107 protein-coding genes, 2 tRNA genes and 1 pseudogene (1 of these 110 running past the window's edge) are annotated in these 113825 nt (G+C 62.6%); 43 read left to right on the plus strand and 67 right to left on the minus strand.

Annotation, left to right across the window (positions count from 1 at the left end; translation table 11 throughout):
- The 5 genes and pseudogenes from H8S62_RS09810 to H8S62_RS09830 form a co-directional block, all read left to right on the plus strand.
- Window positions 1–189: pseudogene (locus H8S62_RS09810) on the plus strand (dihydropyrimidine dehydrogenase); the annotation flags it as partial.
- A gap of 112 nt (window positions 190–301) precedes the next feature.
- Window positions 302–1009, plus strand: a complete 708-nt coding sequence (locus H8S62_RS09815; RefSeq protein WP_155151513.1) for a class I SAM-dependent methyltransferase — start codon at window positions 302–304, stop codon at window positions 1007–1009.
- 345 nt (window positions 1010–1354) lie between these two features.
- Window positions 1355–3484 (plus strand): ribonuclease R, encoded by a 2130-nt coding sequence (gene rnr, locus H8S62_RS09820; protein ID WP_186919149.1) that lies wholly within the window; start codon window positions 1355–1357, stop codon window positions 3482–3484.
- Window positions 3485–3527: 43 nt separating this feature from the next.
- Window positions 3528–4838: a beta-N-acetylhexosaminidase gene (gene nagZ / locus H8S62_RS09825; RefSeq protein ID WP_155151507.1), complete on the plus strand. Its 1311-nt coding sequence runs from the start codon at window positions 3528–3530 to the stop codon at window positions 4836–4838.
- Between the two features lie 154 nt (window positions 4839–4992).
- Complete coding sequence (locus tag H8S62_RS09830) at window positions 4993–5406, plus strand: hypothetical protein (RefSeq protein ID WP_155151506.1); 414 nt, start codon at window positions 4993–4995, stop codon at window positions 5404–5406.
- 87 nt (window positions 5407–5493) lie between these two features.
- Here the strand turns inward: H8S62_RS09830 and H8S62_RS09835 are convergent, their stop codons facing one another.
- The 3 genes from H8S62_RS09835 to H8S62_RS09845 form a co-directional block, all read right to left on the minus strand.
- Window positions 5494–7731 carry a 5'-nucleotidase C-terminal domain-containing protein gene (locus tag H8S62_RS09835; RefSeq protein WP_173023517.1) on the minus strand — a complete coding sequence of 746 codons (2238 nt, stop codon included), beginning with the start codon at window positions 7729–7731 and terminating at the stop codon, window positions 5494–5496.
- 212 nt (window positions 7732–7943) lie between these two features.
- Window positions 7944–8867, minus strand: a complete 924-nt coding sequence (locus H8S62_RS09840) for a pseudouridine-5'-phosphate glycosidase (RefSeq protein ID WP_155151501.1) — start codon at window positions 8865–8867, stop codon at window positions 7944–7946.
- A 94-nt stretch (window positions 8868–8961) separates the two neighbouring features.
- Window positions 8962–10041 (minus strand): PfkB family carbohydrate kinase, encoded by a 1080-nt coding sequence (locus H8S62_RS09845; protein ID WP_155151498.1) that lies wholly within the window; start codon window positions 10039–10041, stop codon window positions 8962–8964.
- 308 nt (window positions 10042–10349) lie between these two features.
- On the opposite strand from H8S62_RS09845, the gene H8S62_RS09850 reads away from it, so the two are divergent.
- The 3 genes from H8S62_RS09850 to asnS all read left to right on the plus strand — a co-directional run bounded on the left by H8S62_RS09850 (window position 10350) and on the right by asnS (window position 13146).
- The gene (locus H8S62_RS09850) at window positions 10350–10796 is read left to right on the plus strand and encodes a LytTR family DNA-binding domain-containing protein (protein WP_186919150.1); all 447 of its coding nucleotides are present in this window, start codon (window positions 10350–10352) and stop codon (window positions 10794–10796) included.
- 12 nt (window positions 10797–10808) lie between these two features.
- Window positions 10809–11645: a DUF3021 domain-containing protein gene (locus tag H8S62_RS09855; protein WP_186919151.1), complete on the plus strand. Its 837-nt coding sequence runs from the start codon at window positions 10809–10811 to the stop codon at window positions 11643–11645.
- Between the two features lie 121 nt (window positions 11646–11766).
- Window positions 11767–13146 carry an asparagine--tRNA ligase gene (gene asnS / locus H8S62_RS09860; protein WP_423788676.1) on the plus strand — a complete coding sequence of 460 codons (1380 nt, stop codon included), beginning with the start codon at window positions 11767–11769 and terminating at the stop codon, window positions 13144–13146.
- Between the two features lie 287 nt (window positions 13147–13433).
- On the opposite strand, the gene H8S62_RS09865 is transcribed toward asnS, so the two are convergent.
- From H8S62_RS09865 to H8S62_RS09885, 5 genes are all read right to left on the minus strand, one after another.
- Complete coding sequence (locus H8S62_RS09865) at window positions 13434–14390, minus strand: hypothetical protein (protein WP_186919153.1); 957 nt, start codon at window positions 14388–14390, stop codon at window positions 13434–13436.
- Window positions 14387–14944: an RNA polymerase sigma factor gene (locus H8S62_RS09870; protein ID WP_155151483.1), complete on the minus strand. Its 558-nt coding sequence runs from the start codon at window positions 14942–14944 to the stop codon at window positions 14387–14389. Before H8S62_RS09870 ends, H8S62_RS09865 begins: the two co-directional genes overlap by 4 nt.
- A gap of 114 nt (window positions 14945–15058) precedes the next feature.
- Window positions 15059–15430, minus strand: a complete 372-nt coding sequence (locus H8S62_RS09875; RefSeq protein ID WP_155151480.1) for a DUF6483 family protein — start codon at window positions 15428–15430, stop codon at window positions 15059–15061.
- Between the two features lie 226 nt (window positions 15431–15656).
- Window positions 15657–15741 (minus strand) — tRNA-Tyr (locus tag H8S62_RS09880).
- 29 nt (window positions 15742–15770) lie between these two features.
- Window positions 15771–15846: transfer RNA gene (locus H8S62_RS09885), tRNA-Thr, on the minus strand.
- A gap of 164 nt (window positions 15847–16010) precedes the next feature.
- Here H8S62_RS09885 and H8S62_RS09890 point away from each other — a divergent pair.
- Entirely contained in the window at window positions 16011–16232 is a 222-nt protein-coding gene (locus H8S62_RS09890) for a hypothetical protein (RefSeq protein WP_243141845.1), read from the plus strand.
- Window positions 16213–16551 (plus strand): sigma-70 family RNA polymerase sigma factor, encoded by a 339-nt coding sequence (locus tag H8S62_RS09895; RefSeq protein ID WP_186919154.1) that lies wholly within the window; start codon window positions 16213–16215, stop codon window positions 16549–16551. The genes H8S62_RS09890 and H8S62_RS09895 overlap by 20 nt, the downstream gene beginning before the upstream one ends.
- A 364-nt stretch (window positions 16552–16915) precedes the next feature.
- On the opposite strand, the gene H8S62_RS09900 is transcribed toward H8S62_RS09895, so the two are convergent.
- Window positions 16916–18820 (minus strand): flavocytochrome c, encoded by a 1905-nt coding sequence (locus tag H8S62_RS09900; protein WP_186919155.1) that lies wholly within the window; start codon window positions 18818–18820, stop codon window positions 16916–16918.
- Window positions 18821–19126: 306 nt separating this feature from the next.
- Here H8S62_RS09900 and H8S62_RS09905 point away from each other — a divergent pair, with 306 nt between their 5' ends.
- The 8 genes from H8S62_RS09905 (at window position 19127) to H8S62_RS09940 (ending at window position 26971) form a co-directional block, all read left to right on the plus strand.
- Complete coding sequence (locus H8S62_RS09905; RefSeq protein ID WP_186919156.1) at window positions 19127–19996, plus strand: phosphate ABC transporter substrate-binding protein; 870 nt, start codon at window positions 19127–19129, stop codon at window positions 19994–19996.
- Between the two features lie 236 nt (window positions 19997–20232).
- Window positions 20233–21075, plus strand: coding sequence for a phosphate ABC transporter permease subunit PstC (pstC, locus tag H8S62_RS09910; protein WP_243141852.1), 843 nt, complete (start codon window positions 20233–20235; stop codon window positions 21073–21075).
- A gap of 27 nt (window positions 21076–21102) precedes the next feature.
- Window positions 21103–21957 carry a phosphate ABC transporter permease PstA gene (pstA, locus tag H8S62_RS09915; protein ID WP_155151463.1) on the plus strand — a complete coding sequence of 285 codons (855 nt, stop codon included), beginning with the start codon at window positions 21103–21105 and terminating at the stop codon, window positions 21955–21957.
- A gap of 81 nt (window positions 21958–22038) precedes the next feature.
- A complete protein-coding gene (pstB, locus tag H8S62_RS09920; RefSeq protein WP_155151459.1) occupies window positions 22039–22800 on the plus strand; it encodes a phosphate ABC transporter ATP-binding protein PstB in 762 nt (253 codons plus the stop codon).
- 569 nt (window positions 22801–23369) lie between these two features.
- On the plus strand, window positions 23370–24014 hold the full coding sequence (phoU, locus tag H8S62_RS09925) for a phosphate signaling complex protein PhoU (RefSeq protein ID WP_155151455.1): 645 nt from the start codon (window positions 23370–23372) through the stop codon (window positions 24012–24014).
- Window positions 24015–24145: 131 nt separating this feature from the next.
- A complete protein-coding gene (locus H8S62_RS09930; RefSeq protein WP_186919157.1) occupies window positions 24146–24817 on the plus strand; it encodes a response regulator transcription factor in 672 nt (223 codons plus the stop codon).
- 84 nt (window positions 24818–24901) lie between these two features.
- Window positions 24902–26641 carry a sensor histidine kinase gene (locus tag H8S62_RS09935; protein WP_155151449.1) on the plus strand — a complete coding sequence of 580 codons (1740 nt, stop codon included), beginning with the start codon at window positions 24902–24904 and terminating at the stop codon, window positions 26639–26641.
- A 99-nt stretch (window positions 26642–26740) separates the two neighbouring features.
- Window positions 26741–26971 carry a helix-turn-helix domain-containing protein gene (locus H8S62_RS09940; protein WP_173023518.1) on the plus strand — a complete coding sequence of 77 codons (231 nt, stop codon included), beginning with the start codon at window positions 26741–26743 and terminating at the stop codon, window positions 26969–26971.
- A 456-nt stretch (window positions 26972–27427) separates the two neighbouring features.
- Here the strand turns inward: H8S62_RS09940 and H8S62_RS09945 are convergent, their stop codons facing one another.
- The 3 genes from H8S62_RS09945 to H8S62_RS09955 form a co-directional block, all read right to left on the minus strand.
- Window positions 27428–27805 carry a metallopeptidase family protein gene (locus H8S62_RS09945; protein ID WP_155151443.1) on the minus strand — a complete coding sequence of 126 codons (378 nt, stop codon included), beginning with the start codon at window positions 27803–27805 and terminating at the stop codon, window positions 27428–27430.
- Window positions 27806–27814: 9 nt separating this feature from the next.
- Window positions 27815–28612: a helix-turn-helix domain-containing protein gene (locus H8S62_RS09950; protein WP_186919158.1), complete on the minus strand. Its 798-nt coding sequence runs from the start codon at window positions 28610–28612 to the stop codon at window positions 27815–27817.
- Between the two features lie 202 nt (window positions 28613–28814).
- Window positions 28815–30986, minus strand: a complete 2172-nt coding sequence (locus H8S62_RS09955) for a Tex family protein (RefSeq protein ID WP_155151438.1) — start codon at window positions 30984–30986, stop codon at window positions 28815–28817.
- 135 nt (window positions 30987–31121) lie between these two features.
- Between H8S62_RS09955 and H8S62_RS09960 the strand changes: the two genes are divergently transcribed.
- The 3 genes from H8S62_RS09960 (at window position 31122) to H8S62_RS09970 (ending at window position 34382) form a co-directional block, all read left to right on the plus strand.
- Window positions 31122–31298 carry a hypothetical protein gene (locus H8S62_RS09960; RefSeq protein ID WP_186919159.1) on the plus strand — a complete coding sequence of 59 codons (177 nt, stop codon included), beginning with the start codon at window positions 31122–31124 and terminating at the stop codon, window positions 31296–31298.
- 111 nt (window positions 31299–31409) lie between these two features.
- Window positions 31410–33446, plus strand: coding sequence for a stalk domain-containing protein (locus H8S62_RS09965; protein ID WP_186919160.1), 2037 nt, complete (start codon window positions 31410–31412; stop codon window positions 33444–33446).
- Between the two features lie 18 nt (window positions 33447–33464).
- Window positions 33465–34382: a hypothetical protein gene (locus tag H8S62_RS09970; protein WP_186919161.1), complete on the plus strand. Its 918-nt coding sequence runs from the start codon at window positions 33465–33467 to the stop codon at window positions 34380–34382.
- 145 nt (window positions 34383–34527) lie between these two features.
- On the opposite strand, the gene H8S62_RS09975 is transcribed toward H8S62_RS09970, so the two are convergent.
- Window positions 34528–35016, minus strand: coding sequence for a phosphatase PAP2 family protein (locus H8S62_RS09975; protein ID WP_186919162.1), 489 nt, complete (start codon window positions 35014–35016; stop codon window positions 34528–34530).
- A 291-nt stretch (window positions 35017–35307) separates the two neighbouring features.
- A complete protein-coding gene (locus H8S62_RS09980) occupies window positions 35308–35721 on the minus strand; it encodes a hypothetical protein (RefSeq protein WP_155150063.1) in 414 nt (137 codons plus the stop codon).
- A 207-nt stretch (window positions 35722–35928) separates the two neighbouring features.
- On the opposite strand from H8S62_RS09980, the gene murI reads away from it, so the two are divergent.
- The 11 genes from murI to rsmI all read left to right on the plus strand — a co-directional run bounded on the left by murI (window position 35929) and on the right by rsmI (window position 47993).
- Complete coding sequence (murI, locus tag H8S62_RS09985) at window positions 35929–36744, plus strand: glutamate racemase (RefSeq protein WP_155150061.1); 816 nt, start codon at window positions 35929–35931, stop codon at window positions 36742–36744.
- 92 nt (window positions 36745–36836) lie between these two features.
- Window positions 36837–37283: a YwiB family protein gene (locus H8S62_RS09990; protein ID WP_155150059.1), complete on the plus strand. Its 447-nt coding sequence runs from the start codon at window positions 36837–36839 to the stop codon at window positions 37281–37283.
- A 442-nt stretch (window positions 37284–37725) separates the two neighbouring features.
- Entirely contained in the window at window positions 37726–39474 is a 1749-nt protein-coding gene (gene argS / locus H8S62_RS09995; protein ID WP_186919163.1) for an arginine--tRNA ligase, read from the plus strand.
- Window positions 39475–40206: 732 nt separating this feature from the next.
- Window positions 40207–41448 (plus strand): homocysteine S-methyltransferase family protein, encoded by a 1242-nt coding sequence (locus tag H8S62_RS10000; protein ID WP_155150055.1) that lies wholly within the window; start codon window positions 40207–40209, stop codon window positions 41446–41448.
- A gap of 109 nt (window positions 41449–41557) precedes the next feature.
- Window positions 41558–42073 carry a pyridoxamine 5'-phosphate oxidase family protein gene (locus H8S62_RS10005; protein WP_155150053.1) on the plus strand — a complete coding sequence of 172 codons (516 nt, stop codon included), beginning with the start codon at window positions 41558–41560 and terminating at the stop codon, window positions 42071–42073.
- A gap of 115 nt (window positions 42074–42188) precedes the next feature.
- Window positions 42189–42359 (plus strand): hypothetical protein, encoded by a 171-nt coding sequence (locus tag H8S62_RS10010; protein ID WP_243255551.1) that lies wholly within the window; start codon window positions 42189–42191, stop codon window positions 42357–42359.
- A 333-nt stretch (window positions 42360–42692) separates the two neighbouring features.
- Window positions 42693–45014 (plus strand): anaerobic ribonucleoside triphosphate reductase, encoded by a 2322-nt coding sequence (locus H8S62_RS10015; protein ID WP_186919164.1) that lies wholly within the window; start codon window positions 42693–42695, stop codon window positions 45012–45014.
- A gap of 121 nt (window positions 45015–45135) precedes the next feature.
- Window positions 45136–45663 carry an anaerobic ribonucleoside-triphosphate reductase activating protein gene (nrdG, locus tag H8S62_RS10020; RefSeq protein ID WP_155150047.1) on the plus strand — a complete coding sequence of 176 codons (528 nt, stop codon included), beginning with the start codon at window positions 45136–45138 and terminating at the stop codon, window positions 45661–45663.
- Window positions 45664–45770: 107 nt separating this feature from the next.
- Window positions 45771–46397: a CatA-like O-acetyltransferase gene (locus H8S62_RS10025; protein ID WP_186919165.1), complete on the plus strand. Its 627-nt coding sequence runs from the start codon at window positions 45771–45773 to the stop codon at window positions 46395–46397.
- 58 nt (window positions 46398–46455) lie between these two features.
- The gene (locus H8S62_RS10030) at window positions 46456–47094 is read left to right on the plus strand and encodes a methyltransferase (RefSeq protein ID WP_186919166.1); all 639 of its coding nucleotides are present in this window, start codon (window positions 46456–46458) and stop codon (window positions 47092–47094) included.
- A 65-nt stretch (window positions 47095–47159) separates the two neighbouring features.
- Window positions 47160–47993, plus strand: a complete 834-nt coding sequence (rsmI, locus tag H8S62_RS10035) for a 16S rRNA (cytidine(1402)-2'-O)-methyltransferase (RefSeq protein ID WP_186919167.1) — start codon at window positions 47160–47162, stop codon at window positions 47991–47993.
- A 213-nt stretch (window positions 47994–48206) separates the two neighbouring features.
- Here the strand turns inward: rsmI and H8S62_RS10040 are convergent, their stop codons facing one another.
- Window positions 48207–48449 (minus strand): AbrB/MazE/SpoVT family DNA-binding domain-containing protein, encoded by a 243-nt coding sequence (locus H8S62_RS10040; protein WP_155150041.1) that lies wholly within the window; start codon window positions 48447–48449, stop codon window positions 48207–48209.
- Between the two features lie 250 nt (window positions 48450–48699).
- On the opposite strand from H8S62_RS10040, the gene H8S62_RS10045 reads away from it, so the two are divergent.
- Window positions 48700–49347 carry a spore maturation protein A gene (locus H8S62_RS10045; RefSeq protein WP_243255553.1) on the plus strand — a complete coding sequence of 216 codons (648 nt, stop codon included), beginning with the start codon at window positions 48700–48702 and terminating at the stop codon, window positions 49345–49347.
- Window positions 49348–49349: 2 nt separating this feature from the next.
- The gene (locus tag H8S62_RS10050; RefSeq protein ID WP_186919168.1) at window positions 49350–49877 is read left to right on the plus strand and encodes a spore maturation protein; all 528 of its coding nucleotides are present in this window, start codon (window positions 49350–49352) and stop codon (window positions 49875–49877) included.
- Window positions 49878–50079: 202 nt separating this feature from the next.
- Here the strand turns inward: H8S62_RS10050 and H8S62_RS10055 are convergent, their stop codons facing one another.
- The 30 genes from H8S62_RS10055 to H8S62_RS10200 form a co-directional block, all read right to left on the minus strand.
- Window positions 50080–50487, minus strand: a complete 408-nt coding sequence (locus H8S62_RS10055) for an RbsD/FucU domain-containing protein (RefSeq protein WP_173023859.1) — start codon at window positions 50485–50487, stop codon at window positions 50080–50082.
- A gap of 3 nt (window positions 50488–50490) precedes the next feature.
- A complete protein-coding gene (locus H8S62_RS10060) occupies window positions 50491–51099 on the minus strand; it encodes a KpsF/GutQ family sugar-phosphate isomerase (RefSeq protein WP_155150037.1) in 609 nt (202 codons plus the stop codon).
- Window positions 51100–51181: 82 nt separating this feature from the next.
- On the minus strand, window positions 51182–52180 hold the full coding sequence (locus H8S62_RS10065; RefSeq protein WP_186919169.1) for a ribokinase: 999 nt from the start codon (window positions 52178–52180) through the stop codon (window positions 51182–51184).
- A 12-nt stretch (window positions 52181–52192) separates the two neighbouring features.
- The gene (locus H8S62_RS10070; protein WP_207723500.1) at window positions 52193–53113 is read right to left on the minus strand and encodes a dihydrodipicolinate synthase family protein; all 921 of its coding nucleotides are present in this window, start codon (window positions 53111–53113) and stop codon (window positions 52193–52195) included.
- Window positions 53114–53126: 13 nt separating this feature from the next.
- On the minus strand, window positions 53127–53747 hold the full coding sequence (locus tag H8S62_RS10075) for a TRAP transporter small permease (RefSeq protein WP_186919171.1): 621 nt from the start codon (window positions 53745–53747) through the stop codon (window positions 53127–53129).
- Window positions 53748–53760: 13 nt separating this feature from the next.
- The gene (locus tag H8S62_RS10080) at window positions 53761–55056 is read right to left on the minus strand and encodes a TRAP transporter large permease (RefSeq protein ID WP_155150031.1); all 1296 of its coding nucleotides are present in this window, start codon (window positions 55054–55056) and stop codon (window positions 53761–53763) included.
- Between the two features lie 113 nt (window positions 55057–55169).
- Entirely contained in the window at window positions 55170–56249 is a 1080-nt protein-coding gene (locus H8S62_RS10085) for a TRAP transporter substrate-binding protein (protein WP_243141848.1), read from the minus strand.
- 96 nt (window positions 56250–56345) lie between these two features.
- Complete coding sequence (locus H8S62_RS10090; protein ID WP_155150029.1) at window positions 56346–57116, minus strand: IclR family transcriptional regulator; 771 nt, start codon at window positions 57114–57116, stop codon at window positions 56346–56348.
- Between the two features lie 581 nt (window positions 57117–57697).
- Complete coding sequence (locus H8S62_RS10095; RefSeq protein ID WP_186919318.1) at window positions 57698–59182, minus strand: DUF1846 domain-containing protein; 1485 nt, start codon at window positions 59180–59182, stop codon at window positions 57698–57700.
- Between the two features lie 253 nt (window positions 59183–59435).
- Window positions 59436–60161, minus strand: a complete 726-nt coding sequence (locus tag H8S62_RS10100; protein ID WP_186919173.1) for a hypothetical protein — start codon at window positions 60159–60161, stop codon at window positions 59436–59438.
- An 86-nt stretch (window positions 60162–60247) separates the two neighbouring features.
- Window positions 60248–61663 (minus strand): Sapep family Mn(2+)-dependent dipeptidase, encoded by a 1416-nt coding sequence (locus tag H8S62_RS10105; protein ID WP_186919174.1) that lies wholly within the window; start codon window positions 61661–61663, stop codon window positions 60248–60250.
- A gap of 59 nt (window positions 61664–61722) precedes the next feature.
- A complete protein-coding gene (locus H8S62_RS10110; protein WP_173023860.1) occupies window positions 61723–62370 on the minus strand; it encodes a PAS domain-containing protein in 648 nt (215 codons plus the stop codon).
- Window positions 62371–62817: 447 nt separating this feature from the next.
- Window positions 62818–63939 carry a DHHW family protein gene (locus tag H8S62_RS10115; protein ID WP_186919176.1) on the minus strand — a complete coding sequence of 374 codons (1122 nt, stop codon included), beginning with the start codon at window positions 63937–63939 and terminating at the stop codon, window positions 62818–62820.
- Window positions 63940–64015: 76 nt separating this feature from the next.
- Entirely contained in the window at window positions 64016–65419 is a 1404-nt protein-coding gene (locus H8S62_RS10120) for an MBOAT family O-acyltransferase (protein WP_155150018.1), read from the minus strand.
- 112 nt (window positions 65420–65531) lie between these two features.
- Window positions 65532–66287: a DUF4358 domain-containing protein gene (locus tag H8S62_RS10125; protein ID WP_186919178.1), complete on the minus strand. Its 756-nt coding sequence runs from the start codon at window positions 66285–66287 to the stop codon at window positions 65532–65534.
- A 234-nt stretch (window positions 66288–66521) separates the two neighbouring features.
- Window positions 66522–67139: a uridine kinase gene (udk, locus tag H8S62_RS10130; RefSeq protein WP_155150013.1), complete on the minus strand. Its 618-nt coding sequence runs from the start codon at window positions 67137–67139 to the stop codon at window positions 66522–66524.
- Window positions 67140–67196: 57 nt separating this feature from the next.
- On the minus strand, window positions 67197–67604 hold the full coding sequence (locus H8S62_RS10135) for a copper amine oxidase N-terminal domain-containing protein (protein WP_155150011.1): 408 nt from the start codon (window positions 67602–67604) through the stop codon (window positions 67197–67199).
- A 350-nt stretch (window positions 67605–67954) separates the two neighbouring features.
- The gene (locus H8S62_RS10140) at window positions 67955–69361 is read right to left on the minus strand and encodes a VWA domain-containing protein (protein ID WP_186919179.1); all 1407 of its coding nucleotides are present in this window, start codon (window positions 69359–69361) and stop codon (window positions 67955–67957) included.
- A 14-nt stretch (window positions 69362–69375) separates the two neighbouring features.
- Entirely contained in the window at window positions 69376–72096 is a 2721-nt protein-coding gene (locus tag H8S62_RS10145) for a calcium-translocating P-type ATPase, PMCA-type (RefSeq protein ID WP_186919181.1), read from the minus strand.
- A 1-nt stretch (window position 72097) separates the two neighbouring features.
- Window positions 72098–72868: an HAD family hydrolase gene (locus tag H8S62_RS10150; protein ID WP_186919182.1), complete on the minus strand. Its 771-nt coding sequence runs from the start codon at window positions 72866–72868 to the stop codon at window positions 72098–72100.
- On the minus strand, window positions 72865–73986 hold the full coding sequence (locus H8S62_RS10155; RefSeq protein WP_155150002.1) for a cysteine protease StiP family protein: 1122 nt from the start codon (window positions 73984–73986) through the stop codon (window positions 72865–72867). Before H8S62_RS10155 ends, H8S62_RS10150 begins: the two co-directional genes overlap by 4 nt.
- Complete coding sequence (locus H8S62_RS10160) at window positions 73974–75212, minus strand: phosphoribosyltransferase domain-containing protein (protein ID WP_173023737.1); 1239 nt, start codon at window positions 75210–75212, stop codon at window positions 73974–73976. The genes H8S62_RS10155 and H8S62_RS10160 overlap by 13 nt, the downstream gene beginning before the upstream one ends.
- Window positions 75213–75214: 2 nt before the next feature.
- Window positions 75215–76351, minus strand: a complete 1137-nt coding sequence (locus tag H8S62_RS10165; RefSeq protein ID WP_186919184.1) for an HpcH/HpaI aldolase/citrate lyase family protein — start codon at window positions 76349–76351, stop codon at window positions 75215–75217.
- Window positions 76352–76432: 81 nt separating this feature from the next.
- Complete coding sequence (locus H8S62_RS10170) at window positions 76433–77005, minus strand: TerD family protein (protein ID WP_155149996.1); 573 nt, start codon at window positions 77003–77005, stop codon at window positions 76433–76435.
- Between the two features lie 15 nt (window positions 77006–77020).
- Window positions 77021–77629: a TerD family protein gene (locus tag H8S62_RS10175; protein WP_155149994.1), complete on the minus strand. Its 609-nt coding sequence runs from the start codon at window positions 77627–77629 to the stop codon at window positions 77021–77023.
- 29 nt (window positions 77630–77658) lie between these two features.
- On the minus strand, window positions 77659–78237 hold the full coding sequence (locus tag H8S62_RS10180) for a TerD family protein (RefSeq protein WP_155149992.1): 579 nt from the start codon (window positions 78235–78237) through the stop codon (window positions 77659–77661).
- 65 nt (window positions 78238–78302) lie between these two features.
- Window positions 78303–79433, minus strand: a complete 1131-nt coding sequence (locus H8S62_RS10185) for a toxic anion resistance protein (protein ID WP_186919186.1) — start codon at window positions 79431–79433, stop codon at window positions 78303–78305.
- 39 nt (window positions 79434–79472) lie between these two features.
- Complete coding sequence (locus tag H8S62_RS10190) at window positions 79473–81794, minus strand: YceG family protein (protein WP_186919188.1); 2322 nt, start codon at window positions 81792–81794, stop codon at window positions 79473–79475.
- 16 nt (window positions 81795–81810) lie between these two features.
- A complete protein-coding gene (locus H8S62_RS10195) occupies window positions 81811–82653 on the minus strand; it encodes an AIM24 family protein (protein WP_155149986.1) in 843 nt (280 codons plus the stop codon).
- A gap of 24 nt (window positions 82654–82677) precedes the next feature.
- The gene (locus tag H8S62_RS10200) at window positions 82678–83829 is read right to left on the minus strand and encodes a TerD family protein (protein WP_173023519.1); all 1152 of its coding nucleotides are present in this window, start codon (window positions 83827–83829) and stop codon (window positions 82678–82680) included.
- A 275-nt stretch (window positions 83830–84104) separates the two neighbouring features.
- Here H8S62_RS10200 and H8S62_RS10205 point away from each other — a divergent pair, with 275 nt between their 5' ends.
- Window positions 84105–84533: a DUF3795 domain-containing protein gene (locus H8S62_RS10205; protein ID WP_155149982.1), complete on the plus strand. Its 429-nt coding sequence runs from the start codon at window positions 84105–84107 to the stop codon at window positions 84531–84533.
- 56 nt (window positions 84534–84589) lie between these two features.
- On the opposite strand, the gene H8S62_RS10210 is transcribed toward H8S62_RS10205, so the two are convergent.
- From H8S62_RS10210 to H8S62_RS10250, 9 genes are all read right to left on the minus strand, one after another.
- On the minus strand, window positions 84590–85357 hold the full coding sequence (locus H8S62_RS10210) for an EFR1 family ferrodoxin (protein WP_341481043.1): 768 nt from the start codon (window positions 85355–85357) through the stop codon (window positions 84590–84592).
- A gap of 114 nt (window positions 85358–85471) precedes the next feature.
- Window positions 85472–86911 carry a hypothetical protein gene (locus H8S62_RS10215; RefSeq protein WP_186919189.1) on the minus strand — a complete coding sequence of 480 codons (1440 nt, stop codon included), beginning with the start codon at window positions 86909–86911 and terminating at the stop codon, window positions 85472–85474.
- Window positions 86892–87383, minus strand: coding sequence for an RNA polymerase sigma factor (locus H8S62_RS10220; RefSeq protein WP_155149978.1), 492 nt, complete (start codon window positions 87381–87383; stop codon window positions 86892–86894). The genes H8S62_RS10215 and H8S62_RS10220 overlap by 20 nt, the downstream gene beginning before the upstream one ends.
- A gap of 131 nt (window positions 87384–87514) precedes the next feature.
- Window positions 87515–88876, minus strand: coding sequence for a hypothetical protein (locus H8S62_RS10225; protein WP_186919191.1), 1362 nt, complete (start codon window positions 88874–88876; stop codon window positions 87515–87517).
- A complete protein-coding gene (locus H8S62_RS10230; RefSeq protein ID WP_155149975.1) occupies window positions 88863–89390 on the minus strand; it encodes a sigma-70 family RNA polymerase sigma factor in 528 nt (175 codons plus the stop codon). Before H8S62_RS10230 ends, H8S62_RS10225 begins: the two co-directional genes overlap by 14 nt.
- Before the next feature lie 124 nt (window positions 89391–89514).
- Window positions 89515–89754, minus strand: a complete 240-nt coding sequence (gene rpsR / locus H8S62_RS10235; protein WP_087238992.1) for a 30S ribosomal protein S18 — start codon at window positions 89752–89754, stop codon at window positions 89515–89517.
- Between the two features lie 141 nt (window positions 89755–89895).
- On the minus strand, window positions 89896–90375 hold the full coding sequence (locus H8S62_RS10240; protein ID WP_155149973.1) for a single-stranded DNA-binding protein: 480 nt from the start codon (window positions 90373–90375) through the stop codon (window positions 89896–89898).
- Window positions 90376–90388: 13 nt separating this feature from the next.
- A complete protein-coding gene (gene rpsF / locus H8S62_RS10245) occupies window positions 90389–90685 on the minus strand; it encodes a 30S ribosomal protein S6 (RefSeq protein ID WP_155149971.1) in 297 nt (98 codons plus the stop codon).
- Between the two features lie 195 nt (window positions 90686–90880).
- On the minus strand, window positions 90881–91123 hold the full coding sequence (locus H8S62_RS10250; RefSeq protein ID WP_155149939.1) for a helix-turn-helix domain-containing protein: 243 nt from the start codon (window positions 91121–91123) through the stop codon (window positions 90881–90883).
- A gap of 138 nt (window positions 91124–91261) precedes the next feature.
- On the opposite strand from H8S62_RS10250, the gene H8S62_RS10255 reads away from it, so the two are divergent.
- A complete protein-coding gene (locus tag H8S62_RS10255; RefSeq protein WP_155149937.1) occupies window positions 91262–91507 on the plus strand; it encodes a hypothetical protein in 246 nt (81 codons plus the stop codon).
- Between the two features lie 66 nt (window positions 91508–91573).
- On the opposite strand, the gene galU is transcribed toward H8S62_RS10255, so the two are convergent.
- Window positions 91574–92443: a UTP--glucose-1-phosphate uridylyltransferase GalU gene (galU, locus tag H8S62_RS10260; protein ID WP_155149935.1), complete on the minus strand. Its 870-nt coding sequence runs from the start codon at window positions 92441–92443 to the stop codon at window positions 91574–91576.
- Between the two features lie 37 nt (window positions 92444–92480).
- Complete coding sequence (locus H8S62_RS10265; protein ID WP_186919192.1) at window positions 92481–93014, minus strand: QueT transporter family protein; 534 nt, start codon at window positions 93012–93014, stop codon at window positions 92481–92483.
- Between the two features lie 284 nt (window positions 93015–93298).
- Here H8S62_RS10265 and H8S62_RS10270 point away from each other — a divergent pair, with 284 nt between their 5' ends.
- Window positions 93299–93871 carry a TetR/AcrR family transcriptional regulator gene (locus H8S62_RS10270; RefSeq protein WP_155149931.1) on the plus strand — a complete coding sequence of 191 codons (573 nt, stop codon included), beginning with the start codon at window positions 93299–93301 and terminating at the stop codon, window positions 93869–93871.
- Window positions 93868–94623: a CPBP family intramembrane glutamic endopeptidase gene (locus tag H8S62_RS10275; protein ID WP_186919193.1), complete on the plus strand. Its 756-nt coding sequence runs from the start codon at window positions 93868–93870 to the stop codon at window positions 94621–94623. The genes H8S62_RS10270 and H8S62_RS10275 overlap by 4 nt, the downstream gene beginning before the upstream one ends.
- A gap of 213 nt (window positions 94624–94836) precedes the next feature.
- Here the strand turns inward: H8S62_RS10275 and H8S62_RS10280 are convergent, their stop codons facing one another.
- The 3 genes from H8S62_RS10280 to rd form a co-directional block, all read right to left on the minus strand.
- Entirely contained in the window at window positions 94837–96234 is a 1398-nt protein-coding gene (locus tag H8S62_RS10280; RefSeq protein WP_186919195.1) for a TraB/GumN family protein, read from the minus strand.
- Window positions 96235–96583: 349 nt separating this feature from the next.
- Entirely contained in the window at window positions 96584–98947 is a 2364-nt protein-coding gene (locus H8S62_RS10285) for a SpoIIE family protein phosphatase (protein WP_186919197.1), read from the minus strand.
- 278 nt (window positions 98948–99225) lie between these two features.
- On the minus strand, window positions 99226–99384 hold the full coding sequence (rd, locus tag H8S62_RS10290; protein WP_155150067.1) for a rubredoxin: 159 nt from the start codon (window positions 99382–99384) through the stop codon (window positions 99226–99228).
- A gap of 117 nt (window positions 99385–99501) precedes the next feature.
- Between rd and dusB the strand changes: the two genes are divergently transcribed.
- The 3 genes from dusB to H8S62_RS10305 all read left to right on the plus strand — a co-directional run bounded on the left by dusB (window position 99502) and on the right by H8S62_RS10305 (window position 102396).
- Window positions 99502–100473, plus strand: coding sequence for a tRNA dihydrouridine synthase DusB (gene dusB / locus H8S62_RS10295; RefSeq protein WP_341481044.1), 972 nt, complete (start codon window positions 99502–99504; stop codon window positions 100471–100473).
- A gap of 93 nt (window positions 100474–100566) precedes the next feature.
- Window positions 100567–101163, plus strand: coding sequence for a sigma-70 family RNA polymerase sigma factor (locus H8S62_RS10300; RefSeq protein WP_186919200.1), 597 nt, complete (start codon window positions 100567–100569; stop codon window positions 101161–101163).
- A 66-nt stretch (window positions 101164–101229) separates the two neighbouring features.
- A complete protein-coding gene (locus tag H8S62_RS10305) occupies window positions 101230–102396 on the plus strand; it encodes a zf-HC2 domain-containing protein (RefSeq protein WP_186919202.1) in 1167 nt (388 codons plus the stop codon).
- A gap of 203 nt (window positions 102397–102599) precedes the next feature.
- Here the strand turns inward: H8S62_RS10305 and secG are convergent, their stop codons facing one another.
- The 8 genes from secG to H8S62_RS10345 all read right to left on the minus strand — a co-directional run bounded on the left by secG (window position 102600) and on the right by H8S62_RS10345 (window position 111156).
- Window positions 102600–102839, minus strand: coding sequence for a preprotein translocase subunit SecG (secG, locus tag H8S62_RS10310; protein ID WP_155149922.1), 240 nt, complete (start codon window positions 102837–102839; stop codon window positions 102600–102602).
- A gap of 146 nt (window positions 102840–102985) precedes the next feature.
- Window positions 102986–105004, minus strand: a complete 2019-nt coding sequence (locus H8S62_RS10315; RefSeq protein ID WP_186919204.1) for an ABC transporter permease — start codon at window positions 105002–105004, stop codon at window positions 102986–102988.
- Window positions 104994–105761, minus strand: a complete 768-nt coding sequence (locus H8S62_RS10320) for an ABC transporter ATP-binding protein (RefSeq protein WP_155149918.1) — start codon at window positions 105759–105761, stop codon at window positions 104994–104996. The genes H8S62_RS10315 and H8S62_RS10320 overlap by 11 nt, the downstream gene beginning before the upstream one ends.
- A gap of 423 nt (window positions 105762–106184) precedes the next feature.
- Window positions 106185–107198 (minus strand): sensor histidine kinase, encoded by a 1014-nt coding sequence (locus H8S62_RS10325; protein ID WP_155149916.1) that lies wholly within the window; start codon window positions 107196–107198, stop codon window positions 106185–106187.
- A 56-nt stretch (window positions 107199–107254) separates the two neighbouring features.
- Window positions 107255–107929 (minus strand): response regulator transcription factor, encoded by a 675-nt coding sequence (locus H8S62_RS10330; protein ID WP_155149914.1) that lies wholly within the window; start codon window positions 107927–107929, stop codon window positions 107255–107257.
- A gap of 101 nt (window positions 107930–108030) precedes the next feature.
- Complete coding sequence (locus H8S62_RS10335; protein WP_186919206.1) at window positions 108031–108606, minus strand: helix-turn-helix domain-containing protein; 576 nt, start codon at window positions 108604–108606, stop codon at window positions 108031–108033.
- A 152-nt stretch (window positions 108607–108758) separates the two neighbouring features.
- Complete coding sequence (locus tag H8S62_RS10340; protein ID WP_243255564.1) at window positions 108759–109916, minus strand: aminotransferase class V-fold PLP-dependent enzyme; 1158 nt, start codon at window positions 109914–109916, stop codon at window positions 108759–108761.
- 34 nt (window positions 109917–109950) lie between these two features.
- Window positions 109951–111156 (minus strand): polysaccharide deacetylase family protein, encoded by a 1206-nt coding sequence (locus H8S62_RS10345; RefSeq protein ID WP_186919210.1) that lies wholly within the window; start codon window positions 111154–111156, stop codon window positions 109951–109953.
- Between the two features lie 159 nt (window positions 111157–111315).
- Here H8S62_RS10345 and H8S62_RS10350 point away from each other — a divergent pair, with 159 nt between their 5' ends.
- Both H8S62_RS10350 and H8S62_RS10355 read left to right on the plus strand, forming a co-directional pair.
- Window positions 111316–112488, plus strand: a complete 1173-nt coding sequence (locus H8S62_RS10350; protein ID WP_186919212.1) for an NAD(P)-dependent malic enzyme — start codon at window positions 111316–111318, stop codon at window positions 112486–112488.
- Between the two features lie 583 nt (window positions 112489–113071).
- On the plus strand, window positions 113072–113825 hold the 5' portion of the coding sequence (locus tag H8S62_RS10355) for a UBA domain-containing protein (protein WP_186919214.1). It continues 194 nt past the right edge of the window; only the first 754 of its 948 coding nucleotides appear in the window; it begins with the start codon at window positions 113072–113074; its stop codon lies off the right edge, out of view.

Consider the following 113825-nt stretch of genomic DNA (forward strand, 5'->3'; position numbering starts at 1 on the left):
TCCACAACGCCGGGCCTGGAGGCGACGAAGAAGGGCTGCCTGGTGGTGGAGGACGACGGCGTGACGACGACCCGCGAGGGCGTGTTCGCCGGCGGCGACGCGGTGACCGGCGCGGCCACCGTGATTCTCGCCATGGGCGCGGGCAAGAAGGCCGCCGAGCAGATTCACGCCTACATCGCCGGAAAATAAACCGATAACGACGCGGCCCGACACTGGCGGGCCCTACGCCAAGCATGGTAGGGCCCGGCATTGCCGGGCCGCGTTTTCAACCGTTTCGCATAAAAGGAAAGGGGTCTTCTTTATGCTGCATTTAAAAGAGTATCTGCCCGGCCTGAAGCAGGGCATGGCGCTGGACGTCGGCACCCGTTTCGGCGAGTTTGCCTTCACTCTGGTGGAGGCGATGCCCGAGGGGTCACGCATCATCGGCATGGACTGCGAGCCGGAGACGGTGGCCCAGGCCCGGGAGAAGAGCGCGGGCAAGGGCGTGGAGTTCATGGTGGGCGATGCGGCCCATATGGACTTTGAAGACGGCGTATTCGAGCTGGTAGCCATCTCCAACACCCTGCACCACATTGAGGATTACGGCGCGGTCCTGGACGAGATGCTCCGGGTATTGAGGCCCGGCGGCTATTTCATGGTAAACGAGATGTTCTCCGACAACCAGAACGAGGCCCAGCAGACCCACTTTGAGCAGCACACCCTGGAGGCCAAGCTGGATATGCTCTCCGGCGGCTTCCAGCGTCCCACCTGGAAGAAAAACGAGATCGTGGATATTCTCAAGCGCCTGCCCTTGACCGACGTGCGGATGGTGGAGCTGCTGGAGGAGTCCAAGATGGACGGCAAGCTGGCGGAGAAAAACGCCAAGCTGGTGGCCGCGGTTGAGAAAAAGGCCGCCGGCACCCCCGATTTCCAGACCCTTCTGGACGAGGCCAGGCATATCCAGGCCCGCTGTGAGAAGACCGGCATCCAGCGCTGCACGCAGCTGGTTTATATCGGGAAAAAGGCGTAAGAGCCTGTGAAAGCCCCCGCTTCTATTTCAACCGCTCCAGCAAAGACGGACAATAGATAAATCCCCCCTGATGTAGGCAATAAAACTTACATCAGGGGGGATTGCTATATGGCAGGAAAAAATCAAACCGTAGAGGCGTTCACAGCCGTCCCGGGGATTTTTGCAGTGCGCGCCGCAGACCATTCCTGCCGCGGCTTCCAGGCCTCGGCGGAACGCCGTATCCGGCGGCCATCGGTGACGGACGCGGCGGTCAAGTCCTTTTTTGTAAAATTCGGATGGACTTATTCCCATTTGTGCTATACTATACCTGTATCTTTGTCAACCAAATGAAGAAAGAGGAACGATATGGCAGGAACAAAAGACAAAAACACCATTGCCGGCGTATTCCAGGGCACCAGCCGGGGCTTCGGCTTCGTGACGCCCGAGGGTGGGACAGACCGCGACGGCGACTATTTTATTCCCCCCAGGGCCACCGGCGGAGCCTGGCACGGCGACAAGGTGACAATTGTCCCCGACCGGGCCGACCCCTTTGACGGGGACCGGCGCAGCGCGAGGATCGTCTCCGTGCTGGAACGGGCAAACAAGACCGTTACCGGCACCCTGCGGCGGTTCGAGCGGGAGCTCTGGCTCCAGCCCGACTCGGACAAGCTGCCCGGCCCGATCAAGCTGACGGGGAAGAGCCGGGGGCTCCACTCCGGGGAGAAGGCCGCGGTGGAGGTCCAGAGCTACGGCGGAGGCGGCAAGCCCCCATTGGGCGCGCTGCGGGAGACCTTCGGCAAGGCGGGGACCCGGGAGGCGGCCGCCGCGGCCATCCTCTACAACTACGAGATCGACCGGGAGTTCCCCGTCAACGTCCTGGAACAGGCGGAGGCCGCGGCCGAGACAGTGCCCGCCGAGGCTCTGGCGGGCCGCCTGGACCTGCGGGGGAGGTGCGTCATCACCATCGACGGCGCCTCCGCCAAGGATCTGGACGACGCGGTGAGCCTGGAGCGGGATGCATCCGGCCGCTGGGTGCTGGGGGTCCACATCGCCGACGTGAGCCACTATGTCGCAGAGAAATCCCCTCTGGACCTGGAGGCCTGGGAGCGGGGGACCTCGGTCTACTTCGCCGATCAGGTAATCCCCATGCTGCCGGTGGAGCTCTCCAACGGTATCTGCTCCCTGAATCCCCAGGTGGACCGGCTGGCCCTCACCTGTCTTATGACCATGAGCGAGGGGGGCGAGGTGCTGGGCCACAGTGTCCACAAGAGCGTCATCCGCACCACCGAGCGCATGACCTACGAGGACTGTAACCTGCTGCTGGCGGACAGCCTGCCGGAGGAGGCCGTCCTGCGGACCCAGAAGCGGGCGCTGGAGGAACGTTACGCCCACATCCTGCCCATGCTGCGGGACATGGCGGTTCTCGCAAAGGCGCTGGAGAAGCGGCGCAGGCTCCGGGGCAGCCTGGACCTGGACACCAGCGAGAGCTATATCATCTGCGACGAGCAGGGCCGGCCGGTGGATATCCGCACCCGGAGGCAGGGGGAGAGCGAGGCCCTGATCGAATCCTTCATGCTGTGTGCCAACGAGACCGTGGCCCAGCACCTCTTTGAGCGGGAGAAGCCAGGGGTCTACCGGGTCCACGAGAAGCCCTCCGCCGACAAGGCCGAGGGACTCAAGACCATGCTGGAGCCCTTCGGCTATACCTTTCAGGAGGCGGACAACTTCACCCTGCAAAAGATTCTGGAGGACGCCGGGACCAAGCCGGAGGCCCCCATCATCAGCACCATGGTCCTCCGCTCCCTGATGAAGGCCCGGTATGACACCCAGAATCTGGGACACTTCGGCCTGGCGGCCAAGTACTACTGCCACTTCACCAGCCCCATCCGGCGGTATCCCGATTTGATGGTCCATCGCATCCTCAGCAGAGTCATAGAGGATGGGGAGCGGCAGGGGAAGGCCCCCTGGGAGAAGCGCATGGCCGTCATGGCACAGAAGGCGGCCGTCCAATCCTCCGAGCGGGAGATCGCCGCCCAAAATGCCGAGCGGGAGATCGAGAAGCTCTATATGGCCGAGTATATGTCCGGCCACATCGGTGAGGAGCTGACCGGAGCGGTCTCCGGCGTAACCAAGTTCGGCCTCTTTATCATGCTGCCCTCCGGCGTGGAGGGGCTGCTCCCTGCGGAGGCTCTCCCCGGCGACAAGTGGCACTACGACGAGAAGCGCATGACCCTCCGCGGTGAACACACGGGGCGGGTCTTCTCCTTCGGCATGGCGCTGGAGGTGGTCTGCGTCCAGGCCGATCCGGGCAGCGGGCAGATTGACTTCCGCCTGGCGGGGGAAGGCGAACTCCCTGTCATCGCGCCCAGGGAGAAGCGACACGAGCTGCCCATCGCGCCCGATTTCGTCAGGGGAAAGCCCCGTACAAAAGCCGGGGGCAGGCGCGCCAGACCGCCCCGGCACAAGGCGGGGAGGGGCGGCGGAAGGAAGCGGTAAGGGGGCCGGGGCCTTCCGGCTCTTGTAAATGAGGTGAAAAGCAATGACAAAGCGTAGAATAATGGCGGCAATATTGCTGCTTGTATTCGCCTTTGCCGCCGGCTGCACAGGGGATCCCGCCCAGCCGCCGGCGGCGGAGTCGAGTCCTGCGGCCGCCGACCGGCCCCCGGTTTCCCCGACGCCAGAGACGGCCCGGCCCGAAGCCACCGCCCCTGTGACGCCCACGCCTGAGACCGGCGCTCCCGTCCCGGCGGACCCGGTGCAGGAGCGGTTGGACGCCATGACCGTGGAGGAGAAGGCGGCCCAACTCCTGGTGGCGGGCATTGAGGGGACCGAGCCGGGCGCGGACGCGGTATCGGCCATTCAGGGCTACCATGTGGGCGGGGTGATCCTCTTTGGACGAAATGTGGAGAGCGCCGCCCAGCTTGCGGAGCTGAACAGCGGTCTGCGGGCGCTGAACGACGGCTATATCCCACTTTTCCTCTGCGTGGACGAGGAGGGGGGACGTGTGTCCCGGATGCCCCCCGAGGTGGCGCCTTTGCCCGCCGCCTATGAGTACGGCAAGACGATGGACGGCGATCTCTGCAACCGGCTGGGAGAGACCCTGGCCGCCGAATGCAGGGCCTTCGGCTTCAATGTGGACTTTGCCCCCAGTCTGGATATCTGGTCTAATCCGGACAATACCGTGATTGGCGACCGGGCGTTCGGCAATGACAAGACAACCGTCAGCCTGATGGGCCCCCGGGTGGCCTATGGGCTCATGTCCAGCGGCGTGATTCCTGTTGTAAAGCATTTCCCCGGCCACGGGGATACCGCCGTGGACTCCCATGTGGGCCTCCCCGTGGTGGATAAGACGGTGGATGAGCTGATGGAGAACGAGCTGAAGCCCTTTCGTTACGCCATAGGGGAGGACCCGGGAGCGGGCAGGAGCGTTCCCGCCGTCATGGTGGCCCATATTCTCATGACGCAGCTTGACCCGGACCGCCCGGCGTCCCTGTCCCATGCGGTGGTCACCGGCCTCCTGCGGGAGAAGCTGGGCTTTCAGGGGATGGTGTGCACCGACGACCTCACCATGGCGGCGATTTCCGACGTCTATGGCATGGGGGAGGCCGCCGTCATGGCGGTGGAGGCCGGGTGTGATCTGTTACTGGTCTGTCACAGGCAGGAGAATCTGGAGGCCGCCTATCAGGGCCTGATGGACGCGGTGAACAGCGGGCGCATCACCATGGAGCGGCTGGACGAGAGCGTCTATCGCATCCTGGCGGTAAAGGAGGGGTACGGCCTCACCAACGACCCCGTCGAGCCTCCCGACGTGGAGGCGCTCAATGAGATCATCCGCGCGGCCCAGCCCTGAAGGAGAAGCCGTGCGCGGCGGAGATAAGCTCTGTGCCGCGCACACCGCTCCTCATACATGAAGGCGCGTCGTGGGAATGGGACTGGAATGGGGAACCATTTTCGGCGCATCTCGTCTATATAGGCAGGAACTCAGGATGATTGAGGGGGAGGCTATGAAAAGGTTTGCGGCAATCTTTTTATCGCTGGCCTGTGCGCTTGGCCTGGCCGGCTGCGGCAATTTAAGCGTAGGGCCCGGAAGACCGGTTTCCACTTATATTGGCGACTATGTCACCCGAGTGGATATGACTCACAGCGTTGGCGGGGTAACGACCCAATGGGTGGCGGAGAATGAAGAGGTCGACAGACTGAGGACGTGGGCCTCGGAACTGGAATATGAGATTTTTGCGGATGAAGAGGGCCGGTCTCCTGTGGACGAGGAGGAGGGAGAGCGCTATGATTTTGTTCTTACGGAGGGAGATTATCCGGGCTTTACCTATATTATCAACGGTCCGGACGACTGCTATCTTTTGATTGAGGGCAATTGGTTTTCCGTCTTGAACCCGTCTTACCCTCCGGCCGGGGGGTAAGATTTTTTCGTCTCCACTGGGCGGCAGGGCCGTGCTGAAAAATGAGCGCCCCGGACGAATGTCCGGGGCGCTCATTTTCACTGATATTTACAGCGCTGCAAAGGCGTCCAGCATGGCCTGGGCGTCGGCGGGGGAAAGAGTCCCATTGGGGTTGAAGCGGTTGTCTTCACCCACGGGAATGAGCTTGGAGATGAGGTTCCACATGGCGCCCTCCGCGGCCCAGCCGTGGATGTCGGCGGCGTCGGCATAGCTGAGCTGGACGGCCCAGGCGCCCACGGGTCCCTTCTCCACGCTCTTGGCGTAGTTCAGGAGCATGACGGCTGCCTGCTCACGGGTGATGGGGGCGTCGGGCAGGAAGTTCCCGGTGCCGTCGCCGGAGACGATGCCCTTGGTGTAGGCCCAGGCCAGCGCGGCGTTGTGCCCTGCGTCCTTGAAGGGGGCGGACTCGGCGGCGGGGGACCCGGCGGCCTCGTGGAGCTTCTCCACGAACTGCAGGCGGGTCATGGTGTCGGACGCGGTGGCGTAGACGTGGAACTCGGTGTCATGGCCGGGAGTGATGTCGCGGCCGGCGGCGGTCTCGGACTTGATGTACTCGCCGATGATCAGGGGCACGGAGCCGCCCACGCCGCCGAACTGCTCGGACACGGAGGCGTTGAAGAGCACCTTGTCGCTGCCGGTGTTGATGCCGGTGGCGGCATACCAGCCGTAGGAGTCCGCGCCGGGGGTGGCGGACAGGCGGTAGCTGGAGAGGGCGACCTTCAAGACCGCGTCGTCGGCCAGGGGCGCGCCCTTGTAGGTGATGTTCTGGACGCGGCTGCCCTCGGGGTTGCCCACATATACGTCGTAGCTGATGCCATAGGCGATGTCGGTGCCGAAGCCCGCGCCGGTGAGGGAGCCGTCCTCACCGATCTGATAGGTGGAGGCGGACTGTTCCAGCCAGTCCTTGAGCTGCTTGCCGGTCATCTCGATCATATATAGGAGGTTGTTGTCGTACTTGTAGAACGCATAGCAGTTCTTGAGGCTGACGGCGGCGGTTTCCGCGCCCTCGGCGAAGAGGGAGGAGAGAGTAAAGCCCTTCTGGGGCACGGGGGTGGTGATGGACACGTCGGCGCCGGTGGCCCAGATCTGGGCCTTCTGAACCAGGTCATAGGTATCGCCCTGGGTGTAGTAGTAGTCGGAAACGTCGTCCCATTTTCCGGAGAGGGTGCCGATCTGCTGGTTGACAAAGGGGACGGTCTCGTCGTAGTAGGGTTTGATGAGGGCGGAGAGGCCCGCGTCGTCCTCGTAGTCCTTCAGGTTGAGGGCATTGCTCTCGCCCAGGGACAGGGTGCCGTCGGACCTCAGAGTCAGGGTGGTGGCAGTCAGCGTGTTGCAGCCGCCGTTGACGCAGGGGATCTCCCTGCCGTCGGCGTTCTTGATGGAGTAGATGCCGGGGGTGTGGTTGTGGCCGGACATGACCATGTCCACGCCTGTGGTGTTCTCAATAAAATAGCGCATCTGGTTTTCAGCGGTGAAGCCCTCCATAGAGCCCTTGGCGCCGTCGGCGCCGTCGCCCACGGCGTCTCCGCCCTCACCGGAGTGGGCCGCCACAATGACGAAGTCGCACTTGGCGGTCTCGCGCATCTCCTGCTGCCAGTAGTTGACCCACTCGTAGACATAGGTGCGGTCGGTGTTGCCGTCGTGGGTGAACTGGAGGCCGGCGTAATGCTCAGGCACGTCCCAGTTAGGCACATTCACATTCTCGAAGCCCAGCACGCCGATGGTGAAGGTCTTCCCGCCCACAGTGAATTCCTTGGTGATGTAGGGCTTAAACTTGGGCTGCTGGGTGTCGGTGTAGATGAGGTTGGCGCACACCACGCTCACAGGGGAGCCGGCGACGGAGGCGTCGGTGCTCTGGAGGAGGTCGTAGAATTTGGTCTGAATCTCACTGGAGTAGTTGAACTCATGGTTGCCCAGTACAAAGGCGTCGTAGCCGATGTAGCGCAGGCAGTAGGCCATGGGGTTCTCCTCGCCCTCCTTCATGTTCACGTTGTAGCTGGTGATGGCGCTGCCCTGGATAATGTCGCCGCAGTCCACCAGGACGCTGCCGTCCACCTTGGCGCGCTCCTCCTTCACGGCGGTGGCGACCTTCAGGTAGCTGTTGTTCACACTGCCGTCGGTCAGGGGATCGGTGCCGTAGCAGCGGCCGTGCATGTCGGTGGTGGAGTAGATGCCGATGGTGATGGACTCGGGCGCGGCGGCCAGGGCGGAGAGCCCCATGCAGCTGACGGCTACCAAGCCGGCCAGCAGGCCGGTCAGGGTGCGGGAGACGCGCTTTTTACTCATGTAATCGCTTCCTTCTTCTGGATTTGGGCTATGGCCCGTGGATAGGGTCATTATAACGGGTCCATTCGGGGACCACAACGCAATTTGTCCTTTTTTTACAATAATCGTTGAGGAAGGCGTGAAAAACGGGGGGCCCGCCGCCGTGCGGCGCAGGCAGAAAAACGCCTCTGTTTCATTTGAAACAGAGGCGTTTTTTCCTGATATGGTCCGGCTTACAGTTTCGCCAGGGCGGCGGCGGTCTTGGCTGCCACGCGGGCGTTGTTGTATACGAGCTGGATGTTGGAATCCAGGCTGTCGCCGCCGGTCAGGTCCTTGATTTTGGCCAGCAGGAAGGGTGTGGTTGCCTTGCCGTGAATGCCCTGCTCCTTGGCCTCGGCCACGGCCTTTTCGATGGCGGCGCCGATTACGTCGGCGTCCATGGAGTACTCCTCGGGGATGGGATTGGTCACCAGCATGCCGGACTTGAGACCCATCTCCCGGGAGGCGTGGAACGCGGCGGCCAGGTCCTCGGGCGTGTCGATCCGGTAGTCCACGCCAAAGCCGCTCTTCCGGGTGTAAAACGCGGGCAGCTCCTCGGTGCCGTAGCCGATGACGGGCACGCCGTGGGTCTCCAGGTACTCCAGGGTCAGGCCCAGGTCCAGAATGGACTTGGCGCCCGCGCAGACGACCATGACGGGGGTCTGGCCCAGCTCCTCCAGGTCTGCGGAGATGTCCATGGTGGTCTCGGCCCCGCGGTGGACGCCGCCGATGCCGCCGGTGGCGAAGACCTTGATGCCCGCCATATGGGCGATGATCATGGTGGTGGTGACGGTGGTGGCGCCGTCCTCACCCCGGGCGACCAGCACCGCCAGGTCCCGGCGGCTGGCCTTGTTCACACCCTGGCCCTTTTTGCCCAGATACTCAATCTCCTCCTTGGAGAGGCCCGCTTTCAGGCGGCCGCCGATGATGGCGATGGTGGCGGGCACCGCGCCGTTTTCGCGGATGATGTTCTCCACGTTGAGGGCCGTCTCCACGTTCTGGGGGTAGGGCATACCGTGGGAGATGATGGTGGACTCCAGAGCTACGACGGCCCTGCCCTCGGCCAGGGCGGCGGCAACCTCGGGGGAGACGTCCAGGTACTTGTTCAGGTTGTTCATATTGATGACCTCCAAATAAAATTGAGTGGATTTGGCAGGGACAGAGCCCTTGCGCTGTCCGGCGGATTTCAGCAGCGGCGTGAAATAAATTGGGTCACAGGCCCATTCGGGCGGTCAGCGCCTCCGCGCTCATCCTGGGATTGATGGTCTCGGCGCTCTCCATGGCGATGGCCCCGGCGGCCAGGGCGGCCCGGGCGGTGCCAATCAGGTCGGTGCCCTCCAGATAGGCCCAGGCCGCAGCGGCCATGGACGCATCCCCGCAGCCGGTGGTGTTGACCATCTCGCCCTTGAAGCAGGGCACATGGACCCGGTCGGCGTGGTCGGCTGCGAAGATGCCGTCGCCCCCCATGGAGATGAACACCCTGCGCAGGCCGGTGGCCAGCAGGGCGTCCGCCGCGGCGTTCAGACTCGCCTCGTCGGTGATGGGCACGCCGGAGAGAAGCTCCGCCTCAATGCGGTTGGGCTTGAGGGTATGCAGCCGCCCCAGGACGGGTTTGAGCTTCACCGCCTTGGCGGTGGACACCGGGTCGGCGAAGATGGGCACCTTCATGTTTTCACACAGCCACGCGATGGACTCGGCGGGGATGTTGGTGTCGGTGACGATGAGCTGGGCGTTGTCCAGCAGGGCGCGGCGGGACTGGAGATAGGCGGGGGTGACGTGCTCGTAGATGTCCATGTCGGACACCGCCAGAGCCATGTCCCCGTCGCTGCCGGAGATAAAGAGATAGGTGGAGGTGGCGCCGCCGGGCACCTGGAGGGCCTGGGAGATATCGATGCCCAGCTCCCCGCAGGAGGCGGCGATTTTCTGGGCGTACAGGTCGTCGCCGAAGGCGGTGAGCAGCCGCACGTCGATGCCCAGGAGGCTCATGTTGTGGGCGATGTTCCGGCCCACGCCGCCCAGGCTCATGCGGACCTTGCCGGGGTTGGAGTCCTCCGCCACCAGTGGCGCGCTGGACCGGCCGCCGATGTCCATGTTCACCCCGCCGATGACCGCGGCGTAGGAGGGGTTGCGCAGCACGTAGCCCTTACCCGCGATGTAGCCCTTCTTCATCAAATTGGAGATGTGGACCGCCACCGAGGAGCGGGTGATGCCCGCCCGCTCCGCCAGCTCCTGCTGGGAGATGAGGGGATCTTCTTCTATCCAGTGGAGGATTTCGCGTTCTCGCTGGGTCATGTCCCACACCTCATTTTCTAAATAAATGCTTACACAATTAACTTATGCTTATAAATTACCACGGCGCACATGCAAAGTCAAGAGGGCGTAACTGTCAAAATTAAATATGGTTTTTTGGATAGTTTGACCGGACGGCGGGTGAAACGGGGGCGTACGGCGGCAGGGTCGTCCACCGCCCCCGCTTTGCCGCGCAATATGCTGCGGGCCGCACCCACACCGCCTGTCCCGCCGGACCGACCGACCGCCGAGAAAAGCTGGACGGCAGGGAGGAGGTTCGGGTATACTGAGAGCGAAAAGAGGTGAGGGAGATGCGGGTGGAGTTCCGGCCGGAGCCGGGCTGCGGGGAACCCTATCTGGTGCTGGTGGCGGAGGAGCGCAGCGGGGAGACGGACGCGCTGATGGCAAAGCTCTCCGCCCTGGGTACGGGACCGCTCCCAGGCCGGCGGGGGGACGAGGCGCGCCTGCTGGGGCCGGAGGAGGTGCTGCGGTTCTACGGCGGGACCAAGGAGGTCTTCGCCCACTGCGCCGACGGGAGCGAGTGGCAGCTGCGGGAGCGGCTCTATGAGCTGGAGGAGCGCTTCTGCCCCGGCGGGGCGTTCCTGCGCATCTCCAACTCGGAGATTGTCAACGTGAAGCGAGTCACCGGGCTGGACCTCTCACTGGCAGGCACCATCCGCATGACCCTGGACGGAGAGGTCGTGTGCTACGTCTCCCGGCGGTATGTGAAGAAGATCAAAAAAGCCCTTGGGATATGAGGAGGCGGCGGTATGAAGCCGGAGATAAAAAAAGCGCTGAGCCGGGCCTGTATCGGTTTTCCCTGCGGGGCGGGCGTGGTGTGCCTGCTCCCCATCCTGTGGGGGTGCGCCAGCGGCGGGGGGGTATGCCTGACCACGGGCGCTCTGGTCCTGTCCAAGGGCACCGAGGCCGGTGCCGCCTTGTTCCAGTTTTTGTGCGTTGGTACGCTTGGGGCGGCAATAGGCTTCTCATCCATCTTTCTGGAGCGGGAGGGGAGCTTCCTCTGGAACTCCCTGTGGCACTTTCTCTTCAATATTACCGCATTTACCGCCACGGCCTGGAACTGCCGCTGGTTTGAGGTAAGGGGGGACCGCTTCTTTCCGCGCTATCTGGGCGTGACGGCGGTGCTGGCGGCATTCTACCTCATTGTCTGGGCGGCGCGGTGCATCGCGTGGCGCTCCGATGTGGCTGCCATTCGTAAAAAGATGGGCCTTGCAGAGGCGCAGTCCGGGCCGTCCCCCCTCAAGTGGCGGGAGAGCCTGCCCTATCTGGTGCTGGCGGCGGCCCTCTTCCTGTTGCTGCGGCCCCTGCTCGCGCCGTTGGACGGTCCCGACGTGCCGGTGCTGACGGGCCTTCTCCTGCCCTGGCTCTGTTACCCATTTACCGCGGCGGTGGCTGGCTTCGCCGCGGGTCGGCAGTACGGCCCGTGCCCCCTCCTGCCTCCGGCGGTTCTCACCGCCTTTCTGCCCAACCTTCTCTTTTTCTCCCCCGCCTACGACCTATCCCAGGGGCTGGCATACGCGGGCATTGCCCTGGTTTTCAACCTGCTGGGCGCGCTCTGGGGAAAACTGCGGCAAAAACAAAAGTAGAGGTTGTAAAATACATGGAATTTCCTTATAATAGAGTCAATTGTGAATAAAGGCTTGGGGCGGCATTCCGGCGCCCCTACAACGACGTAGAGAGAGGGAAATTCCATTGAAACGCACGACTATTTCGCAGATTTTCGCCGACCAGGACCACTTTGGCGGCCGGACCGTCACGGTCTGCGGCTGGGCCCGGACCATCCGGGATATGAAGACCTTCGGCTTCATTGAGCTTAACGACGGCTCCTGCTTCAAGAACCTCCAGATTGTCTTTGAGGACGGCGTGGTGGAGAACTTCAAGGAGATCGCCAAGCAGAACGTGGGCGCGTCCTTCGTGGTCACCGGCACGGTGGTCCTCACCCCTGGAGCCAAGCAGCCCCTGGAGGTAAAGGCCGCGGCCATCGAGGTGGAGGGCCCCTCCGCCCCCGAGTATCCCCTCCAGAAGAAGCGCCACAGCGTGGAGTATCTGCGCACCATCGCCCATCTGCGGCCCCGCACCAACCTCTTCTCCGCGGCATTCCGGGTGCGCAGTGTGGCGGCCCACGCCATCCACTGCTTCTTCCAGGACCAGGGCTTCGTCTATGTCCACACCCCCATCATCACCGCCAGCGACTGCGAGGGCGCGGGGGAGATGTTCCGCGTGACCACCCTGGACATGGAGAACCCGCCCAGGGGGGAGGGCGGCGCGGTGGACTACAGTCAGGATTTCTTCGGCAAGAGCGCCAACCTGACGGTCTCCGGCCAGCTGAATGCCGAGTCCTTCGCCATGGCCTTCGGCAATGTCTACACCTTCGGCCCCACCTTCCGGGCAGAGAAGTCCAACACCACGCGCCATGCCGCAGAGTTCTGGATGATTGAGCCAGAGATGGCCTTCTGTGACCTCCAGGGCGATATGGACGTGGCCGAGGCCATGATCAAGTATATCATCAACACCGTTATGGAGAAGTGTCCCGACGAGATGGCCTTCTTCAACTCCTTTGTGGACAAGGGCCTGGTGGAGCGGCTCTCTCACGTGGCCTCCTCCGATTTTGCCCGGGTGAGCTACACCGAGGCGGTGGAGCTTCTGAAAAACTCCGGCCACAAATTCGAGTACCCCGTGGACTGGGGCTGCGACCTCCAGACCGAGCACGAGCGCTTCCTCACCGAGGAGGTCTTCCGCAAGCCGGTCTTCGTCACCGATTATCCCAAGGAGATTAAGGCCTTCTATATGCGCCTGAACGACGACGGGAGGACCGTGGCCGCCGCCGACTGCCTGGTGCCCGGCATCGGGGAGATCATCGGCGGGTCCCAGCGTGAGGAGCGGCTGGACTTGCTGGAGGGGCGCATCCGGGAGCTGGGCATGGATCCGGAGGATTACTGGTGGTACCTGGACCTGCGGCGCTACGGCGGGACCAAGCACGCGGGCTTCGGCCTGGGCTTCGAGCGGATGGTCATGTACCTCACCGGCGTTTCCAACATCCGCGACGTCCTGCCGCACCCCCGCACAGTGGGCAGCGCGGATTTCTAAAGGCGGCAGGACGTCGGGGCCCCATGAAATGGGGCGGCGCGTAAGCGCCGTACAAGTGTATCGGCCCATATCGGGCCGATACCTTGATGCCGGGCGGATTCATTCCGCCCGTGCAGATTCAATCACCGGGGTCCCCGCACGGCCTTGGCCGTGTGGGGCCTGCCGCACCCCCGCACAGTGGGCAGCGCGGATTTCTAAATTGATATGAAAAAGTCGGGAGCCTGATTGGCTCCCGACTTTTTTGCAGATGTGAGCGGCCGCACGGCGGGGCCCGCGCGATATGGGGCTTATTCCGGCGCAGCTGGGGGGCGGGACGGGGCCGAGGCGCCCTGTTCCGTCTCGGGGACGGGTTCCGGTTCCCAGGAGCCGCCGCCGGCGATTTGAGGCCACTCCACGACCTCGCCGTGGGTGAAGACGTAGTCCAGGAACGCCCGGACCTTCTCCTCGCCGATATGGTAGGAGGCCCCGGTGGAGATCAGGTTGGTCTGGAGGTAGCCCTCCCCGTTCACCGACAGGGAGAGGTTATGAATGCCCAGAACCTCCACGGTGACCGAGAAGCCCATGAGAGACGCGGTGTAGTGCCCGCTGCCCTCATTTTTCAGCGCCCTGTCGCCAAGGAGCAGGTCCCACGCGGCGGCGGGGTCGGGCAGGCGGTAGCTGAGAGCCCGGCCGGGGTCCTGATAGGCTCCGTCGTAGTAGACCAGGCCGAACGTCAGATTTTGTTCCAGCCCAAGGTCGTCGATAAGTTCACCCAAGGTGCCGCTGCTGTAGTCTTCGGCCCGGCAGGTGTAGAATCCGTCATGGCCCTCGTACTGAACCGCCACGGCGGCGGCGGGGGAGATGCCGCTGAGGGCGTAGACGGCGCAGACCGTCGAATAGTCCCTGTCCTCGTACAGGTCGTGTCCGGTGGCCGTGCCCCCGCCCAGAAGCGCGCCCACGGCCCCGGCGTCCACCGGACAGGCGGCGTAGTAGTCCGCGCCGTCCCAGTCGATTTGGCCGTACTGCCGGTAGAGGGGCATATCCTCCCAGCGGGGCATGACGTAAATCTCACCCGAGGAGGGGAGAGGGTCTGCCGTCGGGCCGCCCCGCAGGGCGAAAAAAACCCCGGAGATCAGCGCCAGACAGGCCGCCCCCATGGCGAACGGACGGATTCGGCGGCGTTTTTGGTGCGGGGATTCCAAGGCCTCTTCGATCAGGGCGTCGTCAATTTCCGTGACGCCCCGATAGAGCTGCTGCGTATTCATAGGGCGTATCCCTCCTGTTCCAGAAAATCCTTCAGCTCCAGGCGGAGCCGGCGCAGGCGGACCGCCAGCGCGTTGGGGGTGCAGCGGCATTCCCGGGCCAGTTCCCCCACGCTCTCGCCCAGCCAGTACCGCCTGAGGAAGAGCCGCCGCTTCGCCCCGTCCAGTCCCCGGAGCCAGCGGCTGATGTCCTCCCCCAGACGGCCGGCGTCGAACTCCTCCTCCGGCGAAGGGCGGGACCCGGCGCAGTCCCCCAGCTCGGAGAGAAGAACCTCCATCCCGCCGCCCCGCTTCTGCGCCCGGCTGCGGCGGCAGAGGCTGAGGGCGGCGTTGCGTACCAGCCGGCCCAGATAGGCGCGGAGGGACGCCGGCCGCTGGGGCGGGATGGAGTTCCACGCGCCCAGCCAGGCGTCGCTGACGCATTCCTCCGCGTCCTGCGCGCTGCCCAGGATGTTGACCGCCACAGAGCGGCAGTAGGGGCCGTATTTCCGCTCGGTCTCGCTGACGGCGGACTCCTCCCTGGCCCAGTAGAGTTCGATGATCTGCCGGTCGTCCAACGTCCATCCCCCCTCTGTGATGTCAATGAAAGGCCTTTCACCTAAATAGACGAAAATGGAAGAGGAATGTGACAGAAAAAAGCGTCCGCGGGAAAGTAATCCCGCGGACGCGTCTTACGGCAGCACGATGCCGAACTGTTCCATCACATCGTTCAGGCCGTCCTGGATCTCCTGGCGGGAGAAATTTCCGGCGGCCAGTTCCTGATCGCTGAGCTCGTTGAGGCGGCAGTAGAAGTCCAGCGCCACCTCCAGACAGTTCCGATCCCCGTCCTCAAGGGCGTCGAAGAGCAGATCCTCGCCCTCGGATATCCGCCCCTCCTTCAGCGCCGCATTCAGGGTCATATGGAGCCGGTCGGCATTGCTCAAGATGCCGTCTTCCCCGGCGGCGGAGGGGCGGTACTCCGCCGTGTCCTTCCGGAAGACAATCTTTGCAATGGCCAGGGTCAAGGTTTCGATCTGGCGCATCATCCAGTCCTGGGTGAACATAGGCGCGCTCCTCTCGGTGTCCAGAATAAGGGACAATATAAGAACGATTGTCCGAATGGGATTTCCTAGTTGTATTGACCCCGCCTACAGAAGGTGGTATTCTGTAGAGGAAATAGAACATAAGTTCTAAATCGGGCGGGACGGGAAGAGGGTGTGAGGCCCGGGACGTTTAAATCCAGCGGAGAATAAACAAAATGGCCGCCCCGTGAGGGGCAACCATTTCGTTTGGTGGAGGAGGGTGGATTCGAACCACCGAAGTCGAAGACAACAGATTTACAGTCTGCCCCCTTTGGCCACTCGGGAACTCCTCCATATCAAGTTGGGCCCTTTCAAAAGGACTTGGAGCTGGTGGACGGACTCGAACCCCCGACCTGCTGATTACAAATCAGCTGCTCTACCAACTGAGCTACACCAGCGTATCAGCTCGTCCACAGCAACGACTATTCTAGCAGAAGGAGGGGGGTCTTGTCAACAGGAAATTTAAATTTACCTGATATTTTTATGCGGGGGCGGAGGACAGGCTGTGTGCCGGGCGGAGGGACAGCGGAGAGAGGATGCTATTGAGAGAGCTATGACCCTGATGGAGTTATCACTGGAATACCGGGACCACGCCCGGGCACTGCGGGGGCGCATCGTGGAGCTGAAGGGGCTCCGGGGCGACGTGGATGAGGGAGAGCGCCTGTTCCTGGACCGGCGTGTCAAACTGCTGGAGACCATGTGGCGGGAGACCAGGGAACTGGCCGTGCTCACAGGGCGATATTATGACAGGGGGTATCGGCGCAATGCCAAATACACGTTATAGAAGAGGCGCGGAATACGCCGCAGATATGGCGGTCTACGCCAGGAGCATGACGGGGGACAGCCCGGAAGAGCACGCCCGCCTCAAGCGGAACCTGGTCCGGGCCCTGCGGGAGGACGTGACTGAGAAACAGCGGCAGGCGCTGTTCCTGTACTACGCCGAGGGGCTGAATATGCGGGAGATCGGCGAGAAGCTGGGAGTGGACAAGTCCACCGTGTCCCGGAACATCAAGCGGGGCGAGCGGCGGCTGCGCCGCTGCCTGCGGTCCGGCGCGGAGTCCCTTTTCCACGCGGAGAAGCGGGAGACAAAGACTGAAAAATGAAAAACCCAGGCGTGTCGAGAGAGTTGGGCGGTTGACGATTTAGGCGGCCAAATACCGCCGGTCCGGCCCTATTTACCGTGTGGCCTGTCCGCCGCTCCATTTATACATTCATTATGTTCTGCTTTACGCTTTCTTTAAACTTGCCCGGTATACTGTATCTATCGAAGGAAGCCGGGAGGCTTTGAAAGGGAAAAGGGAGGCGGCATCTTATGGACACGACCTTGATGATTGCGGTGGCGGCGGCAATTATTGCAATGTTCTTCGGGCAGGAGAAGAAGCCGAAAAGCGAATAAAATTCAAAAAAATGTCAGAAGCCCGCCGGTCCTACGGACCGGCGGGCTTCTCTGTACTGTCTGGGGAAAGCTTACTTCACGTAAGCGGCGGCGGACTCGCCGGCGATCTTACCGAAGACCACGAAGTCGGCAACGGCGTTGCCGCCCAGGCGGTTGGCGCCGTGAATGCCGCCGGTGACCTCGCCTGCGGCGAAGAGGCCGGGGATGACGGTGCCGTCGGCCTTGAGGACCTCGGCGGCGGTGTTAATCTGGATGCCGCCCATGGTGTGGTGCACGCCGGGGGCAATCTGGATGGCGTAATAGGGGGCGGTGTCCAGGGGATTGGCGAAGCTGGTGCGCTGATAGTCCTCGTCCACGCCCGCGGCCACGGCCGCATTCCACTTGTCCATGGTGGCGGAGAGGGCGTCGCCGGGAACGCCCATCGCCTCGGCCAGGGCCTCATAGGTATCGCCCTGAACGGTGTAGCCCTTGGTGATGTAGCCGGCGATGACGCTGGAGGCGTCCACCATCTTCTGGTCCACAATCAGCCAGGCGTTGCCGCCGGTCTGGGCCAGCTCGGCGGCGGAGACGGCGTCACGGGTGCCGACCTCGTCACAGAAGCGGCTGCCCTCGGCGTTGACGAGGATCGCGCCGTCGCCGCGCAGGCCCTCAGTAATGAGGGCGGAGGTCTTCTGCTCCACGGTGGGGTGAATCTGAATCTGGTCCATGTCCACGGTGGCGGCGCCCACCTTCTCGGCCATGGCAATACCGTCGCCGGTGATGCCGGGGGCGTTGGTGGTGACAAAGCCCTTCAACTCGCTCTTCAGCTCGGCCACCATGTCCAGATTGGCGCCGAAGCCGCCGGAGGCGATGATGACCGCGCCGGCATTGACGGTGTAGCCGTCGGCCTTCACGCCCACCGCCTTGCCGCCGTCCATAAGGATCTCGGTGACGGGGGCGTTGAAGATGATCTCCACGCCGTTGTCGGCACAGGCGGTCTCCATAATGGGGATGATGTAGGAGCCCACGGAGATGGTCTTGCCGTCCTTCTCGGGGCGGTGGATACGGTTGACGGACGCGCCGCCGAAAGCGCCCACATTGTGCAGCTCGGCGCCGATGCCGTCCAGCCAGTCGATGGCGGCGGCGGAGTTCCCGGCCAGGGTCTTCACCAAATCGTAGTTGTTGAGGTTCTTGCCGCCCACCAGGGTGTCCAGCATGAAGAGCTCAACGGAGTCGAAGTAGCCGGTGGGGTTGGCCTTGTACTCGTCGTACTGGGCCTGGACGGTGGCGGTCAGCTCGGCGAGTTCGGGGTAGCTCTCAGCCGCTGCGGCCAGGGTCTTCTCCACGCCGGCGGACTGGCCGAACTCGTTGGCGTCCTGCCATTCGGTCTTGGCGGCGTTCATGCCGCCGGTGGAGCGGACGGAGTTGCCGCCCACCATGGCGGTCTTCTCCAGAATGACGACGCTCTTGCCGGCCTGGGCGGCGGCGATGCCCGCTGCCATACCCGCGCCGCCGGCGCCCACGACCACCACATCGGCCTCCAGGGTCTGCTCGCCGGCGGGCTCGCTGCCGCCGGTGGTGATGGGGGCCAGGGCGGCCACATCCACGCCCGCGCTCTCCAGCGCGGCGGTGACGGCGGCGATGATGCCGTCGCTGGCCATGGTGGCGCCGCCGATGGTATCCACCTGGACGGACTGGGCGTCCACAATGGCGTCGGGCAGGGCGTCCACGGCCTTGGAACCGATGCCGTCGGTCTCGTCGTGCTCGGTGACGACGACTTTCTCAATTCTGTCGGCGGAGAGGGTGACCTCTACCTTAATGGGACCGGCATAGCCCTGGCCCTCGCCGGTGTAGGTGCCGGGGGTGAACTTACCCTCGGCCACGGGGGTGCTCTCGCTGGGGGTGGGGCTGGTGCTGGGCTGCCCGCCGCCGGAGCAGGCGGCCAGGCTGAATACCAGCGCCATGGCAAGCAGCAGTGCGCTTAGCTTCTTTGTCATTGCATCAGTCTCTCCTTATTTTACTAATTTGTGTACGAAAAGACGATAAGACCGCCCTAACGCGCCACTATTTATACCATAAGGAATACTAAAAAGCAACATATTTCGTCAACAAATTAACAAGTTTATTGTAAATGAATAAAACCACACAGGACTTTCTATGTAAAATGGGCAACCTATGGACACAGACCATCTTTACACAGACTTTACAATGCTCTGTGAGACAACTTTACAATGGGCCGATATACTGAATACTGTTACAGGACCCAAGTGAATGATAAATCGATTGATTGGAGCGAAACAAGAATGAAGAAGGTATCTGCACTGATTCTCTCGCTGGCCCTCTGCGTGGGCCTGCTGGCCGGCTGCGGCGCCCCCGCCGCCACCCAGAGCCCCTCCCAGTCCCCCGCCGGTTCCCCGGCCGGCGGGAGCGCCGCCCTCACCGGCAAGGTGGTCACCAACGGCTCCACCTCTATGGAGAAGGTCATCGGCGCCCTCATTGAGCAGTTCAAAACCGTGCAGCCCGGCGTCACCGTCACCTACGACCCCACCGGCTCCGGCACCGGCGTGGAGGCCGCCAAGAACGGCACCGCCGACATTGGCCTGGCCTCCCGCGCACTGAAGGATGCCGAGAAGGATGGCGGCCTCACCGAAACCGTCATCGCTAAGGACGGCATCGCCATCGTGGTCAATCCCGCCAATGGCGTGGAGGACCTGACCGTGGAGCAGATTGCCCGGATCGCCAGGGGCGAGATCGCCAACTGGAGCGAGGTCGGCGGCGGCGACGCCGAGATCGCCTTCATCGGCCGGGAGGCCGGTTCCGGGACCCGCGGCGCCTTTGAGGAGATTACCGAGACCGCGGACGTGTGCGTTTACAGCCAGGAGCTCACCTCCACCGGCGCGGTCGTCACCGCCGTCGCCACCACCCCCGGCGCCATCGGCTACGTCTCCCTCTCCTCCGTGGACGACACTGTGAAAGCGCTGAAGGTGGCGGGCGTGGCTCCCAGTGAGGCCACCGTCCTGGACGGGACCTACGCCATCCAGCGGCCCTTCGTCTTCGCCACCAAGACCGACGAACCTCTCAGCGAGGCCGCCCAGGCGTTCTACGACTTCGCCATGGACAGCGCCAACGCCGAGCTCTACGCCGCCGCCGGCGTGGTGCCCGCCGCGAATTAAATCGCAGCCCTCCCTCTGACGGCGACGCTCCCGCTCCGGCCTTCAAGCCGGGGCGGGGGCCTGCACCGTTTTCTCCCGCTTCATCGATTACCCCCGATGACCGCCCCTTTACCTGACAATCCTCCACACTTCTTGAGAAAGGTGATACGCCTATGACGACCAATACCCCACAGGCGGCCCAGGCGAACAGCCCCCTGGTAAAAAAAAGAGGACTGCGGGAACTGCTGGAGCGGGGGATGAACGTCCTCTTCTTCCTGTGCGGACTGGTGGCGGTGGCCTTTGTGCTGTTCATCACCGTGTACCTCATTATCTCCGGCCTGCCCGCCATTCAGGAGATCGGCCTCAAGGACTTCCTCTTCGGCACCAAGTGGGCCTCCACGGCCAAGGAGCCGGAGTTCGGCATCCTCCCCTTCATTCTGACCTCTGTTTACGGCACCGCAGGGGCTATGTTTTTCGGCGTGCCCATCGGTTTCCTCACCGCCGTCTTCCTGGCCAAGCTGGCCCACCCCAGGGTGGCGGCGGTCATTCGCACGGCGGTGGACCTGCTGGCGGGCATCCCGTCGGTGGTGTACGGACTCATCGGCATGACGGTGCTGGTGCCCGCCATCCGGGTGGCCTTCGGCCTCTCCTCGGGCGCCACCCTTTTCGCCGCCATGATTGTGCTGGCGGTGATGATTCTCCCCTCCATCATCAGCGTGTCTGAGACCGCACTCAAGGCGGTGCCAAAGGAGTACGAGGAGGCTTCCCTGGCCCTGGGAGCCACCGAGATTGAGACCTACTTCCGCGTAAGCGTCCCTGCGGCCTCCAGCGGCATCGCCGCCGCGGTGGTGCTGGGCATCGGCCGGGCCATCGGCGAGGCCATGGCCATCATGATGGTGGCGGGCAACGTGCCCAATATGCCCTCCCTCTTCAAGAGCGTGCGCTTTCTCACCACCGCCATCGCCTCCGAGATGTCCTATGCGTCCTACGGCTCCCTCCAGCGAAATGCCCTCTTCTCCATCGCATTGGTGCTCTTCCTGTTCATCATGCTCATCAATGTGCTGCTCAATACCCTCCTTAAAAGGAAGAAAAACAAATAGTACTTTGGACAAAGGAATGGTATACTGATGCAAATGGAACGTCGCTCGGCCCGGCGTGTGCTGTACGACCGGGTGCTGCGGGGACTGCTCTACTTCTCCGCCTTTCTCACCTGCGCGCTGCTGGTGGTGCTGATCGGGTATATCTTCTACCGGGGCCTGCCCAACGTCACCTGGGAGCTGCTCTCCACCGAGCCCAGCGTACTGCGGGACGTGATCGGTATTCTTCCCAATATCATCAACACCCTGGCGCTGATCTTCGGCACCCTTCTCATCGTCCTGCCCCTGGGCGTGGGCGCGGCCATCTACCTTAACGAGTATGCCAGGAGCCGGCGGATGGTGGAGATCATCGAGTTCGCCACCGAGACCCTCACCGGCATCCCCTCCATCCTCTTCGGTCTGGTGGGCATGCTCTTCTTCTGCCAGGTTCTGGGCTGGGGCAGCTCCATCCGGGCCGGCATCCTGACCCTGGTCATCATGATTCTGCCCACCATCGTCCGCACCACCCAGGAGAGCCTGAAGACCGTCCCGGCGTCCTACCGGGAGGCGGCCCTGGGACTGGGCAGCGGCAAGTGGCGCATGGTGCGCACGGTGGTCATCCCCAGCTCCATCGACGGCATCGTCACCGGCTGCATCCTCTCCATCGGCCGGATTGTGGGCGAGTCCGCCGCCCTGCTCTTTACGGCGGGCAGCGCGTCCATTCTGGTGGGGAACCTCTCCGACCTGCTGGGGAACTCCGGCGGCAGCCTGACCGTGGCCCTCTACATGTACTCCATGGAGCGGGGCAAGATTGAGGTGGGCTTCGCCATCGCCGCCATCCTGATGGTCCTGACCCTGCTCATCAACCTGGCCGCCAAGTGGCTGGGTAAAAAGCTTAAAAAGTAGGGGGCGGCCTCCGCCCCGCGTATGCTATCAGAACGCAGGGGGTGGCCTCCGTGCCGCCCCGTTGGATAAAGGAGAGTTCCTATGGACGCTCGGCCCATTATCGCCGCCCGGGACCTGAACCTGTGGTACGGCGCGGCGCAGGCCCTGTACAGTGTGGATATGGATATCCCCGAAAAGCAGGTCACCGCCCTCATCGGCCCCTCCGGCTGCGGCAAATCCACCTTTCTCAAGACCCTGGACCGGATGAACGATCTGGTACCCGGCATCAAAATCACCGGCAGTGTCCAGTACCGGGGCACCGAGATTTACGACAGCAAGGTGGACGTGACCTGGCTGCGCAAGCAGATCGGCATGGTCTTCCAGAAGCCCAACCCCTTCCCCATGAGCATCTACGACAACATTGCCTACGGCCCCCGGACCCACGGCGTGCGCAGCAAGAGCAGGCTGGACGACGTTGTGGAGAAGTCTCTCCGGGGGGCGGCCATCTGGGACGAGGTGAAGGACCGGCTCAAGAAGTCCGCCCTCTCCCTCTCCGGCGGACAGCAGCAGCGGGTGTGCATCGCTAGGGCCCTGGCGGTGGAGCCGGATATTCTGCTGATGGACGAGGCTACCTCGGCTCTGGACCCCATCTCCACCAGCAAGATTGAAGACCTGATCGCGGACCTCAAGAAGGACTATACCATCGTCATCGTCACCCACAATATGCAGCAGGCCACCCGGGTCAGCGACAAGTGCGCCTTCTTTCTCCTGGGCCGGCTTATTGAATTCGGCGACACCACCGAGCTGTTCAGCGTGCCCAGGGACAAGCGCACAGAGGACTACATCACCGGACGGTTTGGGTAAACGGTGTGTGGAACATCATGCAGCGGCCGGGCCCGCTTGTCCCTGCCGCGCCGGGCGGCGCGAGACAAGCGTTTTGGCTTCGCCAAAACCTTGATGCCGGGGCAAGTAAATTGCCCCGTGCAGATAAAAAGGAGCCGGGGTCCCACCGGGGCCTGACCCGGTGGGGAGCAAGCGCACGGAGGACTACATCACCGGACGGTTTGGGTAAACGGTGTGTGGAACATCACGCAGCGGCCGGGCCCGCTTGTCCCTGCCGCGCCGGGCGGCGCGAGACAAGCGTTTTGGCTTCGCCAAAACCTTGATGCCGGGGCAATTTACTTGCCCCGTGCAGATAAAAAGGAGCCGGGGTCCCACCGGGACCTGACCCGGTGGGGAGCAAGCGCACGGAGGACTACATCACCGGACGGTTTGGGTAAACGGAGCGTGGAACATCACGCAGTGGCCGGGCCGCTTGTCCCTGCCGCGCCGGGCGGCGCTCATGGTTTCGCCGGTGAAACTGATTACCCCTGCATAACCCAGCGGAGCGGGGCGCGCCCCGCAGCCCTGACCTGACAGAAGGAGGCAAAAATATGCGCAAGACTTTTGATGCTGAGCTCCAGGAGCTCAACGCGGAGATGATAGACATGGCCGCCGCTGCGGAGGACGTGATCGACGTGGTCACGGCGTCCCTCTCGGCCTCGGACCGGGACGCGGCCAAGGCGGCCATCGATATGACCCGCAGCATGGACCAGATGGAGCGTGACATTGAAAACCGCTGTCTGCGGCTGCTGCTGCAGCAGCAGCCGGTGGCCCGGGACCTGCGGACGATCTCGGCGGCGCTGAAGATGGTGACCGACCTCCAGCGCATCGGCGACCAATGCGCCAATATTGCGGAGATATCCCTCCTGCTGGACAGCCAGACGGGCAGCCAGGCCATGAAGGATATCCGCGCCATGAGCCAGAAGGCGGGGGTCATGGTAAAACGGGCGATTTTTGCCTACGCCAACCGGGACACCGGGGCCGCCCACGCGGTGGTGGACCTGGACGACGAGGTGGACAGGCTGTTCAGCGCGGTTAAGGGCGAGCTGGTGGAGCTGATAGTCCAGAACCGGGAGGAGGCCGACCAGGCCATCGATCTCATCATTATTGCCAAGTATCTGGAGCGCATCGCCGACCACGCGGTCAATATCGCCCAGTGGGCCATCTACTGTGTGACGGGCGAGCTGGTGGGATAAAAATAAAAGAGAAAAGGGAAAAGGCCAGTGCCCGGAGCCGGCGGTATGGGCTGGGATTGCTTTTGCAGGGCGCATAGGGGAAAGCTGAGTCCCGAAGGCTTTTTTACGGTTCTTTTACTCGGAGGTTTACCATGCCGCAGTCGATTCTGGTCGTCGAGGACGACGAGAGCATCCGTGAGATGCTGCGCTATTATTTTAAATCTGTGGGCTACGAGGTCCGCTCCTATGAGTCGGGGGAGGCCATGTTCCAGGGGGAGGAGGGGCAGGGCTGTCCCGTGCTGTGCATCCTGGACATCATGCTCCCCGGCATGGACGGGCTGGAAATTCTGCGCCGTCTGCGCACCGACCGGGACCGGAGCAAGGTGCCTGTCATCCTGCTCACCGCCCGTACGGCGGAGATGGACCGGGTGGCCGGCCTGGAGGCCGGGGCGGACGACTACGTGGTGAAGCCCTTCGGCATCATGGAGCTCCAGGCTCGGGTCAAGGCGGTTCTCCGCCGGACCCAGCGGGAGGGGGAGAGCCGGCTCATCCACTACGAGGACCTGGAGATCGACCCCGCCGCCCGGGTGGTCCGCAGGGCGGGGGCGGCCGTGGAGCTCACCTTCAAGGAGTTCGAGCTCCTCAAGCTCCTGGCCTCCCACCGGGGCGTGGCCCTCACCCGGGACGAGATCCTCCAGTCGGTCTGGGACTACGACTACACCGGCGAGACCCGCACGGTGGATATGCACGTCAAGACCCTCCGTCAGAAGCTGGGGGAGGAGTACATCACCACCGTCCGCGGGGTGGGATATAAGATGAGCTGAGAAGAAAGAGGCGTGATCGGTCTGGATATCCGCCCGTTCACTCTGCCTTTTATCGTCTTTCTTTAAGCTAGGTTGGGGGTAACTATGAAGAAGCGACTAATCGGCGCAACCCTCGTCACCGTCCTGGTGGCGCTGCTGGTGTCCAGCGCGGCGGGGGTGTGGGTCTTCCACCAGCGGGAGATGGCCGCCGCCCGGCAGAACCTGGAGGAGCTGCTCATCCTCATGGACGCCCAGAGTGCCATAACCGACCCGGAGGGCATCATCGAGCAGTTTGTCCAGGCCGCGCCGGAGAAGCGCCTGACCATCATCGATGTGGACGGCACCGTCCTGGCCGACACCGAGGCCGACCCCGCCGCCATGGAGAACCACGCGGACCGCTCCGAGGTGAGGCAGGCCGCCCTGACCGGCTGGGGCGAGGCCCTGCGACCGTCGGAGTCGGTGGGCGTCACCATGCTGTACGAGGCCAAGCGCTTTGCCGACGGCATGGTGGGCCGGGCCTCCATGAACGTCTCCTCCATCGACAGCCTGGTCTTAAACAGCGCCGGCGGCTTCCTCGCCGCGGCCCTGGTGGCCCTGGTGGTGGCCCTCCTGATGGCCAGCCGCATGGCCCGTATGGTCCTCAGGCCCCTGAATGTGGTGGGGGACGCCCTTCAGGGCGTGCTGGACGGCAACCAGGACCGGGAGGCCCTCACCCGGTACGAGGGGGACGATGAGGTCCGCCCCCTCCTGCGCTATATCGACAAGCTGGTGGAACGGCTGGGGGACCATATCAACCAGATCCGGGCCGAGCGGGACAAGGTGAGCCTCATCCTGGAGTGCATGGACGAGGGCCTCATTCTTCTGGACGAGGCCGGCAGCGTCCTGGCCCTCAACCGGGCGGCCAAGCGGCTCTTCGGCGTGGGGGAGGACTCCGACGGCAGCTCCGTCCTCCTGCTCACCCGCAGCCGGGCCCTCCGCCAGGCCCTCCAGACCGTCCGCGCCGATAAGACCCCCGTGGTGCTGGACATTGAGGATCTGGCCTTCGGCGAGCGAAGCCTGAGAATGTTCCTCTCCCCGGTATCGGGGCGGCAGTATGAGGGGGAGAGCGTGGGCTGCTCCATCCTCATCTCCGATGTGACCGACCTGAAGCGGGCCGAGGGCATCCGCAGCGAGTTTACCGCCAACGTCTCCCACGAGCTGAAAACCCCCCTCACCAGCATCAAGGGCTTCACCGATATGCTCTCCACCGGCATGGTGAAGGACCCCGAGGACCAAAAGCGGTTCTTCTCCATGATCGGCGTGGAGGTGGACCGGCTGATTGAACTTATCAACGACATTCTCAAGCTCTCCGAGCTGGAGTCGGTGGCCATCGAGCAGTGCGAGGAGCGGGCCGACGTGCTTGAGGCAGCCAAAGCGGCGGAGACCCTCCTCTCTCAGGCCGCCGCGTCCGCCGGAATCACCCTCTCTGTGGCGGGAATGCCGGCCGAGGCGGCTATCCCCGCCGGGCGGCTCAAAGAGCTGATGCTCAACCTGATGGAGAACGGCGTGAAGTACAACGAGCCAGGCGGCCGGGTGGACGTGCGGGTGAGCGCGGACGAGCGCTTTGTCACCGCCACCGTGTCCGATACCGGCATCGGCATCCCCGAGGAGGCACGCCAGCGCATCTTTGAACGGTTCTACCGGGTGGACAAGGGCCGGGCCCGCAAGAACGGCGGCACCGGCCTGGGCCTCGCCATTGTCAAGCACATCCTCCAGCTCTACGGCGGCAGCGTTTCCGTGGAGAGCGAGCCGGGCAGGGGCAGCGCTTTTACCGTAAAGCTTCCCAGGGGAAAATCGGAATTCTAATAAAATAGGACGGGGACGGCCGAAAAAGGCCGTCCCCGTCCTATTTTATCTGTCGAAACAGGTCGATTCTATAGTATAACTGACCTGGAGGTGATTCAATTGAATCCGTCAGAAAAAGACAGTCAAAGGTTCCAGTTGGCCGCCCGCCGGGTACGCCGCCGAAGAGAGGCGATAGGCGTAACGGCGGCGGAGCTCGCAGGCCGGGCGGGGGTTCCGGCAGGCAGGGTGGAGGCGCTGGAGGCGGGAAAGCCGGGCGCGCTGCGCATGGACGAGCTCTTCGATCTCTGCGCCGCGCTGGGCATCCGGCCCCGGGAGCTCTTCGAGCCGTGACAGCCGTCCCTTTGGCCCCTGCCGCCCCTGCGGGAAAGCGACGCCCGCAGAGGCGACCCTGGCGGTCGCCCGCATTCCCCTCCCGGATGACCGGACAGCCGCGGCAGAGGCGGAGCCCCCGTCCTGCGGCCCTGCCCCCGGACCATCCGCAGGGCGGCCCCTCCGGGGCCGCCGCCGTCCGTATGCCCGTCCCGCCGCCGCGCTATTGCCCAATGCGTTGCGGCACCCCGCTGCGAAAGGCGCGGCACCCCTGACACGCCGCGCCCCTCCGCCTCCCAATGGAAACAGCCTGCTGCCGTCGTCAGCAGGCTGTTTCCATCCCAGTTTGTCAGAAAGGCCCCACGGGGCTTCCCTGACAGAAAGCTGTATGACGGATGGGGCTTGATTTCTGAAAAAGTCGCCCCATCCGTTAAGAAAAGTATCATTTCTCAGAGGCATATGCCAGGCGCCTCTATCCTATTCTCCATGCTCCTCCCGGAACTGTTCCAAAAACGTCTCGTCCCTGACCTCCAGGCCCCGCTCTCCGGCCAGACCCTCGATGTGGTGTGTAAACTCATGGGCCAGGGTGGTGTAGAGCTCATCCTCCCACTCCTCGTCGGTCCAACCCTCCATCCCGGCCAGGGCGGCGAAGGAGCCATAGTAGAGGTTGATGTAGCGTCCCATCTGGTCGTCGCAGTATTCGCCCATGATGTAGAGCTCCTCATCGGGAAAATCCGGGTCGGGCATGGCCTCGGGCAGCAGGAGAATGCCCCCGTTGAGTCCCCGGTAGAATTCCTCCGGAAACGCCTCGGCCATCTCGTCCAGCAGTTCTCCGGCCTGATCAAAGGTGAGCATGGAAAAACCTCATTTCATCCCGGGTTCGTCCGGGGCGCCGAGCCCGGCGCTCTGTCGTACGATTGCCGCGTTCTCCATATACTTCTTCAGATTGTATTTGCTCTGGACCATACCGAGGAAGATGAGCGCCCCCACCGCCGCCCCGAGAATGAAGAAGAACAGGGCTACGGAGAAGAGCAGCATGGTCTCGTCGTGCCGGAAGATGGCGGTTAGCATCACGAGTAGCGCCACGTCCGCCACGATGGCGGAGACGGACACCGCCATGCCGATGCGGAAGGCCCGGTTAAAGCCAGCCGCGGCCTCCGGCGCGTAGAACTCCGGCAGCACGGGGTGGGCCTTCTGAAAATCGCTGTGGCTGACGCCGCCGAAAATGAAGAGGAACACCGCCGCCGCGACGCACAGCAGAAGGGGGACAACCACAAGTCCGCTGGTGGAGCCCATGCCCACCAGGGAGATCAGCAGCCCCAGCCCGAACATAATGAGCATCACCCCGCCCGCCACCGTGAGCGCGTAGCGGTCCATATGCCTGTCATAGGCCACGAAGAGGGCGAAGCGCGCCTCCTCGTCCACCGCCTGCCGCTCCGCGCGGCTGGGGATGTCGTCGGCCAGTTCCTCCCGCATGAGCTGGTCCAGCGTGCAGTCCAGCACTTCGGCCAGGGTGAGCAGAGTGGCCGCCTCGGGCAGAGTGGCGCCGCTCTCCCATTTGGAGACGGCCTGACGGCTCACCTCCAGCGCCTCGGCCAGATACTCCTGCGTATACCCCGCCCGGCGGCGGAGGATGGGCAGATTGTTGGAGAAGTTGGTCATGGTATCACCAGTCCTTTCGTCTGCCCCTATCATGCCAAAATTCCGGTCGGTTTACTACCAACCCAGGGGTTCAAATCGTGTTTTTATCCCGCAACTTCAAGTTGCAGCCCTTGATTTTCAAGGCATAGGGACCTCGGCGGGAGATGTGGGCATCGCTGGATGCGCGGCGGGCGGATAACCCCGTCTCCCCTGATAGCCCCGGTCAGCCCTGCGTCCCCTTCGGCTTTTTCATCGTGAGGGAGATCCGCTTCTTTTTCTCGTCCGCCTCCAGCACCCAGACGGTGACGATATCGCCCACGGCGCAGACCTCGCTGGGGTGGCGGACCCGGCGATCACAGAGCTGGGAGATGTGGACCAGCCCGTCCTGATGGACGCCGATATCCACAAACACGCCGAAGTCAATGACGTTGCGCACGGTGCCGGAGAGCTCCATGCCCGGCTTCAGGTCCTTCATCTCCATCACATCGGTGCGGAGTATGGGCTTGGGCAGCTCGTCCCGGGGGTCCCGGCCCGGCTTCAAAAGCTCCTTCACCACATCCCGGAGGGTGGGCAGGCCCACGCCGCACTCGCTTGCCGCCTTTTCCTCGCCAAATTCCCTCAAGCGCTGGTTCAATTCCCCAATACTGCCCTTTTTCACGTCGTCCAGCGAATAGCTGCAGAGTTCCAGCAGCTTTTTCGCCGCATCGTAGGATTCCGGGTGCACGCCGGTGTTGTCCAGTACGTTTTTACTCTCCGGGACCCGCAAAAAGCCCGCGCACTGCTCAAAGGCCTTGGGGCCCAGCTTGGGCACCTTCAAAAGCTGCTTCCGGGTGGTAAAGACGCCGTTTTCCTCCCGGAATTTCACAATGTTTTTCGCCACCGCAGCGTTCAGGCCGGAGATATGGGTTAAAAGGGGCGCGGAGGCGGTGTTCAGGTCGGCTCCGACGGAGTTCACGCAGTCCTCCACCACGCCGGAGAGGGTCTCGTCCAGCCGGGCCTGGGGCATGTCGTGCTGGTACTGGCCGACGCCGATGCTCTTGGGGTCGATTTTCACCAGCTCCGCCAGGGGGTCCTGGAGCCGCCGGGCGATGGACACGGCGCTTCTCAGGTTCACGTCGTACTCGGGAAACTCCTCGGCGGCCAGCTTGGAGGCGGAGTAAACCGATGCGCCCGCCTCGTTGACAATCATGTAGGAGACGTCCCCGCCCACACGCCGGATGAGCTCCACCGCCATCTGCTCGGTCTCCCGGCTGGCGGTGCCGTTGCCGATGGCAATGTGCTCCACAGCGTGTTTTTGGATGAGCCTGCCCAGCACGGCGATGGCCTCCTCCTGCCTGGCCTTGGAGAAAGTGGGGTAGACCACAGCGGTGTCCAGCACCTTGCCCGTTCCATCGACGACGGCCACCTTGCAGCCGTTGCGGTAGCCTGGGTCCAGACCCATGGTCACCCGCCCCTTGACCGGGGGCTGCATGAGCAGGGGCTTCAGATTCAGGCCGAACATCCTGATGGCGCCCTCGCTGGCGTTCTCGGTGAGCATAGCGCGGATCTCCCGCTCCACGCTGGGGGCGATGAGGCGGTCGTAAGCGTCCTCGGCGGCGGCGCGGACAAAGGCCATGCTGGGCGCGCCGGGGACCAGCACTGCCCGGCGGATGGGGATGAGGGCGCTCTCCCGGTCCATGTCCACGCCGACCTTCAGAATCTCCTCGCGCTCACCCCGGTTGACGGCCAGAACCTGGTGGCCCTGGGCGCGGCTGACGGGGGTCTTGAATTCATAGTACAGCCGGTAGACGCTGTCCTCCGGCTCCTTGGCCGCGGCGGCGGAGACCAGATTGGCCCGGCTCCACCAGAGAGCGCGCAGCAGCTTGCGGATGTCCGCGTCGTCGCTGATGCGCTCGGCGACGATGTCGCTGGCGCCCCGGAGGGCGTCCTCCACCGTCTCCACACCCTTCTCGGGATCGATATAGCCGGCGGCGGCCGCCTCGGGGGCGGGGCAGTCCCGCCCCTGGGCAAAGAGGAGGTCGGCCAGGGGCTCCAGGCCCTTCTCCCTGGCGATGGTGGCGCGGGTGCGCCGCTTCTGCTTATAGGGGCGGTAGAGGTCCTCCACCTCGGCCAGAGTCGCGGCGGCGTCAATGGCGGCGGCGAGCTCCCCGGTCAGCTTGCCCTGTCCGTCGATGGTGCCCTTGACCTCCTCCCGGCGTTTTTCCAGATTGCGCAGATAGGTGAGCCGGTCCTCCAGGGCGCGCAGCGCCGTGTCATCCATGGTGCCGTGCATCTCCTTGCGGTACCGGGCGATAAAGGGGATGGTGTTGCCCTCGTCGATGAGGTTTACCACATTTTGAACGTGCTCTTCCTTACGGCCCAGCTCACGGGCCAGAATCTGTATGATGGTTTCCATGCTTGCGCTCCTTCTTCTCAAATCGGCTCCTATTTTATCGCAAACAGGCGGGAAAGTCCAGGGAAATGCTTGCATCCGCCCGGCGGGCAGGGTAGAATGGAATTGACAGAATCAGACAAAATAGGGGGCGTTTCTATGGACATGACGGACTCTTCGCCGACTGGGCGGTCCGATTTCAGATCAGCGACTCCCGGTACCCTGGACCGGTCCGGGGAGCAGGTCCAACGGGCGCCCGGCAGCCTGGATAAAATGGACCTGGAGGTGGGCGCGCGGCTGGACGAAATAGAGAAGAAGCTGCGCCGGATTACCTAGGCGCCGTAGCGAGAGGGCTTTTGCTATGCTTTCATAAGTGGACTGGGCGGCGAAACCATGCTACACTAAGGATATACATAGCTCTATCATAAATGGAGGGAAGGGATTATCGTGAAAAAGAGGTTGGCAATGCTACTGGCGGCCCTGATGCTGGTCTCCTGCCTGTCGCCTGCGTTTGCCGAGGAGGGGGAGCAGGCGCGGACCGACTATGAGCGCTGGGGGTCCTACCTCAACTGGACCGACGGGCAGAAAGCGGAGGCTTTCCATAACTGGGACGACGAGCGCTGGGACGCCTACTGGTACGGTACCTACGACTACGACGCGGGCGTCTACCGGGCCGGCTGCCTGGAGCTGGAGCAAAATGATGAGGCCATGACTGACTGGGAGGCGGACCAGGGCGTCTATTTTCAGGATTTTGTCCAGATGGGGGCCTACGGAGCCTGGACCGACGCACAGAAGGACCAGGCGTTTGAGCAGTGGACCAATCTGCGCTGGGAGGCCTACTGGCAGGCCTACTATGACTCCTACGACTGGCCGGACTACTCCCAGTACGAGGCGGACAGCGACAGCTTTGACAGCGACTGGTACGGCCGCATGGCCGTGGACGACGGCTGGGAGGAGCAGATCCGCCAGGAGAAGGCGGACATGGGGATGCCCTACCCGGACGGCGTCAACGTGACCCTCAACGGCGAGTATCTGGACTTCGGCGGCACGGCTCCCGTGGCGGTGGAGAACCGCACCATGGTACCCGTCCGCGCCTTTTTGGAGACCCTGGGCGCCAAGGTGGAGTATCAAAACGGCGTCATCTCCGCCGTGCTGGAGAACGGGGACACCCTGGAGATGCGCATGGACAGCACCATTCTCACCTGTGTCCGGGGGGACAAAATCGGCGAGATCGACATGGGCGTGACGCCCTGGGCAAAGGGGCAGCGCACCTACATCCCAGCCCGCTTCGCGGGCGAGGCTATGGGCCTCTCCGTGGCGTGGGACAGCACCTACCAGGTGGCCCATTTTACCGACTGGGAGGAAATCGTCTCCGGGCTGGACGGGCGCTTCACGGTGCTCAACGCCATGCTGGGCGCGGAGCGGGAGCGGATTGACATGGAGCAGACCTACGCCGTCGACTCCACGGCGTCCGGGGCGGTGACGCTGTACGGCGAGACCGAGCGGGAGAACGGTACCGCCACGCTGTCCGCCGGCGCCAAGGGACTGCTCCAGGGCGGGAAGCTGGACCTCACCTACGGGCTGAAGCTGGACCTGGGCAGCCTCAGGGAGATGCTCACGGCGCAGATGGACGAGGCGACGCTGTCGGCGCTGGAGCTGATGTCCGACTTCCAGGTGCAGCTCCGGGGCGATTTGGGGGAGGGGATGTTCTACCTCAAGGGCAATCAGCTGGACAAACTGCCCGACAGCCCCATCCCGGCCAACGTCTGGCTTGCCATGGACATGGGACAGAGCATCGACGCGGATGCGCTCTACGAGAGCATCTACACCGCGCTGGAGGGGCAGCCGGCCCCCACGGTGGGCGGACTGCTGGCCGGGAGCTGCGGCAGGCTGGACTATGCCTACGGCGGAATGGCCCCCTGCGCCAGGGTGCTGGACGCCGCCGCGCCGCTGGAAATTCTCTTTGGGGACGCGAACTTTAAGACGGCCACGGCGGGAAACACCACCACCTATACGCTGAACATGGACGCGCTGAAGCTGGCCGCCCGGCTGAGGGAGCTCACGGCGGACGAGACGGATCGAGTGGGGATTGACGCTGTACTCGCCCTCCTCACCGGGGACCTGAAGACGGACTACGCGCTCACCGTCCGGATGCGGGACAATAAGCTGCTGGACTGCAAGCTCAGCGGCGACATCCGTCTGCCCGCCTCCGTCACCCAGTCCATGCCCATTGCGCTCAGCTTCAACCTGAGCATCGACGGGGAGCACATCAGCGGGGAATATACCGTCAAGGGCGACTATATCGGCAAGGTTGAGATGAAGATGGATATAAAGGTCACCGAAAGCAGCAGGAGCGTCCCCACCGCCCCGGCCGCCGGAGAGAAGGTGCTGGACCTGGAGGCGCTGACGGGAACCAGCCCCGCCGGGGGGCTCTCCACCGCCATGGAGAAGGGCCTGAGCATGGCCGCCGGGCTGCTGAAATAGACGCCGGGAGGTGCGGATTTGGGCCGCTACAGGGAGATCTGCCGCGCCCTGGAGGAGGCTCGGGCGCGGGAGGCGCGCCGCAGGCGCCTGAAGGAGGAGCTGGAGAGCCTGCAGGACAGGGCCGCGCGGTGTCTGGCGGAGACCCAGGCCGCGGGGGAGCGGCTGCGCTGCGCAGAGGAGGCGCACAGGCGGGCGGCAAAGCGCGCCGCGCGCTTTGCCGCCCTGGACCCCTCCCGCCGGCGCAGGGCTGAGAGAAACGAGTGCAGGGAGGAAGCCCGGCAGGCTGAGTGGACCGCCCGCCTGCGCTACGACTTGGCCATCCATGAGATGACGGACAGCGACCGCCGGGTGGCCGTGGTCCGGGATGCCCTGCGGGAGCTGGGCGGGGAGGACGGCAGGTACGGCGAGCTGCTGGAAGAGAAAAGCGCCATTCTCCGCCGGCTCCGGGGGCCGGTGGGGGAGAAGGCACGGGTTCTTTGGGCGCGGCTGGATCAGGAGAGCGCCCGCCGGGGCCGGCTGGAGGAGCTGACAGCCCTGGGCGGCGCGGCTATTAAATCCATGGACCGGGCGGACGCCCTCCTGCGGCAGGGCGTACAGTACGCAAACGGACAGCTGGTCTGCTCAGACGTGGAGGGCGCGGTGTCCGAGGCGCGGACGCTGATGGACGCCTTCGATCGGCTGCTGGTGGAGGAGTCTCTGCCGGCCCGGCCAAGCCTCAACCGTAACTTCTCCGGAATCATGGACGTGGGTCTGCTTTCACCCATGCTGGCCGAAATGCTGCTGGGCAACTCCCTGGGCAACGCCAGGGTGAGCGTCCTGGATGCGTGCCGACAGGTGGAGTCGGTCATGCCCGACCTGGAAAAGGCGCTGGAGCGCTCGCGGCTGCTCTGCGGGCGGCTGGGGGACCAGCTGGCCGAGCTCACGATGGATGGATGAAAAAAGCAAGCCCGGACGCTGTGAGGCGTCCGGGCTTGTTCTTTGTGCGAATGGAGCGGCAGGCCGTCCCCCGCTCCTGTACCTCCCCCTGAAGCGTACGCCCACCAGGCGCGCTTCTCAGCGCAGCCTCCCGCAGGGACGGGGCTCAGGGGATGAGCCACAGGCCCGCGGCGCCGGAGAGCAGGCCGATCAGCGCACCGGCCAGTACGTCCATGAAAAAATGCACCCCGCCGATCACGCGAATCAGGGCGATGAGTACGCCCACAGCCGCCAGAAGAGCGCCCAGCGGCGGCGAGACGCGGAAAAAGACGGCGGTAATGACGAAGACGGAGAACACATGGCGGCTGGGAAAGGACTTGCCATGGGTATCCTTGTGGATGAGAGGGGCGATGTCCAGAACCTCATAGGGCCGGGGGGCGTTATAGACCCTGCGGAAGAGGGACACGATCACGAAGGACACCCCCGGCGTGAGGACGGCCCGCAGCAGCAGGGGGCTGCGGGCGAGCAGCAGACAGAGCAGCAGCGCCGGATAGGCCAGATAGACCAGCAGCGTAAGCGCCTTGTCTGCCAGCCGCACCACTTCGGGGTGGGCGCGGAAGGGGGCGGAGAGGGCGGCGTATAATTCCTTCGTCATAAGCGGCCTCCAGGGCGGATGTTTAAGACGGGAGATCAGGACTGCCGCGCCGGTATCCTGCCGGCGCGGCAATGAACTATGCGGCCAGGGCCTTGCCGGAAATCAGATCAGGCGTCCCAGGCCTTGTATGAAATAAAGGTTAACACGCCCAATCGGCGGGTCTTTTTCCGAATGGACGGCGCAGTTATTCCTTGAAATCCGTCAGGGTTTCTGTGAAGAACCGCTTGCCGGTGAAAACAATTCCGCGCCGCCGGGCAGATTGCCATTTGTCAAACAAGGCCTGGGGCGCGCCTATTTATCCGCGTCGATAAGAATGTTGTCGGTGCCGTGCTCCTCAAATTCAGCCATATAGTCGTCAATGCGGCGGGTGAGCTCGTCGTAGTTGGTCTCGTCGATGGGCGGGTCGTCCATGTCCCGGCGGGCAAGGTCTTCAGCCAGAATCTCGAAGAACACATTGTTCTCATACTCCATGATGGCCTCGTGGATACCGCCCTCTGCGAAGGCCCGGGAGGGCACCACCACGCCCCGCCACACCTCGGCCAGGCTTCCCATGCCCTCGTCCTTGGCCCTGGAGAACAGCAGGCTCTCCAGATCGTCATAGTCGGTAAAGCGGTCCTCGCCACGGGTGGAGTTCAAAATCCAGTTGCCGATATAGACCATGTCCAGCAGGCGGCGGTACTGCTTTTTCGTCAGTTCCAGCTTCATACGCGAAACCTCCTCGCTGTCGTGACGTCGGGGAGCGGGGGATGCGCCCCGCGCTCAACTCTATATTATAGTATAGTTTTGCCTATTGTCAAACGCCCAAAAGGGGAAATTCGGGTGGAAAATTCCCCTTGTTTTCCGCCGCCGTTTCGCATATCATGGAAAAGATATCGATTACCGATGAAATACCTATATTGGGAGGTCATCAACTTGGACCGTAGACCCATCGGCGTGTTCGACTCCGGCCTGGGAGGGCTGACGGCGGTGCGGGAGCTCTCACGGCTCCTCCCCGGCGAGGAGATCATCTACTTCGGCGATACGGGGCGGGTGCCCTACGGCAGCCGTTCCCGGGAGACCATTACCAAATACGCCCGGCAGGACGTGGCGTTCCTGCGGACGTTTGACCTGAAAGCCATCGTCATCGCCTGCGGCACCGTTTCCACTACGGCGCTGGAGGTCCTAGCGGCGGAAAACCCCATTCCCGTGCTGGGGGTGGTGGCGCCCGCGGCGGAAGAGGCCGCCGCCCTCACCCGGAACGGAAAAATCGGACTCATCGGCACACAGGCGTCCATCCGCACGGGGGCCTATGAGCGGCAGATCGCCCGGCTGGCCCCGGATGCGGCGGTGAGCGCCCTGGCCTGTCCCCTCTTTGTACCGCTGGTGGAGAACGGCCGCTTCCGGCCCGGTGACAAGGTGGCCGAGATGGTGGCGGCGGAGTACCTCACGCCGCTGAAGGAGGCCGGGGTGGACACCCTGGTGCTGGGCTGCACCCACTACCCCCTGCTCTCGGCGGTTATTGGAGATTTCATGGGAAGCGGGGTGAAGCTGGTGAACACCGGCGCGGCCTGTGCCCGTCAGGTGGCCCGTCAGATGGAGGCGGACGGGACCCTGGCCGGGGCGGACGGCCCCGGCGTGCGGCGGTACTTCGTCAGCGACAGCGTGGACGACTTCTCCCGTCTGGCGTCCATTTTCCTGGGGGAGGACGTGGCCGGCGAGGTGGCCCAGGTGGATATCACAATATATTGAGGCGCAGCGCCAAAAGCCCCGCCCCGCCTCTTTACATTTTCATACCTATATTATATAATAGCCTTCATTTCGGATGAAGATCGAGGTTTAGCATGGACAAGAGCGTGATTATATCCATTAAAGGTAAACAGTCCTACGAGGATGTGGAGGACGAGACCATCGAGCTCGTCACCGAGGGACTGCTCAATAAGGAGGGGGAGGGGGAGTACACCCTCTCCTACCAGGAGAGCGAGCTCACCGGGCTGGAGGGCACCCTCACCACCTTCCAGGTGGAGCAGGGGCGCATCACCCTTATGCGCATCGGCGAGGTTAACTCCCAGATGGTCTTCGAGGAGGGGCGGCGGCACCTCTCCATGTACGACACCCCCTACGGGGCGCTGGCCATCGGCATCAATACCCGCAGAATGCGCTCCTCCCTGGGAGAGCACGGCGGGGATATTGAGATTGATTATGCCATCGAAATCGACCACGCAATGGCAGGGCAGAATCTGTTTCAGATAAACGTCAGGGAGAAAAAGGGGCCGGTCATCAAGCATTGAGGGGCGGTCGATTTCGATACCAGGCGTTTTGGTCCCCCGTGAGACCAAAACCTTGATGCCGGGCGGATTGATTCCGCCCGTGCAGATAAAAAGACAGGGTTCCCGCGCCGCTGGCGGCGCGGGAGAATCGACCACGCAATGGCAGGGCAGAATCTGTTTCAGATAAACGTCAGGGAGAAAAAGGGGCCGGTCATCAAGCAGTGAGGGGTGGTCGATTTCGATACCAGGCGTTTTTGGTCCCCCGCGGGACCAAAACCTTGATGCCGGGCGGGTTCATTCCGCCCGTGCAGATAAGAAACAGGGTTCTGAGGGTGCGATGCAGAAGCGCGGTAAAGCGATAAAAATCAGGGGTGAAAGGGGAAAAATAAGAGAGAAGGCCTTACATTTTGGGCTTTTTCGCGCTTATTTTCCGTTTTCACTTCTTTTATGAGGTGATTGAAAAATGTCGAACATGATTCAGGCGGCACGGGAGCAGGTGGCCGCCCTTACTCAGGCCGCCTATGAGAAAGCGGCCGCCGCCGGAGCGCTGCCGGCCGGGGTGGAGGTAAAGGCCACTGTGGAGATCCCCAAGGACGTGAAGAACGGCGACTACGCCTCCTCCTTCGCCATGGCAGGCTCCAAGGCCATGCATATGGCCCCCCGGCAGATCGCCCAGACCATTCTGGACAATCTGTCCCTGGAGGGGAGCTACTTCAAGAGCGCGGAGATCGCCGGGCCGGGCTTCCTCAACTTCCGCCTGGGCGCGAAGTGGTACGGCGAGGTACTCGCCGACATCGAGCGGGAGGGCATGGAGTACGGCAGATGCGACGAGGGCCGCGGCGAGAAGGTGATGGTGGAGTTCGTCTCTGCCAACCCCACCGGTCCCATGCACATCGGAAACGCCCGGGGCGGCGTGCTGGGCGACTCCCTGGCCAGCGTCCTGGAGCGGGCGGGGTACGACGTGTGGCGGGAGTTCTACGTCAACGACGCGGGCAACCAGATCCACAAGTTTGCCATGTCCATCGACGCACGGTATATGCAGCTTCTGCTGGGCGAGGAGAATGTGCCCTTCCCCGAGGACGGCTACCAGGGGCTGGACATCAAGGAGCTGGCCCAGGCCTTCTACGACGAGCACGGCGACAGCTACAGGGACAAGAGCGAGGAGGAGCGGCAGGAGGCCATGGCCGGGTTCGGCCTGGCGGTGAACATGCCCAGGATGAAGGAGGACCTGCGCCGGTACAAAATTGAGTACGACGAGTGGTTCCTGGAGTCCAGCCTCCACAACAGCGGCTACGTGGTGGAGACGGTGGACAAGCTCTCCGACGCGGGCTGGACCTATGAGAAGGACGGGGCCCTCTGGCTGGACACCACGGGCCTTTTAAAGGCCAAATACCTGCGCGAGGGCAAGACCCGGGAGCAGGTGGACAAGCTGGACCTGAAGGACGACGTGCTCCGCCGGGCCAACGGGTTTTACACCTACTTCGCCGCCGACATCGCCTACCACCGCAACAAGCTGGAGGAGCGGGGCTTCCAGACCGCCATCAACATCTGGGGCGCGGACCATCACGGCCACGTGGCCCGGCTCCAGGCAGCCCTGGACGGCCTGGGACTGGACGGTTCCCACCGGCTGGTGGTGGTGCTCATGCAGCTGGTGAACCTCCTGCGGGACGGCAAGCCCGAGCGGATGAGCAAGCGCTCCGGCAAGGCCATCGCCCTCAGGGACCTGCTGGACGAGGTGAGCGTGGACGCCTGCCGGTATTTCTTCAACTCCCGGACCTTCACCAGCCCCCTGGACTTCGATTTGGGACTGGCCGTCCGGGAGGACAGTGAGAACCCGGTCTACTACGTGCAGTACGCCCACGCCCGCATCTGCTCTCTCATCGCCAGGATGAGGGAGGAGGGGGCGCAGGTGCCCCGTGCGGCGGAGATTGACGCGGCTGTGATGACCACCCCCGAGGAGCTGGCCCTGATGAAGACCCTCTCCCAGCTGCCTGAGGAGATTCGCCTCGCCAGCCGGGACTACGACCCCTCCCATGTGAACCGCTACCTCCTCTCCCTGGCGGGGGATTTTCACCGGTTCTACAACGCCTGCCATATTCGCGGCGAGGAACAGGCCGTGCTCACTGCCCGGCTCAAGCTGGCGGACACCGTGCGCTCCGTGCTGGCAAACTGCCTGGCCCTCATCGGCGTTACCGCGCCGGAGAAGATGTAAGCAAACTAAATTGGACTGGCCCCCGGCTCAAATCAAGAGCCGGGGGCCGGTTTTGCGGGGAGGGGTTTCGCGTTCCGACGCGACCTGCTTTTGCCGCCAGGCAAAAGTAGGAAAAAACTGGCCGGGGGCGGCTCACGCGCATTTCCAATGCGCTGCCCCGCCTCCCCCGGACCCCCGCACTGCGGCGGGACGGGGGTCCAGCGGCGGTGCGATTCAATTAGAGGCATTGAGGATAGCAGCTTCGCCGCCCTTCATCTCCTGAGAATCGTTACAGCGCTGCCGCGCGCCGAGCACGCAACGTTTACTCTTCAAAACTTAATAGCTCCAGTAATTCAATTTCTGCCAACAAAGCCACTTGAGAATGCGGTGTTTTGAATGACGTTGTTGGGTGTGGCAGCACCTGCGTGCGGTCCGATGAGGGTATCGGGCCCTATAGGGCCTCATGTTTTCATATGGCTTTGTGATAATTGCCGCACGTAGGGCGCGCCGATCCGGCGCGCCGCGTATACCTCCGCACCGTAGGGCCTGACAGTATCAGGCCGCCCCGCCGCTCCCCGTAGGGGCGACTCACGAATTGCGCGCCGTAAACGGCGTGCGTCCCCGGCGCACCGATTTAACGTGGGGGGCCAACTTTCGCTGCCGCACAGCTTGCTTTTTTTCCCACAAGAGGGTATACTACCCCCAATGAAGGACCAAAACCACTATTTTAGAAACGCTCTAGGAGGAACAGACATGGAAATCCCCTTACCCCTGCCCATACTGCTGGACGGAGCCACCGGGACGGAGCTCCAGCGGCGCGGCATGCCTCCCGGCGCGTGCACCGAGACCTGGGTGCTGGAGCACCCGGAGGTCCTGACGGCGCTGCAGCGGGAGTACGTGGCGGCCGGAAGCCAGGTGCTGATCGCCCCTACCTTCGGCGCCAACCGAGTGAAGCTGGGCCAGCGCGGCGCCGGGGACAAGGTATGCGAGTATAACAAGGCGCTGGTGGCCCTCTCACGGGAGGCGGCGGCTGGAAAGGCAATGGTGGCGGGGGATATGGCCCCCACTGGGCAGTTTATCATCCCCTTCGGAGACATGAGCTTCGAGGAGCTGGTGGAGATTTACGCCGAGCAGGCCGCCGCCCTGGAGCGCGCGGGGGTGGACCTGTTCCTCATCGAGACCACCATGACCATGGCGGAGGCACGGGCGGCGGTTCTGGCCGTGAAGGCCGCGTCGGAGAAGCCGGTCTTCGTCACCTTCACCTGCGACGAGAACGGCCGCACCCTGTCGGGCACCGACGTGCTCTCCGCCCTCATCGTCATGCAGGGCATGGGGGTGTCCGCCTTCGGTCTCAACTGCTCCGCCGGGCCGGACATGCTGCTGGAGCAGCTTCGGCGGCTCACGCCCTACGCGCTTGTGCCCCTTATTGCCAAGCCCAACGCGGGGCTTCCGGTGACCGAGGGCGGGGAGACCGTCTTCCCCTGCGGCGCGGCGGAGTTCGCCTCCTACGTGCCCGCCCTGGCGGAAGCGGGGGTGCGCATCTTCGGGGGCTGCTGCGGCACCACGCCGGAGCACATTGCCGCGCTGAAGGCCGCGGCGGAGGCGGTGGACTATACCCGCTTCACGCCTCCCCAGCGGGACCCGGACGTGATCCCCTGCGCCAGTGAAAAGGAGGCCCGGTTCATCACGCCCGATGTGGATGTGGGCGAGGTCATCGAGTGCAGCAGCGACCTGATGGAGGATATTCTGGAGGCTGAGGAGAACAGCCCCCAGGGCGCGCTGAAAATCGCCGTCCTGGAGGAGGACGATGTGGACATCTTCGCTGAGAACCAGTATGCCGTCCGGGACGCGCTGTGCGTCTGGTCCGACGTGCCGGAGCTGCTGGAGCGGGCCCTGCGGGTCTATCAGGGCCGGGCCTTCTGGGACGGCACCGGAGACCTGGAGCGGCCCTTCCTGGAGAAGATGGCTCGGAAATACGGCCTGGTGCTGCTGTAATTCTGAAAAACTGTTGTTAAAATATTGACAAATTTCACATCTTTCGATATGATAATTACAGCTGTTCTTGTTGGAATGGCGCATAACACAGAAGGAGATGTGAAAAACAATGAAAAAAATTGCCGCTCTTGCCCTCAGCGCAGCCCTGCTGCTCAGCCTGGCCGCCTGCGCTCCCGCCGCCGGGAAGCCCGAAGACAGCAAGGAGCCGGATACCGTCACCACCCCCTCAGCCACCACCGGGAAGTACACCAACCTCAGCCAGCAGGAACTGCTGGACGCCATCGCCGCCTACTCCGGCGTGAGCGTGGTCTCCACCGTGAACGCCGACGGCACGCCCAACATCGCCATCTTCACCCCCGGCGCGGCGGGCGACGACAGCCACATCGTATTCGGTCTGGCGGATAACGCCACCAAGGCCAATCTGCTTAGGGACAAGGTGGCAAAGATGGTCTTCGACATCCCCAATACCGCCGCCGAGACCAAGGAGGAGCGCCACCAGGGCGCCGTGGTCAAGCTGGAGCTGGAGGAGGACCAGACCGTCCTGGACGAGCTGAAGAAGGGAAATGAGTACATCACAGACGCTTCGCTGGTATGCAAAATCGTGGAGCTTTTGCCCGTCGGATAAGCCCCTGCCGTCCAGCCGGGAGAGGAGAGCAATATGATTACGATCTTCAACCGCACAGAGCTCACTGTCACCTACTCCATGTCGGAGCAGACAGAGATAAGGGAGGCGCTGGCCGGTGAGGGAATACCGTACCGGGTGCGCACCGAGCGGCCCGCTGCCGGGCGGACGGGCACGGATGGGCAGCGCCGGCGTGAACGCCAGAGGGACGGTGGAGTACATTTTCTATGTCCGCCGGGAGGACTTCGAGCGGGCCCTGTCCGTGATTGGACAAAGTGCAATTCGATAAGCGGAACCGCCCGGACTCATATGAGTCCGGGCGGTTTTTCGTTCCGGCGCGGGAGAGGCGCTGCAGGGATGCGGCGCTGCATACCCCTGGGCCGCAGAGGATTGGAGGAAATTTGAAAAAGGCAACTGGCAAGTTAGCCAAAAAATGTCCGTTAAATTCGGTGGGCATTCTCACTGCCATTTGTCTGGCAGCCCTTGACGGCTTGTCCCGGATACGATACTATATATACGGTCGCAAGAAGCGGTTATACCATATCTTGTATGAATAAGAAGGTATCTTTTCGCCCCCTACGGGGGCGTTTTTTAACGATTCGGCGGGAAGGGAGAACGGGAAATGACCATTGCCAGTATCAGGAAAAGGGACGGGCGGCTGGTGCCCTTTGACGAAAAGAAAATTGAGGAGGCTATCACCAAAGCCTTTAACGCAACCTATAAGCCGGGGTATGAGGACACGGCGAAAAAGCTGTCCGACGAGGTGCTGTCCATCCTGGAGGTGGAGGGCAACGAGCGGCCCGACGTGGAGCATGTCCAGGATCTGGTGGAGCGGGTGCTGATGGACGACGGGTACATTCAGACCGCCAAGGCTTACATCCTCTACCGTTCTGAGCGCAGCCGTTCCCGCGAGATGAACACCCGGCTCATGAAGATTTACGAGGACATCACCTTCTCGGCCGCCAAGGACTCCGACATCAAGCGTGAGAACGCCAACATCGACGGCGACACCGCCATGGGCTCCATGCTGAAGTTCGGCTCCGAGGGCGCGAAGCAGTTCTACGATATGTTCGTCCTCAATCCCGACCATGCCCGTGCCCATCGGGAGGGGGACATCCATATCCACGATCTGGACTTCCTCACCCTCACCACCACCTGCTGCCAGATCGACATCAAGAAGCTCTTTGCCGGCGGCTTCTCCACCGGCCACGGGAACCTCCGGGAGCCTAACGACATCGCCTCCTATGCGGCGCTGTGCTGCATCGCCATCCAGAGCAACCAGAACGACCAGCACGGCGGCCAGAGCGTGGTGAACTTCGACTACGGCATGGCCGACGGCGTGAAGAAGACCTTTGTAAAGCTCTACCGGCAGAATCTGGCCCGGGCCCTGATGCTCCTCTGCGGGGACGAGGACCCGGAGAGCGAGCTCAAGGGCATCATCGCCGGGATTCAGGCGGACAAGGGTCTGGAACCCGCCCTGGAGGGCTGCGGGGACTACTTCGCCGCCGAGCTGCCCCTGCTGACGGGCAGGTACGGCAGCGGGGAGGAGGTCCAAAAGGCCCAGAGCTTCGCCCACTACCGGGCCTGCAAGGAGACCGACCGGGCCGCCTATCAGGCCATGGAGGCCCTCATCCACAACCTGAACACCATGCACTCCCGGGCCGGTGCCCAGACCCCCTTCAGCTCCATCAACTATGGTATGGACACCTCCCCCGAGGGCCGCATGGTGATGAAAAACATTATGCTGGCCACCGAGGCCGGTCTGGGCGAGGGGGAGACCCCCATCTTCCCCATCCAGATCTTCCGGGTGAAGGAGGGCGTCAACTATAACCCCGGGGACCCCAACTACGACCTTTTCCAGCTCGCGGTCCGATGCTCCGCCAAGCGGCTGTTCCCCAATTTCTCCTTTATTGACGCACCCTTCAACCTCCAGTATTACAAGCCCGGCGTGCCCGAGACCGAGATCGCCTACATGGGCTGCCGCACGCGGGTGATGGCCAACGTCTACGACCCCGCCAGGGAGATCTGCAACGGCCGGGGCAACCTCTCCTTCACCACCATCAACCTGCCCCGGCTGGCCATCAAGGCCAGGGGGGATATCGACGTCTTCTTCGAGAGCCTGGACAGGATGCTGGACCTGTGTGTGGATCAGCTCCTGGAGCGCTTTGAAATCCAGGCCCGCAAGCATGTGCGCAACTACCCCTTCCTCATGGGGCAGGGGGTATGGCTGGACAGCGAGAAGCTGGACTGGGACGACGAGGTCCGGGAGGTGCTCAAGCACGGCACCCTCAGCGTGGGCTTTATCGGCCTGGCCGAGACCCTGAAGTGCCTCATCGGCGCCCATCACGGCGAGAGTGAGAAGGCCCAGGTTCTGGGCAGGGAAATCATCACCCATATGCGGGCGCGGATGGACGCGGAGAGCACCAGGCGGGGCCTGAATTTCTCCCTGCTGGCCACCCCCGCCGAGGGGCTCTCGGGCCGCTTTGTCAAGCTGGACAAGGCCCGCTTCGGGGTGATTCCCGGCGTTACCGACCGGGACTACTACACCAACTCCTTCCACGTGCCGGTGTACTACCCCATCTCTGCCTACGACAAGATTAAGCTTGAGGCACCCTACCATGCCCTTACCAACGCGGGCCATATCAGCTACATTGAGATGGACGGCGACCCCACCGACAACCTGGAGGCCTTTGAGAAGGTCATCCGCTGCATGAAGGAGTCGGGCATCGGGTACGGCAGCGTGAACCACCCCGTGGACCGGGACCCGGTCTGCGGCTTTTCCGGCATTATCGGCGACCAGTGCCCCGGCTGCGGCCGCACCGAGGCCGACGGCGTGCCCTTCGAGCGTATCCGCCGCATCACCGGCTATCTGGTGGGCACCCTGGACCGCTTCAACAACGCCAAGCGGGCCGAGGAGCGCGACAGGGTGAAACACAACGTGTAAATGAAAAGGCAAAAGTGAAAAGTGAAAAAGCCGGACTGCCCCGAAGCCGCCAAACGCTTCCGGCGGCACAGCGCTTTTTTGCTTTTCACTTTTCATTTTACACTTTGAACGGAGTGATACCATGCGCATTGCGTCAACCATTTCCGACTCCATTGTGGACGGACCGGGACTGCGCTTTACCGTCTTCACCCAGGGGTGCGCCCACGCCTGTCCAGGATGCCACAATCCGGAGACCCACGATATAGCGGGCGGGCATGAGGAGCGCGTGGAGACCCTGGCGGAGCTGATGGGGAGCAATCCGCTGACCGGGGGACTGACCCTCTCGGGGGGCGATCCCTTCCTTCAGGCGGCGGACTGCGCCGCCCTGGCGAAAATCGCCCACGCCCAGGGGAAGGACGTATGGACCTATACCGGGTACACCTGGGAGGCCGTTCTGGCGGCGGGACGGCCCGACTGGCGCGCCCTGCTGGAGGAGACCGACGTGCTGGTGGACGGGCCGTTTGTGCGGGAGAAGAAGTCCTACGCCGCACGCTTCCGGGGCAGCACCAACCAGCGGCTCATCGACGTGAAAAAGAGCCTGGAGGCCGGAGCCGTGGTGCTGTGGGAGCAGCGGGACCACCTGGCCCATTTCACCGTGCCGGAGTCCTAGCCGCGGGCCTTTTCCGCGGAGAAGGCGGCTGCCGGGCAGCGACGTCCGGGGGGGACCGCTTTCCCCTGGATAGGTCCGGGCAAATTGGAATAGAGGGGGAAACACAGATGCAGTACATTGATAAAAACACCTGGCCCAGGCGGGGGCATTTCGACTTCTTCGCGCCCATGTCCAACCCCTTTTACAGTCTGACCGTTCCGGTGGACGTGACGGCCCTGCGGCAGTATACGAAGAGCCATTCACTCTCATTTTATTACAGCATGGTATTCGCCGTCACCAAGGCCATGGAGCGGGTGGAGGCCTTTCGGTACAAATGCCGGGCCGACGGGCAGATTGTTTACCACCAGCGGCTGGTGCCCAGCTTCACCGATTTGACGCCGGGGAGCGACCTCTTCCACATCACCACCCTGGAGGCGGGAGAGGACATGGCGGATTTCTGCCGCCGGGCCCGGGAGGAGTCCCGGAGGCAGACGGAGTTTATCACCCGGGGGCCCTGGGACGAGGACGAGCTGATTTACTTCACGTGCCTGCCCTGGTTCCCCATCACCTCGCTTACCAACGAGCGGGACATGGTGCCCACGGACAGTGTGCCCCGGGCGGCCTGGGGCAGATACGAGGAGCGGGAGGGGCGTACCGTCCTCTCGCTGTCCCTGGAGCTGAACCACCGCCTGCTGGACGGAGTGCATGTGGGAATGCTGTATGAGGAGCTGAACGCCTTTTTAAGGGCGCTGTAGAAGGGCGGCGGGAATCCGGAAGGCCGCCGGGTTTTAGTATTTGAGGGGAGTGGGCCGGGTGGAGCACCGGGAGCGGCTGGGGGAGTTTACTTATGTCTGGGAGAAGTGCTGCTTCCCACTGGGCGGGGACAGCCTGGCCCTGGGGGCCTTCGCCACGGTGCGGCCCGGCTGGCGGGTCTGTGATCTGGGCTGCGGGGCCGGTGCGCTGGGCATCCTGCTGCTGGCGCGGGAGCGTACGCTCCGCCTGACGGGGGTGGAGCTCGACGCGGCGGCGGCAGAGCTTGCCCGGCGCAACCTGCGCGAGAACGGCCTGGAGGGGGAAATTGTCACCGGGGACCTGCGCGCACCGGAGTACCTGCCCCCCGCGGGGAGCTGCGACCTGGTGGTATCCAACCCGCCCTACTTCGCGCCGGGCACGGGCCGCTCCGGCGGCGCGGCCCGGATGGGACATTCCTGCGGCCCGGAGGACCTCTGTGCGGCGGCGGCCCGGAGCCTGAAAAACGGGGGGCGCTTTGCGCTGGTCCATCGGCCGGAGCGGCTGTGCGACCTGGTGAGCATCCTGCGCGCCCACGGCCTGGAGCCCAAGCGGATGCAGTTTGTCCGGCACAGTGCGGCACATTCGCCGTCGGCGGTGCTGCTGGAGGCTGTCCGGCAGGGAAAAGCGGGGCTGGACATCCTGCCCGACCTTGTGAGATAATAGGCATTGCCCGGCCACGCAGCGGCCGGGCAATGCCTATTTTTCTGTATTTCGGAGGTGGCCCTATGGCCGGAACACTCTATCTGGTCCCCACGCCCATCGGCAATCTTGGGGATATCTCCAGGCGGATTGCCGACACCCTGGGTGCGGTGGATTTCATCGCCGCCGAGGATACCCGGATTTCCATCAAGCTTCTCAACCACCTGGGGATCAAAAAGCCCATGGTGAGCTACTACCGGCATAATTCCGAAACGGCGGGGGACGCTGTGCTCGGCCGCCTTCTCGCGGGGGAGAGCTGCGCACTGGTCACCGACGCCGGCACACCGGCCATCTCCGACCCCGGGGAGGAGCTGGTGGCCCTCTGCGCAGAGGAGGGGGTGCCGGTCATCTCCATCCCCGGCCCCTGCGCCATGGTGTGCGCACTGGCCTGCTCGGGCCTGCCTACCGGGCGGTTTACCTTTGAGGGGTTTCTCCCCATGAACAAGAAGAACCGCCGTGCTCATCTGGAGAGTCTGCGGGGTGAGCAGCGGACCATGATCTTTTACGAGGCCCCCCACAAGCTTGCCGCGACCCTCAGGGACCTGCGGGAGACCTTTGGAGCGGAGCGGCGTGTCTCCCTGTGCCGGGAGCTGACCAAGCTCCACGAGGAGGTCCGGCGCTGCACCCTGGGGGAGGCGGATTCCCACTATGCCGAAAACCCGCCCAAGGGGGAATTTGTGCTGGTGGTCGAGGGGGGATGTCCGCCGGAAGAGGACGGCATGACCCTGGAGGAGGCGGTGGAGCTGGCGGCGGCCTACCGGGCGGAGGGACTCTCTCTGAAGGACGCAGTGCGCCGCGCGGCGGAGGAAACCGGATTTTCCAAGAATACGCTATACGATTTATCTCTCGGTCGTAACTGATTTGTCCATGGGGAGCGGAAGAACAGCCGAAATATGACGCACCCTGATTTGAGATAAAATGTAAGCGTTGATTATACTATGTGTATATGAATGGAAGTAAATTACTTCACATAATCATCACATTCAAACGGTCGAAATCGCGCCGGAAATGAAAATCCCCGGATAATCTCAGGGCAGAGACCTGAGATTATCCGGGGATTTTTAATTGAGGACTTACTTGTCCATCAGTTCCTTAATGCAGTTGGGGCAGACATTCTTGCCCTTGAAGTTGATAACATCTCTCGCGTCGTCACAGAAAATGCAGGCGGGCTGATATTTCTTAAGTACGATAGAGGATCCGTCCACATAAATCTCCAGAGAATCCTTCTCGGCGATGTCCAGAGTCCGGCGCAGCTCAATGGGGAGGACGATACGGCCAAGCTCGTCCACCTTTCTAACAATTCCAGTCGATTTCATCCCAAATATCTCCTTTCACGGGGTAAATAGCGTTTCCATGATTTTCTACGATTACCTAGAAACTGACATTATTATAACACGGAGTATTTCAATGTCAATTGAAAATTGGAAAAGAAATTTACATAAATTGCTTTTTTGTCAGGTTAGACAAAAATATGGGAAAAGATTTTCTAAAAAAGTGCGTGGAAAAAGGGAACATTTTTTCCGGCGGACAGGCGTATACATGGGGAGAACAGGAGGGGGACGAACCATGGCAATGTCAATCATCTGGACCGGAATGGTCCTGGTGTCCATCCTATGCGGCCTGGCTACCGGGCGGGGGCCGGATGTGGCGGCGGCGGCCATGGAGGGGGCCGCCGCCGCGATTGAGCTGTGCCTGAGCATGGCGGGTATCCTCTGTCTCTGGATGGGGGTGATGGAGGTGATGAAGCGCGCCGGTCTCTCCGAAAAGCTCTCCCGGCTCCTGCGGCCCATCCTGCGCAGGCTCTACCCGGAGTTCTCCAAGGACCGGGAGGTGATGGACACCATATCGGCCAATGTGTCCGCCAACCTGCTGGGGCTGGGCAACGCGGCCACCCCACTGGGGATTCAGGCCGCACGGCAGATGAGCAAAAAGTCCCCCGGCGTGGCGTCCGACCCGCTGTGCATGCTGGTGGTGTGCAACACCGCGTCCATCCAGCTCATCCCCACCACCGTGGCCGGCGTAAGGGCCGCCGCGGGCTGCGCCGCCCCCTTTGATATTCTGCCGGCGGTATGGCTGGCGTCGGCCATCTCCGTCTGCGTGGGAATTGCGGCATGCAAGGTGCTGCGGCGGCTGTGGCCGGGATTGGCGGGGGAGAAGAGCGGCGGGCGGACGGCCCGGCTTGGCCGCCGCGCAGGCCGGGAAGGGGCGCGGTAGAAATGGACTTGGTGCTGACAATGCTCATGCCCGCGATTATCGCCGTTGTGGCCGTCTGCGGCATGGCCAAGCGTGTGGACGTGTACGACGCGCTGGTCGCCGGCGCGGGGGAGGGGCTGGGGGTGCTCATCCGCATCGTGCCGCCCATGGTGGGGCTCCTCACCGCGGTGTATATGCTGCGGGCCTCCGGTGCGCTGGAGATGGCGGCCCAGGCCCTGGGGCCGCTGCTGGTCAGGCTGGGGATTCCGCCGGAGACGGTGGCCCTGCTGCTGGTGCGTCCGGTTTCCGGCAATGCGGCGCTGGGGGTGGGGGCGGAGCTTATCGCCACCTACGGCCCGGATTCCCTCATCGGACGGACGGCGGCGGTGATGCTGGGCTCCACGGAGACCACCTTCTATACCATCGCCGTGTACTTCGGCGCGGCGGGAATTGTGAAGACCCGGTATGCCGTACCGGCGGCCCTCTGCGCCGATTTGGCGGGATTTATGGCGGCGGCCTGGGCCGTGCGTGTGCTCTTTGGGGGAGCGTGAGGGGAACCCGGAGGGGCGCCCTGTGAGGACAGGACCGCAAGCCCCACAGGATAAATCGTTAGCGCCCCCAGCAGAGACGGAAAAGGACGGGCAAGCGGCGCGGAGTGGTTCTGCGGGCAAAAAGCGGCGGTGCGCATGGCGCACCGCCGCTTCAGGCAAATATCTGACAGTAAGTGGAGATAAAACGGGCGGTTTGTCCGCCTCACGCCACGCCGATAGTGACGAGCAGATTGGCAAAGGTACGCTTTTCACCAGTGGAGATGGCAAGCTGCACCGGGCTTTCACAACAGGCGTCGTAAAACCCATAGCGGTTGAGCCGCTCTAAGGTCAGCCCGGGGAGGGCGCGCTCAAAGGCGTCAAAAATTTCAGGGGTGGTGCCGTCCTCCGGCTCCATAACCTCCGCTTTTTCCACATTGACCACGCTCTGGAGGACCTCCAGCACGTCGGTGACGGTAGGCAGGCCGGGCTTTAGGCCCAGCCAGACCTTCTCCGCGCCGCCGGACTTGGAGGCCAGGGGGTAGTTCCCATCAGCGATAAGGACCTTGTCCCCGTGTCCGCAGCGTGAGAGTATCCGGATGAGGCCGGGGTGGATACAGTTTCCAGTCAGCACGGCTCACTCCCCCTTCCGTATCTCGCCCAGTTTACCGCCGGGGTGGCACCGTACATACTGCTGCGGGGTCTGGCCGCAGTCGGCCTGGAGTGCCACGGAGAGGGCCTGCAGCATCAACGTCTCAGCCAGGATGGAATTCCGGGGCGCCCGGTTGAGGGGGCCGCCCTCGTCCTTTACCCCTGCAAAAAGATGCACGTCGCTCTGTCCGGCCAGCCAGCTGTCCGGGTTGCCGGTAACGCCGATTATCTTACAGCCGTTATTCCTGACGGCCAGCACCGTAGCCTTGAGTTCGGCAGTCTCACCGCTGTTAGAGATACAAATCACGACATCGCCCGCCACCAGTTGTCCGCAGGAGCCGTGGACGGCTTCCGTACCATGGAGAAAATAGGTCGGTGTGCCGGTGGAAGAGAGCAGGGATGCAGCGTACCCGGAGACATGGCCGGGCTTACCGATTCCGGTGACATGTACCCGGCCGCCCCGGTCCTGGGCCTGGTGAATGAGGCGGACGGCGGCGTCCAGGGCCGTAAGGTCCAGTCCGTCCAGATAGGTATCGAATTCCGCACGGGCGGCGGTCAAAAAATGGCCTACCGCCCGGGTGCTTTCAGCTTTCATCAAGAGTCGCTCCTTTACGCGGCGGGGATGCTCCCCGCCTGCAGGGTACTTGGATTAGGCCGCCTCGCCGGCCGGGAACAGGCTATTTCAGCGCATCCAGCTCGGCGGGGTCGAAGCCTGTATAGCCCCGCTGGTACAGCAGATTCTGCACCTCCGCCACGGTGGGCAGGCTGGGCATGGCCCCCATGCGGGAGACCGTGATGGCCGCTGCGTGGCTGGCGAACGCCAGGGCCTGTTCCTGGGGCAGGCCTGCGCACAGTCCGGTGCAGAACGCCGCCACGAAAGAGTCCCCGGCGGCGGTGGGGTCGGCCACATGGTCCATTTTGACGCAGCCGGTGTGATGGACGCCGTCCGCCCCGGCGGCGATGGAGCCGTTCTCGCCCAGGGTGATGATGAGGTTTTGTACCCCCTTCTCACGGAAAGCGGCGGAGACGGCCGCCACATCGTCCATGTTCACGCCGTTTTCGTCCACCCGAAGGGGGTGGCCGGCGATGATGGCGGCCTCGTGCTCGTTGGGGGAGAGGTAGGTGGCGCAGGCGAGCAGCTTTGGGGAGATGGGGGCGGCGGGGGCGGGGTTCACCATGACCCGCACACCAGCGTCGCGGGCCCACTGGGCCACGGCCTCAATTACCTCCATGGGCAGTTCGAACTGGAGCATCAGCAGGTCGTAATTACCGATCTTCTCCCTGAGCCAGGCCACATCCTCCACGGTGATGGACATGTTGGCCCCGGGGACGACGGTGATGCGGTTCTGGGTGCCGCGGTCGGAGGCCTCCAGCAGGATGTGGCCCACACCGGAGGAGACGCTGGGGTCCACGCCCACGTGGGACACATCCACCCCGGCGGCAGAGGTGGTTCTGGTCATGAGGCGGCCGAAGTCGTCGTCCCCCACACGGCCCACCATGGTGACGTTGGCCCCCAGCCGGGCGCACTGGACGGCCTGGTTGCCCCCTTTGCCGCCGGGGGCGGTGCGGAAGCTCTCGCCGATAATGGTCTCGCCGGCGTTGGGCGCCCGGCTGGTGGAGGCGATGAGGTCCATCATGAAGCTGCCCACCACCAAAATATTGGGTTTTCTCAGCATAGCGGGACCTCCTCAGATGCCCAGCGCCCTGCGGAGCTCACGCTCCATGGAGATGAGCGCCTCCACCTCGGCCCTGGCGTTCTTGTCCAGCTTGGCGGCGTCCGAACTGCGGGAGGAAATGCCCATAGGGACGCCCACAAGGCTGTGGTAATACTTGGCGGAAACGGGATAGAGCCGCATCTCCAGAGCGGCGGCCAGAGTGAGGAAGTCGGCGACAAGCCGGGCCTTTTCGGTCTGGTCCTCAAGGTGGTCGTAGGCCCACTTGTAGAGGTCGGGATGGAAGTTTGCCATGACTCCGTTATAGCCCGCGCCGCCGTGAACGGTGCTGTCGAACCAGGAGGCGGCGTTGGCGTTGAAGATTTTCAGGGGGGTGCCCTCCACGGCGGCCAGCCGCTCGCGGAGCAGGTCGGCGTCGCAGCAGGTGTCCTTCAGAAAGACCATCCGGCCCTCCCGGCCCGCCTTGCGCAGAAATTCGGTGGAGACCAGCCGCTTCCAGGGCACGGGACACTCGTAGATGCCGAAGTCCACCTCAGGGTAGCGGTCAAAAATCTCGGTGGCGTTGGCCTCGAAGACGGCCTCGCCCTCGTTTTTCTGATCCAGGCGGTTGGAGACCAGCACATAGGCGTCCACGCCGGTCTTCATCATGTTCTCGATCTCGCGCAACTGGGTGGCCTTGTCCTCGGAGGTGTGGCCGGAGGCCACCACCTGAATGCGGCCGCCCACCGCGTCCACCACCGCCTTGGCGATGTCGGTCTTCTCTGCCTCGCTGAGGAAAAACATCTCGCTGGACTGGCAGACGGCGAAGATGCCGGAACAGCCCTTATCGATATACCAGTCGCACAGTGCGGCGATGGCCTTGAAGTCGGGCTTGTTGTCGTCGGTGTAGGGGGTGATCATGGTGGGCCAGACCCCACCGTGTATGGCAAAAGGCATGGTGTGTTCCTCCTTATTTGTCGGTCTCAGGCTTTTGGGCGGCCTCGTCGGCGGCCAGGGCGGCGGCGGCCTCGGCGATGGCCTGTGCGTCCTCGTCCCCGGCGGCCAGGGCGGCCTTCTCAGCATCCTGCTTCTCGGTGATCCTGCCGCCGGTAAAGAGGTCCATAAAGGCGAGGACCACGTCACGGAGGGTGAACAGGCTCATAAAGAAGGCGGAGAAGGGGATGCAGGCGTAAAAATAGCTTTTTTTCATGAATTGCAGGGTGAACAGGCTGGCTGTGGAGCGCAGGCAGAGCTGTACGCCGAAGTAGAAGATGACGCCGTAGGTGATGAGGGAGATCACAGTGGAGAGGATGCGGAAGATGCGGCCCACCAGGGTGCCGTGGACCTTGTCCGTGAGGATGTCCACCATGAAATGTCCGCCCACCCGCACCAGCTCCATGGCGGCGAGGAAGATCATCCACACCAGGAAGAACTGGATGGTCTCGTCGATCCACACCGGGTTCCACTTGATGAAAGGGATGCGGGTGCAGATGTTGAGCAGGAAGAGGACAAACACGATGCCTAGGCAGATTGAGGCCACGGCGCGGGAGAACTTGCCCACGGCGTTTTCTGTTTTTTTCAGGATATTCATGGTCATTCCCCCCTTAACCTAAGCCCAGCAGATTGGGCAGGAACATGGACAGCGGCTCGATGAAGGCCGTCAGCAGGGCGACGATCATCATGATGGCCACGAAGGGGATGGCCTCCTTGGCGATCTTCATGACCTTTTCCCCCGTGATGCTGGAGAGGACGTACAGGTTCAGGCCCACCGGCGGGGTGATGACGCCCACGGCCAGGGCGATGCACATGACGATGGCGAGCTGGACGATGGGGTAGTCGTAGGCCTGGGCCAGGGGGGCGAAGATGGGCACGGTGATGAGCAGGATGGCGGTACCCTCCATGAAGCAGCCCATAATGACCAGCAGGACGATAATGATGATCATGACCGGCACGATACTGGTGAATACGCTCATGATGGAGTTGACCACCGCCTGGGGGATGCGGGTCTTGAGCAGCACGTACTGGAAGAAGGAGGCGGTGGCGATGACGAACATGATCTGTGCGGTGGATTTGGCGGTGGCCCAGAAGATGCCGGGCAGATCCTTGAGCTTGATTTTCTTATACTTGAAGATGCCCAGCAGCGCGGCGTAGAGGGCGGCCACGGCGGCGGCCTCGGTGGCGGTGAAGAAGCCGCCGAACATGCCGCCCAGGACGATTACGGGGGTGAGGAGGGCCAGGAAGGCGCTCTTGAAGGCTTTCCAGCGGTCCCGGCCGCTGACCTTGGGAACCTTGCCGAAGTTGCGGCGCTTGGCGGTCCAGCTGGCGTAGACCACAAAGAGGATGCCGATGATCACGCCGGGGATGGCGCCGCCCAGGAACAGGTCGTTCACCGAGGTGCCCGACACCATGCTGGCAAAGAGAATGAGGGTGATGGAGGGCGGGATAATGGGACCCAGGCCGCCGCCCGCAGCGATGGCCGCGCAGGAGAAGGGCTGGCCGTACCCGGTTTTGCGCATCTCGGCAATGGCGATCATGCCGATGCCCGCGGCCACGGCGGCGGCGGAGCCGGACATGGCGGCCATGACCATGCATGAGACGATGGCGGCGTTGGCGAGGCCGCCCCAGCGGTGGCCCAGGCAGGACCGGGCGAAGCCGAACAGGTCCTGGGACACACCGCCCTTGTTCATGAAGTTGCCCATGAGCAGGAAGAATGGAATGCTCATGAGGGTGATGCCGCTGACCTGGTTGAACATACCCTGGGGCAGGGAGAGCATATTGGCGGCGGTCGCCTCGCCCATGCCGACGTAGGTGGCGGCGGAGATGAAGGCCATGCTGCACCCGGTGGAGACGCCGATGAATAACACCAGCAGCACGCCCGCGAACATGAGAAACATAATCATAGGGCTCTTTCGCTCCTCTCTGAAAGGAATTCTATTCTGATTTTGGGCGTAAAAAGGGCACGCCCTCCGGCATGGGGGAGGTCCGGTGAGCGTGCCCGTATGTAGTTCGGTGGTTAGCGGTTGTCCTCGACGGCCTTGAGCAGGGCGTCCATCTCGGCCTGGCCGGCCAGCTTGCCCATCTCGGCGTAGGCGGGCTCCATCTTGGCGACGAAGGAGGCCTTGTCGGGGTAGGTGACATTCATACCCTTGCTCTCCAGCTCGGCGATGGTGTCGGCCTCGCCGCCGGAGATCAGCTCGCGGGTCTTATCCTGGGCCTCAATGGCGGCCTGCTGGATGACGGCCTGGAGCTCGGGGCTCATGCCGGACCAGGTGTCGTTATTAATCAGCAGGGCTTGCATGTCGAAGAAGTGGCCGGTGATGGCCAGCTGGTCCTGGCACTCGAAGAAGGAGTCGGCCAGCACGGTGGCCACGGGGTTTTCCTCGGCGTCCACCACGCCCTGCTTCAGGGACTGGTAGAGCTCGGAGTAGGCGATGGTCTGGGTGTTGGAGCCCAGGGCGTCGAAGGCGGCCAGCAGGCCGGCGGAGCCGGGAACGCGGATCTTCACGCCGGCCAGATCGTCGGCGGTATTGATCTCGATCCCCTTGGTGGTGACGTGGCGGAAGCCGTAGTCGAACATGGACAGGGCGTAGGTGTTCATGGCGGCGGGCATATCGGCGTTGATCCAGTCCATGACGTAGTTGTCGATAACCCTGTGGGCGTGGTCGTAGTCGTCAAAGAGGAAGGGGGCGGACAGGGCGTTGAGCTTGGGCATATAGGTGGCGATGTTGCTCTGGCTGACGACCACGATGTCCGCGTCGCCGCCCAGAGAGCAGCTCTCCAGGATGGCGGGCTGGTCGCCCAACTCCTGGTTGGGGTACACGGTGACGGTGACCTTGCCGCCGGTGAGCTCGCTCACCCGGTCGGCGAAGAGGGTGGCGGCCACATTGTGGGCGTGGGCGGTGGCGGCGGTGTGGGCCAGGGAGAGGGTCATCTCCTCAAAGTCGGCGTTGGGATCCACGCTGGTGACGGGCGCGGGGGCGGGCGCGCTGCCAGTGGGGGTGGCGGCGGCGGGCTTCTCGCCGCAGGAGGCCAGGGCGCCCATCAGCATCACGGCGCCGAGGGACAGAGAGAGTATTCTTTTCCAATTCTTCATGGTGTGATCCTCCTCGATCATTCATTTTTTGATTAGAGTATGATCCGCCGTTCCTCAGGCCGCCGGCCGGACAGCCGCGGGGCGGGCGGTGGGGGCTCAGTGATAGATGCGCTGCTTCATCTTGAGAGATGCGGTGCGCAGAATATTGGCGCACTCCATGAGTTTGTCGTCGGTCATGATGTTCGCCGGGCCCGAGGTGCTGATACCGCCCACCAGGGCCCCGGCGGCGTTGAACACCGGCACGCCCACACAGCGGACGTTGGGCTCCCGCTCAATGTTGTCAATGGAGTAGCCCCGGGTCCGGATGCGGCGCAGCTCCTCCATGATCTCGTCGTAGTCGGTCTTGGTGTTGTCGGTGAACCGGGTGCGCTCGGGCGGGATGCGCTCGGGCCACTCCGCCTCGGGCAGGTGGGCCAGGATGGCTTTGCCGATGCCGGTGGCGTAGAGGGGGCCTTTCTCGCCCAAAATCTCCCGATAGGGAAACTCGTTCAGACGGGCGACGGGGTGAGCAACGTAGAGGTAGAGCACGTCGGTGCCGTAGGGCACGCCGAAGTAGACGATCTCGTCGGTCAGGCTGGCGGTCTCCATCAGCACGTCGTACACCGCCTTGGGGTAGCCCAGGTGCTGGTTGATAATGAAAGCGAACTCCAGCATCTTCAATCCCAGGGTATACTTCCCGTTGGGGAGCTTTTCTACATAGCCCAGGCTCTGGAACGTGGAGACGATGTTATGTACGTTGGATTTTGTGACCCCCATCTTCTCCGCCAGCTCTGTGATACCCAGCTCGGGCTCCTGAAGGGTGAAGTATTCCAGCAAATGGAGTGCTTTTGCCAGGGATTTGACCTTCGGCTCCTGTTCGGACGACATTGCTCATCCTCTCCTTCTGTTCTCTATTGGAGAACAACGTTCTCTTTACGATGCCATTATACAAAACGTCAAAATGAATTGCAAGGGCTTTTAAAATGTTTGGAGGAATCGTAAATGATCCCTTGGATTTCAAGAACATTGTTCTTGATTAAAGAACTGTGGTATCCTGGTTTTTGACATCCCACGAGGAAGCGAACCTCTGACGGTCCCTCCAGGGCGCCGCCTCTCCGCCAGACAGTCAAAGAAGCTTGCGCTTGTTTCAGCAGGAGCTATGAAGCCATTTGCAGTCTATCACCCTTTCCATTTTCCGCAGCAGACGGTCCGAGGGTACCGGCTTGACCTATGTCCACCGCCTGCACGCCTCTCCGGTGGTCCGCGCCTCAGTGCTCCATGACGTTCCCGTCTTTCCGTGCCTTACGTTTGCAAAACCCCGCAGGGAAAGTCTCTCAGAGCTCTGTCGCCCGCAGACGACGGAATCAAATGAATATTCGTTGTGCAGCCTTCCGTCAAAGAGGCCTCAAGGGACTCCCTTGACAAGCAAAAGCGGCGGTGCGCCATGCGCACCGCCGCTTTTGCTTTCATTACCGATGATAGAGCTTATTGGTCTCGTACTGGGGCTCGCAGGTCAGATGCATCCCCAGCTTGCCGTAGGTCACGCTGTCCACCGGAGAGAGAATGACGCTGGAGTGGGCCTCGCAGCCCCGGAGACGGGATAGCTGCTCCAGGGCCCGGGCGGCCAGGGGGTCGGTGGCGGCGGAGATGGCCAGGGCGATGAGCACCTCGTCGCTGTGGAGCCGGGGGTTGGCGCTGCCCAGGTGGTCCACCTTGACGGCCTGGATGGGGGCGATGGCCTCGGGGGAGATGAGGTGCTTCTCGTGGTCGATATGGGCAAGACGCTTCAGGGCGTTTAAGAGGGTGGCGGAGGAGGCGCCCATCAGGTCGGTGGTCTTGCCGGTGACAATCTCGCCGTCGGGCAGCTCAATGGCCCCGGCGGGGTTGCCGGTCTCGTCGGCCACCTGCAGGGAGGCTGCGATGACGGGGCGGATATCTGCGGACACCTTGGCCTGCTGCATCAAAAGCTCCAGCTTGTAGACCGTCTCGTCCCCGGTCTGGCCCTGCCGGCGGTCGGACAGGGCGGAGTAGTACCGCCGGACAATCTCCTGCCGGGCGGCGTCGCAGACCGCGGAATCGTCAAAAATACAGCAGCCCACCATATTGACGCCCATGTCGGTGGGGGATTTATAGGGGCATTCACCGGTGATTTTCTCAAAAATGGCGGAGAGAACGGGGAAGATCTCCACGTCCCGGTTGTAGTTCACGGTGGTTTCGCCGTAGGCCTGGAGGTGGAAGGGGTCGATCATATTCACGTCCCCCAGGTCGGCGGTGGCGGCCTCATAGGCCAGATTCACCGGGTGCTGGAGGGGCAGGTTCCAGATGGGAAAGGTCTCGAACTTTGCGTAGCCCGCCTTGACGCCCCGGCGGTACTCGTGGTAGAGCTGGGAGAGGCAGACCGCCATCTTGCCGCTGCCGGGGCCGGGGGCGGTGACGACCACCAGGGGCCGGCTGGTCTCAATATACTGGTTTTTGCCGTACCCCTCGTCGCTGACAATGAGGGCGATATTGTGGGGGTAGCCCGTAATGGGGTAGTGGAGGTAGACCCGCACACCCAGCTCCTCCAGCCGCTTCTTAAAGGCGTCTGCGGCGGCCTGGCCGGCGTACTGGGTCACCACCACGCTGCCCACGTAGAGTCCCTGGGCGCGGAAGGCGTCAATCAGGCGGAGCACGTCCACATCGTAGGTGATGCCCAGATCGCCCCGGACCTTGTTCTTCTCAATGTCGCTTGCGCAGATGGCGATGACGATCTCAGCCGAGTCCCGCAGCTCCTTGAGCATACGAATTTTACTGTCCGGCTCGAAGCCGGGGAGCACCCGGGAGGCGTGGTAGTCGTCGAAGAGCTTGCCCCCGAACTCCAGGTAGAGCTTGTTTCCGAACTGGCTGATCCGCTGCCTGATATGGGCGGACTGGGTCTCCAGATATTTGCTGTTGTCAAACCCCGGTCGATTCATCTCAGCGGGTCCGCGACACATTGCCGCGGACCCTCCCATCCTCTCTATCAAAAACTCAATTAGAGCCATTATAGCATACTCGGAGCCGGGATTCAAAACAGTTTTCCCCATCTGACCGGTTTTCATCAATTTTTTAGGGGGGACCCTCTGGGAAAAGCCGCGAAAAACGGCAAAAAAAGGGGCTTGGAGTGCAAATTTGCACTCCAAGCCCCAAAAGCCGGCGACAGTAATGAAACCTTGCCGGTGCGAAAGATTAGAAGTTGCGGTCAATAATCAGCTTGTCCAGATTCATCCAATCCTCATCGGTGACGAGGACGTTGTATTCGTCGTCCATATCCACCTGGATGACGATGGACTTGTCATCCAGATAGCCGATGGTGGGCACCTTGGATTCCAACAGGTCGATCAGCGTGGCGTAATAGTCCTCGGCATAGGTGTTGACAAACCAGTCCATCGCCTCTTCTTCAGACATAGAATCGGTATCGACCTCCTCATACCGGGCGAAGAAATCGGCAAAATAGGTTTCAGAGGCCTCATACACCTGATGGAGAATATCAATGGGCTGAACGACGACCTTCACAGCGTAGGTGCCGTCGTCCTGCTTGGCGGCGGGCTGGACTTCATAGCTGGATTTGGCATAGATCTCCTTATAGAGCTCTTCCGCCCTGGACACAAGCCCATCGCTGGGGCTGAGGTAGGCTTCCACGCCGTTGGGATCGTCCAGGCCGAACATATACAGGAAGTTGCTGACCTCACCGGTCAGGTTATTGGTGTACTGGTCCAGGGCGTCGCTCTTGGTCATGTTGCTGTAGTAATCCAGAAAGCCGTCGAACTCACCCTTGTAGGTGGTGTCCATCTCTACCTGGATGCACTTGCTGGCATCCTCCTTTGAGAGACCGCCGTCGTCACAGGCGGTCAGGGCGAACAGCATGGACAGGGCCATGCCCAGAGCCAGCAGGCTCTTGCACGCAGTCTTCATCTTGTTTCCTCCAATATTCATTCTCTTCTTTTTCTATTGTCCAGCTCCACTGGGAAGCAGAACGTCGCAGCAAGGGCCCGGCGGCGTCAGCCGCAGAGCTCGGCGATGGCCTGGGCAAAGATCTTGCAGGAGGTGACCAGGTCCGCCACGGGGATGCGCTCGTTGGCGCCGTGCATCTTAGGGTCGAAGCCGGGCATCTGGCAGCCGAAGGCCACGCCGCCGGGGATGTCGTGGACGTAGGTGCCGCCGCCGATGGCCAGGGGCTTCGCGTCCGTGTCGCCGGTGTACCTGACGTAGCAGTCCAGCAGGGTGCGCACGAAGGGGGAGTCGGCGCTGGTGTGGTGGGGGCCGGGGGCCATCTCGCCGTCGCCGGTGACGGCGATGCCGTGCTTTGCGAAGGAGGCCTCGCAGACCTTTTTGCAGTTATTCTCGTCGGCGCAGATGGGGTAGCGGACGTCGAACTTGCCGGTAAAGCCGGTCTCGTCCAGGCTCAGAATGGCGAAGTTTAGGGTGAGGGCCCCGGAGAGCCCGTCGGACTGGGCGATGCCCAGGGCGCGGCCCGCGTTGTCCCCGTGGGGGAAGAGGGCGTGGAGCGCGCCCACGGCCCCGGTGGAGCCGCAGTCCGCGAGGGGCAAGCGGCTCAGCAGAGCCAGCAGGGCGGTAATGGCGTTGCAGCCCTCGTCTGGGGTGGAGGCGTGGGCGTTGCGGCCCATGGCGAGGACGGTCACGCCGCCCTCCCGCTCCTCCACCGTGAAGGCCGCGCCGGTCTCGGCGGAGACGGCGGCCAGGAGGGGTTCGACGTCCCCGACGGTCAGCCCGGCCAGAGCGGCCTGGGCCTCGGGGGGCACCACGTTGGTGCGGAAGCCGCCGGTCATTGCAGTCACCCGGGGCAGGGCGTTCGAGTGGGCCCACCTCATGCCGAAGTCGGGGTGGTAGTGGCCCTTCTCAATGTTGATGACGGGGAAATCCGCGTCGGGGGAGAAGGTGTAGGGCGCGTAGGGGTTGCGCGCGAAGTAGTAGGCGATGTCGGAGGAGCCGGACTCCTCGTCGGTGCCCAGGATGGCCCGGACGTTGTACCTGAGGGGGATGTCAAGGTCCCGGACCGCCTTCATGGCGAAGAGGGCGGCCACCATGGGGCCCTTGTCGTCCGCCACGCCACGGCCGATGAGCAGGCCGTCCTTCTCAATAGGGGCATAGGGGTCGCTGTCCCAGCCCTTGCCCTCGCCCACCACGTCAAGGTGGCCCAGGATATGGAGCTGGGTGGGGAGGCCATTCAGGTCGGCGGTGCCCACATAGCCGTCGCAGTTGCCGGTGGCGAAGCCCATCTCGCCGCAGAGGGCCAAAGCCTCCTCCAGGACCATTGCCGGGCCTTCCCCGAACGGCTTGCCGGGGAGGGGGGCCTCCGCCACGCTGCGGATGGACACCAGGCGGCAGACCGCGTCCACCAGCTCCCGCTGGCGGGCCGGATCGTCAAAATAGGCGCTGATTTGCTCCTCGTACATGAAAGAACCTCCATCATAAGGCGGGCGGCCGCAGGCCGCCCCAATTGGTGTAGATCGCGTTATTCCTCGTCCGCGCCGGAAGCGGTCTCGCCGGACAGCTCGCCCAGGTATTTGTAGACCGTGTACCGGGATACCTGGAGCCGCTTGGCCACAAAGGGAACGCTCTTGCGGTAGGAGAAGGCGTTTTTCTGGTCCAAAAGGGCGATAATTTTCATCCGGTCCTTTTTGGTCAGGGCGGAGACCGGCTTGCCCACGGCGTTGACGCACTCGTCGAAAATGGCGGAGAGTTGGCTGTCCCCGCCGCGCCACATGGCGCTCTGGAGATCGGCCTCGGCGCTCATCAGGTCCACCAGAATGCGGTTGGCGTAGACCAGGGAGGTGTAGTCGAAATTGATACCCAGGGCCAGATTGTAGCCCTCCCCGATGAGGTGGAAGGTGCTGCTTTTGATTTGCTGGCCCGAGGGTGTGGTGGCGTAGAGATTGACGAAGTCGGTGACCAGGGCGGTCTCATCCAGGGCCAGATCCGTACCCAGGATATCCATCGTGGAGCCCACAGCCCGCCCGGAGATCTGTCCGTTATAGATGGACAAAATGGGGTGGGTGGGGTCCCCCATGTCGTGGACCAGGGTCTCGCAGGAGGCGCCGAACATCTCCGCGATGCCCCGGGCGGTCCGGTCCAGAAACTCAAAAGCCTCTTCCCGCGTCACGGACAGTCCCTCCCTTGATATCATAGAAGAATTATAGACAATTGTAACCCGCGCAGCCATAAATTGCAAGTCTATTTGACGCTTTTCAGTGCAGGGACGCGCCAAAAAAGTGAAGGGCCTATTCAGAATATATGGGCAGTTTATTGGGATACGGAAAAAAACGGGCGTCTCAAAGAGACGCCCGGGACAGACTGTCAAAAATCCATCCGCAGAGAAAGCCTTTCAGAGTTGCGTCGTCCGCAGACGACGCAATCAAATAAATATCCGTCATTTCTGGGACCTGCGCCTGAGAAATGACATTTTCATGACGGCTGGGGCGACTTTTTCCCATGAAATTGAGCCCCAGCCGTCATGCGGCCTTTTGTCAAAGAAGCCCCTCGGGGCTTCTTTGACAAGCTGGCCCGGGAGAAAAAGAGACGGATCGTCGGGAAGCGGATCGGAGTGCGGTCACTCCTGGCGGAGGGTGAAGAAGTTGGTGTCGGTGACGAAATTGGCGGCGCTGTAGAGGACGACGGCGGTGTCGATACCGTTATCACGGATATACTGGGGAATGGAGTAACGGTAGTAACGCAGGTCAATGAGATGGATTTCGGAGAAGTGGGCGGTGAGGAAGGGGACCAGGCTGTCGGTGTAGGAGTCCCGCAGAATCAGGAGCTTGGGGCCGTCCACGTTGGGGTTTTTGATGACCCCCAGGGACTGGTTGCCGCCCATAAAGAAGGTGTACTTATCCTTGATATCCAGCTTGTCCCAGTTATAGAGGCTGCCTGTCTCGGGTGCGCCGGTGAACCAGGACTCCACCTCCACGCCTGGGTCGGGGACGTAGATATCGATGTCATCCGGAGCCACCCAGCGCACGCCGGAAGAGGAGAAGGTGGTGCCATAGAAGCTGTCGGACACGGTCTGCTTGGTGTACTGCTCCAGGGGGACGGCCTCCATGCCCAAAGCGTCCATGAGGGAGACGTAGCCGTAGTACGCGCCCAGGCTGGTCCAGTGGTGGTCGGTGCGGTAGTAGACGTCCTCGTCCCGGTGGTCCCACAGGTTCTGGTAGGAGTCATAGTACCTGGCGGTGGTCTTTTGGGCGATCTGGTCGATGACGGCCTTCTGGTCGGCGTTGGGCGCCCCCTCGGGCAGGCGGTCCGCCCAGATGGACACCGAGCCGGGGATGATGGAGAGGTAGACCGGGACGCCCGCATTCTGGACGAACTGGTCCACATAACCCAGATTGGTGTCAAGGCGCTTCTGGTCGGGCTCCTCAAAGCGGGAGATTAGGGTGTCCTCCCTGCCAAAGTAGACGCCGTTGTTCTCATTTTTGCCCAGGGCGCGCTCGGTGGAGGATTTCATGGCCACCCAGCCGTCCCGCAGAAAGAACTGGTCGTTGCAGTAGGTCTCAAAGGAGGACATAAACTCACTGCTGAGCAGGGTTTTCACGGTGGGGGTGGGGAGCTGCTGGAGCGGGCGGTTTTCCAGCTCGGAATTCGTCCGGTCCGGCGAGACCGCGCCCGCCGCCAGGAACACCCCGATAAAGGCGCAGAAGAGGGCGGTGATAAAAATGCAGTATTTTTTCGACATGGGATTACCTCCAGGGCAGGACCCTTGCCCCCGTACCGGGAGGGAGGGCCACGAAGTGGCGGGTGGAATTCCCCCGCTAAAATCTGAAGTACAGGAACGGATTGTAGGTGGCGTCCACCAGGTAGGCGGTGGAGAGCACCAGCCCGCCCAGCAGGAGCACGGGCAAAATCACCTTCATGGGCTTCTCCGGCAGCCTGTCCCAGAGCCTGGCGGACAGCGGCGTGGAGGCCACCACGGCGATGATGAGCATGGGCAGGTAGGAGCGCAGGTAGTAGCCTGCCGCCGCGTCGGCCAGGCCGCCGCCGGCGAAGCCGAACATGGCCGCCAGCCAGGCCCCCATCCGGGAGAAGTCCTCCACCGCGAAGAGGGCCCAGGAGATCATCAGGAAGAAGAGTGTGTAAATATGCTGTACCGCGGCAGGGGTCTTCCTGAGGTACTGGAGAAGGAAGCCCTTCTCCAGTATCAGCATGGCGGCGAAGAAGAGGCCCCAGAGCAGGAAGTTCCAGCTGGCCCCGTGCCAGATGCCGGTTGCCGCCCATACCACAATGAGGTTGAAGAAGAGGCGGGGCTTGCTTACCCGGTTGCCGCCCAGGGGAATATAGAGGTACTCCCGGAACCAGGAGCCCAGGGAGATGTGCCACCGCCGCCAGAACTCAGTGAGGGATTTGGAGATATAGGGGTAATTAAAGTTGCGCATAAACTCGAAGCCCAGCATCCGGCCCAGACCCACGGCCATGTCGGAGTAGCCTGAGAAGTCGAAGTAGATCTGGAAGGCGAAGGCGAGAAGGCCCAGCCAGGCCCCGGCGGTAGTGAGCTGCTCCACGGGCATGGCCTTATAGGCGTCCCAGAGCATACCCAGGTTGTTGGCCAGCAGCACCTTCTTGGCGAGACCCACCACAAAAACCTGCACACCCGAGGCGAACTGCTCCACATGGTAGGTCCGGTGGTCGATCTGGTCGTCCAGATCCTTATATTTGATGATGGGCCCGGCGATAAGCTGGGGGAAGAGGGTGACGAAGGTGCCGAAGTTCACGATGTTCCGCTGGGCGCGGGCGTCGCCACGGTAGACGTCGATGGTGTAGCTCATGGTCTGGAAGGTGTAGAAGGAGATGCCGATGGGGAGGGACAGGCCCAGGGTGGGCATGAAGCCGATACCCACCGACCGGAGAGAGCCGGCGATAAAGTCCCAGTACTTAAAGAAGAAGAGCAGCGCCAGATTGAAAAAGACCGATGAGGCCACCGCCCAGCGGGCGCCCTTGTCGTTCCCCCTGGCCTTGCACTTCTCCACCAGCATACCGTGGGTATAGTCAATGGCAATGGAGGCAAACATGATGACGATGTACACCGGCTCGCCCCAGGCGTAAAAGATGAGGTTGAAGACCAGCAGAACGGCGTTGCGCCATTTCAGGGGTGTAATATAGTAGATGATTAATACGACGGGTAGATAGAAAAACAGAAAAAACACGCTGGAAAAGACCAAGTAAAACCCTCCTGCCGGAAAGACGGCGGGGGAGACGCCCCGCCCCGCAGATATTTTGCGCGAAGCGGTTTTCGCACCGCTCGTCTCACCCGGGTATTATACCCAATTTACCTCATTTTGTATAGCTGTTAAATGCCTCGGCCATGGTGTCGGCGTGCTCGTCAATGCAGAAGAGGACATAATCGCCGTTCACGATCAGCTTGTAGTTGTCCACCAGAACCTGGTTGGCGGGGTACTGTCCGCCGCCCTTCAGGGTCTCCAGCCGGGACTCGCAGGCTGCCTTGACAGTGTCCGCCTTGCCGGGAGCGGCCTGGATGATGACGAACTCCGTCACGTTGGCGGTGATCATAGGCATCTTGCCGATGAACTCCACCACGTCGGCGCTGTCAATCCCATAGAGGTCGGAGAGCAGGGCGCTGTCGATATCCATCAGCTCGGGCCGCTCCAGGCCGGAGACCTGGTTCCACACCGACTGCACCGCCGAAGCCTCGGGGGCGGGGGTATCGCTGGGGGCGGGCGTCTCAGAGGGCTTGGGGCTCTCGGCGGGCTGCTGGGAGGGGGCCTCGGGTCGTATGACCTCGGTGGCCTGGGGAGGCTGGCTGGGGTCGGCGGGCTCCGGGGAGACGGTCACGCCCTCATCCGGGTTGGCAGGGGGGAGCGGAGTGACCTCGGGGGCGGCGGATTCGCTGGGCGTGGGGATTGGCATCGTGGTGACGGTGGGATTTTCGGAGGGGTTGACGCTCTCGGTGGGGAGTGGAGTCGGTGAGGGCGACGGAGAGACACCGCCGCCCGGGCTGCCGCAGCCCGCCAGCAGAGAGATACTCAGCGCCCCGGCCAGGGCCAGGGAAAACAGCTTCTGATTTTTCATGTCAGGGCTCCTTTTTCTTGATTGTCGGTTGATTTGGTTATAATGTGTCCCGATTTGCTTAACCGCAGTCTTTGACGGCCCGCGGAGGCAAAAAGTTCCCGCCCGCAGCAAAACAGGGAGGAAATTATCCTCCCTGCTTCGTGTGCTGGTATGTATCCGCACTGTGCGGCGGGTAAACGCACCGCATCCGCCCAAGCCGCGCCGCATCCCGCGGAGAAGGGCTTGGGGCCGGAGCTAATTTTCTTCGACATGGCTGCGGATGCGCTGGGTGATCATATCCAGGGCCACCAGATTATGCCCGCCGTCCAGCACCACGATATCGGCGTACTGCCGGGAGGGCTGGACGAACTGCTCGTGCATGGGCTTTACGGTATCCAGGTACTGGCCGATGACGCTGTCCAGGCTACGGCCCCGCTCCTTCACGTCCCGGAGAATGCGGCGGAGGATGCGCACGTCGGCGTCGGTATCCACGAAGATCTTGATGTCCATCAGATCCCGCAGCTCCTTGGGGTGGAAGATCAGAATGCCCTCCACAATGACCACCTTGGTGGGCTGCACCTCCACCGTGTCGGTGGAGCGGTTATGGATGGTATAGTCGTACACCGGGCAGTGGATGGTCTTTCCCGAGCAGAGGGTCTTCAGATCCTCCACCATGAGGCCGGTGTCGAAGGCGTCGGGGTGGTCGTAGTTGAGGGCGGCCCGCTCTTCATAGGTCATGTTGGGGTGGGCCTTGTAGTAGTTGTCGTGGTATACCACAGAGACGTCGCCGCCGAAGTTGTCAATCAGATGCCGGGTCAGGGTGGTCTTGCCGGAGCCAGTGCCTCCCGCGATGCCGATCACCATTGTTTCCATGTCCAACCCCTCCAGAGTCGTATTTTGTAGAGATTATAGCATAGAAATGTCCCGCTGTTAAGAAAGATTTGCAGCCGTAGGCGCGTAGACGACCTCCTCCGCTCCGCCCGCCGTGGGAGTGCGGCAGAGGCCTGCGGCGCCGTAGTAGTAAATATAGTTGCCCACCACCAGCGGGTCGTAGAGCTTCTCACGGAGGAGGACGGAGTGGGTGCCTTCCAGGGCGTCGCCCCCGCCGCCTGCGGCGGTGACGGAGCGGGTGGGGCCGTCCCAGTCCACATCGTACCCCAGAGCCTCAAAAAGGGCGCGAAAGGGGACCAGGACCCGCTGGCGGTCCACTGTGGGCGGCACGCCGAAGGAGAGCGGCTCCCCATCCAGCAGGACGGCGGGCGCATCTGAGGCACCGGCAGGCAGAGCGAGGAGCAGGGCCATCGCGCAGACCAGCGGGGCGAAACGGAGCAGTTTCATTTAAACACGCCTCCTTTTCCACAGGATACCATATCAGAGGGGCAAATGCCAGCCGGACGGCGGAAATGATGGTGAAGACGCAAAATTCCATGCATTGCTGAAAAAATAAAAAGAGCCCGCTTGACGGCGGCACGGCCAGGGGCGGGCGGGCGAACGCCGCCCTGGCAGACAAGTACGCTGCCCTCCATGACGCATAACTCTCGGCGTCCGAGGCCGCCGCCTGTTACAGGCGTTTATCGGGGCTGTGAAGATGCGCCAAGAATAAAATCAGGGGAGCGGGACTCATGTCCCGCTCCCCTGATTTTATTCTCATTGCGAATGGCCTGCCGGCTGCCGGCAGGGGAAGCGCATCAATGCTCCAGCATCTTTTTGGCATTGATCTCTTGGAGCCAGCCATCCACATTTGCAAGCAGCTCCCCGTAGAGGGCGTGGTCGGTGATATCGTCGATATCGTCCATCTTGATAAATCCCGCGTTGGCGGTATGGCGGCCGTCGATCTCGTGCAGGCGCTCCAAAAGGCCGTATGCCTCGCCGTGGAGGCCGATGAACTGCCAGAAGACGGGAAAGCGGGAGGTCTTGATTAAGATCTCCTCAATCTCCCAGTCGGAGTGGATGCGTCCGTCGGTGAGGAAGAGCACCACCACGGGCTTGCGCAGGGCGCCGTAAATCATCATGACGTCCCGCATGGCCTCCGGCTCGTTGTTGTACTGGTAGTTGAGCATGCTCATCCACCGCTCAAAGCCGCCGGCCTCCGCGAAGGTGTAATCCCGCACATTATCCATGGTCACCGCGCCGAATTGGCGGCTCTTGGCCCCGAAGGCCCAGAAGTCCATGGTCCCCGCGTCGGACAGGGTGCTGGCAAAGGCGAAAAATTTGTCCACAGCCCGCTGAATGCGTCCGTTATGGTAGGTATCAAACATGGAGCCTGACGCGTCGGCGCAGGCGACCGCCTGGATTGGAACATCCGCCACCCTGGGATAGGCCGCCAGGGATGCAAACATGTTTTTATAAAGGCTGGCGAGGTACTCCGTGTCTCCCCGGCACTGACGGGCCAGGGCGTCCATCCGGGCGCATACGTGGGTGGGCAGGGCGCTGACGATGCTTCGCACGGGCGCGGGCCCGGAAACCCGGGCGGAACCACGCGCAGGGCCGCTGGAAGGTGCGCCTGCGCGGCTGCCGGGGGGAGAGGGGGGCGCGGGCGCGGGGCCCGGACGGGAGGGAGAGGGAGGCGTATGGGGGGCCACAGTGCCGCCGAAGCTCTCCACCAGGGCCTTCAGGCCGCCGTTAAAGCCCCGGCCCACGGCGTTGAAGCGCCAGTCGTCCCCCCTGCGGTATATCTCGCACACCACAATGGCCCGTTCCGCATGGAACTGGGCGCTGTCGTAGGAGAAGCGGGCCACCTCCCGGCCGTCCCGCAAAATGCCGGCATAGCCCTTTTCCAGCTCGCGCATGGTTCGGGTGCCGTCAATGGAGGCGGTGAAGGAGAGCTTGGCAATCTGGGGGGGCAGGGCGTCCAGCCTCAGGTGGAAACGGACGGAGCCGCTGGCTGCGCCGCTTGAGACCGAGACTTCGCCGCCCGGAGACTGCTTCTGATTGTAAAAAACAAGGTAGCGCTCGTCCGAGAGGCGGCCTGCGTCATCCAGGCCGAAGCAGGATACGTCAATCTCCAGCGGAGCTTTGTGATAGAGCTCCACCTCCAGCTCCAGGCCCCCGCAGAGCTGCCGGATGGATGCTTTTTGACCGCGCAGAAGGTCCATAGGGATATGCCCCCTTAGGTGTTTGAGGTGAGTTTCTCAGGGAAAATGAGCTTGCGCAGGGTGCCCACCGGCAGAATGATGAGGGACAGCAGGGCAACCACGCCCCACTCGCTCAGGGTCAGCGGCGCGGTGCGCAGAATTGGCCCGCCGATGTAGGTCATCAGCACCTGAACCACGGCAATCAGACCCATGACATACAGGAAGGTCCTGTTCTGCGTGATGTTGTCGAAGATGTTGATCTTCTCCGTGCGGGCGTTAAAGCCGTTGAGCATGGCGCTGAGCACATAGAAGCAGAAGAAGCCGGTCATAAAGTAGATGTCGTGGCCGTTGTAGATCATCTCGCCGTCCAGGCGGAAGAGATCGCGGAAGAAGGGGTGAAGGAGGAAGACCATGCTGGCGGCGGTGAGGTAGATGCCCATGGTGAGCAGGGACGACCACATATTTTTGCTGATGATGGACTCGTCCCGGCGCTTGGGCTTTTCATCCATGTAGCGCTCCAGCGCGGGCTCTCCGCCCAGGGCCAGGGCGGCCAGGGTATCCATGACGATGTTGACCCAGAGCATCTGGGTGACGGACAGAGGCGTGCCCATGCCGATAAAGGGGCCGATGAGGGCGATCAGCACGGCGCTGATGTTGATGGTAAGCTGGAAGACGATGAACTTTCGGATGTTGTTGTAGATGGTGCGGCCGTAGAGGACGGTCTTGACCACACTGTTGAAATTGTCGTCCAGGATGGTGATCTCAGCGGCCTCCTTGGAGACCTCGGTACCGGAGCCCATGGCGAAGCCCACGTCGGCCTTTTTGAGGGCGGGGGCATCGTTCACACCGTCGCCCGTCATGCCCACCACCAGGTTCATCTCCTGGGAGACGCGGACCAGGCGGCTCTTGTCGGTGGGCAGCGCCCGGGCCACCACCCGCAGGCGGGGCAGGGCGGATTTGAGCTCCTCGTCGGACATAGCGGCCAAATCGTCGCTGGTGAGGGCCAGATCGTCGGCTGACTCAATGAGCCTGGCGTCGCGGGCTATGGCGGCGGCGGTCTCCTTCTTGTCGCCGGTGACCATGACCACCTGGATGCCGGCCCGCTTGGCGGTGCGGATGGCCTCCACGGCCTCCGGGCGCAGCTCGTCCCGGATGCCCACCATGCCCACGAAGGTCATGTCCTGCAAAAGGTGCTCGCCAATCCGGTTATCGGAGGTAGCGAAGGCCAGCACGCGCATGGCCTTCTCGGAGAGGGCGGACATGTGCCGCTCCAGCTGCTCGCGCACCTCGTCGGTCATGGGGTGGACCTGAAGGTCCTCGCCGTAGTAGGAGGTGCAGTAGGCCAGCAGCTTTTCCGGCGCGCCCTTGATGATGGCCCGGTCCAGTTTGCCCCTGAGGACGCTGGCGGAATACTTGTTGGCGCTGTTGAACATGAGGCTGTCCTCACATTCCAGCTTATAGTTCTCGTAGGTGAGGGTGCCGTCCACGCCCACGAATTCATGGAGGGCGCGTTCCGTGGCGTTGCCGCCGGTGACCTGGAGCACGCCGTCGCTCACCAGGGCGATGGCGTTGGTATTGCCGCAGATGTTGATCAGCAGCATCTCCCGCAGCGCGTCGGGTATAGAGGGAAAGGATTGGTAATCCTTTCCCTCGGGGGAGATGAAGTCCACCACCTGAAGGCTGCCCTTGGTGATGGTGCCGGTCTTGTCGGAGAAGAGGATGTTCAGGCTGCCCGCCGTCTCCGCGCCGTCAATTTTCCGGATCAGAATGTTGTCCTTGAGGAGCTTTTTCATATTGAGGCCCGAGACCAGTGCGATCATCATGGGCAGGCCTTCGGGTACCGCCACAACGATAATGACCACTGCCAGAGTGACGGAGGATACCAGATCCCGGAGGATCTGCATGAGGTTGGGCATGGAGAAGTACACGTCCGCGCCGGGCAGGAGGGTGGGATTGAAGAAAATGCAGTTGATCATGAAGGCGATGGCGATGAGCGTGCCGCCGATGTAACCGAACTTGGAGATGGCATCGGCCACCTTGCCCAGCTTAACCTTGAGGGGGGACTCGCGCTCGTCGTCCTCCTTGAGCTCCGAGGCCAGCCGGCCGAACTGGGACTTGTCGCCCACGCACTCCACCCGCATGACGGCCTCGCCGCTGGTGACCACGGAGCCGCGGTAGACCTTGTGTGTGTCCAGAAAATCAATTTGCTCCGCGTCGTACTGGTAGCCCGGCTCCACGGCGGTCTTTTTCGCGTCCTCGCTCTCACCGTTCAGGCTGGCCTGGTTGACCTTGATATCGCCGTTGACGATGATGCCGTCGGCGCAGACCTTATCGCCCGCCTGGAGCAGCACATAGTCGCCGGTCACGATGTCGTCAATCTTCAAATCGCGGATTTTGACCGTGCCGTCGTGCCTGCGGAATACCTTGCACAGGATTTTGGAGTATTCGTCCTGGAGCTTCTGAAAGAGCTGATTGTTGGAATACTCGCTATAGGTGGACACCGTGGTGGCCAGAATAACCGCGATGGCGATACCCACCGCCTCCAGCCAGTCGCCCACGCCAATGATGGCAAACACCACCGTAATGACCAGGGCCACGGTGAGGATGCGGATGAGGGCGTCGCCGCGGAAGGTCTCCCAGAGCTCCTTCCAGAAGGAGCTCTGCTCCGGCGGTGTGAGCCCATTGCTGCCGAACTTTTTGCGGCTTTCTTCCGCCTGCTGCTCAGTCAGCGCGTCGATCTCATGATTTTTCAGCATTCTATCTTTCTCCTAGTATTAGATGTAGCACTTCCTCGGTCCCGGCTTCGCCGGGGGCCGAGGAGAAGCGGATGGGAAAGCCCCAGTCCCCGCCGTCCAGCTCACAGCCGCGCAGGGACCAAGCTGTGCCGCACGCGCGGAGCATGGGCAGGTCGAACCAGGAATCCCCGAATCCCACGGTATCGGAGTCGCCCTCCAGGGTCCGGACCCGGTCCAGAACCCGTCCCTTGTCAATTGCAGACGGGGAGAGGTAGAGCTTTTTCCGCTGCCGGAAAAGCGCCCAGCCCTTGCGGCTCAGCTCGGAACCGAGCTGGCCGCAGGCCGCGTCGTCAAATCTCTCCTCATCCACAAAGAAGACGGCCAAATACTCGTACTGCTTGGAGAGGCACTCGATTCCGGGGAGAACTCTCTGTATCCAGTCCGCGCCGGCGCCGAGATCCAGGGGGAGATCCGCCACCGTTCGGCGGACCCAACCGGACCACTCTCTGTCCTCCACGCCGTCCCGGTAGAGGTACAGGCCGTTTTGAAGGGCCAGATAGCGGCAGGCGCCGTCTCGTACAAAGACCACCCGCCGGGCCTGCTCAAGCCCCCGCAGGGTGTTCACCAGGAACACGGCGCGCTTTTGCAGCAGACCCAGGGCGGAGAGCGCTCCGGGCGTCATAAATCCGGCGGGCGCTCCCTGGCGGTACTCGGCGGGAACCACAGGGACGTCCCCCGTCAGCCGCCGCTGGGAAAAAATGAGGGTGCGGTCAAGGTCGGCGGAGAATATCATTCCGCGCCACCCCGCTTGTCCGCGATGAGACCGCAGCAGAGGTAGGGCATATCGGGGTAAACCGTGACGGGCACATTCCTTTCGCGGGCGAGCAGGATGATATGTCCCACATCGGGATGTCCGGCCTCCCGCAAAAGCACCCGGTCGGGCACCCGGCGGAGGAGCACCCGGGTGGTCTCCCCAATGCTGGGCTTGATGCGGTTTACATCCCCTATGCCGAACGCCTCGCCAATTCGGCGCACCGCCTCCATGCCCCGCCAGTCAGGCGTGCGGTCCGAGGAAAGAAGGGCGCGGTACAGGGCGTCGATGTCCCCGCGCAGGGGTGCGAAGTGACGGCAAACGCCGTCCAGATAGCGGGCCGTCTGATCGATGGACGCAAATTCCCGGTAAACCCGCACGCCGTGAAAATCGTCCGGGCCAATCAGCGCGGCGTTGTGAACGGTGCGGCTGATGAGGCCGCAGACCGTACTGTTGAGGCAGCAGGAGGGGTTGATAAAATCCTCCCGGGTGGCGTAGAGCGAGCAGGAGTGGGCCGGGTCGGCCAGCACGGCCAGTATGGGGCGGAGGCCTGCACCGCTGCGGGCGTTGAACTGTGCGCAGGACTCCTCCAGCTGCCGGGTGATCATTCCCTTGCCAGTCCAGCCGTCCACAAAGACGGGTGTCCGGTCGGGATGGCGCGAGAGGAGGCAGCGCATGGCGTTTTCGTCAAAGCCCTTGCCTCGGATGATGCTTACGCCGTAATGGGGCAAATCCACCCCCAGCTCCCGCCCGGCGTAGCGGCGCATGAGCACCCCGCAGGGCACGCCCGCCCGCACCAGGGAAACCAGCAGGGGTTTTTCGTACGCCTGGAGCACCAGCCTGGTGAGCGCGCCGGTATAGAGGGCCACCCGGGGGAGCTGACTGTCCATCAGGCGGTCGAAGACCGCCATATAGGCGGCGCTGGGCACCTGCTCAATGGGCAGATCCTCGGAGTAGTGCCGCCCGGCCTGAATGTCCCGCTCCCGGAGGGCGGTGTCCCGCTCCTCCACCTGCCCGGTCACGTCCTTGAGGAGCAGGGTTACGTCCTCCGGGTCAAAGCTGCCCGGAGGGATGGGGATAGCCGTGGTCATAATGCGCATACCGTCACTTTCTCCGCGCCCCTGGACGCCAGGTAGGACGCGAGCTGAGAGAGGCCCTCCTGACGCAGGGTCTCCCGTTCGGAGAAGACAAACGCCGCGCTGCACGGCTCCTCCGGCACGTTATAGAGATAGCCCGCGCCGCTGTAGCGGTCCGGCGGATCGAAACAGACTCCGCATGTGACGGCAGAGCCGGCGAGGGGACGGACGGGACTCTGAGTCGTGGAGTGGAACCGCCCCCCTCCGCAGAAGAACGCAGTCAGAGCCGGGCCGTAGATGAACTCCCCGGTGCCCAAAAAGAGGGCGTCCGGAGCCGCGGGGCCAAGGCGCTCGGCCAGCTCCCGGCACCGGGCCCGCTGGGCGGCCAAGTCTTGCGCCGACTGCAGAAAGCGGTCGGACAGATTGCCGCAGCGGCGGTCCTGCAAAAGCGCGGCAGCACCGGCTGCGCCGCGCAAATCCGTCAGACAGCCGTCGGGCATGGCGCCCTCTTCCACGCCGGAGATGCGCCCGCGGATCAGCGAGACCGCCCGGATTTCAATGTTCAGCTCCCGCTCCAGCGCCAGGCGGTTGTCCCCGGCGCTGTTGTCAAGCAGGCTCATCAGGGTAAAGCGGCGGATGCCGTACGCGCTGTGGAGCTGACGCACCAAACGCAGGGCGGTGTTTCCGGTGGTCAGCTCGTCGTCCACCAGCACGGCCTGGCGGCAGCCCGCCAGGAAGGGATCGTCCGGATTCAGGTAGAGCATATGGGTGCGGGCGTGGGAGTGGGACTCGTCAAAGGTGAGGAAGGAGCGGCCGGGGACCTCCAGCCGGGTGGTGCTGATGTAGGCCGTTTCCCCGTCAAAGCAGTCCGCCACGGCCCGGGCAAGGCCCGTGGCCGTCTCCGCAAAGCCCACAAATAGGGTGCGGTCCGCCTCCGTGACGGTGTGGCGGGAGCACTCCAGCATCTCCCACACATCGGCCGCGGGGCGCTGGGCGCCCCGGAACAGGTCCGCCCAGCCGCAGGTATCCTCCTCCCCCAGGTACGCCAGGGCGAGGAGCTTTCCCGCCGCCAGAAGGGCGGAGGGACGGATGGGCAGGTGCTTGCCCAGTACGCGGCTGACAAAGAGGAAGGAGCGCTTGCTGTTGCGCCGGACGGCCAGCTCGAAAAGGTCCTCGGGCTTCAGGCCGAATCTGGAAGCATGGACCTCCATGTGCAGACGAAGCGTATCGCCCAGAGAATAAGAAATCATCCTCACAGCCGGCAGCCTCCGTCGTGGACGGCCCGCAGCAGGCCGCGCGCGTCGGTGCCCTCCTGGTAAACGCCGTAGACGTCGGCCTGACGCAGGAGTTTGGCCGCCCAGAGCGCGTGGGGCTTGAGCTCGTTCATTTTGTTCTGACGGAGGCTGGGCAGGACCCCCAGACGGCCCTGATCGCCGCCCAGGACGGTGACCGCGTCATGGTAGACCTCATAGGGGACCACATAGCCGGCCTGCACGGGCAGAAGCTGGGTGGGATGGACGCAGGTCTTGCCGCACACGCCGTTTTGCTGGTCGAGATAGACCTCGTGCATCAGCCCCTCAATCTCGCCCCAGTTTTGGGTGGCCCTGGCCCGGGCGGCGGTGGAGTAGTACTCCCACACCGGACCGCTCACCGTGTAGCGGTCCTCCGTGCCGAACACCCGCACCACATCGGCGATGCAGTTTGCAACCATCGTCACACTGTAGATGGGGGTGTCGGGCCCACGGCGGATGCCATAGAGCCCGCACAGGTCGGTGGCCCCTACGCGCATATTGAGGATGTGCTCATAGTGGCGGTCGGTGACCGCTCTGAGCTCCCTCAGGAGGCCGACGCGGTCTCCGCAGAGCATCAACTCAGCGGATTCCAGGATGGGCATGGCGTAAAAGGGGTCCTTGGCACGGCTGTTGATATCGGACACCAGCCTCAGGTAGCGCTCCAAATCCGCCCGGCAGACCTTGGGCAGGACGACCCCGGTGAGTACGGTGCTGTAGCGCACGAAGAGGTCCGCCATGCGCTCCAGCATATCCGCGTCCTTCACCCGCACGAAGAGCAGGGGCATGCAGTCACGGGGCAGAATGCCCTCCCCCACGGCGCGGTCGAGCTGCTCGAGCTGCCGCCCGGTGTTCTCCACGGCGTTCTCCCGCTCCTGATCGCCCACGGAGTCCTCCAGACAGATAGCCATGGAGGAGAGCCCCTGCACTTTTCCGCGGATGATGATGTGGGCGATGGTCTGGTTCACTCCGGGAATATACAGCAGCCCCCCCACGGCGATGCGGAGGGCGTCCCGGTCGGTGGTTTTGTAAAAGGGCTCGCTCTGGCGGGAGAAAAGGCTGGAGCGGTCGCCCTCTGATAAGTAGTTAAAGTATCTCATGTAGCCTCTTTCAGCAACCCCCGTGGACTGGCGCTGTACGCCGCTCCACGGGGGCAGTTAGGGGAGTATGTTTTCAAAAAATTACACGCTCAGGCCGTACTGACGGCAGAGGGCCTCCAGGCCGCCGTTGAAGCCGGAGCCCACGGCGGAGAACTTCCACTCGCCGTTGTGGCGGTACACCTCGGCAAAGACGATGGCGGTCTCGGTGGAGTAGTCCTCGCCCAGGTCGAAGCGGAGCAGCTCCGCGCCCGACTGCTTGTCCACCAGGCGGACAAACGCGTTTTGAACCTGGCCGAAATTCTGGGCCCGGGCCACTGCGTCATAGATGGTGACGGTGACGGCAATCTTCTCCACATAGGCGGGGATCTTGTCAAACTCAATGGTGACGGACTCGTCGTCGCCTTCGCCCTCGCCGGTGCGGTTGTCGCCGGAGTGGGTCACGCCGCCGGAGGAGAGGTTGTTGTAGAAAATAAAGTCGGAGTCGTGTGCACACTTGCCGCTGCTGTCCAGCAGAAAGATGGAGGCGTCAAGATCGTAATCCGAGCCGCTGTCGTACTGCTTGATATCCCAGCCCAGACCCACCAGCGCAACCTTTAGGTTGGGAGCTTCCTTGCTCAGGTTCACCTTCTGACCCTTGGAGAGATTAATAGACATGGTGTATTCCTCCTCTTATTGATATTTGCGCACCAGATCGCTGATGCCGGGCTCATAGCCGGGCTGGCCGATGGCGGAGAATTTCCAGGCGCTGCCCTCGCGGTGAATCTCGCCCACAATCATGGAGGTCTTGCCGGAGTAGTCCTCGGTGAGATTGTAGCTGGCAATCGTCTCGTTGGAGCCCTTGTCCACAATGCGGATGTAAGCGTTTTCCACCATACCGAAATGCTGCTTGCGGTTCACGCAGTCGTAGATGTTGACCACAAATACGATGCGGTCGATGCCTGCGGGTACGCGGGTGAGGTCCACCAGCACCTGCTCAGAATCCTCCATGCCGCCCATGGTGCCTCCCACCAGATTGTCGCCGCAGTGGTGGACGCACCCGGTTGCGTGGTCCTTATGGTTGAAGAAGATGACCTCCTCCTTGGAGGGAACCTTTCCGCTGGCGTTCAGCATGAGGACGGATGCGTCGATATCCACATCCACCTTGGCCTTGAACATACCCAGCAGGCCGCCGCTCTTCTTGGCTTCCTTCCAGCCCAGGCCGACCATCAGGTTGGTGAGCTGAGAGCCGTCTTTTTTCGTCAGATCAATTTTCTGACCCTTTTGCAGTGAAATCGCCATAGGTTTACACCCACCTTTTATAGTATAAGTTATACACTCAGGCCGAAATTGCGGCAGAGGGCCTCCAGCCCGCCCTGGAATCCGGAACCGACGGCGGCGAACTTCCACTCAGCCCCGTGGCGGTAGAGCTCGGCCACCACGATGGCGGTCTCGATGGAATAATCCTCACCCAGGTCGAAACGGAGCAGCTCCTCGTTTTTGGCGGTATCCACGATGCGGATGTAGGCGTTGGACACCTGGCCGAAGTTCTGGCTGCGGGCCTCGGCGTCGTGGATGGTGACGGTAAAGGAGATCTTCTGCACACTGGAAGGCACCTTGCTCAGGGTGATGGTGACGGACTCGTCGTCGCCCTCGCCCTCGCCGGTGCGGTTGTCGCCCGCGTAGATAACGCTGGCTGCGGCGTCCTGGGGGTTGTTATAGAAAATAAAGTTGGAGTCGCTCTCCACCTTGCCGCTCTCGCCCGTCATAAAGACGGACACGTCCAGATCGAACTCATGACCGCCGTCATACTTATTGGTATCCCAGCCCAGACCGGCCAGAATTTTGTCCAGGCCCGCGTTGCCCTTGGTGAGGTCGACTTTCTGACCCTTGGAAAGATTGATCGGCATACGATTAACACTCCTTCTGATTCATTATGGCCTTATTTCATCTCCGCCCTGCGGAGTGGGGTCGCTTACATATGTACCCGCGCCTGGAAATCGTCCTTGAGCGCGCTGAGCCGGGCCGCGTCGGCAGTCCTCTTCACGGCGGCGTCGGACTGGATCTTCTGAGTCTCCTCAATGCCGGAGACGATGGTCTTCCAGGTCTGCTCCAGCGTCTCTATCTTGATGGAGCTGGAGGAGGCGAGCTGCGCCGTCAGCTTGGTCTGGTCGGCGGTGTTCTTCGCGTTTTTGAGCAGCATCTCGTTGGTGCGCTGGTCCAGGGCCTCCATGGCCTGGGCCTGGATTTTCTGCCGCTTGAGGAGCACCGCCTGGGTCAGGGCCTGCTTGAAGACCGGCAGGGTGATGATAAAGGCGGAGTTGATCTTGCGGATCAGATTTAAATTGCTGAACTGCATGGACTGGATCATGGGGATGGACTGCATTGCCACATTCTCCGCAATCCGCAGATCCATCACCCGCTGGTCGAGGATGGTGCGGGCCTGCTGCATGGCGCCGTAGTCGAGCTGAAGCATGGTGTCGCCCGGGTTTTGGGCCAGGTCGCTCTGCATCTGGGCGAGGTAAGCGTCCATCTCGGCCAAGCCCTGCTCTCCGGCCAGGATGTATTTGACCAGATCCTGATAGAACCTCACATTGGCGTCATAGATGGCCTGGAGCTTCTTGTTGGACTCCCCGATCTCCACCTCATACTTCTTGAGCTCAATGTAGATTTTGTCCACCTCTTCACCCATGGTGTGGTATTTGGCTAAAATCTGATCAAGCTGTTTTTGGAGGTTGCCGAAGAGCCTGCCCAGCACGCCCTTGCGCTCGTCGGCGGCGATCTCCTCAATGTCGAACTTGTCCATAATGCGGCCCAGGGTATTCAGCAGCGCGCCGGAGTCGTTCACCTGGCTCATATTAATACTGTTTAAAATGGTGTCGGAGCACTTGGCGATCTCGCCCGCCACCTCGCCGCCGAAGGAGACGATGGTCTGGGGATCGTTGACGCAGATCTGGCTGACCAGCGCGTCGACCTCGGCGGAGCCGACCAGGGTCTGGTTCATCTCCTGACGCTGGGCGGCAACGTCGAAGGGCTGGGGCTCCTCCAGCATGGGGGCGGGCGCCTGACGGATTTCGTCCTGGCGGGGGGTGTATTGCAGGGCCATAGGATACCTCCTTATTGATAAAGCGTATGGGCGGAAGGGTCAGGGGCGGCCGGCGCCGAACAGGCGTCCCAGCCAGCCCCCGGATTCTCCGGCCCGCCTGCTGCGCAGGTCGGGAACGGTGAGATCGAACAGGAATTCCCCGGCGGTCAGCGTGTCGAAGCTGTCCGGACGGAGGTGGGACTCCAGATTCCGGTATCCCGTGGGCGTGAAGACCGCGATGTCGAAGCCCACCAGATTGAGAAACGCCAGCAGGATGCATTCCTCCAGGGAGAAGAGCGTCTCAGTCACATCCACCACCAGGAACTTGGGAATGGTCCGGGTAAAGTCAAAATTCTGCAGCAGCCGCAGAAGCTCCTTGTCCAGATTCGTGAGCACCGACAGCATTGTGGCGGTCAAGTCGCCCCCGCCTGTAATGAGGTCGTAGTCCATAAGCGCTTGGATTTTTTCCAGCATATAGTCCTGGGTGTCGTCCGGAAGGTAGCCGTAGCGGTAGAACTGGGAGGCCTTCAATGCCTTGGGGTCCAGGCGCCCGCTGTGGAGGAAGGCGCGGGCCTGCGGGGCGCTCATGGACGGGCCGCTCAGCTTGAGGAAGGGCAGGGAGGTGACCAGATAGGTCTCCTCCGTCACCATCGCCCGGATGCGGTCCCAGTAGAGCGCCAAATCCCCCTTGTCCACGCCGCAGACCTTGGAGAAGAGGTTGGGCACATACACCACGCCGCCCTCGGTCTTGAAGGAGGGGCGGTACTGGGCCTCCTCTTTCCAGAGCTGCTCCACCTCGTCATAGGTGGTTTTGAGCGTGACCGGCTGGCTGCGGGCAAATTGTCTGTCCCGAAACATGCCGGTATCGCTGTAGAGAAGCTGATCGAGTTCCCTGGAGGCGTTGTAGGCCGTCGTCCCCGCCCGCACGCGCTCTTCCCGCTGGGGGAAGGGCTCGGAGGGCAGGGAGCCCTCGAAGCAGCATTCCAGCCAGAGGGGCGGCAGATAGTGCCCGGCAAAGGCCTTGCGCGCATCCCTCTCGGGACAGAAACACAGCACGTCCACACCTGCCTGGGCCATGGCCCAGAGAAAGGTGATCTCCGACTCGGCGGCGGTTCCGTAAAAGACCAGGGCCGGCTGACGCTCCGCCCGGTAGCCCTCAAAGAGAACCTCCGCGTACCGGCGCAGCCAGCAGGCCAGCCGCACGCCGCGGTTGAAAAGCCGCACACTGTCCTGCTCCGGGCTTCGTTCCATCGCCAGGGCGAAAGCCCGCTGAAGCAGCAGCGCCTGGACCTTTCCGCAGTTTGGAGTCAGCCGGTCGGCCAGGGCCCGGATCAGCGCCCCGCGGGGCGCGCTCTTGTCCACGGACAGGAAGGGGGCCGTCTCCGCAGCGGTGGGGGCGGGTGGCTTCTGCTCCAGGAGCCGCCATACCTTGCCGGAGGCGTCCAGGGCCCGCTTGAGGCGGAAGAGGCGGTTGCGGTACTCGCTGCGCTCATCCGCGCCGAAAACGGCCGCGAACAGAGCGCAGAGCTTGGGCTTGGGTCCCAATGCGCGCTGGTCGCAGGGAAGAAGCACCGCATCCCACACCGGATTGTCCCCCACCCAGGCGTTGAGGGAGACCGCGTCGTCCAGCCCCGTCCAGGGCGGGGGCGGGAGAGGCGAGGGTCTGGGGGGCGGCGCGGGCCTGGCGGAAGCGGATGCAGGGCGCTGCGCCGGTGCCGGCGAGCCGGCGGGACTGGCGGCAAAGTGGGGGCTGGGGGGCGAAAAAACGTCGCCCTGCACCAGTTGGGAAAAGGCCAGCGTGGGGTCGGCTTTTTTGTAGGACTCCTCGGAGGCAAAGTTCACGTACCATACGTCGCAGCCCGCCCGGTGCAGCAGATGGAGAAGCAAAACCTCATATTTGGTGATATTCCCCTCAAAAAGCACCTTGGGCGGCGAGGCCTTCCCAATTCCCATGAGCACGTGCCCCAGCAGGGAGCGGAACCAGCACATAAACTTGATGTAGGCGTTTTTAATGATGTTGTCGTTGGCACCCTGTGCCTTCAGGACGGAGAGCGCGTCCATAACGGCCTGGGCCAGCGCCTGCCGCTGAGCGGGGCGCAGCTGCCCCAGCCATACGGTCATGTGCCGCTCAACCAGCGCCCGCTCCGGGAAGAACTGCGCGCCCACCGCCTCAAAAAAGCGGGTGGTCTCCGGTTCCGTGGGGTTGGCGATACCGCTGGGCAGGTATAAGCCGCCGTTTTTGGTCAACTGATAAAATTTTTGCAGGAGGGCTGTGGTCCTGCCCTGCCCGTCCCGCCCGATGACGCGCAGAAAGCTGGGGGAGGACGGTGCGCGCTGATTCAGCGGCAGGAAGCAATTCTCCATACGGTCAATGCCCGTCATAGCGTATAAGCTCCTCTTAACGGCTGTTGCTGGTGTTCATATTCAGCCCCTTGGTGCTGGTGGCGCCCATCATGCGGGCGGTGTTGATGGTGCTGTAGACCTTGATAGTAGGGGCCAGCCACACGCTTCCGGTACCCCGGTAGACGTTGACCAGACCCTCTCCGCTGACGGCGGAGCCTAACAGGCTTTTGGCGGAGCGCTCCACAGTGAACTGAAGGGAGGCGGAGCGCAGCACGGCAAAGTTGCCGTCCACCCGGAGCACATCGTTATTCAGCTCTATAATATCGATCTCGCAGGAGGGGACGGGACACTCCAGCACCACCAGTCCGGAGCCGGACAGGGAGATCTGGAAAAGCCCCTCGCCGCCGGCCAGAGCGGAGGAAATATTGCGCTGGGCCACGGCCTTGACGGTCACGCCGCCCTGGGCACAGTAGAACATCCCCTTGTCCACGATGATCTCTTCCCTGTCCAGCTGGAGAACCAGAAAGTGGTTGAAGGAGGGCTCCAGCACCAGCATACCGGTGCCCCGGTACTCGGGCTGGGCCATAGCCTCACCCGTGACAGCGCCGGAGAAAAGGCGGCCGAGGGCGTTGCCCGCGTTCACGCCGGAGACCATCTCCAGGTTCCCCTGAAAATAGCTCATGGCCCCCGGCTCCACCGTCACCATATCGTTGTTGATATACACCGCCACCTGGCGGGCGCGCATATTCTGCTTCTCCATAAAGTAGAGATCCATGGCCGCGCTGGTGTTGGTGGAGCCCAGCAGCTTCTGGTATTCCATGACCTCGATTTTGACACCGCCGCTCTCGGCTGAGTCGATGATTCTGATGTTCTCCCTGGTCCCGACCGCACTGCGCATAGCGACCGCCTCCTTCTCTTCCGTTTACTTTCGTCCGGCCACCCAGCGGAACCCAAAGTGGTAATGCTTATCCACCTCCCGGTGGCCGGCAAAGAACCTGTCCTCACGCCTGACCTCCAGGGAGCCGCTCTTTCCCGAGAGGCTGGCCAGCACGCAGAAGCGGTCCCGGCTGTCCGGATTGTCGATGCGGATCTCAATGTCAGGCGAACCCTTCTGCTGGAGCACCACGGTGGCGTCGGTGCCCCGCCAGTTGGGCACGCCCTCGTAGATATAGGCGAATACCACGGCGAAGTCGATGAGCTCCGGGCGCTTGAAGAACATATTCTCCCCGCCCACACTGGCCCCTGAGCGGTCGTCCTGATCCAGCAGGATGAAGGGGAGGCCCGTGGCGCTGCCGAAGGAGTTGCCCAGGGCCTGGATGACCCCCTGCTCTCCGCTCCTGAGGCGGTACATGCAGGCAAGGTCCAAATCCACGGCCCCGCCGCCGCCGAAGAGCTTCTTGCGCCCGGAATTCCAGTTGAGGTTGACGTGGATTTCACCGCTGTTTTTGGAAAGGTCGATCTTGTGGCTGTCGCCGCTCTTCTTGAGACTGATTTTGCTCAGGTTGACCTTGGGGGGTTCGGGCGCAGGCTTCGGCGCCGGAGGTACGGGAGCGGTGGCGGGCTGAGCGGCCTCGCCGCCGAAATGGGCCAGGAGGGCGTCGAGCCCGCCGTTGAAGCCGCTGGCGACGACATTGTAGCGCCAGATGCCGTCCTTTCGGTAGAGCTCGCAGAGGATGAGCGCCTTCTCCTGGACGAAGCCCTCGCCGGAGAAGCGGTAATCGGCGCTGTTTCCGCCGCCGCTGAGAGAGATGACGCCGCCGGCGATATCGCACATGGCCGCGCCGTCGGCGGCCACGGTAACGACCAGCTTTTGAATCTTATCCGGCATACGGGAGAGATCCAGGCTGAAAACCGTGCCGTCGGTCCCCGCCTGCATGGTGATTGCGCCCTCGGGTGACGCGGCCTGATTATAAAAAATAAAGTACCGATCGTCTGATAGCTTGCCTGCCGCGTCCACACCAAAGCAGGTGCAGTCGGCTTCGCCGCTGTTCATGCGCACCGATACCCGAATCTGAACCTGCCGGGCGTCCGTCAGGTCGGTCATTTTCAACTTCTGTCCCTTTTGAAGCTCCATCCGGAAATCAGCCTCCTTCAAACATATATCGGTCCGGGATGCCGGTTTCGTTACACAAGAAAACGAGATTTTTACAACTGATTCTATACTTCCTATCATACTGTTCTTTTTCGACAATTGCAATTAATTTTACCTTAAAATTAAAAGGCCGGGTGTTTGCCCTGCTACTCCCCCGGGAAAGACGTTTTCGCTTTCCACGAACGCAGCGCTTGCGCCGTATGCTGAGGCGTGGTATGCTCTCCTTGTAATCATCCTGAACGGAGGGGGGAAAAGCGATGAAAATGCCGGACGGCGGGATAGCGCCCCTGATGTTTGCCTCCTGCGGCATGAACTGCATGGTATGCTATAAGCACTGCTGTCACAAGAGACCCTGCGCGGGCTGCCTGGCCGGCGGGGAGGGCAAGCCGGAGCACTGCCGGAAATGCAGGATTCGGGACTGCGCCGCAGGGCGCGGGCTCACCTATTGTCACGAGTGCCCGGACTTTCCCTGCAGACAGGTGAAAGCCCTGGACAGGAGCTACCGCACCCGCTACGGGGCAAGCCTGATTGAAAACAGCCTGTGCGTCCGGCAAGACGGGCTGGAGGCGTTTATGGAGCGGCAGAAAAAAAGATATACCTGCCCGGCATGCGGCGGAATTGTCTCCCTCCACGATTCCGAGTGCAGCGAATGCCGGCTGGGTGCGGAGCCGGCGCAGGAGGAATAAAGAAAAAAGCCCCGGTGGGGACCGCCAGAGCTGGCGGTTTCCACCGGGGCTGATGCTTACGGCAGCAGATCCGTTAGGGAGTACTGCCGGACAACCTGCTTGCCCAGCAGGGTGATAGCCTGTCCGGGGCAAGAGTTGATACAGCGGTAGCACATGGTGCAGCGGCCCATGGGATGGGGCCCCTCCGGCGTGGCGGGCAGGTTGGACATGGGGCAGAGGCTGGTGCACAGGCCGCAGTTGACGCACTTGGCCCGGTCAATTTTCAACTGGCTGGAGTAGTCCCGCGTCTTCTGGGAGAACCAGAGGCGCTGACCCAGCAGGCCCGCCGTATGGGACGCCGCACCCAGGCCGTCCTGGGGGGGCTTGCCCGCCGCAAACTGCCGGGCGGCGGCGTCAAGCTTCTCTCCGGCTTTGCGGACGAGCTGCATCTCCTGTTCCCGATTGCGCTTGAGGGCTTTCTCATCGGCGATGGAGTCGGGCATCTGGACGTGGAGCCCGCCGGTGATCACCGCGCCGTACTGCTTGAGCAGCCTTGCCGCGCAGCCCGCCCCGTCGCCGCTGAACAGCCCCATGGTGGCGAGGATGAACACCCGCTTGCGGGCGAAGAGGGGGCCGTTCTCCCGCAGAAAGTCCTGCACCAGCTTGGGGAGATTGCTGAAATAGACCGGATAGGCCAGCACGATGTCCTCATGGGACAAAATGGCCGCGGCGGTGCCGATGGACTCCATCGCCAGGCATGTACCGGCGCTGTCCAGCCGGTGCACGAATCGCTCCGTACAGTATTTGGTGTTGCCCGTCCCGCTGAAATAGAGTCCCAGCATCATGAACACGCTCCTTTGCTCTTTGTGGCCTCATTTTACCACCGGCAGGGGCGCGGGGACATTTAATCCGCATTAAAAGTTGCTGAAAAGAGGGCGGAGCGGGGGACTGCGCCCGGTTTATGGGAAGGGGACGGTATGGCCCTCAATGGTGACGGAGGCCACCGCGTCCGGCTCGATGGACGCGTCGAACTCCCACATAATCCAGCCCACTCGCTGGCTCCAAACGTCGCTGTAGTAGGCAGGGGTAAGGACCATGCCATCGGAGAGGGCGACGGTGAGGGAGGTCTCCTCGCCGGCCAGCTGGCAGGGCTCCTCCTGGCCCTCGGGGGTGACGCAGTTGACCACCACGCTCAGGGGAGAGACGATGACGCTTTCGATCTGCGTATCGAATCTGCGCTGGAAGGGGGTCTCACCGTGAAAGACAAAGGGGAGAACAACAGGCTCCTCCGGTGTGGCAGTACGCTGCTCCACGGCCTCCACAGGGACGGTCAGCTCCCACTTCCCCTCAACCCGGCCCCCGGCCACTGAGTAATTGGCGCTCGGGACGATAAGACGAAGATAGGGGAGGGTATCGGGGGTGAGGCTGGGCAGGCAGAAGTCCCAGCCGTCCTCCACCTGGGTATATTCCACATCGTCCATCTCCTGGCTGGGCCAGTGGTCGGGCTCCTCAGGGTCGTGCAGGTAATAGCGCACGTTGAAGAGGGGCTGTCCGGCATATTCTGAGGCATAGGCAGGGGAGATATCCGGGTCCTGCCGGAAGCGGATGTGGTATTTCCCGTCGGCGGCGAAGCCCATGGAAGAGATGGATACCTCCGTGACCGCCTCGGTCTGGATGACCTGACCGGGGACCTGCGGACCGACACGGCGATGCAGCGGAAGGGGATTCTGATCGGGCAGCAGGACGGTGCGGCCCGCCGCTGTGACGGCGCTCTCCAGCGTGAGGGAGGGAACCTCCTCTCCGTCCAGGGTAAGGCTGGCCGAACGCCGGCCGGGAGTCAGCCAGCTCATGTCCAATTTGGCCCGGGTGGGAATATCGGTGCTCAGCTCGTCGGTGCCGCGGCTGAAGACCATGGCCGCGGTCTTAGTCTCGCTGTCGTAGGAGAGGACCTGCTCGCCCTTGCCGCCGTTGCCCCAGCTGAAGCCATCCCCCGTGTCCAGGGAGAGCATCAGGTCCCAGTCGGTGTCCTCCTTGAGCCGATCCCCGGTCAAGTCCTGCATGGTGAAGTAGAGCCGGGTCACCCGGCTGTCCGCCAGGGCGGCCACGGCCTCAATGCGGATGCCCTGGTCCTCGCAGGAGGCCAGAACCTCGGTGGCGTAGGGTGCCTTCGGGCCCAAATCCCCCTGGACAATGGCCCAGAGGGTGGGCCCCACGGCCAGGGCCGCCGCGGTGAGGAGGGCGCAGACCGCCATAACCACCGCGGCCCGGCGGGTCAGGCAGAGGCGGGGGCTTCGCCTCCGGGCGGCGGAGGCGGGGCGAACCGCAGCCAGGAGACGGTCCATTTGGGCCTCGTCCGGGCCGAGTGCGGACAGTTCCCGCTTATATTCCTGACTGAACATGGGGCGTATCTCCTTTCAAAGCCTCCCGCAGCATGGTTCTGCCCCGGGAGAGCTGCTGCTTCACGGCGGACTCGCTCCGGCCTGTGGCCGCGGCGATTTCTGCGACGCTCATATCCTCATAATAGAACAGGTGGATGGGGACGCGGTATTTGAAGGGCAGGGAGAGCACCTGCTCCAGCACGCCGCCCGGCTCGGGAGCGGGGGGCGCGCTGAGACGCTCGTCCAGCGGCTCGGTCCGGCGGGAGCGGAGGGATCGGAACAGGTCGTTGGCGCAGTTCACCGTCACCCGCAGAAGCCACGCCTTTCGGTGCTCCTCCTCCCGGAAAACCGGCGCGGCTTTCACCAGACGGAGAAAGACCTCCTGCATCACATCCTCCGCGTCGCACCGGCTGCCCGTGCGGGCGTAGGCCAGGCGGTAGACCGAGGGTGCGTACTGCCGGATGACCTGCTCCAGCGTGCCGTCGCCGTCCATAGCCGTCACTTCCTTTCTGCGTTCTGTATCATACACGGAGGGAAGGCGGAGAAAGTGACAAAGAATTCAAAATTGCGGGCCATTTCATGAAATGGCCCGCAATGGACGAGCAGTGGGGGAGCGGTACGGTGTCAGGGCACGGGGATGGTCTGGTCTTCGATGGTGATGGAGGTCACCGAGTCCACGTCGATGGGTTCGCTGAATTCCCAAGCCGCCCAGGGGGTATTGCCGGCGACGTAGACAGGCGCGACGGCTGTGCCGTCAGAAAGATAAACAGAGACCGAGAGCGCTTGATAGTTGGGCATCTTTACCCAGTTGTCCCGCTGAAGGTCGGAGCAATAAAGCGTCATACTCAGGGGGGAGAGGGAAATGCGGTCGGCGCGTATCGTTTCACCCTTGACCCAGGTCGTGAGACGAAGTTCCCCGGGAATGACAATATCTCTGGACGGGATTGCCTCAAAGGGAATATTGACGGCCCACACACCCTCTACTGGCGCGGAGTGTACCGAATAGTCCCCCTCGACGCTGATTTGCATCAATCTATTCAGGTCGCTGGGACCGTAACTATCAAAGCGGTAATCGATACCGTCTTCCACCACAGTTTGAGTTACGTTTTCATCATCACCGTAATAGACGCCGCATCCGGCCTCCTCAGAGGCGTAGACCCTGGCTTTGATATCCGACCATATGACGCCCTCCAAAGAAATACGTGCGCGGACATGGAGCTTCCCGTCTGAGGCGAAGCCTACGGCGGTGATGGGGAAAACGGGACGGGTATCCGGGTCCATCGCCTCCCATGCGGCCACACGGGCAGGCTCCGGCAGAAGAACGGTGGTTCCGTTATCAGCCGCAGCGCTGGGTAAGGGAACTGCGGATAGCCCGTCTTCCCTTGCCATGACATAATCTCGCGAAGTGCGGTAACCTGACAAAATCCAGTCGCCGGAAAATTGGAGAGGCAGTCTGTTCTTTGTGCTCCAGCCGTTCAATGTGAGTACGAAGAGGGCGGTATGGGACTCGGACTCATAGGAGAGCTGCCTGACGGAAGAGCTGTTCCAGGGCATCTCGTCGTTGCCCTCTTCCTGTTGGTTTTCAAGGCCGAAGCATAGCTGGGTATCGCCATCTAAGCGGTCGCCGGTTAAATCTTGCAGTGAAAAATAGAGCTGTGCGATTTTATTATCAAAAAGGGCGGAGCGGACTTCAAGCCGGATGCCCTGGTCCTCGCAGAGGGCCGGTACTTCGGTGGCGTAAGGGGTTTTCGCGCCCAGATCACCCTGGATGATGCCCCACAGCGTGGGCCCCACGGCCAGGGCGGTGGCGGCAAGAGCCGCGCAGACCGCCAGGACCACCGCGGCCCGGCGGGTCAAGCGGAGGGGGACGCGGCGCGGAGGGGGCTCCGCCCCGCACCGGGCGCGGACCCGCTCCTGCATTGAGGGGGAGAAGATGAGGCCGCCCAGGGCGGTATCCAGCTCGTCGCGCATCCTATGGTTCGTCATAATACCACTCCTTCAGCATGGGCCTGAGCCGTTCCCGCGCCCGCTTGAGCCGCACGCCCACGGTATTGGCGGGGACGGAGAGGGCCTGGGAAATCTCCCTGATGGTGAGCTCCTGGTAGTAGTACAGCACCACAACCTCCCGGTACTTCCGGGGGAGGGCGGCCACCGCATGGAGCAGGGTGTCGTCTCCCCGGGGCGCGTCGGTGACGGTCAGCCCCTCCAGGGCCTCCGGCCCGGCCCGCCGCGTGCGCCAGGGGGAGCGGAGCATGGTGCGGCAGACGTTCATGGCGATGGCGGTGAGCCAGGTCTTCTCGCTGGAGCCGCCGCGGAAGCCGCCGTAGCTCCGCCAGGCCCGGAGCATGGTCTCCTGGGCGGCGTCCTCCGCCAGAGCCGGGTCACGGAGGAAGAGCGCGCACGTGCGGAGAATGCCGTCGCCGTAGTCCGCCATCAGCCGCTCCAGGTCGGCTGCTGTGAGCGGAGCGCCCCCGGCGGCCCGGGGCTTTGACACGTCCATATCCGGCCTCCTCTCTTTTCCTGTCTGCCCGTTAGACCCGGCGGGATACGATATTCTTTCAATTTCAATAAAAAAATTCGGTCCATACCGTTCTGGTATGGACCGAATTCGTTTCATCACTGAATCAGTCAGTCACGAAGGGCAGCAGGGCGATCTGACGGGCGCGCTTGATGGCCTCGGTCAGCTGGCGCTGATGCATGGCGCAGGTGCCGGTGGTCCGGCGGGGCAGGATCTTGGAACGCTCGGAGAGGAAACGGCGCAGCTTGGCCGCGTCCTTATAGTCGATGTGCTCCACCTTGTCAACGCAGAAGGTACAGACCTTGCGGCGCTTCCGGCCGCGGGGACGCTCTCTATCCATAGCCATGGTAGCAAAACCTCCATTTCGTGGGGCGATTTACCCCTTAATACGGTATACGACGGCCATGAAAAATCATGGCCCATCAGAGTTCATGTGTGGGCCGCGCATACGGCGGAGCCGGGGCGGGGTTCACCTCCGCCCGGCGCATTAAAAGGGGAGCTCTCCGTCGTCGTCGGCCAGGTCGCCAAACTCGTTTCCGGCGGGGCCGGAGGGAGCGGCATAGCCGGTGGACGGAGCGGCGGGGGCGGCATAGCCGCCGCCGAAGCCTCCCGCGGGGGCGGAGTAACCGCCGGCCTCGGCATCCTTCTTGGAGTCGCCGAAGTAGACATTGTCGGCCACCACCTCGGCGGCACGGCGCTTGTTGCCGTCCCGGTCGGTGTAGTCGCGCAGCTGGAGCCGGCCCTCCACCACGGCCATGCGGCCCTTGGTGAAGAAGCGGGAGACGAACTCGGCCGTCTGCCGCCAGGCGACCACATCGATGAAATCGGTGGCCTTCTCGCCGGTCTGCTTATCCTTAAAGTCCCGGTCCACCGCCAGGCTGAAGGAGGCCACGGGGGTCCCCGTCTGAGTGTGCCGGAGCTCGGGGTCGCGGGTCAGCCGGCCCATGAGGATGATACGATTGAGCATCTGGAATCCTCCCTTACTCGTCCTTGCAGACGATCATGGAACGGACGACACCGTCGGTGATACGGAAAATACGATCCAGCTCCAGGGGGAAAGAGGGGACGCTGTTGAAGGTCATGAGAACGTAGTAGCCCTCGTTTTTGTCGTTGATGGGATAGGCCAGATGACGCTTGCCCCACTCGTCGACCTCGGTCAGAGTGCCGTTCTGCTCCACCAGAGTCTTGAACTTGGTGACCAGGGCGGCGGTGGCCTCCTCACCCAGAGTGGCGTCGAGGATGAAGACGGCTTCGTAGTTTGCGCTGAGCTTTGCCATGTGTTGTGCACCTCCTTATGGACGTATGGCCCTCATTCCGGATGAGGGCAAGGATGTGTTGCCTGTTAAATACAGACAAGCTATATTATTATATAGGAATTTTCTCCGTTGTCAAGCAAAATTACAGTGAAATAAGAGATAATATTGTGAAAAACCGGTTCAAACAACCGGACAGGCGGCATACCTGCACCGCAGCTATTGAATTTCCTGTTCCAGGCTGCGGAAAGTCTCGGTATCAAAGAACTCCGTGATGCTCAAATCCAGACCGTCAATCAGCTTTTTCAGGGTTATGATCCCGATGTTCTGGGTGTTGCCCCGCATGAAGTCGCTGACGGTGGACTGGGTAACCGCCGAGAGTGTGGCCAGGCGGTTGATGGTAATGCCCCGCTCCTCGCACAGACTGTTCAGGCGCTCCGCAACCGCATCCGAGATATTCATGCTTCGTACTCCACCACCTGTTTCTAATAATATGAAAATCCTATCATTTTACAGGTGTCTTAATTAACGGAATACCGTTGACTACGGCGTCGAGTTATGTTATATTAACGGTAAACCGGTAAAAAGGGAGGCTTGGGAGTGAATTTTCTGGATCAGCTGGCAAAATACCTGGATCTGCCCTGGCTTTCAGAGCTGCATTATCATGTCATTACCCCGGCCCAGGCGGAGGGCATTCTGGAGCTTTTTTATCGTGATAGGCCGCCCGAGAGCGAGTGCCGGGCGGCTGCGGAGTATATCCTGGGGACCGGCCTACCCTGGCGCAGCGGCGAGAGTGCGGTATGGGCCCTCACGGGCTGCCTGCTCGGCAGGGCCCACAGGGAATAAGAGCGACGAAAACCCCCGCCCCGGACCACACGGTCCGGGGCGGGGGTTTTGCTGCCGGCGGGGCGCTTACAGCAGCTCCGCCTTGTCCTTGATATAGCTCTTGAGCCAGGCCCCGGTCTCGGGGTGGTCCAGGGCGAAGTCGATGGTGGCCTCCAGGAAGCCCTTGAGATTGCCGGTGTCGTACCGGCGGCCCTCGAAGTCCACGGCCACCATCTTGCTCTGCTTGCACAAGGTCTGCAGGCCGTCAGTGAGCTGAATTTCCCCGCCGTATCCGGGGGCCTGGCGCTCCAGGATATCGAAGATGTCCGGCGTGAGCACGTAACGGCCCAGGATGGCGTAGCTGGAGAACATCTCAGACGGGGTCGGCTTCTCGTTCATGTCTGAGACGGCGAAAATCCGCTCCTCCAGGGGGGAGATCTTCACGGAGGAGTACTTGCTGATGGCCTCGGTGGAGACCTTCTGCACCCCCACGCAGGACGCGCCGTACTTCTCGGCGGCGGCGATGAGCTGGCCCATGACGGGCCGCTGGGCACGCATGATATCGTCGCCCAGGAGCACGGCGAAGGGCTCGTCCCCCACGAAGCGGCGGGCCCGGGAGATGGCGTGGCCCAGGCCCTTGGTCTCCTTCTGACGGACATAGAAGATGTTGGCGAGGTCCGCGGCGCGGCGGACCTCGCTGAGCTCCTTGTCCTTGCCCGCCTGGTTCAGGCGGGTCTCCAGCTCGGGGTAGTAGTCAAAATAGTCGTCCATGGCGGACTTGGCCCGGTTGGTGACGATGAGGATATCCTCAATGCCGGAGGCCACAGCCTCCTCGATGATGTACTGAATCACCGGCTTGTCCACCATGGGGAGCATCTCCTTGGGGACGGTCTTGGTGGCGGGGAGCATCCGGGTCCCCAGACCGGCGGCGGGGATGACGGCTTTGCGGACTTTCATATCGAAGACCTCCTAATGTCACAAGAGCGGGGCCCGGTCAGGTGAGATGGGCCTCGGGGATCATGGGGCGGAAATACTTGATCTTGGGCAGGGCATACAGGAGGAGCATTCCCAGGGCGTAGCAGGCGCCCAACTCGCCCAGGCCCACGGTCAGGCCGTTATAGGCCCAGGCGGCGGGGAAAGCGGCGGAGAGGCCGGCGCCGGGGACATAGGTCTCGGCGAAGGCGATGGTGAAGCCCACCAGCACCGCGTTACAGAGCACCGGCGGCAGGGGGGCCAGCCACTTGTTTGGCATATTCATAGTCCAAAGGGCGGCGATGAGGGTGGCCAGGGAGCCCACCGCCACGTCCAGCGGCCCGAAGGGGGAGAGGAGGTTGGTGATGAGGCAGCCCACGAAGAGGCCGGGGGCAGCTGCGGGGAAGAGGAAGGGGAGGACGCACAATGCCTCGGAGAAGCGGAACTGGATGGGGCCGTAGGACAGGCCGAAGATGTTGCCGAAATAGCTCATCACGGCGTAGAGCGCCGCCACCATGGCGGCCAGGGTCAGGTCTTTGACAGTGAATTTGCGCATAAAAACATACCTCCAATTTTTTGTTTAGAGCGCGCCGCGCCAGCGCACAGCGAAACAGGTCCCTTACCCCGGGCGCATAGCGCAAAAACGCCCGGACGGCTCACTCTGTTCCGTTTGGACTGGGTGTTGGAAACCAGTCGAAGGTATTGTAGCACGGTTTTTGGCAAAAAGAAAGAGGTAAGGCGGCTGGGATTTTTCTTGCATATGGGGGGTTGATGTGCTATAACTGCTGTTATATAATATATATTATATAACGGGCAGTATGGATAGGGGAGGAAAATTCGATGCCGCCGAAAGCGAAGATTACTAGAGAAATGATTGTAGACGCCGCCTTTGCCATCGCCCGCGAGGCCGGTGCGGAAACCATCAACGCCAGGACGGTCGCGGAGAGGCTGAAGTGCTCCACGCAGCCTGTGATGTATCATTTTGCTACCATCGAGGAGTTGAAACGGGCTGTTTATGCCAAGGCGGACGAGTTTCACACGGAATACTTAATGGATATGAAAAAGCCGCAGGAGGGTGTGATGCTCGGGATTGGGCTGAACTACATCTGCTTTGCCATTGAAGAGCCGCATCTGTTCCGCTTCCTGTTCCAATCGGGCCTTGCGGTTGGGGGCAGCCTGCTTGAGATGATCAATTCCGAGGAGCTGATACCCGTTATTTCGGCAATGCAGGAGGCGATGGAGCTGAGCATGGAACAGACAAGGGAAGTATTTGTAACGATTGCGATGTTTGCACACGGCTATGCGAGCATCATCGCCAACAATTCATTGGAGTATGACGAGAAGGTCGTGAGCCTGCACCTGGAGCGCGCATACCGGGGAGCAATCATGGCGGTACGGGAGGAAGCGACATGAAGAGACTCTACGAGAAAAGCGAACAGACCTTTGCACTTGTTTTTATTGCGATTTATTGCGTATCGCAATCCCTTGCGAATCCATTGAGCAGGGCCGTGGGGGTCGAGGGCTCCTTTCAAGCGGTTTTTAGTATTGCGCTGACTGCGCTCCTGTTCTTTTTCATCAAGAATAACGGACTGCTGGAGCGGTACGGGCTTTACAGATCTTCTGTCCCGGCCCGAAAATTTTTCTGGTATCTTCCCCTCGTGCTCCTGGCTGTCGGTAGTCTTTGGAACGGGGCGGCCATGAAATTTCCGCTTGTTGATACGGTCTGCTACCTGTGCAGTATGCTCTGCGTGGGATTTTTGGAGGAGGTGCTCTTCCGGGGGCTGCTCTTTAAGGCGATGGCGAGGGACAACGTGAAGTCGGCGGTGATCGTTTCAAGCGTTACCTTTGGGCTGGGGCATCTGCTGAATTTGGTTAACGGCAGGGGGATGGGGCTTGCCGCGAATCTGTGCCAGGTTTTCGGGGCAATTGCGATTGGTTTCCTGTTTGTTATCATCTTTTATCTCGGCGGGAGTCTGCTCCCCTGCATTTTTACCCATTCAGCCATCAATATGATCGGCGTTTTTGTCAATGAAGCGGGGTTGACTGTGGAGAAGCTGGTTGCTTTTAGCTTGATCCGGCTCTTGATTGCGGTTGCCTACGCGGCTATTCTCATAAAGACATTGCCGAAAAAGCCGTGTTTAAAGGCAAACGCAGATGAAAAATGATTCCTGCTTAAATAACCCAAAGGAGCCCTGCACTTTTTGTGCAGGGCTCCTTTGGGTTATTTTGCCGCGGCGGGAGGCACACGGGCCCGGCGAGGGCGCCGGGCGCCACGGATGAGACGGGGGGAGGACGCGGCGCGCCAGGGATGCCGCGCCCTACGGAGATGGGGATAGGGGCGATTCACGAATCGCCCCTACAGTCCACAGGAGGCTTTGTTATTTCACCAGCTCCACGGTATAGCCCAGGTCGCGCAGGCCGCCGACGATGCCGCCCGGATCGACCATGTGGCCCGCGCCCACGGCCAGGAAGAAGGTGTTTTCGCCCTCACGCTCCAGATACCCGGCGGCGGCCTCAATCATGTGGGGATCGCGCTCGGTGAAAAGCTTTGAATTCATCTCGTCGGAGCTCTCCAGGGTGGCGGCCTTGTCGAAGACGGCGTTGAAGGCGTCCACGTCCCGGTTCTTCCAGGCCTCCATCATGGCGCCCATGACGGCGTCCTGCTGGGCGAGGGCGTCCTGGACGGCCTGGTCGTCCTCGGTCTCGGCGGCCTCGCCGGAGAGGGCGGACTTCATCATGGACACGTAGGCGGCCAGGCCCTCGGTCTGGTACTCGTCGGAGAGGCCGTCGAAGATGGCGCCCTGGAAGACGGCGGTCTCCACCGCGCCGACGGTTTTGCCCGCGTTGGAGGCGGAGGAGGTGAGGTACAAGTCGATGGCCATGGCGTTGCTGCTGGTGGTGCTGTCCTGGGAGAGGAGGTTGTTGAAGGTGAGGAGGAGCACCCAGGGCTTATAGGCGTTGACCTGTTCCGCGGTCATGCCCAGCTGGGCGCAGACCGCCACGGTGTCGGCGTACAGCTCGGGGCTGACGTGGTCCTTGAGGCCGGTGCCGTCGGAGTAGACCATCATGGCCTGATAGGCGGCCATGTCCTCGGCGTCGCTGAAGTCCACCTCGAAGATGACCTCCTGGGAGGCGGCCACGGCGTCGCGCAGGGACTTGTGGAAGGGGTAGACATTGTTGCGGTCTATGTGGATGGTGCCCAGGAGATAGAGTGTGTTATCGCCGTTGGTGGCTTTCCAGAGCAGGCCCCTGGAGCCGGCGTCACAGAGGTCGTAAACGGCGAGCACCAGGCGCTCGGCCATGACCATGGCCTCCTGGAAGGTACAGACGCGGTCGGTGTGCAGACTGCCGTTCTGGTCGCCCTTTACCACGCCAAGCTGGGTCAGGTACATGGCGGGGTCGGCCTCAATGCCGGGGAGGGAGTAGGCGGCGGCCTCCTGGTAGAGGGCGCTCATCACGCCGCCGCGGGTGGTGTCGATTACCAGCTCGTAGGGGGCCAGCTCGTTTTCGGGCAGCTCCAGCAGGGCCAGCTTGTCCGCCACGACGCCAGTGAGCTTCCCAAGCTGATCGGCGGTCACGGGGGACTGTATGTAAGAGGTGTAGTTATCGTCCAACATGCCCATGGCATAGGCGTCGGCCAGGGCGTCGTAGGCCCAGACGGAGGGGGCCTGGACGGCGGATTCCTCCTGTGGGGAAACATCCTCCGCCAGGGCGGACGCGCCCAGCATACCCAGGGACATGGCCAGGGCGAGCAGAAGGGAGAGTGCTTTTTTCATCCAAAGACCTCATTTCATGTGATGTATAGTAAGCTTGACAAAAATAGTATAGCATACTTTACATGAATGTCAAGGGGTGGATTGCTGGAAATGGGCGAGCACAGACTTGCGCGGCCCCATGGGCTTCGCGATGATGCTGTGGGCGGGTTCGCAACGGCAGGTGGTCCGTAAATCGCCCCTGCAAATGCGAATAAAGAATAGGACAGCGTAGTTTATGCGGCGTATTTACTTGCATTGAATTGCGGCACACCCCAATTTTGCGGGTCAAACGATGTGTGCCGCCTCCCCGGGGGAGACGAAGGGCCGCGGGCGGACAGGAATTCTTGTCCGCCCGCGGCTGGGAGTCCGGCTATTCGTTCCGCGCCCCGATGCAGAGCACCAGGGCGGTGCGGTCGTCCACGCCGACGTCGCGCTCGTCCCCGGCGTCAATGAGAGCGCAGGCCAGATCCTTGGGGCTGTCCCCCCGGAACGCGCCCAAGGCCTGGCGGAGCCAAATATCGTCCCCGCCGCCGGTGACGCCGTCGCTCACCAGGAGGACCAGGTCGCCCGCCTCCAGCTTGAGGGCAATTACATCGGGCGCGCCGCCCTCGCCGGCGGAGAGGCCGGCGGGCAGGGCGCTGCCGGTGATGCGGCTCACGGTCTCGCCCTTGCGGACGTAGGTGGGGGCCGCGCCGTATTTGTAGACAGCCGCCTCGCCGGTGAAGAGGTCCACGCGCAGAAGGTCGATGGTGGTAAAACCGGCCCGCTCCTCTCCCCGGAGGGCCAGGGCGGAGTTGAGGGTCCTCAGGGCGGTCTCGGGGGCCACCCCCGCCCGGAGGAACTGCTCCAGGAGACGCACGGCCAGGGTGGAGTCCTCGCTGGCCTCCGGGCCGCTGCCCATGCCGTCGCAGAGAAGGACATAGAGACTGCCGTCGTCCAGCTTGAACCAGGCCCCCGTGTCCCCGCTGACGGTCTGGCCGTCCTTCTTCCGGGCGGCGACCCCGGCCACCGCCATAAGGGGCTCCGCCTGAGCGAAGACCAGCCTGTCGGCCCTGCGGCCCTCCTCCTTCACCACCTGGCGGAGGGGCATATTCATCAGGGCGGAGAGCTTCTTCAGCTCCCCGTCGGTCTTCAGGCCGTCCAGCCGGGGGCCCTCCACCTCGATGCGCAGACGGCCGGCGGCGTCGTAGAACACCGCCGCGTCCCCCTCCAGGCCCAGGGCGGTCATGTGCTGCTTGAGCCGCTTCTCCCGGAGGGGGTCGGGAGAGAGCTCGGTGCCGAACTCGGCGGCGGCGGCCCCCAGCACCTCGGCCAGGGCGCCGTACTCCCGGCAGACCGCCGAGCGGTTCTCCTGGAGGCGGGCCTTGTACTGCCTGCGGTAGAGGAGGGCGGTCAATTCCTCGTTGGCCGCGTTCAGGAAGGCGGAAAAGCGGAGGCAGCGGTTTGAGAAGTGGGCGGGGAAGTCGGCGGCCTCGCCCCGGCCCCGGTCCATCATGGCGGGGAGGGCGTCGTTCAGGGCGTTGAAGGTGGTCACATAGTCCCGCTGCCAGCAGGAGGACTGGAGGGCGCATTTCCGGCAGACCCGGTCCGCCGCCCGGTCAAAGACAACGGCGGCGTCGTTGTCGTTGGGGCCTGCCGGGGCGAAGGTGGTCCGCAGGGATTCGCCCAGGGCGCGGAAGGCCTCGGCGGTGGCGTCCAGCCGCTCCTTCACGTAGGCGCGGGCCTTGGAGGTGGTGTCCCGCTTGGGCTCGGTCACCGTGAGGGCCCCCGCCCAGCGGAAAAACCGCTCGGGCAGGAGGAGGAAGAGGACCGAGGCGATGAAGACCTCGTAGAGAATGGCGATCTGCAGCCCGTCGCTCCAGGTCCAGAGCACGGCGACGGCGTTTGAAAGGACATAGGTCAGGGCGGCAAAGAGCTTACCCTGCTTGCGGAAGACCCCGGTCATCAGCCCCGCGAAGCCGTAGGCCATGCTGTAAAAGGGCGCGCCCCCGGCGGCGATGTCCATGGCGAGGCCGGTGGTCACGCCCACGGCGGCCCCCGCCCCCAGACCGCACTGGTAGCCCGTCACCATTACCGCAAGGGCGGCGGCAAAGCGGCCCAGGGAGATGGTATCCCCCAGAATGGTGATTTTGGAGAGGGTGATGAGCACCGTGCCCCCCAGGATGAGGAGGCTCACCGTCTGCTTCATGGTCAGGCCCGTCCCCTCCCGCTTCTGGGTCCAGGGGGAGAAGGCGGTGCGGAAGAAGTAGACCGCCGAGGCGGCCAGCAGCAGCTCGGTGGCGAAAAAGATGGTGTCCTCGGTGAACCAGCCCTTCTTGGAGAGGTAGACAAAGCCGGTGACCGCGTCCAGCAGGGCGGTGACAAGGGGCATGAACCACACCTTGCGGTAGAGCCGGATGTCATAGAACGCGAAGGACACCGAGAAGACCAGGATGGCGGCGGCCACGTACCGCAGCCCCTCGGTGAAGCCCTGAAAGGATAAGTACCCGAAGCAGGCTCCCAGCAGGGCGGAAAAACCGTCCAGCCCGGAGCCGGAGGCTCCCACAATCGCAAGACCGAAGGGGGCATACCCCCCAAAGATCTCCGCCCCGGAGAGGACCGCGCCCAGCAGGAAGCGCATAACGCACTCCGTCGTGCGCACCAGGGCCGGGGCGTGGAGCACCAGCCGCCCCGTGGAGCGCATCTCCTCGCCGGCCCGGGCGGCCCGGGTTTTCAGTTTTTCTTTTGTCGCCATCTTTCGCACGTCTCCTTCGTACGTTTCCGCGCATTCCGCTGCGCCTGTGAAACGCGATTGTCGAACCGGCTTGCGTTGCCGGAGGGTGTCGGAGACAGTATAACCCAGTATTTGGAAAAAGATGGTCGGAAAAGGAAGGGCGGCCTGGGGAATGTGGCAAAAGCGTGGGAAAGGGGGCGGGGCGGGCGCCCAGAGAAGCCGCCCGCGCTACGGGCCAGAGCGACAGGGGCGCGAAAAAGCGGGCGGCCTGACATTCACAGGCCGCCCGCTCATGGCGCTTACTCCTTGGAGAAATTCTCCTTGCCCACCTGGCACAGGGGGCAGACCCAGTCCTCGGGGACGTTTTCCCAGGGGGTGCCGGGGGCCACGCCGTTGTCGGGGTCGCCCACCTCGGGGTCGTAGATATAGCCGCAGATATCGCAGACGTATTTATCCATCATAAAACACTCCTTTTGCAAACATAGTGTTCCCAATCAGGGGACTATCATACCCGCTTGTCCAGCGGACGCCTTTATGATACAATGTCCATATCTGATTGTCAATCGAGGTTCACCGTGAAAATAGGAAATGTAACAATAAATTCAAAATTGGCCCTGGCCCCCATGGCCGGAGTGACCGACCTGGCCTTCCGCACCATCTGCCGGGAGCTGGGCGCGGGCTATACGATTACCGAGATGGTGAGCGCCAAGGCCCTCTGCTACCAGGATAAGAAGACCACCCCACTTCTGAAGCTGGGCGAGGGGGAGCACCCCTGCGCGGCCCAGATTTTCGGCAGCGATGAGAAGTGCATGGAGGAGGCCGCCGCCATCGCGGGAGAGGTCTCCGGCGCGGACGTCATCGATGTGAACATGGGCTGCCCCGTGCCCAAGGTGGCCCAGAGCGGCGACGGCTCCGGACTCATGCGGGACATTGACAAGGCTTTCCGTGTGGCCGAGGCGGTGGTCCGGGGGGCGGGGAGCCGCCCGGTGACGGTGAAATTCCGCCTGGGCTGGGATAAGGGGTCCATCAACTGCGTGGAGTTCGCCAGAGCCATGGAACAGGCCGGGGTCTCCGCCGTGGCGGTCCACGGCCGCACCCGCACCCAGATGTACGCGGGCGCCGCCAACTGGGACTATATTCGGGCGGTGAAGGAGGCGGTGAGCGTCCCCGTCATCGCCAACGGCGACGTGTTTGACGGTTCGTCCGCAGTGCGCATCCTCAAGTATACGGGCGCGGACATGGCCATGGTGGGCCGGGGCGCGTTCGGGAACCCCTGGATTTTTCAGCAGGCTCAGGCCGCGCTGGAGGGCGGGGAGATTCCGCCCGTGCCGCCTCTCGCGGAGCGGTGCGGCACGGCGGTGCGGCAATTTGAGCTGGCCGCCGCCCACAAGGGGGAGCATATCGCCTGTCTGGAGGCCCGGAAGCAGTACTCCTGGTATCTGAAGGGCGTGCCCCATGCGGGATATTATAAGGAACAGATCTGCCAAATCTCCGTTATGGAGGATATCTACCGGATTACGGCGGGGATTCAGCGGGATTTGGCGTAGAGCATGCGCTCAAGCGAGCGCCGCGGGTGGGATTCCATTCCGCCCCGAGAGACACCCTCATAAAAACGGTCCCCCAAAGAGAGGTGAGGCATTGTGGATGACGAAAAAAGTTTAATCGCCCGGGCACAAAAGGGCGATCAGGAGGCCTTTGCGGCGCTGATGGAGGCCAACCAGGGGCGCATCTACAACCTCACCCTGCGCATGACGGGCAACCCGGAGGACGCGGCCGAGCTGAGCCAGGAGGCTTTCTTCAACGCCTGGCGGGGAATCTCCAAATTTCAGGGGGACAGCTCCTTTGCCACCTGGCTCTACCGCCTGGCCTCCAACGCCTGCATCGACTTTCTGCGGAAGGAGAAGCGGCGAAAGAACATCTCCATGACGGTCTCGCTGGACGACGAGGAGAAGGAGCGGCAGGCGGAGCTGCCCGACACGCGCTGTTCTCCCGAGCAGGAGGTGGAGCGCAAGGAGCTGCGCGCCGCGATTGAGGAGGGACTCCAGGCGCTCTCGGAGGAGCATCGGCAGGTGCTGGTCATGCGGGAGATCAGCGGTCTCTCCTACGCGGAGATAGGGGCCGTTCTCCACCTGGAAGAGGGGACGGTCAAGTCCCGAATCGCCCGGGCCCGGCTGGCGCTGAGGAAGTTTCTTGTGAGCAGCGGGAACTTTTCCGATTCGGCGTCGTCCATAACATGAACAGCGAAAACGACATCCTTTGTATCACACGGTCATGAATGATGAAAAGGGGGAGGTGAGGCCTTTATGCGTGACTGTATGGATTATATCGAGCTCATCAGCGCCCGGCTGGACGGCGGGCTGACTGCCGGGCAGGAGGCCGAGCTCAATGAGCATCTGGCCGCCTGCCCCGTGTGCCGGGCGCTGGCGGAGGATATGGCCGCCCTCCATGAGGAGATGCCCAAGCTGGCGGTGGAGCCCCCTGCGGACCTGGTGGAGAACGTGATGGCCCGCATCCGGGCCGAGGCCCCCCAGCCCATCCCTTTCCCGGCTGAACAGGCGAAGAGGACGCCGAACCGGAAGTGGCGCGCCTGGGGTGCGACGGCGGCGGTGCTGGCCGTGGTTCTTCTGGGCGCGGCGGCTCTGCGTATGGGCGGATTGGACAGAAGCGCGGGCGGAGCTCCCGCCGGCGAAGCGCCGATGATGGCGGTGAACGACAACGAGGCTGCCCTGCCGTCCGGGAAGGCGGCCCCCATGCCCCAGCCGTCGCCGTCGTCCGTACTGCAGGAGCCGTCCGTCTTCGGTATCCTGCCGAAGGACGGCGAGGCGGTCCCAAGTTTAAATCCCGCTGAGATGCCGGAGAGCGCCGCGCCCTCCGACGCGGGCGGGGACGCGCCCCAGGCCACAGAGCAGCCCCGGGTGGACACCAGGGCTGAGGCGACAGGAAGGGAGGAGCCGCCGGCGGGTCTGGACGGGGAGAGCGGGGACCTGGCAGGGGGTAAAAGCGGCGAAGCGCCGATGAGCGTGACGACGAATCTCCCGCCCGAGGAGAGCGCCCCGGCAGACGCGGCGGCCGTGCTGACCGTGATGGAGGCCGCCGACCGGCTCTATGAGGAGCAGTTTAAGCAGACCTGGCCCGAAGCCGAGCGGGTGGACCGGGAGGACTTCCAAGGCTATGTTCTGGAGCCGTTCCATCTTATCCGAGAGGAAGACCCGGAGAGTGAGTGGACTTCTTTTGGGGTGCGATTCAAGGGTAAAGGCGAGGGCGGTAATTACTATATCTTTGTACTCTATCAGGAGTACGCAGATGAACAATCTGCTTTAGAGCGGAGGACCTGGGAGCTGGAGCACTTGGGAGTACCAGTCAGTGGCAATGGAGATGTTCTGACGGAACCGCAAAACATTGACCTGTTTGATTCACAAGATGCCTACGACGCTGCGTGTTCCTCATTTTGGGACGAAGTCAATCAATAGAGATTAGAGAAGCCGCCTCCCATTTGGGAGGCGGCTTCTCTTGCGCACAGGCTAAGGGCAGGGGCACGGCCATGACTTACGGGCAGGCCGGGCCTCTATGGGGACGCGGGCGGCCAGTGGCCGCCCCTACAGCGGGATAGGAGTTCCATCGGATAAAAAAAGAACCGTCTTTCCATTGGAAAGACGGTTCTTGACGCGCTTTCTTACTTCACCAGGGAGATGACCAGGGTGAGAATCATGAAGATGATGGCGACCCACTTGGTCCACTTCGCCAGCTTGGCGTCCCAGGTCTTGGCCTTGTTCTTGGACATAAAGGTGTCCATACCGCCGGCAATCGCGCCGGAGAGGCCCGCGCTCTTGCCGGACTGCAGCAGAACCACGGCGATGAGGAAGAGACCGGCCAGCATCTGAATCACGGTAAGGACAATCTTAGGAATACTCATTGTTTCATCGTTCCTTTCGACCCCAAGGGGGCGCTGAATTCTGTAAAAGAGCGCAATAGATCCCGCGCCTATCAAACGTGAATTTAATGATAGCATATCCCGGCCGTGATTTCAAGGGTTTTCTCGCTTTTTTTGCGGCGCCTGGGTCAGCGGCTCTTGACAATCCGCTTGCTCCCCCAGCAGGTGGCAAGCAGATAGGTCCCGTAGAAGACCACGATGAAGGCCGCCGTCACCGCGCTGCTGGCCACCGTGTCCAGCCTGCCCACCTGGGCGATGACCGCGTTGGCCGCCGTCATGCCCACCACCGAGTGGACGATAGCCAGCAGCAGCGGCAGGAGGAAGGCCAGCAGAACCTGCACATAGACGGAGCGGCTGCGCATCTTCTCCTCCGCGCCCAGCCGGGCGAGTATCCTGTACCGGGGGGCGTTGTCCGCCGCCTGGGAGAGCTGCTGGAGGGCAAGCACTGCCGCCGAGCAGAGGAGGAACACGATACCCAGATAGATGCCCAGGAAGAGGACCATGATCTTGGTGCCCATGGTCTCCATATAGATCTCCAGCTTGGTGTTGAAGCGGGAGGAGCCGCCGTCGTTCTCAAAGGCCAGGCGGTGGAACTGGGAGAGCGTATCGTGGAGAAGGGCCTCCGTCTGCTCCTTGGGCACATCCGCGCGGTAGTTACCGCAGAAGTAGCGCTCGATGACGATGGGCTTGTCTGCGGTCCAATCGCCCCCATAGGCCAGGACCTCGTCGGGGACGATGAGGTAGAAGAAGGAGCCGGTGCTGTAGCCGATGGACAGGTTTTCGTGGAAGACGGCCCTGGAATCGGCCAGCAGGGCATGGCCCTGGATTTCGAGCACGGGGTCCTCGGACATGATTTCGGTGCGGCTGTCCCAATCGGACAGCGTCTGCCCGTAGCGGTCCGGCTCCAGTGTGATGGGGCGCTGCCCGGCAAGGGCGCGCATGGCGTTATAGGTGGACAGGGGGAGAATGCCGGTGTAGTCCAGAAATTCGTCGTCGGTTCCTGCATACTGGGGAATCTTGACCTCGGAGTACCATACGGTCACCTCGGCGCCGGCGGAGAGCTGCGCCGCAGGGTCGAAGCCCGCCCGCCTGAGGGTGGCGGGGACGTCCACGGGGGTCGTCTCGCCGGTCTCAGAGCTCCTCCGCTCGGCGGAGAGATAAAAGTCGTAGGGGGCCTGGGCGTTGGTGAGGGTGTCCAGGGTGTTGTTCATGCCCACCGAGCATGCGGTGATGCCGATGGCCAGCAGGAGCATCAGGCAGATGACCGTCATGGATACATAGTTGCTGCCCACGCGGGCGGCAAACTGCCGCAGGGTGAACATGTTGAGGCCCTTGTAATAGAGCTTTTGATTGGCCTGGAAGACCCGCAGCAGAAACCCCGAGAGGGCCCGGAAGAAGAAGAGGGTGCCCAGGCTGCCCAGCCCCAGCATGACGAAAAAGAGGGCGTCAATGTGCAGGAGGCCCCGCTTGAGCAGCATGGTATAGGCCACGCCCAGGAAAATGATGCTCAGCACGAAGAGCACCACTGAGGAGCGGATGCTCTTGAGCTTCAGATCCTCGTTTTTCCGCTCCGCCTGGAGGAGGTCGATGAGCTGTCTGCGGGAGACCGCGAAGGAGTTGAAGACCATCACCACCAGGAAAATGACGCCAAAATAGAGCAGGGTCTTTAAAAGCGCCTTCAGGGAGAAGACGAAATGGAACTGGGGAATGGTAATCTGAAAAAGTCCGGCGGTAAAGACCGAGATGAACTGGGAGAGGAGCACCCCCAGCGCCAGGCCTATCGCCAGGGAAAAAACGCCGATGAACAGGGTCTCCAGAAAGAGAAGGGAGGAGATGCGCCCCTGGGAGAGGCCCAGAAGCATGTAGGTGCCCAGCTCCTTTTTCCGCCGCTTGAACATAAAGTTGTTGGCGTAGAGAATGAGGAAGGCCAGTATAACAGACACGAAGACGGAGAAGATGTCCACCAGCATCAGCGTGGCGTCCAGTATGCTGGATTTCTCGCCGCCCTGCAGGGCCTCCATGACCCACTGGGAGTCCAGGGAGTTGAAGACGTAGAAGATGCATACGCCGAAGGTGAGGGTGAGGAAGTATACCGAGTAGTCCTTCAGGCTCCGGGTGACATTCTTGAGGGCCAGCTTAGAGAACATCCCGGTCGTCACCTCCCAGCAGCGTGACCACCTCGATGATCTTTGCAAAGAAGTCTTTTCGGCTGTCCCGGCCCCGGATCAGCTCCGTGAAGGAACGCCCGTCCTTAATGAAGAGGATGCGATGGCAGTAGCTGGCGGTAAAGGCGTCATGGGTGACCATGAGGATGGTGGCGTCCCGTTCCGAATTCAGAACCTCGAAGCGGTCCAGCAGGAGCCGGGCGGACTTGGAGTCCAGCGCGCCGGTGGGCTCGTCGGCCAGAACCAGATCCGGGCCGGTGATGATGGCGCGGGCCGCCGCCACCCGCTGCTTCTGGCCGCCGGAGAGCTGGTAGGGGTACTTCTTGAGGCAGTCGGCAATGTCCAGGAGATCCGCAGTCTGGCGCACCATACCGTCAATTTTGTTGACGGGAGTCTTTAAGATCGTCAGGGCCAGGGCGATGTTCTCAAAGGCGGTGAGCGTGTCCAGCAGGTTGCAGTCCTGAAAGACGAAGCCCAGCCGCTCCCGGCGGAATTTCGAGAGCTCCTTGCTCTTGAGCCTGGTGGTGTCCTGTCCGCCAATGACGATATGCCCCGCCGTGGGACGGTCAATGGTGGAGATGCAGTTGAGCAGAGTGGTCTTGCCCGAGCCGGAGGCGCCCATTATGCCCACGAACTCCCCCTGGCGGACGGAAAAGCTGACGTCGTCGATGGCGCGGGTGACGCTGCCCTTCGAGCCGTAGTACTTTTGCAGGTTGGATACAGTCAGTATAGGTTCCATGGTGAAATCACTCCTTGTATCCTACATTGTAGAGTATTCCGGCCCGCCGGGCCATAGATGGGGCTTACAGTTGGGTGACAGAATTGTAAGGAAGCGCGAGGATAGGCACGCAGGGGCGGCAAGGCCGGAGTAAGACCCGGAACCCAAGAAGGCCGTCTCACGGAAGGGCATCTGGTTCCGGGGCGAATCGGAGGTCTTGGCAACCCGGCCGCGTGCCCAATCCGAACGTGACAAGGAAGCGCGAGGATAGGCACGCAGGGGCGGCAAGGCCGGAGTAAGACCCGGAACCCAAGAAGGCCGTCTCACGGAAGGACATCTGGTTCCGGGGCGAATCGGAGGTCTTGGCAACCCGGCCGCGTGCCCAATCCGAACGTGACAAGGAAGCGTGAGGATAGGCGCATAGGGGAGCTGGCGGCGGCGCTCTCACTCCGCCAGATGGAAACGGCCCTTGGGGAAGGTGAGCTCCGCCGCCGTGCCTCTGCCCTCCACGGAGCGCAGTCCCAGTCCCAGCCCCAGCCGGTCGCAGAGCTTTTTGCACAGATAGAGCCCCAGCCCGGTGGATTTGGTGGCCAGCATCCGCCCGTTCTGACCGGTAAAGCCCTTGTCGAAGACACGGGGCAGGTCCTCCGGGCGGATGCCGGGTCCGTTGTCCGCCACAATCAGAGTGACCGACGCGGCTTCCACCCGCTGGGAGAAGGTCAGACGCGGCTGGGGGCCGCGGTATTTGACGGCGTTGGACACCAGCTGTCCCAGAATGAACTCCACCCACTTGGGGTCGGAGTAGGCGATGGCATCCAGGCCGTCCAGCTCCAGCTGAAAGCCCGAACCCACGAGGCTGCGGGCGTATTTCTTTACGGCGCTGGCCGCCGCCTCCCGGAGTGGCATGGCTTTCACCAGATAGTCCCGCTCCACCGCGCCGCTGCGGGCGTAGAAGAGGGCCTGCTCCACATAGCCGTCAATCTCGAAGAGTTCCTCCTCCAGGGCGGCGGTCTGCTCCCAGGGGTGGTTCTCCAGGGTCAGCCGGGCGGAGGCGATGGGGGTTTTAATCTCGTGGACCCAGGTCTCCACGTACTCCCGGTACTCCGACATATCCCGCCGGGCGGCGGATACATGGTCGTTCATGGATTTGTTCACCGCCGCCATGGCCTCGCAGAAAAACTCCCCCTCGGCAAAGCCGGCCTCGTCCATCAGTTCGGAGAAGAGGTATTTCTCGCCCAGCGCATCCAGCCGCGCCGCAGCTTCCCGGTAGTAGGCCAGCTTCACCGCCCCCTCCGCCGCAAGGGGAATCAGGCCGCAGAGCGAAAAGACCAGGCAGAGGAAGGCCACCGCCGAGGGGTGGACCCGCAGCACAGAGAGGAGGACGGCCGTAAAGACCACGGCGAAGGCCATGGCCAGCAGATAAGGCAGCTTGTCCCGGAGATAGGTTTTGAGCGTCATGAAAGGACCTCCCCAAAAAGACGCGGCGGGACTTGTGCCGCCGCGCGCTCCTGCGATTAAACGATTTGATACCCCTGCCCCCGCCGCGTGGCGAGATAGTCTCCCGCGCCCAGGCCGTCCAGCTTCTTGCGCAGGCGGTTGACGTTCACCGTCAGCGTGTTGTCATCCACGAAGGCGTCGGTCTGCCACAGGCCGGTCATCAGCTCATCCCGGGTGACAATATACCCCGGCTTTTTCAACAGAAGCTGGAGAATACGGGTCTCATTGCGGGTGAGCTCGGCCTCGCCCCCGGCGAAGAGGACCGCGCCCCGGCCCAGGTCCAGGGTCAGTCCGCGGTGGGAGAGTATTCCTGCGCTCCCACCGGCGGGGTAGGAGCGTTCCAGCAGCCGGGCCATACGGGCCAGCAGAATCTGGGTGTTGTAGGGCTTGGTGAGAAAATCGTCCGCACCCAGGTTCATGCTCATCAGCTCGTCCAGCTCGGTGGCGCGGCTGGTGACCACGATGATGGGGATGCCGGAGCTCCGCCGCAGCTCCCGGCAGATGTGATAGCCGTCGTACCGGGGCAGGTTCAGGTCCAGCAGGACCAGGTGTGCGCCGCTGCCGAGCACTTGGCCGGGCACATCCTCAAATTCCTCGGCGGCGCGGCATAGATAGCCGTACCGCTCCAGGAGGGCCGTCAGCTCCGCACACAGACGGGGGTCGTCCTCCACAAGAAAGATGGTATGGGGCATGTTATCACATCCTTTATCCCCATTGTAGCACAGAGATGTGGAGAATTATCTTAAAAAAACATAAAAACGCCCGGAAGAATCCTCCTCCGGGCGGTATGACGTCAAAAAATGCCGAGCATGTACTCGTAGATGGGGACGCTGAGGAATATCAGCCAGCCGGGGTGCCAATTGTCCAGCAGGAAGCCAGAGGCCAGATAGGCGATAACTACAATGACGGGATAAATCTCCCCCACACCGAAGAGGCTGCAGGCCAGGGGGAGGATGACCATCATGGCCAGGGTCAGCAGCCAGAGCAGCTTCTCCTTGTTCTTTTTGAAGGCTTTCCGCCTTGACTTTGCCACCGCCTCCTCCGCCATCTCCCACTCCTGGGCGGCGGCGAAAACCTCGGCGGCCTCACTTTGGGCATACGGCTCGTATCCGTATTCCGGCTCAGGCTCCGGGGCGGCCGCCGCCGCCGCTGCGCCGCCGCTGCCGGGCATATGGAGCAGAAGTTCGTCCAGTGAGACCCCGTAGAGCCGGGCCAGGGCGATTAAATTATCGGTGTCGGGGGAGGACTCGGCCCGCTCCCATTTGGATACGGCCTGCCGGCTCACACCCAGCTTGGAAGCCAATTCCTCCTGCGACAGGCCCTGCTCCCGGCGGAGCTGCACCAGACGATTTGCGATTTCAATGTTCATGGGCGGCCCTCCTATCTGAGTTTAGTCTAACGGCAGAGCGTGAAAAAGGCCACCCATTCTGCTTTTCATGGCCGCAACTATCGGTTGCGGGGACTCAAAACAGTATGTCTAAAGGGGCGCTGGAGTGGCCCGCGGTCCTGATATGAGAATGTTCAGCGGCAGAGGAGGTTGTAGACCGCCCCCTGGACGTAGTCGATCTCAGCGAAGGTGTTAAAGGGCCCCACAGAGAAGCGGACCGCCCCCTGGGGGTAGGAGCCCAGGGTCAGATGGGCGGTGGGGGCGCAGTGGAGGCCGCAGCGGGTGGCGACGCCGGACTCCTGCTCCAGTCGGAAGGCGGCCTCACCATTGTCAAGGCCGGTAAAGTCCACCGACACCACGCCCGCCCTGGGGTTGAAAACCTCCGTGGGCCCCAGCACCCGCAGCCCGTCCCCCTCCAGCTCCAGCATCCGGGCCAGCAGATGGCGGGTCAGGCGGTATTCCCGCTCCCGCAGGGCGTCCCCCTGCTGCTTAAGATACTGCAGCGCGGCGTTGAGCCCGTACACGCCGGGCAGATTCAGCGTCCCCGGCTCGAAGCGGTCAGGCAGAAAGTCCGGCATCTCCAGCGAGTGGGAGAGGCTCCCCGTCCCGCCGGCCACCAGAGGGTCGATTGCCCCGGCCAAAGCGTCGGTGACTACCATGCCGCCGATGCCCTGGGGACCCAAAAGCCCCTTGTGCCCCGGGAAAGCCAGGGCGTCGATACACATCTCTGCCATATCCACCGGATGCATCCCCACCGTTTGGGCGCCGTCCACCAGGAAAAAGACTCCCGCCCGGCGGCAGAGAGGGCCGATTTTCTCAATGGGCATCATGCCGCCGGAGACGTTGGAGGCGTGGGTGAGGATGACCGCCCGCGGCTTCGTTCCGATCTGGGCGCCTGCGCGCTCCAGATCCAGGACCCCCCGCCCGTCACAGGGAACATACTCCACCTGTACCCCGGCTTGCTCCAGCTGTTTCAGGGGCCGCAGGACGGCGTTGTGCTCCATGGGGGAGGTCAGCACCCGGTCACCCGGGCGCAGCAGGCCCTTGAGGAGAAAATTCAGCCCATAGGTGGCGCCGGGGGTCAGAATGACATTGCGCGCCCCGGGGCCGTGGACCAGGGCGTTGAGCCGCTCCCGGGTATCCAGTGCCACGCCGGCGGCGTCGTAGGCGGACTGGTAGCCGCCCCGGCCGATGTTGCAGCCCACGTTCTCAATATAGTTCGCCATAGCAGCCCCCACGCCGGGGGCTTTAGGATACGATGTGGCGGCGTTGTCCATATATACCTTGCGCAAGATAAGGCCCCCTGTGTAAAAATAATTGCGAAGGCTACCCGATTTCCGTCTCGACTGCCAGACGAATCTGGTAGTTCTGCTCCCGCAGCCCATTCAGGACGCGGGGCAGAGCGGCGGCGGTGCGGGGGGAGTCGTCCAGTGTGACCCGGGCAGCGGCTTTCCGCGCGTCAATGCTCTGGAGCAGCGCATTGGCGTAGGCGGCGGCGGAGCCGCTGCCTGCGGCCGCCGCGTTGGGGGTCCAGAGGGCCCAGCCCTCCGACTCCAGGGCCTCAGCCACCGCGCTCTCACCGCTCTCCAGACGGACGGTGCGGGTGGACGTGTGGGCAATCAGCTCCAGGAGGCGGTTCCCCTCCTCCAGCTGGGCCTTGGCGTCCTCGGCGGGGCCGCCGGGGATGGTCAGCCCCACCGTATAGCCCGAGGCCAAAAGCCGCCGGATGACGTCGTCATTGGCGCGGAGCTCCTCGACCCGGAAGAAGAACAGCGCCGGAGTGCCGCTGCGCTCCAGCAGCTCCAAAATGTCGGTGAGACCCTCCTCGCCCCCGCACTGGACGGAGAGGTAGACCCGGACGTCACGCTTATCCGGATTGTCGTCCGGACCCGGCGAGGGGGAGGGAGCGGGGGAGGGACTGGAGGAGGGGGTGAGCGAAGGCGTGGGGCTGCTCGACGGAGAGGGAGATGGGCTGGGGGCAATGCTCTTTAGGTAGCTTTTGTAATATCCGTTCAGGGTGGAGGAGGCCGCATCCATAAATTGGTCATCCTCCAACACAACATCAGGGGTATAGATACGGACGGCGTAATAACCGCCCATATCCCGTTGATAATTATTGATGACCTCTCTCCCAAAATAATTGCAGAGGCTAACGAGAGGCAGATAGATAATACCGTTTCTCATAATAGCGCGGGTATAGGAGTTGCCGTTCCGGTCGTAACAGGTGTTTGCATTAAGATCATACGTCAGTACCTTCTGCTTATTAAAGACGGTAACCACATTGTTCACCGCGCCTACAATAACACCCAGGCTGTTGCCGGTAATGTTAGCATCGAACATGGTGTAGGGCACATAAACCGTTCCACCTACAGCAATGGGCATATTTTCTACTGAAGGACTCGTCACCAAGTTGTCGTTCAATGCAAGGAAAATTATGGTATCGCTTCCGGCGGCGTACGCGCCGGGCAAATTGACGGAAAACAGAACGACTGCGGAGCAGAGCAGGCAGACCAGTGCTTTTTTCCAGTTCACGGCGGTGCCTCCTTTCCATAACGAAGCTACTAAAGATTATATCATGCCGGACGTGCGGGGTAAAGTGGGAAGAAGTACTGGCCTTGCGCTTGGGGCGGGGCCATTGTATAATAATCTCTGCTGAACAAGCCGCAACAGCGGCAAATTGGGGGAACACGGATGGATTATGCAGAGGAGTCCCTGCGGCTGCACTATGAGTGGCGGGGCAAGCTGGAGACTGTACCCAAGATGGAGGTCGGGAGCCGGGAGGCCCTCTCTCTGGCCTATACCCCCGGCGTGGCCCGGCCCTGTCTGGAGATTCAAAAGGACCCGGCCAAGAGCTACGAGCTCACGGGCCGCTGGAACACGGTGGCGGTGGTCACCGACGGGTCGGCGGTGCTGGGCCTGGGTGATATCGGGCCCGAGGCGGGTATGCCCGTCATGGAGGGGAAATGCGTTCTCTTCAAGGCTTTCGGCGGCGTGGACGCGGTACCCCTCTGCATCCGCTCTCAACAGGTGGACGATATCGTCAACACGGTGGCGTTGCTGGCGGGTTCCTTCGGCGGCGTGAATCTGGAGGATATCTCCGCCCCCCGCTGCTTCGAGGTGGAGCGGCGGCTCAAGGAGCGCTGCGGCATCCCGGTATTCCACGACGACCAGCACGGCACCGCCATCGTGGTGGCCGCAGCCCTGATAAACGCGCTGAAGCTGACGGGAAAAAGGATTGAGGAAATTTCCGCCGTCTTTTCCGGCGCTGGCGCGGCGGGCACGGCCATTTTCAAGCTCCTGTGGAGCATGGGCCTGCGCAGAGCCGTCCTCTGCGATATCGCTGGAGTGGTGTATCCGGGCCGAAGCGATCTGGCGGAGAACCGGGCCCTGGCGGAGCTGGCGGAACGCACCCGGCCCACAGTCCGGGGCGGGCTGAAAGAGGCGCTCGTGGGCGCCGACCTCTTCGTGGGGGTCTCCGCACCGGGACTGCTGACGGCGGAGATGGTCCGTTCAATGGCCGGGGACCCCATTCTTTTCCCCATGGCCAACCCCGTGCCCGAGATGATGCCCGACGAGGCGAGGGCGGCGGGAGCCGCGGTGGTGGGTACCGGCCGGAGCGATTTTCCCAACCAGATTAACAACGTCCTGGCCTTCCCCGGCGTGTTCCGGGGCGCGCTGGACGTGCGCGCGGGCGATATCAACGACGCCATGAAGCTGGCCGCCGCCCATGCCCTGGCCTATTTGGTGGGGGACGAGCTGTCGGCGGACTACATCCTGCCCACGGCCTTCGACGAGCGGGTCTGCCCAGCGGTTGCGGCGGCAGTGGCGCAGGCAGCCCGTGAGAGCGGCGTGGCGAGGATTTAGAAGATTTTCCCGGGCAGACCCGCTGCCGCCGCTTATGCGGCGTCCAAGCATTTTGGTCCTGGGGGAGACCAAAATCTTGCCGCAGGGCGGATTAATTCGCCCGAGGATGTAAAAAAAGGGGTCCCCATGCGGCCTGGCGTATGGGGCGTCTGCCCGGCGGCTGCGGCGGCAGTGGCGCAGGCAGCCCGTGAGAGCGGCGTGGCGAGGATTTAGAAGATTTTCCCGGGCAGACCCGCTGCCGCCGCTTATGCGGCGTCCAAGCATTTTGGTCCTGGGGGAGACCAAAATCTTGCCGCAGGGCGGATTAATTCGCCCGAGGATGTAAAAAAGGGGTCCCCATGCGGCCTGGCGTATGGGGCGTCTGCCCAGCGGTTGCGGCGGCAGTGGCGCAGGCAGCCCGTGAGAGCGGCGTGGCGAGGATTTCATATGCGCCGTGCGCACTGCCTCCCGCAAATGGTGGGAGACCTGATGCGTTCAACCTACCTTTTAATGCAATTTTAAAAAACCCTAAATTCCATTTTGAGCCCCCCGGGGTTATACTGACCACAGTAAAATGACGATTCCGGCGAAGGGGGAACGATTCATGGCGGTCACATTGGAACAGGTAGAGAAGCTGCGGGAGAAGTCCGGCGCTTCTTACGAGGCGTGTAAGGACGCCCTGGACCGCACGGGCGGAGATCTGTTGGAGGCTCTGATTTTTCTGGAGAGGACGGGCCGGAGCAGGACCGCGCCCCGGGGCGGGACCTTCACCACCGAGCGGGGCGGCGGCGTGGACGAGGCCGCCAAGCTGGTGCTGGAGACCCAGTCAAAAGCGGGAAAGAAGGGGAAAAAGAGCAGCGGGGTCCACGACGGAGACTGGCGGGAATGGCTGCGCGAGCTCTGGGCGGCGGGATTAAATCTGCTGCGCCACTCCACGGTGAACCAGTTTGAGGTATGGCGGCATGATCGGCTCATGACCTCAATCCCCATTCTGATTCTGATTTTACTGGTGGTCGTGGCCTTCTGGATTTCTGTGCCCCTGCTGATTATCGGCCTGTTCGCCGGCTGCCGCTACCGCTTTGTGGGACCCGATTTGGGCAAGGAGTCCATCAACGACGTGATGGATAACGTTTCCGCCACTGTGGACGACATGGTGGGCCAGGTGAAGAAGGAGTTCCACGAGAGCAAGAGCGCTCAGGAACAGAAGGCCGACCGCGCGGAGGAGAGCGCCCGCAGGGCGCGCGAGAGCGTCGAGAAGGCCCAGAGGAGCGCTGAAAAGGCCGCCCGTAAGGCTCAGGAGGCCGCTGAGAGGGCGACATGGAAAGCGCAGGAGGCCGCCGAGAAGGCGGCCCGCAAGG

The organism is Lawsonibacter faecis, from assembly GCF_014287675.1.
Lineage (GTDB): Bacteria > Bacillota > Clostridia > Oscillospirales > Oscillospiraceae > Pseudoflavonifractor > Pseudoflavonifractor faecis.

Excerpts from the sequence above, each read along its gene's own strand:
- H8S62_RS09815 (WP_155151513.1), top strand. The coding sequence starts at position 302 with ATGCTGCATTTAAAAGAGTATCTGCCCGGCCTGAAGCAGGGCATGGCG.
- rnr (WP_186919149.1), top strand. The coding sequence starts at position 1,355 with ATGGCAGGAACAAAAGACAAAAACACCATTGCCGGCGTATTCCAGGGC.
- nagZ (WP_155151507.1), top strand. The coding sequence starts at position 3,528 with ATGACAAAGCGTAGAATAATGGCGGCAATATTGCTGCTTGTATTCGCC.
- H8S62_RS09830 (WP_155151506.1), top strand. The coding sequence starts at position 4,993 with ATGAAAAGGTTTGCGGCAATCTTTTTATCGCTGGCCTGTGCGCTTGGC.
- H8S62_RS09835 (WP_173023517.1), bottom strand. The coding sequence starts at position 7,731 with ATGAGTAAAAAGCGCGTCTCCCGCACCCTGACCGGCCTGCTGGCCGGC.
- H8S62_RS09840 (WP_155151501.1), bottom strand. The coding sequence starts at position 8,867 with ATGAACAACCTGAACAAGTACCTGGACGTCTCCCCCGAGGTTGCCGCC.
- H8S62_RS09845 (WP_155151498.1), bottom strand. The coding sequence starts at position 10,041 with ATGACCCAGCGAGAACGCGAAATCCTCCACTGGATAGAAGAAGATCCC.
- H8S62_RS09850 (WP_186919150.1), top strand. The coding sequence starts at position 10,350 with ATGCGGGTGGAGTTCCGGCCGGAGCCGGGCTGCGGGGAACCCTATCTG.
- H8S62_RS09855 (WP_186919151.1), top strand. The coding sequence starts at position 10,809 with ATGAAGCCGGAGATAAAAAAAGCGCTGAGCCGGGCCTGTATCGGTTTT.
- H8S62_RS09865 (WP_186919153.1), bottom strand. The coding sequence starts at position 14,390 with ATGAATACGCAGCAGCTCTATCGGGGCGTCACGGAAATTGACGACGCC.
- H8S62_RS09875 (WP_155151480.1), bottom strand. The coding sequence starts at position 15,430 with ATGTTCACCCAGGACTGGATGATGCGCCAGATCGAAACCTTGACCCTG.
- H8S62_RS09890 (WP_243141845.1), top strand. The coding sequence starts at position 16,011 with ATGGAGTTATCACTGGAATACCGGGACCACGCCCGGGCACTGCGGGGG.
- H8S62_RS09895 (WP_186919154.1), top strand. The coding sequence starts at position 16,213 with ATGCCAAATACACGTTATAGAAGAGGCGCGGAATACGCCGCAGATATG.
- H8S62_RS09900 (WP_186919155.1), bottom strand. The coding sequence starts at position 18,820 with ATGACAAAGAAGCTAAGCGCACTGCTGCTTGCCATGGCGCTGGTATTC.
- H8S62_RS09905 (WP_186919156.1), top strand. The coding sequence starts at position 19,127 with ATGAAGAAGGTATCTGCACTGATTCTCTCGCTGGCCCTCTGCGTGGGC.
- pstC (WP_243141852.1), top strand. The coding sequence starts at position 20,233 with ATGAACGTCCTCTTCTTCCTGTGCGGACTGGTGGCGGTGGCCTTTGTG.
- pstA (WP_155151463.1), top strand. The coding sequence starts at position 21,103 with ATGCAAATGGAACGTCGCTCGGCCCGGCGTGTGCTGTACGACCGGGTG.
- pstB (WP_155151459.1), top strand. The coding sequence starts at position 22,039 with ATGGACGCTCGGCCCATTATCGCCGCCCGGGACCTGAACCTGTGGTAC.
- phoU (WP_155151455.1), top strand. The coding sequence starts at position 23,370 with ATGCGCAAGACTTTTGATGCTGAGCTCCAGGAGCTCAACGCGGAGATG.
- H8S62_RS09930 (WP_186919157.1), top strand. The coding sequence starts at position 24,146 with ATGCCGCAGTCGATTCTGGTCGTCGAGGACGACGAGAGCATCCGTGAG.
- H8S62_RS09935 (WP_155151449.1), top strand. The coding sequence starts at position 24,902 with ATGAAGAAGCGACTAATCGGCGCAACCCTCGTCACCGTCCTGGTGGCG.
- H8S62_RS09945 (WP_155151443.1), bottom strand. The coding sequence starts at position 27,805 with ATGCTCACCTTTGATCAGGCCGGAGAACTGCTGGACGAGATGGCCGAG.
- H8S62_RS09950 (WP_186919158.1), bottom strand. The coding sequence starts at position 28,612 with ATGACCAACTTCTCCAACAATCTGCCCATCCTCCGCCGCCGGGCGGGG.
- H8S62_RS09955 (WP_155151438.1), bottom strand. The coding sequence starts at position 30,986 with ATGGAAACCATCATACAGATTCTGGCCCGTGAGCTGGGCCGTAAGGAA.
- H8S62_RS09960 (WP_186919159.1), top strand. The coding sequence starts at position 31,122 with ATGGACATGACGGACTCTTCGCCGACTGGGCGGTCCGATTTCAGATCA.
- H8S62_RS09975 (WP_186919162.1), bottom strand. The coding sequence starts at position 35,016 with ATGACGAAGGAATTATACGCCGCCCTCTCCGCCCCCTTCCGCGCCCAC.
- H8S62_RS09980 (WP_155150063.1), bottom strand. The coding sequence starts at position 35,721 with ATGAAGCTGGAACTGACGAAAAAGCAGTACCGCCGCCTGCTGGACATG.
- H8S62_RS09990 (WP_155150059.1), top strand. The coding sequence starts at position 36,837 with ATGGACAAGAGCGTGATTATATCCATTAAAGGTAAACAGTCCTACGAG.
- argS (WP_186919163.1), top strand. The coding sequence starts at position 37,726 with ATGTCGAACATGATTCAGGCGGCACGGGAGCAGGTGGCCGCCCTTACT.
- H8S62_RS10000 (WP_155150055.1), top strand. The coding sequence starts at position 40,207 with ATGGAAATCCCCTTACCCCTGCCCATACTGCTGGACGGAGCCACCGGG.
- H8S62_RS10005 (WP_155150053.1), top strand. The coding sequence starts at position 41,558 with ATGAAAAAAATTGCCGCTCTTGCCCTCAGCGCAGCCCTGCTGCTCAGC.
- H8S62_RS10015 (WP_186919164.1), top strand. The coding sequence starts at position 42,693 with ATGACCATTGCCAGTATCAGGAAAAGGGACGGGCGGCTGGTGCCCTTT.
- nrdG (WP_155150047.1), top strand. The coding sequence starts at position 45,136 with ATGCGCATTGCGTCAACCATTTCCGACTCCATTGTGGACGGACCGGGA.
- H8S62_RS10025 (WP_186919165.1), top strand. The coding sequence starts at position 45,771 with ATGCAGTACATTGATAAAAACACCTGGCCCAGGCGGGGGCATTTCGAC.
- rsmI (WP_186919167.1), top strand. The coding sequence starts at position 47,160 with ATGGCCGGAACACTCTATCTGGTCCCCACGCCCATCGGCAATCTTGGG.
- H8S62_RS10040 (WP_155150041.1), bottom strand. The coding sequence starts at position 48,449 with ATGAAATCGACTGGAATTGTTAGAAAGGTGGACGAGCTTGGCCGTATC.
- H8S62_RS10045 (WP_243255553.1), top strand. The coding sequence starts at position 48,700 with ATGGCAATGTCAATCATCTGGACCGGAATGGTCCTGGTGTCCATCCTA.
- H8S62_RS10050 (WP_186919168.1), top strand. The coding sequence starts at position 49,350 with ATGGACTTGGTGCTGACAATGCTCATGCCCGCGATTATCGCCGTTGTG.
- H8S62_RS10060 (WP_155150037.1), bottom strand. The coding sequence starts at position 51,099 with ATGAAAGCTGAAAGCACCCGGGCGGTAGGCCATTTTTTGACCGCCGCC.
- H8S62_RS10065 (WP_186919169.1), bottom strand. The coding sequence starts at position 52,180 with ATGCTGAGAAAACCCAATATTTTGGTGGTGGGCAGCTTCATGATGGAC.
- H8S62_RS10070 (WP_207723500.1), bottom strand. The coding sequence starts at position 53,113 with ATGCCTTTTGCCATACACGGTGGGGTCTGGCCCACCATGATCACCCCC.
- H8S62_RS10075 (WP_186919171.1), bottom strand. The coding sequence starts at position 53,747 with ATGAATATCCTGAAAAAAACAGAAAACGCCGTGGGCAAGTTCTCCCGC.
- H8S62_RS10080 (WP_155150031.1), bottom strand. The coding sequence starts at position 55,056 with ATGATTATGTTTCTCATGTTCGCGGGCGTGCTGCTGGTGTTATTCATC.
- H8S62_RS10085 (WP_243141848.1), bottom strand. The coding sequence starts at position 56,249 with ATGAAGAATTGGAAAAGAATACTCTCTCTGTCCCTCGGCGCCGTGATG.
- H8S62_RS10090 (WP_155150029.1), bottom strand. The coding sequence starts at position 57,116 with ATGTCGTCCGAACAGGAGCCGAAGGTCAAATCCCTGGCAAAAGCACTC.
- H8S62_RS10095 (WP_186919318.1), bottom strand. The coding sequence starts at position 59,182 with ATGAATCGACCGGGGTTTGACAACAGCAAATATCTGGAGACCCAGTCC.
- H8S62_RS10100 (WP_186919173.1), bottom strand. The coding sequence starts at position 60,161 with ATGAAGACTGCGTGCAAGAGCCTGCTGGCTCTGGGCATGGCCCTGTCC.
- H8S62_RS10105 (WP_186919174.1), bottom strand. The coding sequence starts at position 61,663 with ATGTACGAGGAGCAAATCAGCGCCTATTTTGACGATCCGGCCCGCCAG.
- H8S62_RS10115 (WP_186919176.1), bottom strand. The coding sequence starts at position 63,939 with ATGTCGAAAAAATACTGCATTTTTATCACCGCCCTCTTCTGCGCCTTT.
- H8S62_RS10125 (WP_186919178.1), bottom strand. The coding sequence starts at position 66,287 with ATGAAAAATCAGAAGCTGTTTTCCCTGGCCCTGGCCGGGGCGCTGAGT.
- udk (WP_155150013.1), bottom strand. The coding sequence starts at position 67,139 with ATGGAAACAATGGTGATCGGCATCGCGGGAGGCACTGGCTCCGGCAAG.
- H8S62_RS10135 (WP_155150011.1), bottom strand. The coding sequence starts at position 67,604 with ATGAAACTGCTCCGTTTCGCCCCGCTGGTCTGCGCGATGGCCCTGCTC.
- H8S62_RS10140 (WP_186919179.1), bottom strand. The coding sequence starts at position 69,361 with ATGGACCTTCTGCGCGGTCAAAAAGCATCCATCCGGCAGCTCTGCGGG.
- H8S62_RS10145 (WP_186919181.1), bottom strand. The coding sequence starts at position 72,096 with ATGCTGAAAAATCATGAGATCGACGCGCTGACTGAGCAGCAGGCGGAA.
- H8S62_RS10150 (WP_186919182.1), bottom strand. The coding sequence starts at position 72,868 with ATGATATTCTCCGCCGACCTTGACCGCACCCTCATTTTTTCCCAGCGG.
- H8S62_RS10155 (WP_155150002.1), bottom strand. The coding sequence starts at position 73,986 with ATGCGCATTATGACCACGGCTATCCCCATCCCTCCGGGCAGCTTTGAC.
- H8S62_RS10160 (WP_173023737.1), bottom strand. The coding sequence starts at position 75,212 with ATGATTTCTTATTCTCTGGGCGATACGCTTCGTCTGCACATGGAGGTC.
- H8S62_RS10165 (WP_186919184.1), bottom strand. The coding sequence starts at position 76,351 with ATGAGATACTTTAACTACTTATCAGAGGGCGACCGCTCCAGCCTTTTC.
- H8S62_RS10170 (WP_155149996.1), bottom strand. The coding sequence starts at position 77,005 with ATGTCTATTAATCTCTCCAAGGGTCAGAAGGTGAACCTGAGCAAGGAA.
- H8S62_RS10175 (WP_155149994.1), bottom strand. The coding sequence starts at position 77,629 with ATGGCGATTTCACTGCAAAAGGGTCAGAAAATTGATCTGACGAAAAAA.
- H8S62_RS10180 (WP_155149992.1), bottom strand. The coding sequence starts at position 78,237 with ATGCCGATCAATCTTTCCAAGGGTCAGAAAGTCGACCTCACCAAGGGC.
- H8S62_RS10185 (WP_186919186.1), bottom strand. The coding sequence starts at position 79,433 with ATGGCCCTGCAATACACCCCCCGCCAGGACGAAATCCGTCAGGCGCCC.
- H8S62_RS10190 (WP_186919188.1), bottom strand. The coding sequence starts at position 81,794 with ATGACGGGCATTGACCGTATGGAGAATTGCTTCCTGCCGCTGAATCAG.
- H8S62_RS10195 (WP_155149986.1), bottom strand. The coding sequence starts at position 82,653 with ATGCGCAGTGCGGTCGGGACCAGGGAGAACATCAGAATCATCGACTCA.
- H8S62_RS10200 (WP_173023519.1), bottom strand. The coding sequence starts at position 83,829 with ATGGAGCTTCAAAAGGGACAGAAGTTGAAAATGACCGACCTGACGGAC.
- H8S62_RS10205 (WP_155149982.1), top strand. The coding sequence starts at position 84,105 with ATGAAAATGCCGGACGGCGGGATAGCGCCCCTGATGTTTGCCTCCTGC.
- H8S62_RS10210 (WP_341481043.1), bottom strand. The coding sequence starts at position 85,357 with ATGATGCTGGGACTCTATTTCAGCGGGACGGGCAACACCAAATACTGT.
- H8S62_RS10215 (WP_186919189.1), bottom strand. The coding sequence starts at position 86,911 with ATGTTCAGTCAGGAATATAAGCGGGAACTGTCCGCACTCGGCCCGGAC.
- H8S62_RS10220 (WP_155149978.1), bottom strand. The coding sequence starts at position 87,383 with ATGGACGGCGACGGCACGCTGGAGCAGGTCATCCGGCAGTACGCACCC.
- H8S62_RS10225 (WP_186919191.1), bottom strand. The coding sequence starts at position 88,876 with ATGACGAACCATAGGATGCGCGACGAGCTGGATACCGCCCTGGGCGGC.
- H8S62_RS10230 (WP_155149975.1), bottom strand. The coding sequence starts at position 89,390 with ATGGACGTGTCAAAGCCCCGGGCCGCCGGGGGCGCTCCGCTCACAGCA.
- rpsR (WP_087238992.1), bottom strand. The coding sequence starts at position 89,754 with ATGGCTATGGATAGAGAGCGTCCCCGCGGCCGGAAGCGCCGCAAGGTC.
- H8S62_RS10240 (WP_155149973.1), bottom strand. The coding sequence starts at position 90,375 with ATGCTCAATCGTATCATCCTCATGGGCCGGCTGACCCGCGACCCCGAG.
- rpsF (WP_155149971.1), bottom strand. The coding sequence starts at position 90,685 with ATGGCAAAGCTCAGCGCAAACTACGAAGCCGTCTTCATCCTCGACGCC.
- H8S62_RS10250 (WP_155149939.1), bottom strand. The coding sequence starts at position 91,123 with ATGAATATCTCGGATGCGGTTGCGGAGCGCCTGAACAGTCTGTGCGAG.
- galU (WP_155149935.1), bottom strand. The coding sequence starts at position 92,443 with ATGAAAGTCCGCAAAGCCGTCATCCCCGCCGCCGGTCTGGGGACCCGG.
- H8S62_RS10265 (WP_186919192.1), bottom strand. The coding sequence starts at position 93,014 with ATGCGCAAATTCACTGTCAAAGACCTGACCCTGGCCGCCATGGTGGCG.
- H8S62_RS10270 (WP_155149931.1), top strand. The coding sequence starts at position 93,299 with ATGCCGCCGAAAGCGAAGATTACTAGAGAAATGATTGTAGACGCCGCC.
- H8S62_RS10275 (WP_186919193.1), top strand. The coding sequence starts at position 93,868 with ATGAAGAGACTCTACGAGAAAAGCGAACAGACCTTTGCACTTGTTTTT.
- H8S62_RS10280 (WP_186919195.1), bottom strand. The coding sequence starts at position 96,234 with ATGAAAAAAGCACTCTCCCTTCTGCTCGCCCTGGCCATGTCCCTGGGT.
- H8S62_RS10285 (WP_186919197.1), bottom strand. The coding sequence starts at position 98,947 with ATGGCGACAAAAGAAAAACTGAAAACCCGGGCCGCCCGGGCCGGCGAG.
- rd (WP_155150067.1), bottom strand. The coding sequence starts at position 99,384 with ATGGATAAATACGTCTGCGATATCTGCGGCTATATCTACGACCCCGAG.
- H8S62_RS10305 (WP_186919202.1), top strand. The coding sequence starts at position 101,230 with ATGCGTGACTGTATGGATTATATCGAGCTCATCAGCGCCCGGCTGGAC.
- secG (WP_155149922.1), bottom strand. The coding sequence starts at position 102,839 with ATGAGTATTCCTAAGATTGTCCTTACCGTGATTCAGATGCTGGCCGGT.
- H8S62_RS10315 (WP_186919204.1), bottom strand. The coding sequence starts at position 105,004 with ATGTTCTCTAAGCTGGCCCTCAAGAATGTCACCCGGAGCCTGAAGGAC.
- H8S62_RS10320 (WP_155149918.1), bottom strand. The coding sequence starts at position 105,761 with ATGGAACCTATACTGACTGTATCCAACCTGCAAAAGTACTACGGCTCG.
- H8S62_RS10325 (WP_155149916.1), bottom strand. The coding sequence starts at position 107,198 with ATGACGCTCAAAACCTATCTCCGGGACAAGCTGCCTTATCTGCTGGCC.
- H8S62_RS10330 (WP_155149914.1), bottom strand. The coding sequence starts at position 107,929 with ATGCCCCATACCATCTTTCTTGTGGAGGACGACCCCCGTCTGTGTGCG.
- H8S62_RS10335 (WP_186919206.1), bottom strand. The coding sequence starts at position 108,606 with ATGAACATTGAAATCGCAAATCGTCTGGTGCAGCTCCGCCGGGAGCAG.
- H8S62_RS10350 (WP_186919212.1), top strand. The coding sequence starts at position 111,316 with ATGGATTATGCAGAGGAGTCCCTGCGGCTGCACTATGAGTGGCGGGGC.